The 115343-nt window shown below is 61.9% G+C and carries 100 protein-coding genes, 2 tRNA genes and 2 pseudogenes (1 of these 104 running past the window's edge); 46 read left to right on the top strand and 58 right to left on the bottom strand.

All coding sequences use genetic code 11. The features are described 5' to 3' along the window. The 5 genes from thiC to M0D67_RS21035 form a co-directional block, all read left to right on the top strand. Positions 1–1110, top strand: partial view of a phosphomethylpyrimidine synthase ThiC gene (thiC, locus tag M0D67_RS21055; protein WP_171927838.1) — the 3' portion only. Its footprint begins 822 nt before the window's first position; only the last 1110 of its 1932 coding nucleotides appear in the window; its start codon lies off the left edge, out of view; its stop codon occupies positions 1108–1110. Positions 1111–1390: 280 nt separating this feature from the next. Beyond that, positions 1391–1603 carry a glycine zipper 2TM domain-containing protein gene (locus M0D67_RS21050; protein ID WP_097389842.1) on the top strand — a complete coding sequence of 71 codons (213 nt, stop codon included), beginning with the start codon at positions 1391–1393 and terminating at the stop codon, positions 1601–1603. A 264-nt stretch (positions 1604–1867) separates the two neighbouring features. Next, positions 1868–2398 (top strand): hypothetical protein, encoded by a 531-nt coding sequence (locus M0D67_RS21045; protein ID WP_266239560.1) that lies wholly within the window; start codon positions 1868–1870, stop codon positions 2396–2398. 400 nt (positions 2399–2798) lie between these two features. Continuing rightward, on the top strand, positions 2799–4397 hold the full coding sequence (locus tag M0D67_RS21040) for an L-lactate permease (protein ID WP_171927839.1): 1599 nt from the start codon (positions 2799–2801) through the stop codon (positions 4395–4397). Between the two features lie 355 nt (positions 4398–4752). After that, the gene (locus M0D67_RS21035) at positions 4753–5679 is read left to right on the top strand and encodes a DMT family transporter (RefSeq protein ID WP_171927840.1); all 927 of its coding nucleotides are present in this window, start codon (positions 4753–4755) and stop codon (positions 5677–5679) included. Between the two features lie 582 nt (positions 5680–6261). Here M0D67_RS21035 and M0D67_RS21030 read toward each other — a convergent pair. Then, positions 6262–6417, bottom strand: a complete 156-nt coding sequence (locus tag M0D67_RS21030; RefSeq protein ID WP_166618156.1) for a hypothetical protein — start codon at positions 6415–6417, stop codon at positions 6262–6264. A gap of 187 nt (positions 6418–6604) precedes the next feature. Then, positions 6605–7825 carry an outer membrane protein assembly factor BamC gene (gene bamC, locus M0D67_RS21025; protein WP_154559088.1) on the bottom strand — a complete coding sequence of 407 codons (1221 nt, stop codon included), beginning with the start codon at positions 7823–7825 and terminating at the stop codon, positions 6605–6607. Between the two features lie 458 nt (positions 7826–8283). Here bamC and M0D67_RS21020 point away from each other — a divergent pair, with 458 nt between their 5' ends. The 3 genes from M0D67_RS21020 to M0D67_RS21010 all read left to right on the top strand — a co-directional run bounded on the left by M0D67_RS21020 (position 8284) and on the right by M0D67_RS21010 (position 12213). Then, complete coding sequence (locus M0D67_RS21020; RefSeq protein WP_154559087.1) at positions 8284–8748, top strand: DUF2844 domain-containing protein; 465 nt, start codon at positions 8284–8286, stop codon at positions 8746–8748. 60 nt (positions 8749–8808) lie between these two features. Next, entirely contained in the window at positions 8809–10080 is a 1272-nt protein-coding gene (locus M0D67_RS21015; protein WP_266239559.1) for a DUF3443 domain-containing protein, read from the top strand. A 261-nt stretch (positions 10081–10341) separates the two neighbouring features. Next, on the top strand, positions 10342–12213 hold the full coding sequence (locus tag M0D67_RS21010; RefSeq protein WP_171927842.1) for a glycosyl transferase family 1: 1872 nt from the start codon (positions 10342–10344) through the stop codon (positions 12211–12213). Positions 12214–12319: 106 nt separating this feature from the next. On the opposite strand, the gene M0D67_RS21005 is transcribed toward M0D67_RS21010, so the two are convergent. Beyond that, positions 12320–12904, bottom strand: a complete 585-nt coding sequence (locus M0D67_RS21005) for a hypothetical protein (protein WP_154559084.1) — start codon at positions 12902–12904, stop codon at positions 12320–12322. 161 nt (positions 12905–13065) lie between these two features. On the opposite strand from M0D67_RS21005, the gene M0D67_RS21000 reads away from it, so the two are divergent. After that, positions 13066–13836: a cadmium resistance transporter gene (locus M0D67_RS21000; RefSeq protein WP_233468955.1), complete on the top strand. Its 771-nt coding sequence runs from the start codon at positions 13066–13068 to the stop codon at positions 13834–13836. Positions 13837–14010: 174 nt separating this feature from the next. Here the strand turns inward: M0D67_RS21000 and M0D67_RS20995 are convergent, their stop codons facing one another. After that, positions 14011–14340 (bottom strand): hypothetical protein, encoded by a 330-nt coding sequence (locus M0D67_RS20995; protein WP_154559083.1) that lies wholly within the window; start codon positions 14338–14340, stop codon positions 14011–14013. A gap of 265 nt (positions 14341–14605) precedes the next feature. Here M0D67_RS20995 and M0D67_RS20990 point away from each other — a divergent pair, with 265 nt between their 5' ends. The 5 genes and pseudogenes from M0D67_RS20990 to M0D67_RS20970 all read left to right on the top strand — a co-directional run bounded on the left by M0D67_RS20990 (position 14606) and on the right by M0D67_RS20970 (position 20414). Beyond that, positions 14606–15484: a class I SAM-dependent methyltransferase gene (locus tag M0D67_RS20990; RefSeq protein WP_171927843.1), complete on the top strand. Its 879-nt coding sequence runs from the start codon at positions 14606–14608 to the stop codon at positions 15482–15484. Between the two features lie 323 nt (positions 15485–15807). Further along, positions 15808–17526 carry a 2-isopropylmalate synthase gene (gene leuA / locus M0D67_RS20985; RefSeq protein ID WP_154559081.1) on the top strand — a complete coding sequence of 573 codons (1719 nt, stop codon included), beginning with the start codon at positions 15808–15810 and terminating at the stop codon, positions 17524–17526. A 145-nt stretch (positions 17527–17671) separates the two neighbouring features. After that, positions 17672–17932 (top strand): annotated as a pseudogene (locus M0D67_RS20980) (transposase); the annotation flags it as partial. A gap of 226 nt (positions 17933–18158) precedes the next feature. Continuing rightward, positions 18159–19514, top strand: coding sequence for an IS110 family transposase (locus M0D67_RS20975; RefSeq protein ID WP_171929613.1), 1356 nt, complete (start codon positions 18159–18161; stop codon positions 19512–19514). A 63-nt stretch (positions 19515–19577) separates the two neighbouring features. After that, a complete protein-coding gene (locus M0D67_RS20970) occupies positions 19578–20414 on the top strand; it encodes an IS3 family transposase (RefSeq protein ID WP_266239558.1) in 837 nt (278 codons plus the stop codon). Positions 20415–20778: 364 nt separating this feature from the next. Here the strand turns inward: M0D67_RS20970 and M0D67_RS20965 are convergent, their stop codons facing one another. From M0D67_RS20965 to M0D67_RS20930, 8 genes are all read right to left on the bottom strand, one after another. Further along, positions 20779–21552 carry an amino acid ABC transporter ATP-binding protein gene (locus tag M0D67_RS20965; protein WP_154559080.1) on the bottom strand — a complete coding sequence of 258 codons (774 nt, stop codon included), beginning with the start codon at positions 21550–21552 and terminating at the stop codon, positions 20779–20781. Further along, positions 21552–22229, bottom strand: coding sequence for an amino acid ABC transporter permease (locus M0D67_RS20960; protein ID WP_154559079.1), 678 nt, complete (start codon positions 22227–22229; stop codon positions 21552–21554). The genes M0D67_RS20965 and M0D67_RS20960 overlap by 1 nt, the downstream gene beginning before the upstream one ends. Positions 22230–22251: 22 nt before the next feature. Beyond that, positions 22252–23034, bottom strand: coding sequence for an amino acid ABC transporter substrate-binding protein (locus M0D67_RS20955; RefSeq protein WP_054040529.1), 783 nt, complete (start codon positions 23032–23034; stop codon positions 22252–22254). Between the two features lie 354 nt (positions 23035–23388). After that, a complete protein-coding gene (hydA, locus tag M0D67_RS20950; protein WP_154559078.1) occupies positions 23389–24840 on the bottom strand; it encodes a dihydropyrimidinase in 1452 nt (483 codons plus the stop codon). A gap of 73 nt (positions 24841–24913) precedes the next feature. Further along, positions 24914–26425, bottom strand: a complete 1512-nt coding sequence (locus tag M0D67_RS20945) for an NCS1 family nucleobase:cation symporter-1 (protein ID WP_171927697.1) — start codon at positions 26423–26425, stop codon at positions 24914–24916. A 124-nt stretch (positions 26426–26549) separates the two neighbouring features. Continuing rightward, positions 26550–27884: an NAD-dependent dihydropyrimidine dehydrogenase subunit PreA gene (preA, locus tag M0D67_RS20940; protein WP_154559076.1), complete on the bottom strand. Its 1335-nt coding sequence runs from the start codon at positions 27882–27884 to the stop codon at positions 26550–26552. A 67-nt stretch (positions 27885–27951) separates the two neighbouring features. After that, positions 27952–29301 (bottom strand): NAD(P)-dependent oxidoreductase, encoded by a 1350-nt coding sequence (locus M0D67_RS20935; RefSeq protein WP_154559075.1) that lies wholly within the window; start codon positions 29299–29301, stop codon positions 27952–27954. A 142-nt stretch (positions 29302–29443) separates the two neighbouring features. Next, on the bottom strand, positions 29444–30724 hold the full coding sequence (locus tag M0D67_RS20930) for a Zn-dependent hydrolase (protein WP_154559074.1): 1281 nt from the start codon (positions 30722–30724) through the stop codon (positions 29444–29446). Between the two features lie 302 nt (positions 30725–31026). Here M0D67_RS20930 and M0D67_RS20925 point away from each other — a divergent pair, with 302 nt between their 5' ends. Next, entirely contained in the window at positions 31027–31791 is a 765-nt protein-coding gene (locus M0D67_RS20925) for a TetR/AcrR family transcriptional regulator (RefSeq protein WP_171927695.1), read from the top strand. Between the two features lie 77 nt (positions 31792–31868). On the opposite strand, the gene boxA is transcribed toward M0D67_RS20925, so the two are convergent. From boxA to M0D67_RS20905, 4 genes are all read right to left on the bottom strand, one after another. Then, the gene (gene boxA, locus M0D67_RS20920) at positions 31869–33113 is read right to left on the bottom strand and encodes a benzoyl-CoA 2,3-epoxidase subunit BoxA (RefSeq protein ID WP_171927694.1); all 1245 of its coding nucleotides are present in this window, start codon (positions 33111–33113) and stop codon (positions 31869–31871) included. A 65-nt stretch (positions 33114–33178) separates the two neighbouring features. After that, positions 33179–34606, bottom strand: a complete 1428-nt coding sequence (gene boxB / locus M0D67_RS20915; protein WP_093643119.1) for a benzoyl-CoA 2,3-epoxidase subunit BoxB — start codon at positions 34604–34606, stop codon at positions 33179–33181. A gap of 96 nt (positions 34607–34702) precedes the next feature. Further along, positions 34703–36373, bottom strand: coding sequence for a 2,3-epoxybenzoyl-CoA dihydrolase (gene boxC, locus M0D67_RS20910; RefSeq protein WP_154559071.1), 1671 nt, complete (start codon positions 36371–36373; stop codon positions 34703–34705). 116 nt (positions 36374–36489) lie between these two features. Continuing rightward, positions 36490–37494, bottom strand: a complete 1005-nt coding sequence (locus tag M0D67_RS20905) for a helix-turn-helix transcriptional regulator (RefSeq protein WP_266239557.1) — start codon at positions 37492–37494, stop codon at positions 36490–36492. Positions 37495–37680: 186 nt separating this feature from the next. Here M0D67_RS20905 and M0D67_RS20900 point away from each other — a divergent pair, with 186 nt between their 5' ends. From M0D67_RS20900 to M0D67_RS20885, 4 genes are all read left to right on the top strand, one after another. Next, on the top strand, positions 37681–38160 hold the full coding sequence (locus M0D67_RS20900; RefSeq protein WP_266239556.1) for a DUF4863 family protein: 480 nt from the start codon (positions 37681–37683) through the stop codon (positions 38158–38160). An 8-nt stretch (positions 38161–38168) separates the two neighbouring features. Further along, positions 38169–39767 carry a 3,4-dehydroadipyl-CoA semialdehyde dehydrogenase gene (locus M0D67_RS20895; protein ID WP_171927691.1) on the top strand — a complete coding sequence of 533 codons (1599 nt, stop codon included), beginning with the start codon at positions 38169–38171 and terminating at the stop codon, positions 39765–39767. Positions 39768–39857: 90 nt separating this feature from the next. Then, positions 39858–41450: a benzoate-CoA ligase family protein gene (locus tag M0D67_RS20890; protein WP_266239555.1), complete on the top strand. Its 1593-nt coding sequence runs from the start codon at positions 39858–39860 to the stop codon at positions 41448–41450. An 8-nt stretch (positions 41451–41458) separates the two neighbouring features. After that, positions 41459–42289 (top strand): alpha/beta fold hydrolase, encoded by an 831-nt coding sequence (locus M0D67_RS20885; protein WP_266239554.1) that lies wholly within the window; start codon positions 41459–41461, stop codon positions 42287–42289. Between the two features lie 153 nt (positions 42290–42442). Here M0D67_RS20885 and M0D67_RS20880 read toward each other — a convergent pair whose 3' ends face one another. From M0D67_RS20880 to M0D67_RS20870, 3 genes are all read right to left on the bottom strand, one after another. Then, positions 42443–43813, bottom strand: a complete 1371-nt coding sequence (locus M0D67_RS20880) for a gluconate:H+ symporter (RefSeq protein WP_093643140.1) — start codon at positions 43811–43813, stop codon at positions 42443–42445. 80 nt (positions 43814–43893) lie between these two features. Then, on the bottom strand, positions 43894–45012 hold the full coding sequence (locus M0D67_RS20875; protein WP_171927688.1) for a porin: 1119 nt from the start codon (positions 45010–45012) through the stop codon (positions 43894–43896). A gap of 158 nt (positions 45013–45170) precedes the next feature. Continuing rightward, positions 45171–46373 carry an aminotransferase class V-fold PLP-dependent enzyme gene (locus M0D67_RS20870; RefSeq protein ID WP_171927687.1) on the bottom strand — a complete coding sequence of 401 codons (1203 nt, stop codon included), beginning with the start codon at positions 46371–46373 and terminating at the stop codon, positions 45171–45173. Positions 46374–46491: 118 nt separating this feature from the next. On the opposite strand from M0D67_RS20870, the gene M0D67_RS20865 reads away from it, so the two are divergent. The 4 genes from M0D67_RS20865 to M0D67_RS20850 all read left to right on the top strand — a co-directional run bounded on the left by M0D67_RS20865 (position 46492) and on the right by M0D67_RS20850 (position 50554). Next, on the top strand, positions 46492–47355 hold the full coding sequence (locus tag M0D67_RS20865; RefSeq protein ID WP_171927686.1) for an IclR family transcriptional regulator: 864 nt from the start codon (positions 46492–46494) through the stop codon (positions 47353–47355). Positions 47356–47437: 82 nt separating this feature from the next. Next, positions 47438–47899: a RidA family protein gene (locus tag M0D67_RS20860; protein WP_054040495.1), complete on the top strand. Its 462-nt coding sequence runs from the start codon at positions 47438–47440 to the stop codon at positions 47897–47899. A 137-nt stretch (positions 47900–48036) separates the two neighbouring features. Next, positions 48037–48363, top strand: a complete 327-nt coding sequence (locus M0D67_RS20855; RefSeq protein WP_154559060.1) for a hypothetical protein — start codon at positions 48037–48039, stop codon at positions 48361–48363. Between the two features lie 79 nt (positions 48364–48442). Beyond that, positions 48443–50554 (top strand): phosphocholine-specific phospholipase C, encoded by a 2112-nt coding sequence (locus M0D67_RS20850; RefSeq protein WP_171927685.1) that lies wholly within the window; start codon positions 48443–48445, stop codon positions 50552–50554. 107 nt (positions 50555–50661) lie between these two features. Here the strand turns inward: M0D67_RS20850 and M0D67_RS20845 are convergent, their stop codons facing one another. Genes M0D67_RS20845 through M0D67_RS20810 form a run of 8 tightly spaced genes read right to left on the bottom strand, consistent with a single transcriptional unit; the run spans position 50662 to position 57637 of the window. After that, a complete protein-coding gene (locus M0D67_RS20845; protein ID WP_171927684.1) occupies positions 50662–51951 on the bottom strand; it encodes an MSMEG_0569 family flavin-dependent oxidoreductase in 1290 nt (429 codons plus the stop codon). A gap of 27 nt (positions 51952–51978) precedes the next feature. Next, complete coding sequence (locus M0D67_RS20840) at positions 51979–52263, bottom strand: MSMEG_0570 family nitrogen starvation response protein (protein ID WP_266239553.1); 285 nt, start codon at positions 52261–52263, stop codon at positions 51979–51981. 17 nt (positions 52264–52280) lie between these two features. Beyond that, the gene (locus tag M0D67_RS20835; RefSeq protein ID WP_171927683.1) at positions 52281–53456 is read right to left on the bottom strand and encodes an MSMEG_0565 family glycosyltransferase; all 1176 of its coding nucleotides are present in this window, start codon (positions 53454–53456) and stop codon (positions 52281–52283) included. After that, entirely contained in the window at positions 53453–54439 is a 987-nt protein-coding gene (locus M0D67_RS20830; RefSeq protein ID WP_171927682.1) for a sll0787 family AIR synthase-like protein, read from the bottom strand. Before M0D67_RS20830 ends, M0D67_RS20835 begins: the two co-directional genes overlap by 4 nt. Continuing rightward, positions 54436–55035 carry an MSMEG_0567/Sll0786 family nitrogen starvation N-acetyltransferase gene (locus M0D67_RS20825; RefSeq protein ID WP_171927681.1) on the bottom strand — a complete coding sequence of 200 codons (600 nt, stop codon included), beginning with the start codon at positions 55033–55035 and terminating at the stop codon, positions 54436–54438. Before M0D67_RS20825 ends, M0D67_RS20830 begins: the two co-directional genes overlap by 4 nt. Before the next feature lie 2 nt (positions 55036–55037). Next, complete coding sequence (locus M0D67_RS20820) at positions 55038–56108, bottom strand: MSMEG_0568 family radical SAM protein (protein ID WP_154559110.1); 1071 nt, start codon at positions 56106–56108, stop codon at positions 55038–55040. After that, positions 56101–57135 (bottom strand): Nit6803 family nitrilase, encoded by a 1035-nt coding sequence (locus tag M0D67_RS20815; RefSeq protein WP_171927700.1) that lies wholly within the window; start codon positions 57133–57135, stop codon positions 56101–56103. The genes M0D67_RS20820 and M0D67_RS20815 overlap by 8 nt, the downstream gene beginning before the upstream one ends. 19 nt (positions 57136–57154) lie before the next feature. Next, complete coding sequence (locus M0D67_RS20810) at positions 57155–57637, bottom strand: MSMEG_0572/Sll0783 family nitrogen starvation response protein (protein WP_054040483.1); 483 nt, start codon at positions 57635–57637, stop codon at positions 57155–57157. A gap of 347 nt (positions 57638–57984) precedes the next feature. Here M0D67_RS20810 and M0D67_RS20805 point away from each other — a divergent pair, with 347 nt between their 5' ends. From M0D67_RS20805 to M0D67_RS20795, 3 genes are all read left to right on the top strand, one after another. Further along, positions 57985–59376 (top strand): PLP-dependent aminotransferase family protein, encoded by a 1392-nt coding sequence (locus M0D67_RS20805; RefSeq protein ID WP_154559053.1) that lies wholly within the window; start codon positions 57985–57987, stop codon positions 59374–59376. 297 nt (positions 59377–59673) lie between these two features. Further along, entirely contained in the window at positions 59674–61473 is a 1800-nt protein-coding gene (locus tag M0D67_RS20800; protein WP_266239552.1) for a methyl-accepting chemotaxis protein, read from the top strand. 21 nt (positions 61474–61494) lie between these two features. Next, on the top strand, positions 61495–63075 hold the full coding sequence (locus M0D67_RS20795) for a methyl-accepting chemotaxis protein (RefSeq protein WP_266239551.1): 1581 nt from the start codon (positions 61495–61497) through the stop codon (positions 63073–63075). Between the two features lie 20 nt (positions 63076–63095). Here M0D67_RS20795 and M0D67_RS20790 read toward each other — a convergent pair whose 3' ends face one another. Continuing rightward, on the bottom strand, positions 63096–63476 hold the full coding sequence (locus tag M0D67_RS20790; protein ID WP_154559050.1) for a DUF5594 family protein: 381 nt from the start codon (positions 63474–63476) through the stop codon (positions 63096–63098). A 386-nt stretch (positions 63477–63862) separates the two neighbouring features. On the opposite strand from M0D67_RS20790, the pseudogene M0D67_RS20785 reads away from it, so the two are divergent. Next, a pseudogene (locus M0D67_RS20785) lies at positions 63863–63958 on the top strand (helix-turn-helix transcriptional regulator); the annotation flags it as partial. A gap of 45 nt (positions 63959–64003) precedes the next feature. Here M0D67_RS20785 and M0D67_RS20780 read toward each other — a convergent pair. The 4 genes from M0D67_RS20780 to M0D67_RS20765 all read right to left on the bottom strand — a co-directional run bounded on the left by M0D67_RS20780 (position 64004) and on the right by M0D67_RS20765 (position 68375). Then, on the bottom strand, positions 64004–65347 hold the full coding sequence (locus tag M0D67_RS20780) for a dicarboxylate/amino acid:cation symporter (protein WP_266239550.1): 1344 nt from the start codon (positions 65345–65347) through the stop codon (positions 64004–64006). A gap of 102 nt (positions 65348–65449) precedes the next feature. After that, a complete protein-coding gene (gene leuD / locus M0D67_RS20775; RefSeq protein WP_171927699.1) occupies positions 65450–66064 on the bottom strand; it encodes a 3-isopropylmalate dehydratase small subunit in 615 nt (204 codons plus the stop codon). Further along, on the bottom strand, positions 66061–67479 hold the full coding sequence (gene leuC / locus M0D67_RS20770) for a 3-isopropylmalate dehydratase large subunit (protein ID WP_154559047.1): 1419 nt from the start codon (positions 67477–67479) through the stop codon (positions 66061–66063). The genes leuD and leuC overlap by 4 nt, the downstream gene beginning before the upstream one ends. Positions 67480–67496: 17 nt before the next feature. Next, positions 67497–68375: an alpha/beta fold hydrolase gene (locus M0D67_RS20765; protein ID WP_171927677.1), complete on the bottom strand. Its 879-nt coding sequence runs from the start codon at positions 68373–68375 to the stop codon at positions 67497–67499. A gap of 94 nt (positions 68376–68469) precedes the next feature. Here M0D67_RS20765 and M0D67_RS20760 point away from each other — a divergent pair, with 94 nt between their 5' ends. Beyond that, entirely contained in the window at positions 68470–69372 is a 903-nt protein-coding gene (locus M0D67_RS20760) for a LysR family transcriptional regulator (protein ID WP_154559045.1), read from the top strand. A gap of 67 nt (positions 69373–69439) precedes the next feature. Here the strand turns inward: M0D67_RS20760 and M0D67_RS20755 are convergent, their stop codons facing one another. Beyond that, on the bottom strand, positions 69440–69628 hold the full coding sequence (locus tag M0D67_RS20755; RefSeq protein WP_171927676.1) for a hypothetical protein: 189 nt from the start codon (positions 69626–69628) through the stop codon (positions 69440–69442). A 99-nt stretch (positions 69629–69727) separates the two neighbouring features. Continuing rightward, positions 69728–70636: a LysR family transcriptional regulator gene (locus M0D67_RS20750; RefSeq protein ID WP_154559043.1), complete on the bottom strand. Its 909-nt coding sequence runs from the start codon at positions 70634–70636 to the stop codon at positions 69728–69730. A gap of 141 nt (positions 70637–70777) precedes the next feature. On the opposite strand from M0D67_RS20750, the gene M0D67_RS20745 reads away from it, so the two are divergent. The 4 genes from M0D67_RS20745 to M0D67_RS20730 all read left to right on the top strand — a co-directional run bounded on the left by M0D67_RS20745 (position 70778) and on the right by M0D67_RS20730 (position 76217). Beyond that, positions 70778–72898 (top strand): 3-hydroxyacyl-CoA dehydrogenase NAD-binding domain-containing protein, encoded by a 2121-nt coding sequence (locus M0D67_RS20745; RefSeq protein ID WP_154559042.1) that lies wholly within the window; start codon positions 70778–70780, stop codon positions 72896–72898. A 95-nt stretch (positions 72899–72993) separates the two neighbouring features. Next, positions 72994–74202: an acyl-CoA dehydrogenase family protein gene (locus M0D67_RS20740; RefSeq protein ID WP_154559041.1), complete on the top strand. Its 1209-nt coding sequence runs from the start codon at positions 72994–72996 to the stop codon at positions 74200–74202. 12 nt (positions 74203–74214) lie between these two features. Then, positions 74215–75345 (top strand): acyl-CoA dehydrogenase family protein, encoded by a 1131-nt coding sequence (locus M0D67_RS20735; protein ID WP_154559040.1) that lies wholly within the window; start codon positions 74215–74217, stop codon positions 75343–75345. 644 nt (positions 75346–75989) lie between these two features. After that, a complete protein-coding gene (locus tag M0D67_RS20730; protein WP_154559039.1) occupies positions 75990–76217 on the top strand; it encodes a hypothetical protein in 228 nt (75 codons plus the stop codon). Positions 76218–76528: 311 nt separating this feature from the next. On the opposite strand, the gene M0D67_RS20725 is transcribed toward M0D67_RS20730, so the two are convergent. The 15 genes from M0D67_RS20725 to M0D67_RS20655 all read right to left on the bottom strand — a co-directional run bounded on the left by M0D67_RS20725 (position 76529) and on the right by M0D67_RS20655 (position 90526). Then, positions 76529–76605 (bottom strand) — tRNA-Pro (locus tag M0D67_RS20725). Positions 76606–76668: 63 nt separating this feature from the next. Next, positions 76669–77076, bottom strand: a complete 408-nt coding sequence (locus tag M0D67_RS20720; protein WP_154559038.1) for a MerR family transcriptional regulator — start codon at positions 77074–77076, stop codon at positions 76669–76671. Between the two features lie 46 nt (positions 77077–77122). Next, on the bottom strand, positions 77123–77533 hold the full coding sequence (locus M0D67_RS20715; RefSeq protein WP_154559037.1) for an integration host factor subunit alpha: 411 nt from the start codon (positions 77531–77533) through the stop codon (positions 77123–77125). 68 nt (positions 77534–77601) lie between these two features. Beyond that, positions 77602–80037, bottom strand: a complete 2436-nt coding sequence (gene pheT, locus M0D67_RS20710; RefSeq protein WP_266239549.1) for a phenylalanine--tRNA ligase subunit beta — start codon at positions 80035–80037, stop codon at positions 77602–77604. Between the two features lie 137 nt (positions 80038–80174). Beyond that, a complete protein-coding gene (pheS, locus tag M0D67_RS20705) occupies positions 80175–81188 on the bottom strand; it encodes a phenylalanine--tRNA ligase subunit alpha (RefSeq protein ID WP_028200200.1) in 1014 nt (337 codons plus the stop codon). Between the two features lie 157 nt (positions 81189–81345). Next, positions 81346–81705, bottom strand: a complete 360-nt coding sequence (gene rplT / locus M0D67_RS20700) for a 50S ribosomal protein L20 (protein WP_006052502.1) — start codon at positions 81703–81705, stop codon at positions 81346–81348. A gap of 29 nt (positions 81706–81734) precedes the next feature. Beyond that, positions 81735–81932: a 50S ribosomal protein L35 gene (rpmI, locus tag M0D67_RS20695; protein ID WP_097389908.1), complete on the bottom strand. Its 198-nt coding sequence runs from the start codon at positions 81930–81932 to the stop codon at positions 81735–81737. A 248-nt stretch (positions 81933–82180) separates the two neighbouring features. Beyond that, a complete protein-coding gene (gene infC, locus M0D67_RS20690; RefSeq protein ID WP_074263967.1) occupies positions 82181–82705 on the bottom strand; it encodes a translation initiation factor IF-3 in 525 nt (174 codons plus the stop codon). Between the two features lie 49 nt (positions 82706–82754). After that, positions 82755–84662 carry a threonine--tRNA ligase gene (thrS, locus tag M0D67_RS20685; protein ID WP_266239548.1) on the bottom strand — a complete coding sequence of 636 codons (1908 nt, stop codon included), beginning with the start codon at positions 84660–84662 and terminating at the stop codon, positions 82755–82757. 251 nt (positions 84663–84913) lie between these two features. Continuing rightward, positions 84914–84990: transfer RNA gene (locus M0D67_RS20680), tRNA-Val, on the bottom strand. A 150-nt stretch (positions 84991–85140) separates the two neighbouring features. Then, the gene (locus M0D67_RS20675) at positions 85141–87384 is read right to left on the bottom strand and encodes a bifunctional (p)ppGpp synthetase/guanosine-3',5'-bis(diphosphate) 3'-pyrophosphohydrolase (protein WP_154559034.1); all 2244 of its coding nucleotides are present in this window, start codon (positions 87382–87384) and stop codon (positions 85141–85143) included. A gap of 83 nt (positions 87385–87467) precedes the next feature. Next, the gene (locus tag M0D67_RS20670) at positions 87468–87821 is read right to left on the bottom strand and encodes a RidA family protein (RefSeq protein ID WP_028200195.1); all 354 of its coding nucleotides are present in this window, start codon (positions 87819–87821) and stop codon (positions 87468–87470) included. A 96-nt stretch (positions 87822–87917) separates the two neighbouring features. Further along, on the bottom strand, positions 87918–88829 hold the full coding sequence (locus tag M0D67_RS20665) for an alpha/beta fold hydrolase (RefSeq protein ID WP_154559033.1): 912 nt from the start codon (positions 88827–88829) through the stop codon (positions 87918–87920). A gap of 348 nt (positions 88830–89177) precedes the next feature. Then, positions 89178–89819, bottom strand: a complete 642-nt coding sequence (locus tag M0D67_RS20660; RefSeq protein WP_097389913.1) for a CoA transferase subunit B — start codon at positions 89817–89819, stop codon at positions 89178–89180. A gap of 2 nt (positions 89820–89821) precedes the next feature. Further along, a complete protein-coding gene (locus tag M0D67_RS20655; protein ID WP_028200192.1) occupies positions 89822–90526 on the bottom strand; it encodes a CoA transferase subunit A in 705 nt (234 codons plus the stop codon). Positions 90527–90780: 254 nt separating this feature from the next. Between M0D67_RS20655 and M0D67_RS20650 the strand changes: the two genes are divergently transcribed. Then, the gene (locus tag M0D67_RS20650; RefSeq protein WP_054040426.1) at positions 90781–91326 is read left to right on the top strand and encodes a LuxR C-terminal-related transcriptional regulator; all 546 of its coding nucleotides are present in this window, start codon (positions 90781–90783) and stop codon (positions 91324–91326) included. Positions 91327–91363: 37 nt separating this feature from the next. On the opposite strand, the gene M0D67_RS20645 is transcribed toward M0D67_RS20650, so the two are convergent. Beyond that, positions 91364–91795 (bottom strand): thioesterase family protein, encoded by a 432-nt coding sequence (locus M0D67_RS20645; RefSeq protein ID WP_154559031.1) that lies wholly within the window; start codon positions 91793–91795, stop codon positions 91364–91366. A 91-nt stretch (positions 91796–91886) separates the two neighbouring features. Further along, positions 91887–92663, bottom strand: coding sequence for an SDR family oxidoreductase (locus tag M0D67_RS20640; protein ID WP_154559030.1), 777 nt, complete (start codon positions 92661–92663; stop codon positions 91887–91889). A 191-nt stretch (positions 92664–92854) separates the two neighbouring features. Here M0D67_RS20640 and M0D67_RS20635 point away from each other — a divergent pair, with 191 nt between their 5' ends. Then, positions 92855–94528 (top strand): electron transfer flavoprotein-ubiquinone oxidoreductase, encoded by a 1674-nt coding sequence (locus M0D67_RS20635; RefSeq protein WP_093643308.1) that lies wholly within the window; start codon positions 92855–92857, stop codon positions 94526–94528. Positions 94529–94660: 132 nt separating this feature from the next. Here the strand turns inward: M0D67_RS20635 and M0D67_RS20630 are convergent, their stop codons facing one another. From M0D67_RS20630 to M0D67_RS20615, 4 genes are all read right to left on the bottom strand, one after another. Further along, positions 94661–96136, bottom strand: coding sequence for a tetratricopeptide repeat protein (locus M0D67_RS20630; RefSeq protein WP_266239547.1), 1476 nt, complete (start codon positions 96134–96136; stop codon positions 94661–94663). A 45-nt stretch (positions 96137–96181) separates the two neighbouring features. Next, the gene (aroC, locus tag M0D67_RS20625; protein ID WP_154559027.1) at positions 96182–97282 is read right to left on the bottom strand and encodes a chorismate synthase; all 1101 of its coding nucleotides are present in this window, start codon (positions 97280–97282) and stop codon (positions 96182–96184) included. A 70-nt stretch (positions 97283–97352) separates the two neighbouring features. Next, positions 97353–99290, bottom strand: a complete 1938-nt coding sequence (locus tag M0D67_RS20620; protein WP_266239546.1) for an MFS transporter — start codon at positions 99288–99290, stop codon at positions 97353–97355. Positions 99291–99430: 140 nt separating this feature from the next. Next, on the bottom strand, positions 99431–99895 hold the full coding sequence (locus M0D67_RS20615; protein ID WP_054042287.1) for a CBS domain-containing protein: 465 nt from the start codon (positions 99893–99895) through the stop codon (positions 99431–99433). Between the two features lie 250 nt (positions 99896–100145). Between M0D67_RS20615 and M0D67_RS20610 the strand changes: the two genes are divergently transcribed. From M0D67_RS20610 to M0D67_RS20600, 3 genes are all read left to right on the top strand, one after another. Further along, positions 100146–101576, top strand: coding sequence for an O-acetylhomoserine aminocarboxypropyltransferase (locus tag M0D67_RS20610; RefSeq protein ID WP_266239545.1), 1431 nt, complete (start codon positions 100146–100148; stop codon positions 101574–101576). Beyond that, on the top strand, positions 101573–102418 hold the full coding sequence (locus M0D67_RS20605; RefSeq protein ID WP_154559024.1) for an alpha/beta fold hydrolase: 846 nt from the start codon (positions 101573–101575) through the stop codon (positions 102416–102418). Before M0D67_RS20610 ends, M0D67_RS20605 begins: the two co-directional genes overlap by 4 nt. 199 nt (positions 102419–102617) lie before the next feature. Next, complete coding sequence (locus M0D67_RS20600) at positions 102618–102938, top strand: Mpo1-like protein (protein WP_012433756.1); 321 nt, start codon at positions 102618–102620, stop codon at positions 102936–102938. A 39-nt stretch (positions 102939–102977) separates the two neighbouring features. On the opposite strand, the gene M0D67_RS20595 is transcribed toward M0D67_RS20600, so the two are convergent. Continuing rightward, positions 102978–104294, bottom strand: a complete 1317-nt coding sequence (locus tag M0D67_RS20595) for a YihY family inner membrane protein (protein WP_171927698.1) — start codon at positions 104292–104294, stop codon at positions 102978–102980. Positions 104295–104422: 128 nt separating this feature from the next. On the opposite strand from M0D67_RS20595, the gene wrbA reads away from it, so the two are divergent. From wrbA to M0D67_RS20570, 5 genes are all read left to right on the top strand, one after another. Continuing rightward, positions 104423–105025, top strand: a complete 603-nt coding sequence (gene wrbA / locus M0D67_RS20590; protein WP_115780521.1) for an NAD(P)H:quinone oxidoreductase — start codon at positions 104423–104425, stop codon at positions 105023–105025. An 11-nt stretch (positions 105026–105036) separates the two neighbouring features. Then, on the top strand, positions 105037–105474 hold the full coding sequence (locus M0D67_RS20585) for a DUF2069 domain-containing protein (RefSeq protein ID WP_154559107.1): 438 nt from the start codon (positions 105037–105039) through the stop codon (positions 105472–105474). A 74-nt stretch (positions 105475–105548) separates the two neighbouring features. After that, positions 105549–106967: an FAD-binding oxidoreductase gene (locus tag M0D67_RS20580; protein ID WP_266239544.1), complete on the top strand. Its 1419-nt coding sequence runs from the start codon at positions 105549–105551 to the stop codon at positions 106965–106967. A gap of 51 nt (positions 106968–107018) precedes the next feature. Continuing rightward, the gene (locus tag M0D67_RS20575; RefSeq protein WP_171927664.1) at positions 107019–107825 is read left to right on the top strand and encodes a metallophosphoesterase; all 807 of its coding nucleotides are present in this window, start codon (positions 107019–107021) and stop codon (positions 107823–107825) included. Between the two features lie 122 nt (positions 107826–107947). Further along, complete coding sequence (locus M0D67_RS20570) at positions 107948–108667, top strand: SOS response-associated peptidase (protein ID WP_171927663.1); 720 nt, start codon at positions 107948–107950, stop codon at positions 108665–108667. Positions 108668–108802: 135 nt separating this feature from the next. Here the strand turns inward: M0D67_RS20570 and M0D67_RS20565 are convergent, their stop codons facing one another. Together M0D67_RS20565 and M0D67_RS20560 are read right to left on the bottom strand one after the other, a co-directional pair. Beyond that, positions 108803–109057 carry a hypothetical protein gene (locus M0D67_RS20565; protein WP_154559020.1) on the bottom strand — a complete coding sequence of 85 codons (255 nt, stop codon included), beginning with the start codon at positions 109055–109057 and terminating at the stop codon, positions 108803–108805. A gap of 132 nt (positions 109058–109189) precedes the next feature. Continuing rightward, positions 109190–110128, bottom strand: coding sequence for a LysR family transcriptional regulator (locus M0D67_RS20560; protein ID WP_154559019.1), 939 nt, complete (start codon positions 110126–110128; stop codon positions 109190–109192). Positions 110129–110351: 223 nt separating this feature from the next. Here M0D67_RS20560 and M0D67_RS20555 point away from each other — a divergent pair, with 223 nt between their 5' ends. The 4 genes from M0D67_RS20555 to M0D67_RS20540 are packed head-to-tail and all read left to right on the top strand — an operon-like array spanning position 110352 to position 115194. Then, positions 110352–111908, top strand: coding sequence for an efflux transporter outer membrane subunit (locus M0D67_RS20555; protein ID WP_266239543.1), 1557 nt, complete (start codon positions 110352–110354; stop codon positions 111906–111908). 11 nt (positions 111909–111919) lie between these two features. Continuing rightward, the gene (locus tag M0D67_RS20550; RefSeq protein WP_266239542.1) at positions 111920–114130 is read left to right on the top strand and encodes an FUSC family protein; all 2211 of its coding nucleotides are present in this window, start codon (positions 111920–111922) and stop codon (positions 114128–114130) included. After that, a complete protein-coding gene (locus M0D67_RS20545; RefSeq protein WP_054042269.1) occupies positions 114120–114320 on the top strand; it encodes a DUF1656 domain-containing protein in 201 nt (66 codons plus the stop codon). Before M0D67_RS20550 ends, M0D67_RS20545 begins: the two co-directional genes overlap by 11 nt. Before the next feature lie 13 nt (positions 114321–114333). Further along, on the top strand, positions 114334–115194 hold the full coding sequence (locus M0D67_RS20540) for an HlyD family secretion protein (RefSeq protein WP_154559016.1): 861 nt from the start codon (positions 114334–114336) through the stop codon (positions 115192–115194). Positions 115195–115343 lie beyond the last annotated feature (149 nt).

Genomic DNA, 115343 nt, shown 5'->3' with positions numbered 1-115343 from the left:
ACGGTGATGGATCTCTCGACCGGCAAGCACATTCACGAAACGCGCGAGTGGATCATCCGCAATTCGCCGGTGCCGATCGGCACGGTGCCGATCTATCAGGCTTTGGAGAAGGTCAACGGCAAGGCTGAAGACCTGACGTGGGAAATCTTCCGCGACACGCTGATCGAACAGGCCGAACAAGGCGTCGACTACTTCACGATTCACGCGGGTGTGCGTCTGCAATACGTGCCGCTGACGGCGAAACGCATGACCGGTATCGTCTCGCGCGGCGGCTCGATCATGGCGAAGTGGTGCCTCGCTCACCACAAGGAAAGCTTCCTGTACGAGCACTTCGAAGACATCTGCGAAATCATGAAGGCGTATGACGTAGCCTTCTCGCTCGGCGACGGCCTGCGTCCCGGCTCGATCTACGATGCCAACGACGAAGCGCAACTCGGCGAGTTGAAGACGCTCGGCGAACTCACACAGATCGCGTGGAAGCACGACGTGCAGACGATGATCGAAGGCCCCGGCCACGTGCCGATGCAGTTGATCAAGGAAAACATGGACCTGCAACTGGAATGGTGTGACGAAGCACCGTTCTACACGCTGGGACCGTTGACCACTGATATCGCTCCGGGCTACGACCACATCACCTCGGGCATTGGCGCTGCGATGATCGGCTGGTTCGGCACGGCGATGCTCTGCTACGTCACGCCGAAGGAACACCTTGGGCTGCCGAACAAGGACGACGTCAAGACCGGCATCATCACGTACAAGCTCGCCGCGCACGCCGCCGATCTGGCGAAGGGCCATCCGGGCGCTCAGGTGCGTGACAACGCATTGTCGAAGGCGCGTTTCGAATTCCGTTGGGAAGACCAGTTCAATCTCGGTCTCGACCCGGACAAGGCACGCGAATTCCACGACGAAACGCTGCCGAAGGATTCGGCCAAGGTCGCGCACTTCTGTTCGATGTGCGGCCCGCACTTCTGCTCGATGAAGATCACGCAGGACGTGCGCGAATTCGCCGCGCAACAAGGTCTCTCCGACGACGACGCGCTGAAAAAAGGCATGGAAGTGAAGTCGATCGAGTTCATGAAGAAAGGCGCTGAGATCTATCAGCGGCAGTAAGGTACGGATCGCGGGCGCATTAGCGCGCGCCCGCCATTCGAACCTTCTGCGTCACGGTATTGCAGCACCGAAGCCCGCCACTGGCGGGCTTTTGCATTTTTGCGCGGGCAGGCACGCCGCATGCTGATAGAAGGGAAACATTTGATTACGAAACCGACACCTTGCTGACAACCTCACACATCCGGATACGGGCTGCGGCGATAAGATCAAATGTAAGGACGGGGGTGATTTGTCCACTTCCACGAAGCATTTTCCAAACACAATGAATGGAGTCAGCATCATGAAATCGATTCGTCAACTCGGTACGTTCGCTGCGATCGTCGCGGTTGTCGCAAGTCTTTCCGCGTGTGACAACATGACCACGCGGCAACGCGATACGGTGATCGGCGCGGGTGTAGGCGGCGCCGCAGGCGGGCTGATCGGCGGCAATGCACTGTCGACGATTGGCGGTGCGGCAGCAGGCGGCATCATAGGTAATCAGGTCGGCAAGTAAGCGCAAGCACGCACTGGCGACGCTTTCATGGGAAGCCCGCGCAGGACATCAAATGTATCAACTGCCAACAACGAACTTGCCCGCACCGACGAGCGTGCGGGCACGCAGCGTACGCAACCAGCGCCATGCCGGGTGCTTCGCAAAATGCTTTGCAATGACGTGAAATAAGCCGTTACGGTTTTGCAATCCTGTTGGCGCTGCCGCGGCGTAAGCTCAAGCCACTACGCCCCGGATGGCGGCGTCCGGTGTAACCAGGAGCACGTCATGAAGTCCCCCGTCAGCAACTCTCTTTGCGCAATCAGCCAGCGGCTGCCGCGCGGCTTGCCCCGTCTTTCCCAAACTGGCATCGCGCTGGCCGGCGTGGCCTGTGTGCTGACGCTGTCCGGCTGTTATTACCCTTACGGCTACTATCCAGGCTACTACCCGTATTACGCTTACGGCACCGTTCCGGCCAATGGCGTCCAGCAGGAAGTCCCCCTCGGGACGGCCGGAGATTCGGCCACCTCGCAACAGCAGCAGGCCCAGGCGCAAGCTCAAGCGGAGCAGCAGGCGCGAGCCAATTCGCAATCCCAGCCGGCCACCTACGCGGTGGCTCAGCCGCCGCCCGTGTACGTTGCCCCCGCTTATCCCGTCTACTATCCGCCGCCGGTCTACCCGGCCTATCCGGCTTATTACGGCTATCCGGGCTGGTATGGCCCGTCGGTTTCGATCGGCGTCGGTTTCGGCTGCTGCTGGGGAGGCCACGGTGGCTGGGGTGGCCATGGTGGCTGGGGTGGCCACGGTCACTGGCACTGAGTCTCGCAGCCGGACCTTGCTGATCTGCTTTGACTGTCCCGTGCCCGCGACTGTCAGGCGCGGGACAGACCCATGCCTCACAACTCGCGCAACCCCGCTGCCCGAAAGTCGGCCTACCCGCCAGCACGGGCCATGCCGCGCCAGACGGGCCTCACGCGCATCACGCCGCGACGATCCCGCCAAGCAAGACGCGGCGCCCCTTTCTCTCCTTCGCCCGTACTTTCCCTTCTTGACGCGCTCCAATCGGGCCCTATGCTTGGGAAAGCCACACGCAGTACCTGTTTAAATAAGCGACCCGGCACGTCTTCGACGCGCCGCCGGCGCCCATCCGTCCTGCCAGAACGACGCGCCCCGTAGTGCGTAGTCCCGCGTCGAATCGAACAACAAAGAAGGAGACGTGATGTTTCACCAACTACTCACACCCGTCGGCAATTCGCTACCGCTCTCGTTCCTGGTCGCGGCCTTGCCGATCATCGTCGTGTTGCTGTTGCTCGGCTGGGCGCGCCGGCCGGCCTGGCAGGCCTCGCTCGCGGGCCTGATCGTCGGGCTGATCGTGGCGATTTTCGTCTGGCAGTTCCCGGTCGGACTCGCGGCCGCATCAGTGGCCAACGGTGCGGTGTTCGCCTGCTGGCCGGTGATGTGGATCGTGTTCACCGCGATCCTGCTCTACAACATCTCGCAGCGCTCGGGCCGCTTCGCCGCCTTCCGCATGTGGATGATCGATAACCTGCCGAACGACCGCCGCGTCGTGCTGGTGGTGATCGGCTTTTCGTTCGGCGCGCTGCTAGAAGGCATTTCCGGCTTTGGCACGCCGGTCGCGATCACCAGTTCGCTGCTGATCCTGCTCGGTTTTCCGACCCTCGAAGCACTCACCTTCACGCTGATCTTCAACACCGCGCCGGTTGCCTTCGGCGCGCTCGGCGTGCCGATCACCGTGCTCGGCGCGGTCACGCACCTGCCGGCCGATTCGCTCGCCAAGATGGTCGGCCGCCAGTTGCCGTTCTTCGCCTTCCTGCTGCCGTTCTATGTGATCGGCGTCTATGCGGGCTTTCGTAACATGCTACGGGTGTGGCCGGTCCTGCTGGTGTCAGGTGCGAGCTTCGCGCTGACCCAGTTCGTCGCGTCGAACTACGTGAACTACAGCCTGACCGACGTGTTGTCGTCGATGGTGTCGCTGATTCTCACCATCGCGTTCCTGCGCGTCTGGAAGCCCGCCGCCGATCCGAAGTTCGCGATCAACATCGATCGCGTGGGCGAGGTGCGCGGCAAGATCAGCGGTGGCCAGGGCTGGTATCCGTGGATCATCGTCTCGGCGGTGGTGATTGTCTGGACCATCGCCAAAATCTTCCTGATCGGCGACGTCAAGCTACCGTGGCCGGGCCTCGACAAAGCCGTGTTCATCACGCTGTACAACACGCCGTACGGCGCGGTGTGGGACTTCCAGCCGCTCGCGACCGGCACGGCGATTCTGGTGGCCGCCATCATCACGACGCTCGCGACGGGTCTGGGAGCGAGCGAATTCGGCAAGGCCATTGCCGACACGTGGGTCCAGACGCGCATCGCCATTCTGACGGTGGCGACCATCGTCGCGCTCGCCTATCTGATGAACTACTCGGGGCTCACCTACACGCTCGGGCTCGGCGTCGCGTCGGTCGGACCGTTCTTTCCGCTGGTGTCGGCGTTCCTCGGCTGGGTCGCGGTATTCCTGTCCGGCAGCGACACCTCGGGCAACGCGCTGTTCGGCAACCTGCAGGTGGTAGCGGCCCATCAACTGAATCTGAACCCGATCCTGATGGCCGCGACCAATTCGTCGGGCGGCGTGATGGGCAAGATGATCTCGCCACAAAACATCTCAACCGGCGTGGCGACAACCGACCTCAAAGGCAAGGAAGGCGTCGTGTTCGCCAAGACCTTCAAGCATTCGATTCTGTTGACGGTGATCCTCGGCGTGCTGGTCTGGCTGCAGCAGAACTTCCTGCAGGGGATGATCCCGCACTGAGACGCGCCTGGCCCATCGACGTAATGGCACGCGCCTGCTAATTCCTTGAAGCGGCGGCTTGCGTGATGGGCCAGTATCACTGGTGCGTTGCCGCAATATAATTCACGCTTCACAGGCGCCAACCCCGTCGGGCCTACACCTGATAACTCACCTCACCGATCTCATCGCAATTTTTCTCACATTAGCGTGAGAATTGCTCGTTTTGCGGTCGGCTCGACCGCGCATACGATAACGACTACCAGACGTCCTCCATCCCCCGAATCTTGCCGTTTCATTCCAGCCTGAAACGTTTCGCGCAATCGCGCTGCTACGATGCACAGGCGTCTCGACTCAACCGCGCGCGGCGCACGACACAATGAATGCCAAAAACCTGCTGCAACTGCTAATCCTGGCCGCCCTGTGGGGCGCCTCGTTTCTGTTTATCCGCGTCGGCGTGACCGACTTCGGTGTCGCGCCGCTGATGGCGTTGCGCGTCGGCATCGGCGCGGCCTTTCTGGCCGTCGTCCTGATTGCGCGGCGGCCGCTGCGCGAGTCCGCGAAGATCCTGCGCACGCGCGCATTTCCATTGCTGGTGGTCGGTATCCTGAATTCGGCGGCGCCGTTCTGCCTGTTCGCGTATGCCGAGTTGACGCTGTCGGCGGGCGTAACGTCCGTGATCAATGCGACCACCCCGCTGTGGGGCGCGCTCGTCGGCTTCCTGTGGCTGCGCGACCGCCTGAGCGCGCTGCGCACGCTCGGTCTCGTGATCGGCTTTCTCGGCGTCCTGATGCTGGTGTGGGATCAGATCGCCGCACCGAACGGCTCGGCCGCCACGCCGATGAGCACCGCGCTCGCGGCCGCCGCCGCGCTCGGCGCCACGCTGCTTTACGGCATCGCCGCCAATTACACGAAGCGCCACCTGACCGGCGTCGACGCATTGACCGTCGCGACCGGCACGATGACCGGCGCCACCATCGTGCTGCTGCCGCTCGCCGTGATCTACTGGCCTGCCGCGCCGATCTCGCTGCACGCGTGGGGCGCGGTCATCGCGCTAGGCATCGCGTGTACCGGCGTCGCGTACATGCTGTTCTTCCATCTGATCGCGGTGGCCGGGCCGGCACGCGCGATTACGGTGACCTTCGTGATTCCGATCTTCGGCATTCTGTGGGGTGCCCTGTTTCTCGGCGAAACCGTGTCGCCGGGCATGCTGGAAGGCTGCGGCGTGATTCTCGTCGGCACTGCGCTTGCCACCGGCGTGGTCAAACGTCTGCCGTGGGTCGGGCCGCGTCGCGCCGACACCTGAACGCCGCCTCGCACGATACGTTCGGCGCAGTCCGCTTCCCGCCCCCGCGAGGGCCGCGCGGACACAGGAACACCGCCTCGCGCGACGCCTTCAAGGTCGCGGCCTTCCCGTCTTGCACCGCTCGCCGCGTCAGCGGCCTGGCAACCCATTCCGGGCACCCAAAAAAATAGCCCGCACTCCGTTGGAGTGCGGGCGAAACCGTCGCCCTACGAGGATAGGCGACGGGGCCACCGAGGCCGCGCGCCGTGCGCGCAGGCCATCATCGGGCTAAGCACCGGGTCGTTCGCCGGTGCGGAAAGGGTCTGGGAATCGCCGATTGGACACTCGCCGCAAACTCACGTCGGATGTTACGAATCCGGCCCCATGAGTCTTTAAAAGCAGCTTGCGTGCCAGTTATAGCGATTTACAAGAAATTGTTCGCAAATCATTGATTTTTATTACATTATTTTGCGAAGAAAGGATATTGACAGGGTCTGCGGAAGGGGCTTCGCGAGTTACGTCACCGGGGTAACGTCACGTTACATGCGGCCGCACAGGGGCGGCCGCGCGAACTCGCTTCATGCGTTTGAAGCGAGTCGACCATCACCGCACCGGCCATTTCGTGCGTTGCGTGGCCGTATGCCGGACCCGCAAGCCCGTTGGCCGCTGCGTCTCGCGCCGCTCCAGGGCCGCGCCGCAGACAAGCGCCAGGACGAGCAAGCTCGCCGCCCACATCCAGTAAGGAATCACGTCGAACATGGCCATCTCCCCGTTAAGCGTCGCCGGTTCATACCGGTGTTTCAGACGGAAAGCAAAACGCGTGCACGCCGCGATAGCGGTCTACGGCTTACTGCGCCGGCGATAAATTGCGGGCATAAAAAAACCCGCCCGGAATTGCCTTCCGGGCGGGTTTTCAGACAGCGTTCGCTGCTTGCTATACCTTCGTTCAGTGCAACTGGTCGACCATCAGACCCATGATCTGCTTGGCCTGCGAGCTCTGATCGATAGCCCCCTTGTCGTCAACCACCGCCACGCGGGTCTGGTCAGGCGTCACCGCGCGCACGTTCACGAGATACTGCTTGGCGACCTTTTCCTTCTTGCCGTGGAACACCTGACTCCAGAAGCCCTGCTCTGCCGATGTCAGATCTTTCGGATCGACGTAGCGCACGAAGTACAGACCGCGGCTCGCATCGCGATCGTCGACCGTGAAGTTGCTGCGATCGAGCGCGAGGCCCACGCGCAGCCATGCACGGTCATACGGCTCGCTCAGCGTCAGCTCGGTGGACGAGAACTGTGCCGCCGTGGTGTTCGCCGCGTCATCCGGCATGGGCTGTTGCGCCGACAACGCCACGTTTCGCGCCGCCGTGGCCGCAGCCGCCGATTTCGCACCCGCCGTAGCCGCGTTCGGCGCAGTTTGCGACCCCGCCGGCGAGAGGTCGGCGCTTTGCGTGTTGCGCGAATCGGCCAGCGCCAGCGCTGCCATCAAGCGCTTCAGATATTCCTGTTCGAGGCCCGGATCGTTCGGCTTGGCTTCCCACTTGGTCGACTCGTTGTTCGTGCCGCTGATCGCCTCGCGCATGCCCTTCTGGCTGATGAACACATAGGTACCGCCGTTCGGCGCCGTTTCGAGACGCGTGCGGTACTTGTTGCGCTCAGAACTCACATAGCTGTTGCCCATTGCCTTGGACAACGTATCGCGGATCAGCCCCTCGTTGATCGAAGCGTGCGTTTCGTTCCAGTCCGTTTCCATCACACCCTTGTCGCGCTGGTCGACCACCAGCAGGAAGCCCTGTTCCTGCCAGAAACGGCGGATTGGCGCCCAGGCCTGGTCGGGCGCCTTGTTGTCGATCACAAGCCAGCTTTCCGTGCCGTCGCGCTGGATGTGCATGCCGTTCACCTGCGGCACCACCGTCAGGGTGTTGGCGGCCGGTGCTTGCGCCTGGACCTGCTGGAGCGTGGACAGCGAGGTTTGGCCGCCTTGCGGGGGCAACGAACGCTGATCGGACGTCTCATCGATCATGTTCGGCGGTACGGCAAGTGACACTTGCTTCGATTTCGAGTCGCTTTTGTAGTCGATTTTGGTCGGCGACGAGGTGCCGCAGCCGGCGACCAGACCGCCTGCCATCAGCATTACTGCAAACCGCTTGGTAAGACGAAGATCAGTCATGTTCGGGGAATCCTTCCGCTACGCCACGGCAAGTTTCCGTGGATCAACCCAACATTTTACCGATCCCGGCGAGTCATGTGCAAAAACCCGGGTTTGCCCGTGAATTGAGCAGAGCGCGGACGGCAAATCCCGGGTTGCATCGAAGGGTCGGCATACCGATGAATCGCTGCGAAGCGCGCCCCTCCTTTCGCAGAAAAACGCCCTGCCTCACGGCGGCGATCATGCCCATCAGCGGCAAATTTAACAGTTCACAACACTTCTCAAACGCCTGTAGGGCATGACCCAGCTTCTTGTCAGATCATTGTTTTAAAAGACACTTTCCATCCCCGCCACACGCTATTTTCGAGATTGGCTGAAGCGCCGCGAGCCCCTCATGACAACGATCAGGAAACCTGAGTGTTATCTTGAATTGGACATATCAATAAAACTTGAGCGCCCCAACTGCGAGACAGGTTGCCATGCCAAATGCCTCTTTCTTACCAGCCTTCGCCGTCCCGGCAATGGTGGCCGCCCTGCTGTGTGCCAGTGCCGACGCGCATGCCGAATTGGGCGGCACAATGCCCAGCCAGGCGAATTCGACGGCCGCGGCGGCCCAAACCCTGCTGAACGGCGCCTTACGCCTGCGCACGCTGACCGACGCAGGCAACACGACCCTCAACGAGTACGCGACGAATACCGGCCAGATCATCGCTTACACATGGCAAGGCCCGACCATGCCGGATCTGCGCGCGCTGCTGGGAAAGTACGCCGACTCCTACAGGGCGGGCGCTGCCGCGTCGGCGCCAGACGGCAATCTGCACGCCTCGCGGGTTGTCAGGCCAGATGTGATCGTGGAATCGGGTGGTCCGATGCGCGGCTATGTCGGACGCGCGTGGCTGCCGGCGGCGCTGCCCGCCGGCGTCACCTCCGACGACCTCCGCTGACCTCCGCTGACGCGGGCAGGCCAGCAATAAACCGCCCAGAAAAACTACCGTCAACACGCCATGAAGACCTCTTCTCATCTCCGCGCCCTGTTCCTGACTTGCGCCGTGCTCACTGGTTGCGGTGGCGGCGGTGGAAGCAGTACGCCGGCGGCTTCCACCCAGGCGGGCTCGACGAGCCCGGCCAGCAGCCCGAACGCCGCGAGCGCGCCGTCCGGACCCGCTGGCGCCAGCGTGACGAACTCCGTGCCGCAGTCGAGCACGCCGAATGTCCAGCCGATCACCGTTAGCGCTGCGCCTGGCCTGACGCGCAACATGCTGACCACTAGCGTCACCGTCTGCCAGCCCGGCACCAGCAACTGCGCGACTGTCAACAATATTCAGGTCGACACTGGCTCGCAGGGCTTGCGGATTCTCGCCTCGGCGCTGCCGGCCGGCCTTCCGCTTGCTGCCGTGGCCTCAGGCAGCGGCGTCACGGGCGAGTGCGCGGTATTCGCCGGCGGCTATGCGTGGGGCGCGGTCCGCAGCGCGGACGTACACATGGCCGGCCAACTGGCCGCCTCGATTCCGATCCAGTTGATCGCTGACCCCACCCTGCCCAACGTGCCCACCGACTGTGCCGGCTCCGGACCCGCGATGCTGACCGTCGCGAGCCTGCGCGCCAACGGCATTCTCGGCGTCGGCCTGTTCTCGGCCGATTGCGGCAGTGGCTGCGTCAATTCGGCGCTGCCACGCTGGTATTACAACTGCGACGCCAGCGGCGCCTGCCTCGCGGGCACGCAAGCGCTCGCCCTGCAGGTGACCAATCCAGTCAGCCGCTTCGCCCTCGACAACAACGGCGTGGTGATCGACCTGCCGGCAATCGCCGACGCGGGCGCGCCCAGCGTGTCAGGCTCCTTGATATTCGGCATCGGCACTCAGGCGAATAACACACTGGGCGGTGCAACCGTCTTCAGGACCAACACGCAGACGGGCTATGTGCGCACTACCAGCGCCGGCCAGACTTATGGGCAGAGCTACCTCGACAGTGGCTCGAACGGCCTGTTCTTCAACAATAGCCAATTGCCCCGATGCGGTTATTGGTACTGCCCGAGTTCCACGCAAGCAGCGAGCGCCTCGATCTCCGGCACGGATGGCGTGTCGAGCACGGTGTCGTTTTCGATCGGCAATTCGAGCGCACTGTTTGGCTCGTCGAATAACGCCTTCGACAACCTGGCCGGCATTGCCAGCAACAGCTTCGGCTGGGGCCTGCCCTTCTTCTTCGGACGACGCGTCTACACGGCGATTGCATCGAGCGTGACGTCGGCCGGGCCAGGTCCGTATTACGCGTTCTGAGTGCTCGATGTCGGGGCCCGCCTTGCGCAGACAGCCGCGTTGGGCGGGTTCGATTGAGTGCCCGAGCATACGTGGCGTATCGAGCGCCAAACTCCCGCCTCAAACAGAAAAATCCTACAGTCCGCTCGGATTTCTCCGCGCGGAAAATTCCCAAATTCTCATCCCCCGCTTATTTGATATGCCCTGACTGCAATAATCGTCGTTTCCGGCTAGCGTGATCTCGATATCGTTAGCTCTGCATAATCTAATAATAGTGAAACGATGGAAGTCACCTTTTCGCTCGACGATTTCGAGCAACTCGTCTACACGCGGCAGCATACGCAAGCCTCGCTTCAGCTCATCGCGGCACTCGCACTCCTTCAACAAACGCGCGGCGAGTTGAACGCGAGCTTCAAAGCCTCGGGCATGATCGACCTGTCTCCCAATGAGCAACGCCAGCGTTTCTGCACGCGTCTGACAAGCGCGGCGTCTACGTTGTTCGCCGACCCGGATTTCCGGCCACCCACCGCGTGCCTCAGATTGTTTTTCACGCTGCATGAATGGATCGGCACGCTGTTCTCGGCCACGGCGTTTGGCAATGCGGACCACGTCATCCGTCATCTGAATCCTCGCGGCGCGGCGGACGCACAGTTTCTGCCGGGAGACAGCTTCATCGAGAAGCTATGCGTGCTCTATTCGACCGAGTCCGAACTGGAACTCGACTTCGCCGCGCTCTGGGCGTACGACAAAACCATCGCGGCCTGTCTCGCCCTCGCTTTGCTGGCACCGGTCTTCAAGGGCTCGCCAAGCGCGCATCTCAAACGCGAGGCGCTGCTGGAGTGGCTGCCCGGCAAGCTGCAGCTCATCGACGATCTCGACGATCTGCCATCGGCCGTGCTGCACAACGCCTATATGTTCTGCAGCTATGCCGATACGCCGCGGCGGCACGCGATCAAGCAGGACATCAACGTGCTGGTGCGTCGCAAGCTGGAACAACTCGGCCTGACTGACTTGTCCGCATCGAAACCCAAGCGTGCCAGAGGCAAAACGCAGCGCGGCAAGAAGCCGCTGATGGTGGTGGTGCTGGAATGGTTCAGCGGCGCCCATTCGATCTACCGCACGCACTCGCGTACGCTCGAAGCCGCACGCGAACATTTCGAGGTGGTGGGCTTCGGCTTCGGCTACGCGCTCGACGACGTGGGGCAGGACGTCTTCGACCGCTTCATCGAACTGGAACAGCCCGACTACATCGGCGAGTGCCTGAAAACGATTCGCGACTTCGCCGAGGCCGAGCAGCCGGACGTGTTGTACATGCCGAGCGTCGGCATGTTCGTGCTAACGGTGTTCATGTCCAATCTACGCATCGCGCCGTTGCAAATCGCGGCGCTCGGCCATCCCGCTACCACGCATTCAGACAAGATCGACTACATCAGCGTCGAGGAAGATTATGTCGGCGACCCGGCCTGCTTCAGCGAACGCCTGATGAAGTTGCCGAAAGACGGTCAACCGTACCGCCCGTCCGTCGCGTTGCCGGACATCGTCGCGCAGATTCCGTCACAGCGCGAGGCGCTGCAGATCGTCATCACCGCCAGCGCGATGAAACTCAATCCCGGCTTTCTCGACGCGTGCCGCGAGATCGGCGCGCGTGCTGCGACGCCCGTTGAGTTTCACTTCATGACCGGTGTGCCGTCGGGTCTGCCGTTCGACCGTCTGCGCGACGTCATCGCGCGCGCGGTGCCGGGCGCCATCGTGCACGACTTTCACGACTACGCCGCGTATCTGGCGCGCGTCAACCAGGCCGACCTGTTCCTCAGTCCGTTTCCGTTCGGCAACACCAACGGTATCGTCGATGCATTGACGCTCGGCTTGCCAGGTGTATGCAAACGCGGGCCGGAAGTGTTCGAGCGGATCGACGGCGCGCTGTTCGAGCGCGTGGGCATGCCCTCGTGGACCACCACGGACAGCGTCGAGACGTATGTCGCTGCGGCCGTGCGCATGATCGACCAGCACGACGAGCGCGCGGCGCTGCGCCAACGCCTGATCGATACGCAGGCGGTGCAGCGCTGCTTCGAGGGGCGGCCGCAGGCCTTCGGCGAAAGCGTGCTGAAACTGATGCGCGAGGACAAAAGCCGCCTCGCGAATGGGGCGGCTTGAGGGTTAAGATTCGCGGTTTGCGGTTTGCGGTTTGCGGTTTGCGGTTTGCGGTTTGCGGTCAAGCGGGCGCTGGCCAAAACTGCCTGCGCCCGTTTCGAGCAAGGCTTTACTCGGCGACTTCGCTCGCAGCAGCAGGGGCCGGCGTGGCGAGCTTTGCCGGCGCCAACCAGCTAAATACGCTCAGCGCGGAGCCGTGGAATGTGCACTCGGCGGCCGCGGCCGTATTGATCTTCTTCGGCTTGGTCGATTTGAGCGAAGCTGCGTCGCCCCCCGAGGCAGCGAGGCTCGCCGAAGCGGCCATTGCACCTGAAGCCGCTCCAGCCATCACGCCGGAGGCAGCCGCAGCGGCCGAAGCCGAGGAAGCCCCCTGCGGCACGGACGCCGCGCGCACGCCCGAAGTCGGATGAGGCGCGTTCGCCAGTTTCGCGGCGGAAGCCGCCGAGGCGGCCGAGGCGGCCGCAACCTCCGAAGCCGTCATCACATGCTCGATCGACCCTTCGACGACCACCCGCGAGCCGTCGATACCGGCGCCCGTATGAGCGATCTTCAGCGTATCCGGCGACGATGTTTCAGCCAGCTTGCTTCGCATCAACTGCTCGCATGCATCCGAGTTCTTGTAGACGGCCGTGCAGGCCGCCAGCAGCGCGGCAGCGGTCGTGACGCAGGCGATAGAGAGAATCCGAATCTTCATTGATGTTCCGTTTTGCAAGCCGTCGGCAATTGTAGCTTACGGGCTGGGGGATCGGCACCGCCGCCGCCCACGGGGACGGCACAGGGATAAGCACACAGACAGTGACGCGGCACCGCGCAAGGACGTGCCAAACCACACATCGCACAAGACAACGAGACAGCTTGACCGCGACGCTTCGTATCGGCATCGTGTTGACCGGCCGCCATGCCTGCGGCGCGCCGCAGCCTCTTCATCCGTACCCGCTTCATGCGCGCGGATCCGTTTTCCCACTGCGCATTGACCGGCTTTCCCGCATGTTCAGCCTTGCCCTAATCGCCGTCGCGGCTTACGCCGCCACCAATATCGACAACCTTTTCGTGCTGCTCGCCTTCCTTGCGGAAACGGGCGGCCAGCGTCGGCGCGTGATCGCCGGGCAGTTTGCCGGTTCGCTGACCTTGATCGCAGGCTCGATTCTGCTCGCCGCCCTGTTGACGCGATTACCTGCCGGCTATGTCGGTCTGCTCGGTATCTTGCCGATAGGCGTGGGGCTGAGCAAAGCATGGGCGCGCTTGCGCCCAGGCAACGCGGATCAGGTGCAAGAGGCGCGGGCCAAGGCGTGCACGCGTTCACCAGCCGCCGCGCCGGCTACGGCCGGCGCAGGCTCGTCATGGTGGACAGTCGCGTGCGTCGCGGTCGCCAACGGCTCAGACAATCTCGCGGTCTACGTGCCTTTGTACGCGAGTCATTCGCATAGTGAGGGCATGTTCATCTCGTTGGTGTTCGTCGCCATGATCGGTCTCTGGTGCGCAGGCGCCGTGTGGCTGGTGGCGCATCCGTTGCTGGGCGCGCCGATCCGGCGCTACGGTACCGCGTTGCTGCCACTGATCCTGCTGGTAATTGGCGTCTCGGTGATCGTGCAGAACGATACCTTGCGGATCGTGTTCGGTATGTGAGGCGGACCTGCAGCCGGCGATCCAGTCGCCGGGCGGTGGGGTGGCCACGCCTCGGCCTGAAAGCCTGGGCCTGGGCCTGAGCCTGAGTCCAAAACAGAAACACTACGGTCCGTGCAGGGATGCGCTGCTACCAGCGCGCGATGCAGCACGACCGACTGTCGCCCGCGCGAACGCTCAGTTCGACGGCATTTGCGGCTGCACGTAGGTGCGCACGCCGGCGAGCGGCGAACCGTAGCCACCTGACTGGGTGTTGTTCGGCAACCCATTGACCAGTTGCGCGCGCGGATCGGTCGGATTCAGATTCAACTCGCCCGCCTGCTGGTTGCCGTGCGTCGGATATTCGCTGCCGCGCGCCGCGTTCGGCATCACGCGCGTACTGTTTTGCGGCGCGTTGATGTCGTCCTGAACGCTCAGGCCCTGTGCGCCAGCCTGCGCGGCGACGCCGCAAGCGACCGCGCACAGCAGAACCCCCGCTACCCTCGACGTCCCCGATGTTCGTTTCATACCGACCTCCGGCAAAGTGCAAAGTGAAATGAAAGGCGATCATGTCCGCGATTCCAGTCCAGGCGCCCCAGACGCTGATCACATCATTTATACGCGCTACCTCGTCTTTCGGATTCGGCAAAATCTGCCCGCCCACCGCAAAATGCCGAACTGGCGCGCCCCGTGCGCTGATCGAAGCCATGGGGACACGGGATCACAGCAAATACCGCAAGCGCATATCGTTATGCCGATTGGCGATTTCTTTTCAGGCGGATCGCGCCCGATAATGGCTGCCATGAACACCCACCCCACTCCCCAAGCCCGCGCGCTGCGTTCCGCGCTCGTGGCACTGAGCGCGGCGCTGCTCATGGCCGCCTGCGCTGCTCCGACGGCATCGACCTCTTTCTCCGCGACTGATTCCGCCTCGCTCGACGCCGCCATTTCGGGGCCGCAGCGTAGCGACAAGAATCGTGCACGCGACGTCTACCGTCATCCGAAGGAAACGCTGCAGTTCTTCGGCGTGGCGTCGTCGCAAACCGTCCTGGAGATCGCGCCCGGCGGCGGCTGGTACACGGAGATACTCGCGCCCTATCTGCACGACCACGGCAAGCTGTACGAGGCGCAATACGACAGCCCGGACGCTGCGTCGTTGGCAGAAGAGCAGGCTGGCCGGGCGTCATTCGCGCGCAAGCTGTCGGCCACACCGGCTATTTACGGCAATGTCGTGGTCGGTACGCTGCGAGCAGGTCAATTCAGCGGCTTTCCGGCCGACGGCAGCGTTGACCAGGTGCTGACCTTCCGCAATATCCACAACTGGATCAAGGACGGCCAGATCGACGCCAATCTGCGCGCCTTTTACACGGCACTCAAGCCGGGCGGCATCCTCGGGGTCGAGGAACATCGCGCGGCGCCGGGCACTTCACTGCAACAGACCATCGACAGCGGCTATGTCACCGAAGCCTATGTCATCGAACATGCGCGAGCGGCAGGTTTCGAATTGGCGGCCCAAAGCGAGGTGAACAGCAACCCGCGCGACACGAAAAACTACCCACACGGTGTGTGGTCGCTGCCGCCCACGTATGAAGGCCACGACGTCGACCGGGCGAAGTACGCCGCGATCGGCGAATCGGATCGCATGACCTTGCGCTTCGTGAAACCCAGGTGACACGCATGACCGGCCTGGCTTTCAGCGCGCGCCGGTCGGGATAGGCGCTTCCGGCCGGCGTGCGCCTCACCGCACTGCGCTTGACGCGATCCCAATAATATGTTCCTATTGCGCACCATGTACCGCGCCCAGACCATCCTATCGCTACTACTAGCCCGCTCTACCGGGCTAGGTCTGCTGCTGCGCGCTTCCATCTGATACACCCGAAGCACCGCTCAATTCCCCAGTAACTGACCCAGCCCCGGTTTCCGACCGGCGGCCATGCTTTGTCTTTTCGTCGTCCGGTCGACAACCCAGGTTGATCGATCCCAAGGATGATGAAAATGTTGAAGAACCCTGCTGCCAAGTACCACTCGTTCAAGCCCATCAATTTGACCGACCGACAGTGGCCGTCGCGCGTCATCACGCGTGCGCCGATCTGGATGAGTACCGATCTGCGCGACGGCAACCAGGCGCTGTTCGAGCCGATGAACGCGCAACGCAAGATGCGCATGTTCAAGACGCTGGTGCAGATCGGCTTCAAGGAAATTGAAGTCGCATTCCCGTCTGCCTCGCAGACCGACTTCAATTTCGTGCGTGAGTTGATCGAGGGCGGCCATATCCCCGACGACGTCACCATCGAAGTGTTGACGCAAGCTCGCGACGACCTGATCGAACGCACTTTCGAATCCTTGCGTGGCGCGCCGCGCGCTATCGTCCACCTGTACAACGCCACCGCGCCGGAATTCCGCCGCATCGTGTTCGGCCTCGAAAAGAGCGGCGTGAAAGAACTCGCGCAAAATGCCGCGCGCACGATGAAGCGTCTCGCCGACGCCACGCCGGAAACGCACTTCACGTTGCAATACAGCCCGGAAGTGTTCAGCGGCACCGAGCTCGAATTCGCCAAGGAAGTATGCGACGCCGTGTTCGACATCTGGCAACCGACGCCCGAGCATAAGGCGATCGTCAACCTGCCCGCTACCGTCGAAATGGCTACGCCGAACGTCTACGCGGACCAGATCGAATGGATGCATCGCAATCTCGCGCGTCGCGATTCGTTGATCGTTTCCGTGCATCCGCATAACGATCGGGGCACGGCCGTGGCTGCCGCGGAACTGGCGGTGATGGCGGGAGCGGATCGTGTCGAAGGGTGTTTGTTCGGCAATGGCGAACGTACCGGCAATGTCGATCTCGTGACGCTCGCGTTGAATCTGTACACGCAGGGTGTCGATCCTGAGCTCGATTTTTCGAATATCAATGAAGTCGCGCGGACTGCTGAGGAATGCACGCAGTTGCCGGTGCATCCGCGCCATCCGTATGTCGGCGATCTGGTGTTCACCGCGTTCTCCGGCTCCCATCAGGATGCGATCAAGAAGGGTTTTGCCGTGCAGAAACCGGACGCGGTCTGGGAAGTGCCTTATATGCCGATCGATCCTAGCGATCTTGGGCGCACCTATGACTCGGTGATTCGGGTGAATAGCCAGTCAGGCAAGGGTGGAATCGCTTATTTGCTCGAGCAGGGTTATGGGGTTGTGTTGCCGCGGCGCTTGCAGGTTGATTTCAGCTCGGCCGTGCAGCGCTATACGGATGATAGCGGGCAGGAAGTGACGCCCTCGCAGATCTGGGAATTGTTCCAGCAGGAGTATGTGCATAGTGCTGAGCCGATTCATTATGTTGGGCATAGTCTGTCGGAGCGTGGCGATCGGGAGCATATCAAGCTCACTGTCGATATTAATGGCTCGCGGCGCGTGTTGAGCGGTGAAGGGAATGGGCCGCTTGATGCGTTGATGCATGCTATTGGGGTGCCGGTGCGGATTCAGCACTATGAGGAGCGGGCTCTGACTCAAGGCGCTGATGCGCGGGCTGTTGCTGTCGCTGAAATGGCTGGGGCTGATGTGGCTGGGAGCGCGTTTGGGGTTGGGATTGATGCCAATCTGGTGACTGCTTCTATTCGGGCTGTTATTAGTGGGGTTAATCGGGCCTATGAACGCGCTAGTTCCGCTGCGCAGGAGCGGTTTTTTGAGGTCGCGCTCGCTAATGACGCGGAGCGTGTGGCGGTTTGAGGTTTTTTTCCCTGGTCTGGCCTTTGGTGCCTTTCCTTGAATTGTTAGTGGTCTATTAGCGTTGCCCCTGTGCGGGGCGGCACCTGTAGTGGTTCAATGACTGTGGACACCTCTAAAGGGGATAATTCTCCAACTGAGGTGAGCAATGAGCAGACGGAACATTCCTGAAGAATTCAAGGCGGAAGCGGTACAACTGGTGGTCAGCAGGGGCTATTCGTTTGCCCAGGCCTGTGAGGCAATGGGCGTGGGCGATACCGCACTGCGTCGCTGGGTAGCGCAGTGGCGTGCCGAGCAGGCAAAGCCGCCGCGCACGACGCTGGAGATCGAGGCGGACGCGCGTCGCATCCGCGAACTGGAAGCGCGAGTGGCCGATCTCGAGAGAGAGCGGGATATTCTAAAAAACATCCCAAGGGACGCGCCCCTGCCCGAAGGGCAGAAACTCCCTGGCACCGCTACACTGACTGCTCCCAGAGGGAGCGGCCGTCAGACTTTTGGTGATTCATCCCGTTAAAAAACGTGGCCCAGGGACTGACGCGGACCCAGCATTGGTGACGCCACCAGGCGATCCCGTTCAGGAAGGTGATCGATTCCGCTGTCCCGCCCTCTGCCCATTCTGATGGCGGAGGTTTGACATGACGGCAACGAAGTCTCGGCGCGCCGGCAGTGCGGCGCAGATAACGGTGGTGCATCCCCATGCTGCGGCGATCGACATCGGCGCACAGTTTCATGTGGTGGCAGTGGGACCGGAGCGTGACCCGCAACCGGTGCGTTCATTCCGCAGTTTCACCAAAGAGCTGCACGATCTCGCCGACTGGCTCGAACAAGTGGGAATCACGACGATAGCCATGGAGTCAACCGGCGTCTACTGGATCCCCGCGTTCGAGATCCTGGAGGCACACGGCTTTGAGGTGGTACTGGTCAATGCGCGCGACGCGAAGAACGTGCCGGGTCGCAAGACGGATGTGAGCGATGCGCAGTGGCTGCAAAAGCTTCACGCCTACGGGCTGCTGCGCGCGAGTTTCCGGCCGCGGCACGACGTGGCCACCCTGCGCTCCTATCTGCGGCAACGGGAACGCCTGCTCGAATACGCCGCGGCACATATCCAGCACATGCAGAAAGCGCTAATGCAGATGAACCTGCAACTGCATCACGTCGTGAAGGACGTCACGGGTGCAACCGGCATGAAGATCATCCGCGCCATTGTGGCCGGCGAACGCAATGCCGTAGAACTCGCCCGACATCGCGATGTGCGTTGCAAGGCATCGGTTGAGACCATCCGCGACGCGCTGATCGGCAACTATAAAGCCGAGCACGTGTTCGAGCTGACCCAGGCGCTTTCGCTATACGATTATTACCAGACCCAGGTCGCGCAATGCGATGAGCGTATAGAACTCACGCTTCGGCAACTGCAAACCGGTGCCGAACCGCCCGCCGCGCCATTGCCCGCGGCGCGGTACCGGACCAGGCAACCCAACGGCTTCTCCTTTGATGTGCGTGCTGCGCTTTACGCCATGCTTGGCGTCGATCTGACGCAGCTTCACGGCCTGGGGCCCTATGTGGCGCTCAAACTCGTGGCCGAATGCGGCAATGACATGTCGCGCTGGCCAACGGCCAAGCACTTCACATCCTGGCTGTGTCTGGCTCCGGGCAACAAGATCTCCGGCGGCAAGATCCTCTCCTCAAAGACACGCCGCTCCTCCAGCAAGGCCGCTGCCGCGCTGCGTCTTGCCGCTGTCGCAATCGGCAAGACGGACACCGCGCTGGGCGGCTTTTACCGACGGCTGTCGGCGCGGATCGGCAACGCCAAGGCCGTCACCGCCACCGCGCGCAAGATCGCGGTGTTGTTCTACAACACACTGCGCTATGGCATGCAATATGTGGATCCCGGCGCCGCGTACTACGAAGAGCGCTATCGCCAGCGGGTCCTGAACAATCTCACCCGACGGGCCGAATCGTTGGGCTTTGTACTGCAAGCGAAACCGACCTGACGGGGAGGAGTTTCTCAGGAAGTCTACGGCCTTCTTCGTCAAGGAAATGGATCGCTTCCCGAAGTGATCCGGTCACTGAAGAAGGCCTGGCCGGTGAGCGTGATGTGCGAAGTGACAGGCGTTTCACGTAGCAGCTATTACGCACGTGCCAGGCGGCCAGCAGCGCGCCGTTCGCCGGCAGCGCTGCTGATGGCCGCACGGGAGATTCATCGGGAAACACGCGGCAGCTATGGCAGCCGCCGGATGTCGCAGGCGTTGCGGCAGCGCGGCCATGCGGTGGGCCGTCACCGGGCCCGTTCGCTGATGAGCGAAGCGCAGCTGAAGGTAAGCCGACCGCGTACGCATCGCTACAGCAAGGCCAATGGAGAGGCGCTGGTCGCACCCAACCTGCTGGATCGCAACTTTGAGCCGGACAGACCCAATCAGGTATGGGCAGGTGACATTACGTACGTGAGCACCCGTCAGGGCTGGTCCTATCTGGCCATCGTGATGGATCTGCATTCGCGCTGCATCGTCGGCTGGGCATTTGCGTTGCAGGCCGACACGGAACTGGTGATCCGGGCCATGGAGCAGGCTCGCGCCAGACGGCGCCCGCCACCTGGACTGATGTTCCATTCCGATCAGGGTTGTCAGTACACCAGCGCGTACTTTGTGGGCGAACTGAAGGCCAACGACATGGTTCAGAGCATGAGCAGAAAGGGGAACTGCTGGGACAACGCGGTCGTGGAGCGCTTCTTTAGAAGCCTGAAAAGTGAATGGCTGAACCCAAAGGGGTACCTCGATCACGCAGAAGCCGAACGCGACATCAAGGCCTATATCGACGACTTTTATAACTGCCGGCGGATCCATTCGGCAACGAACGGAGTGCCGCCGGTGCGGCACGAGGCTTCATTTTTTTAACAATTTCCTTTGTCGGTGTCCAAGATTACTTGACCACTACAACCTACTTTTCTTTGCATGCCGCAAAGAAAAGTAGGCAAAAGAAAGCGGCTCAAACCGCTACTGACTAAGTGGGCACCGTGGTTTGCAACGGGTAGTGGTGCATCTGGAATCTGTGTTTGTGCCCCTGCATACGCTAGTGACAAGGGAGTCATACTTCCCGACTCGCACTGTGTGCTCGTCGGAAGAGTCTGCTAGAAAACCAGTGGGCTAGGTTTGGGACTGTTGTACATTTTTCTTGAGGGGCGCTTCGGCGCCCCTCTTTTTTGCTACGCCGCTGGAGATCGATGCACGGGTTTTTGTTCCCGCCCTTCCCTCTCTCCGGTCAGCCCCGCTCTGTCCATGCGTCCGGCAAGCTGTGCGTCAGCGTCGATACGAAGCGCTCTGTTTCCGGTTGGCTCGGATTCATGAAAATGTCCCGTGATGGGCCCGCCTCGATCACTACGCCGTTGTTCAGAAATACCACGTCTCGCGCGATCGTCGCGGCTAGACGCAAATCGTGCGTTGCCATCAACATCGTCATGCCTTCTGTCGCGAGTTGCTTGAGTACGTCTACTACCTCCGCGGCCAGTCCGGGATCGAGGGCCGAGGTGGGTTCGTCGCACAACAATACCTCCGGCGACGGGGCTAGCGCCCGCGCTATTGCCACGCGTTGCTGCTGGCCGCCGGACAGTGTCGAGGGCCATGCGTCCGCTTTTTGTGCGATGCCGACTTTCTCCAGCAATTCGTCCGCACGTACGCGCGCTTTTTCCTTGTCCCACTTCAGGACGGTCAGCAGGCCCTCCATGACGTTCTGTCGTACCGTCAAGTGCGGAAACAACTGGAAGTTCTGGAATACCATGCCGGTGCGGCGGCGGATCGTCAGCACCTCCTCACGCGGCGGCTTGTGGTCGCGGCTGAATTCGAGGCGCTGGTCGCCAACTTGAAGTGATCCAGCTTCCGGGATTTCCAGCAGGTTCACGCAGCGAAGCAGCGTACTCTTGCCGCTGCCGGATGGGCCAATCAGCGCGGTGACGTTGCCCGAGGCGAGTTGCAGATCCACCGAGTTCAACACCCGATTCTCGCCGAAGTACTTGTCGATTTTTTCCAGTCGAATCATCAGTTGCCCGCATGGAAAAGTGCGTGACGGCCGAACTTGCGCTCGAGCCGGACTTGCGCCGACGACAATACCGAACTGAACACCAGATAAACCAGCGCCGCCTCCGTGTAGAGAATCAACGGTTCATAGGTCACGGACGCGATTCGCTGCGCCGCCTGAAATACCTCAGGTACCGTCAGCACCGCGGCAAGCGATGTGTCCTTCACCAACGCAATGAACGAGTTCGACAGCGGCGGCAGCGCGACGCGCGCCGCCTGCGGCAAGATCGCGCGACGCAGCGCCTGCTCACGCGTCATACCCATCGAGTACGCCGCCTCCCACTGGCCCTTCGGGATCGACTCGATCACGCCACGTATCACTTCCGAGTTATATGCGCCGACATTCAGCGAAAAGCCGATGATCGCCGCCGTCAACGGATCGAGCACAATGCCCACGTTCGGTAGTCCGTAGAAAATCACGAACAGCTGCACCAGTAACGGCGAGCCGCGAAACAGCCATACGTAGAAGCGTACGCACGCGATCGCCCACCGCGGCCCGAATAGCCGGACCAGCGCGACGATAAACGCGAGCACGATTCCAATCGCGAACGACGCGAGCGTGAGCGGCACGGTAAAGACGAGCCCCGCATACAGCAGGGGCCACAGCGACTGCGCCATCAGATGCAACCATGCCGGCATGATTCAGACTCGCAGATGACGCTTATTGGGAGACGTCTTTGCCGAAGTACTTCTGCGAAATCTTCGCGTAAGTGCCGTCTTTCTTGATGTCGGCGAGCGCCTTGTTGATGGCCGCCTGCAATTCCGGGCTGCCCTTGCGGATCAGCACCGCGGACTTGTCGCTGCTATCAGCCGACGTATCGAGCGCGGCGATCTTCACCTTCGCATCCGGCTTGTGCTTCTTGAAGTCGAGGAACGACAGCGAATCGTTGACGGTCGCATCGACGCGGCCCGAGGTCAGCAGGTCGACCGATTCGTTGAAGCCCTGCACGGGAATCACCTCGGCGCCGTGTGCAGCCGCGATCTTACCGAAGTTGCTGGTCAGCGTATTCGCCGACTTCTTGCCCTTCAGGTCGTCAAACGTCTTGATCGTAGTGTTGTCCGAACGCACGATCAGCGCCGCGTGCGAGGTGATGTACGGGTCCGAGAAATCGTATTTCGCTTTGCGTGCGTCGGTGACAGCGACTTCGTTGATCACCGAGTCGTAGCGGTTCACATCGAGACCGGCGATCAGGCCGTCCCATTTCCCTTCGACGAATTGCGGCTTGACGCCCAGGCGCTTTGCAATCTCGGTGCCGATCTCGACGTCGAAGCCGGTCAGCTTGCCGGATTCATCGTGGTACGTGAACGGTGCGTAGGTGCCTTCGGTGCCGATCTTGAACACGCCCGCGGACTTGATCTGCGCGAGCTCGTCAGCAGCGAAGGCCGGGCTCAGGGTCACCGCTTGCAGCAGCGCGATCAGCAGAATGGAACGAATCGACTTCATCTGGTGGCTCCGTAAAGTTTGCTACGTCAGTTGCATGGTTTTGTGTGCGGCATTCCGTCAGCGGTCAGACCCGGCAGAGTGGGCGGACTGTAGCAAACGGTTTGCGTTTTTACAAAGGATCAGGTTTCCGATCAATATGCGCTTGCGTGCTAAGCGGACAGCCAAGGTGGCTCATACAACGTCGAATTCGACTTTACAGCAGATATGGCAGACGCGGCATGCATCGCACCACGGAACACGTGCCGGGCGCCATCGGGGAAAACGCGGGAGGGGTATCGCCGCGGCGAACGCGCGGCGTTGAAAAATAGTCGGTACGGGCGGCATTGCGAGGCCGCCCGTCAGATTGCAAACGGCTTACCGCTCCACTGGATGCGGCTCCTTCCGCTTATTGGCCACCCGGATCGCGTCGAAGTAAGCCGGATTCGGCGGGCGCTTCAGATAACGCCCTGCGCCACGCACTGCCCGCAGTTCACCATCGGTCCATGCCAGCGCGCCGCGCGTGAGCGTGTGCATCGCCACGCCCTGCACCGTCATGCCTTCGAACACGTTGAAGTCGACCTTCTGGTGATGCGTCTTCACCGAAATCGTCTTGCTTGCCTGCGGATCCCACACGACCAGGTCGGCATCCGCGCCCACCTGGACCGCACCTTTACGCGGATACAGGTTGAAAATCTGCGCGGCGTTGGTTGAGGTAATACGCACGAATTCGTTCGGCGTGAGACGCCCCGAATTCACGCCGTGATGCCAGAGCACCGCCATACGATCTTCCACGCCGCCGCAGCCGTTCGGGATCTTCGTAAAGTCCTCACGGCCCATCGCCTTCTGCGACGCGCAGAACACGCAGTGGTCGGTCGCGGTGGTGTGCAATTGGCCCGCTTGCAAACCCCGCCACAATGCTTCGCGATGCTCCGCGGAACGGAACGGTGGGCTCATCACGTGCGCCGCCGCGCGGGTCCAGTCGGGATCGCGATACACCGCTTCGTCGATCACCAGATGACCCGGCAAGACTTCACCGAATACCCGAAGGCCTTCGCTGCGGGCACGCGCAATCGCGTCGACCGCATCCTTCGCGGACACGTGGACGATATACACCGGCACGCCGAGCACTTGCGCAATGCGAATCGCCCGATTGGCGGCCTCGCCCTCCACTTCAGGCGGTCGCGACAACGGATGCGCCTCCGGTCCCGTGAAGCCCTTGGCAAGCAACTGACGCTGCAACTGAAACACCAGCTCACCGTTTTCCGCATGCACGGTGGGCAACGCGCCGAGTTCGAGCGAGCGCGAGAAGCTGTTCACCAGCACTTCGTCGTCGGCCATGATCGCGTTCTTGTAGGCCATGAAGTGCTTGAAACTCGACACGCCGTGTTCGTGTACCAGCGTACCCATGTCGCGATAGACCGAATCGTCCCACCACGTCACCGCAACGTGAAAGCCATAATCCGCCGACGCTTTTTCGGCCCAGCCGCGCCATTCCTTGAAGGCCTCCATCAGCGATTGCTTCGGGCTCGGAATCACGAAGTCGATGATGCTGGTCGTGCCGCCGGATAAACCCGCGGCCGTGCCTGTATAGAAATCGTCGCTGGCCGTGGTGCCCATGAACGGCAATTCCATATGCGTATGCGGATCGATACCGCCGGGCATCACATACTGCCCGCCCGCATCGACGATCGTGGCGCCGGCCGGCGCCTCCAGGTCCGTTCCGATCTGCAGGATCGTGCCGCCGTCCTGCGGGTCCGCACACAACACGTCCGCACGATACGTGTTCTCCGCGTCGATAATCGTGCCGCCGCGAATCAGGGTCGTCATGGTGCCGCCTCCTTATGAACTGCTGGTTTTGGTGCTACGTACTTCATTTGCCTCGTGCGTGGCTTATGGACACTCAGGCACTCGCCACGCGCGCACTCGGTCCTTTGCTCAGCTTCATCCACGCGCTGTATACGATCGACGCCAACGCGAGTCCGACAAACCAGGCATACGTATAGAGCGTGTTGAAAATCGCCGGCACATTCGGGAATGACGCCGGAAACGCGGTGTGCAGGAAACCCGGCAAATTCGGCAGCACGCCGATCACGAGCGCCACCACCGCGCCGATATTCCAGCCGCCGGTGTAGCTGTACTCGCCATGCTCGTCGAACAGTTCGCGCGGGTCCAGCCGTGTGCCGCGAATGAGGAAGTAGTCGACCATCAGAATGCCCGCTACCGGACCGAGCAAAGCCGAGTATCCAACCAGCCACGTGAAGATATAGCCCTGCGTGGTGGCAAGAATCTTCCACGGCATCATCACAATGGCGATGGTCGCGGTAATCATGCCACCGACGCGATACGAAATGCCCTTCGGCCACAGGCTCGAAAAATCATAAGCCGGCCCAACAAGATTAGCCGCCAGATTGCAGCACATCGTATCCAGCGTCAGGATGATCAGTGCAAGGCCGACGCCGATGCCGGTCATGCGGCTCGTCAGGTCGATCGGGTCCCAGATCGCCTTGCCGTAGATCACCACGGTCGCCGACGTCACCACCACGGAGATCACCGAGAGCAAGGCCATCGGCACCGGCAAACCGATCGACTGGCCGATGATCTGGTCGCGCTGCGTTTTAGCAAAGCGTGTGAAGTCGGGGATGTTCAGCGCGAGGGTCGCCCAGAAACCCACCATCGCCGTGAGGCCGGGCCAGAAAGTCGCCCAGAACATCCCTTCTTTCTTGCCGCCCGGCACGAATTGCGACGGCGCCGACAACATTGAGCCGAGACCGCCTGCCTTCGAGGTGGCCCACCACACCAGCGCGACACACATCACGATCTTGATCGGTGCGGACCAGCTTTCGAGCCAGCGAATCGAATCGGTGCCGTGCACGATGAAATAGATCTGCAGCGCCCAGAACACCAGGAAACACGCGAGCTGCGTGAGCGAGATGTCAAGGAAAGGCAAGGCCGCGCCGTGCAGCGCGTTGCCAGTCAGAATGTTCAGCAACGTGTAGATCGCGCTGCCGCCCAGCCATGTCTGAATGCCGTACCAGCCACACGCGACGATCGCCCGCAGCATCGCCGGCAATTTCGCACCCTGCGTGCCGAAGGAGGAACGCACCAGCACCGCATACGGAATGCCGTGCTTCGCGCCCGCATGCCCGATCAGCAGCATCGGCACCAGCACGATCAGATTGCCGAGCAGTACGGTTGCCACCGCCTGCCACGGCGACATGCCTTCTTCCGTCAAACCGGCCGCGAGCATGTACGACGCGATGTTCATCACCATCCCCACCCACAGCGCGGCGAAGTGATACCACCGCCACGTGCGCTGTGCGACGCCGGTCGGCGCAAGGTCGTCGTTGTAAAGACTGCTGCCCTGCGCGCCGGCCGCAAACTGCGGATCGACGGGTTGCGCTGTCTGCTTCATCGAAAGATCTCCACTGATCGTTGAGGCCTGCGCGGCTTCTGATGGCGCGTCAGGCCTTGAGGGAAAATTACAGGTTCAGTACAAGCGCTTCGCTTCGTTTCTTTTCCTACTGGTAGCTCAGGTTTCAAGCTGCTTTTGCTGCGTGGGCATGGGCATGCTCGGCGGTTTCAACGGCGTCTGACTTGTCGCTTTCACCAGCATCCACCCGTGCAGGGTTGTTCGGATGCGTGGTCCAGTTCGCATACTCGCCGCTGTCCACGCGCTCCATCGTGATGCACTGCTCGACCGGGCACACATGCATGCACAGATTGCAGCCGACACATTCGGAGTCCATCACTTCAAAATGCCGGACGCCATCTTTTTCTTTCATGATCGCCTGGTGTGCGGTGTCTTCGCAGGCGATATGGCAGAGGCCGCACTGGATGCATTTGTCCTGATCGATGCGCGCCTTGATGTCGTATTTGAGGTTCAGGTACTTCCAGTCGGTGACGTTCGGCACAGCGCGGCCGCGAATGTCGTCGAGCGTCGCGTAGCCTTTTTCGTCCATCCAGTTTGAAAGACCATCCGCAAGATCGGAGACGATACGGAATCCATAGTGCATCGCCGCCGTGCAGACCTGCACGCTGCCTGCGCCGAGCACCATGAATTCGGCCGCATCGCGCCACGTCGAAATACCGCCGATGCCGGAGATCGGCAGATTCGGCGTTTCCACGTCGCGTGCAATTTCGGCCACCATGTTCAGCGCGATCGGCTTGACCGCCGGACCGCAATAGCCGCCGTGCGTGCCTTTGCCGTCGACCATCGGCAGCGGCGACATCGCGTCGAGATCCACCGCGACGATCGAGTTGATCGTGTTGATCAGCGACACGCCGTCCGCGCCGCCTTTATAGGCCGCGCGCGAACCGAGGCGGATGTCGCTGATATTCGGCGTGAGCTTGACGAGGCACGGCAACTTCGAGCCCTCCTTGACCCAGCGCGTGACCATCTCGATGTACTCGGGCACCTGACCGACCGCCGCACCCATGCCGCGCTCGCTCATGCCGTGCGGGCAGCCGAAATTCAATTCCACCGCGTCGGCGCCGGTGTCTTCGACAAGCGGCAAAATCCACTTCCAGTCGCGCTCGTTGCACGGCACCATCAGCGAGACGATCATCGCGCGATCCGGCCAGTCGCGTTTGACCTGGGCGATTTCCTTAAGGTTGACGTCGAGCGGACGGTCAGTGATCAGTTCGATATTGTTCAGGCCCGCGATGCGCTGGCCGTTCCATTGCACCGCGCCATAGCGTGAGCTGACGTTCACTACATGCGGGTCGAGGCCCAGTGTCTTCCACACGACCCCGCCCCAGCCCGCTTCGAACGCGCGGTTCACGTTATAGGCTTTGTCGGTCGGCGGCGCGGAAGCGAGCCAGAAGGGATTCGGCGACGTAATGCCGGCAATCGTACAGCGCAGATCGGCCATGTTCGGCTCCTTGGGGACTTCTGTTTTATCTTGGTGTGATGCGTGGCTTAAGCGGCTCTGTGCAGTCTCACGCGGCTTTGACTGCTGTGCGGGCGAACTGGGCGTCAATCGCGGCGGCGACGACCTTGCCGTCCTGCACCGCTTGTACCGTCAGATCGACCCCGCCAGTCGCCGCGCAATCGCCACCCGCCCATACGCCGGGCAACGAGGTTTGTCCGTTGGCATCGACTGCGATACGGCTGCCGTCCAGTGTCAACAGTTCGCGCTCGATGCCGACCGGCACCAGCGTCTGCCCGATTGCCTTTAACACCATGTCGGCCTCGACCACGAAGCGCTCCTGACTGCCATCGCCTAACGCGCGCTCGAATTCGACACCGGTCACCACGCCGCCGTCTCCGATCAAACGCATCGGCTTTGCATGCGTGACGAGCGTGACGCCGTTGGTCTGCGCGAAATCGCGCTCGGCCCACGTCGCGCTCATCGACTCGACGCCGCGCCGATACACCATCGTCACCGACGTCGCGCCAAGCTTGTGGCTTTGCACGGCTGCATCCACTGCCGTATTGCCGCCGCCGATCACGACGACTCGCCGGCCCACCGGCACCGTGCCGAAGTCACTCGCCGTGCGCACCTGTTCGATGAAATCCACTGCGTTCATCACGCCACTCAGGTCCTCACCGTCCATCGCCAATGCGCGCACGCCCGTGAGACCGATCGCGAGGAAGACCGCATCATGCTGCTTGCGCAGCGCGTCGAGCTCCACGTCACGTCCAAGCGCCACGCCGTGCTTGATCTCGATGCCGCCGATCGAGCACAGCCACGCCACTTCGCGTTGCGCAAAATCATCGACGGTTTTATAGGCAGCGATGCCGTATTCGTTCAGACCACCCGCTTTCTCGTGCGCGTCGTAGATGGTCACGTTATGGCCGGCCAATGCAAGCCGATGCGCACACGCCAGTCCAGCCGGTCCCGCACCGACCACCGCGACGTGCCGACCCGTTTCAGCCGCACGTTTGAACAGCACTTCGCCGCGCGCCATCGCCCAATCGGTCGCATGACGTTGCAGCGCGCCGATCGCCACCGGCTTCGCATCCTGATGGTTGCGCACGCAAGCACCCTCGCAAAGAATCTCGGTCGGGCAAACGCGCGAGCACATACCGCCCAGCGGATTCGCAGACAGAATGTCGACGGCCGCGCCCTTCAGATTGCCGTTGCTGATCTTGCGAATGAAACTGGGAATGTCGATCTGTGTCGGACACGCGTTCACACACGGCGCGTCGTAACAGTAGTGACAGCGGCTCGCTGCTGCGGCCGCGGCACTCGCGTCGAGCAACGGTGCGATATCGGAGAACTCGCACGAGAGTTGAGCGGCCGATAGGCGTTGAGCCGCAATATCGCCGGTTTGCTTGATGGCCATACACGTTCCTTCTTCGATGTGAGGACGTAGCCGGTCCCGCCGGCTGCGCTGAAGCGGAGCCGGGGCGGCATGTTTTATGGGCACTACGGTGAGGCTAGGGAATCAACTAAAACCCGCAACTACAACCGCTACCGCTAAAGCGTTATGAAACCGGCTCGCACGCTCGTCCGAGCATGGCGTGCAGCAAAACGTTGGCGCCCGCTTCGATCCATTCGAAGGTCGCGTCCTCGATCTCGTTGTGACTGATCCCGTCGACGCACGGCACGAACACCATCGAAGTCGGCGCGACTTGCGACAGATAACAGGCGTCGTGTCCCGCGCCTGAAACCATGTTGCGATGCGGATAGCCGAAGCGTTCGGCCGCGGCGCGTACTGACTTCACGCAGGCTTCGTCGAAAGCTACCGGCGCGTAGTAAAAGATCTGCTCGAGTTCGGTTTCCAGACCGATGGTGCTGGTGATTTTCTCCACGCCCTCACGTAGCGCCACATCCATCTTTGCGAGCACCGCGTCGTCCGGATGACGGAAATCGACGGTGAAGAACACGCGGCCCGGAATCACATTGCGCGAGTTCGGATAGACCTGCATCATGCCGACCGTTGCGCAGCCGAACGGCGCGTTATCCAGCCCGATTCGATTGACCAGATCGACCACGCGCGCGGCCCCGAGCAATGCATCGCGACGGCGCGGCATCGGCGTCGGACCCGCGTGAGCCTCCTGTCCCGTCAGCGTGATTTCGTACCAGCGCTGACCTTGCGCATCGGTCACCACGCCGATGGTTTTGTGCTCGGCTTCGAGAATCGGCCCTTGCTCGATATGCAATTCGAACGCAGCATGCAAGGGACGACCGCCGCAAGGAAGATCGCCCGCATAGCCGATACGTTTGAGCTCCTCGCCGATGGTCTTCCCATCCACGTCCTTGCGCGAGAGGCCGTAGTCCAGTGTGAAGACGCCGGCGAACACTCCTGAGGCAACCATGGCGGGCGCAAAGCGCGAGCCCTCCTCGTTGGTCCAGATCACCACTTCAACCGGATGCTCGGTCTCGATGCCGTGATCGTTCAGACTGCGGATCACTTCGAGTCCGCCGAGCACACCGTAGATACCGTCGAAGCGGCCGCCGGTCGGCTGCGAGTCCGCATGCGAACCGGTCATGACCGGCAACGCATCGGGGTTACGCCCAGCGCGGCGCATGAACACATTGCCCATCTGATCGACACTGACCGTGCAACCCGCTTCTTTCGCCCAACTGACGATCAGGTCGCGCCCCTGTTTGTCGAGGTCGGTCAACGCCAATCGGCAGACGCCGCCTTTGGGCGTCGCGCCGATCTTCGCCATCGTCATCAGGCTGTCCCACAGCCGCTTGCCGTCGACCTTGATCGACGTAGCGGGTTCTGCGTGCTTCAGCGCTTCGGATACCGCGTTCATTCGTCTCGCTCCTTTCGGTGAATCGACATGAAACTGGTGCATCGGCGGCGGGTTTTGGGGCGTGTCCGCACGGCGGCGGTGCACACTCGATGCCTTTGATCGCCTCTTTTACAGAGGGCAAACCCTGGGGCATCTCCCGCTCTCTCAATCCTGTCCAGTTGGACAGGTTGTAGACGATTAAGCCCGCCAAATCAACACCTTTCGTACGGTAGGAAACATAGCGAGAAGCGTGCCATTGCACTGCAGCACGCATTTTTCGACGACCTCGAATGCGCGTGTCCATCCGCGCTCAAACGACTAGAATGAAGCGCGACGCGGCACACATGCCGATGCAGGCCAACATGAGAGACGACAACGTGGCTGCCGACATCACGGAAAACGACGAGACACTGGACGAAACTCGCGCACCTTTGCGGCGGCGCAAGGCGCACATTCGCGAGTCGAATGAAGCGCATTTGTTGGCGTGCGCCGAAGCGGTTTTCGCCGAACGAGGACTCGACGGAACCAGCACGGCGATGATCGCGGAGCGTGCAGGCTTACCGAAAGCTAACCTGCATTACTACTTCCCGACAAAACTCGCGTTGTACCGGCGTGTGCTGGAAGATCTGTTCGAAGACTGGCATCGCGCGGCGGACACGTTCGAATGCAGCGACGATCCGGTCGAAGCGATTGGCGGATACGTACGCGCGAAAATGGAGTTGTCGCGCCGCCGGCCGTTAGGCTCGAAGGTGTGGGCAAGCGAGATCATTCACGGCGCGGAGCATATGGAGGACATTCTCACGGGGCGCGTGAAGCCGTGGCTGGACAGCCGGGTGAAGGTGATCGACGACTGGATCGCGCGCGGGCTGCTGGCGCCGGTGGATGCGCAAACGCTGATGTACATGATCTGGGCGACTACCCAGCATTACGCCGACTTCGACGCGCAGATTCGCGCGCTTAAAGGCAAACGCGCGCTGACGCAGAAAGCGTTTGAGGTGACGACGGAGGAAGTCGTGCAGTTGGTGATTCGTGCGTGTGGGGCGGTGTCGCCGTCGCAGCACGAAGACGGCGCGGATCCCTCGAGATAAAAAAAGCCCGGCTGCGTTTTTTAATAGCAGCCGGGCCTTCGCATTTTCGCTTGATGCCTCTCTTGAGGCTTAGCGATTTAATACGTCTCCAGATGCAGCCGCCCTTCCCGCTTCAGCTTCATCCATAGCGCTTCCCAATCGAGCTGGTGCTGCTCGCCGATTTCCTTGAGCGCTTGCAGCACGCCATCTTCCATCCCCTTCAACCCGCACACGTAGATATGCGTGTTGTCGTCTTTGAGCATCTGCGCGACATCGACCGCGCGCTCGCGCATCGCGTCCTGCACGTAACGCTTCGGCTGGCCCGGCGTGCGCGAAAACGCCAGATTCGTATCGATGAAATCCTTGGGCAGATTCGTCAGCGGCCCGAAGTACGGCAACTCTTCTTTCGTACGCGCGCCGAAGAACAACATTAGCTTGCCAGTCGCACCTTTCAGACGACGCCGTCTTCGATACTCAGTCATCGCACGCATCGGCGCTGAACCAGTGCCCGTGCAAATCATCAGCAAATGCGAGTTCGGATGATTCGGCATCAGGAAGGTACCGCCGAACGGGCCGATCACGCTGACCACGTCGCCCTTCTTCAGATCGCACAGATAATTCGAGCAGACCCCATCGAGCGCGTCGCCGTGCTGCTGGGACACGCGCTTCACGGTGAGAGAAACATTGTTGTAGCCGGGCCGTTCGCCATCGCGCGGGCTCGCAATCGAATACTGCCGCGCGTGATGCGTGCGGCCATCGGCGGTCGCGCCCGGCGGCAGGATGCCGATCGACTGGCCCTCCAGCACGGGGAAAGGCATCGACCCGAAATCGAGCACGATGTGATGGATGTCGCTCTCGGTCGAACCGTCGGTGAGCCGGTAGTTGCCGACTACCGTCGCGGTAGTCGGCGCCTTGTGCGTATAAAGATTCACGTACGGTTTCGCAGCGGACCACGGCGGCACGACCGACCCACGCACGGTATCGACTTCAATACCGCTTGCATCCGTCGGCTCATCGCCTGACGCTCCCGCCGCGGCCGATTCATCTTCCGCAGCAGGCACAGCCATCGTGTTCTGCTCGGGCAACACGTCCCACTTGAACTGCTCGTCGATGGAATACGCATCGGCTTTCAGCACGGTGCGCCAGTTATCGATCGAGCCAGTCGGACACGGTGGCACGCACGCCATGCAGCCGTTGCAGACATCCGCCTTGACCACATAGTTGTTCTCGTCGTGCGTGATCGCATCGACCGGGCAAGTCTCTTCGCAGGTATTGCAGCGAATGCAGATTTCCGGATCGATCAGATGCTGCCTGAGAACTTCGATCGATACTGGGCCGTTCATGACATCCTCCACCAGATATTCGTGCGAATACGACGCCGCACGTCGCACGTTTTCAATCGCCGTGTTCAGTTAAAACGCACGTATTCGAAATCGACCGGCTGACGGTTCACACCCATTGCCGGCGGCGCAATCCAGTTCGCGAACTTGCCGGGCTCTACGACGCGGCCCATCAGCGAGGCGACATACGCGCGGTCTTCCGGTGAAGCGAGCCACTTCGCTTCATTGGCGGCCCATTCGGTTTCGCTGATCACGCGGCCGTCCGGCGACACACGCGTACCTGCAAACGTGCCGATCTGCCGGTTGAACGCTTTATGCGGCACTGTCATGCGGAAATCGATGCCGGCCTTTTCGAGTACCTTGTTCCAGCGGCCGACACCCGCCACCGAATCTTTAATGTAGTCGTCGCGCAGCACTTCGTTCATGGCGTTGAGCATCGGCACTTCACGCTCGACCAGTTTGCCGTCCTGCACGTCGAGCAGCTTGTAGCTTTGGCCGTTCAGTTGATGGTCGTCGTCGCGCTTGTTCTCTTCATAGCGGCCCTTCAGGCCCGAGCTATAGAACGTGGCCGCATTAGACGAATGATCAGCGCCGAACAGGTCGATCGTCACCGAGTAATGGAAGTTCAAGTACCGCTGGATGGTCGGCAGATCGATCACGCCAGCAGCGCGAATCTTCGCGACGTCGTCCGTGCCTAGTTCGTTCATCACTTGCGCCGTGCGCTGGATCACGCGTGACACACCCGATTCGCCAACGAACATGTGATGCGCTTCTTCGGTCAGCATGAACTTCGTGGTACGTGCAAGCGGATCAAAGCCCGACTCGGCGAGCGCCGACAACTGGAACTTACCGTCGCGGTCGGTGAAGTACGTGAACATGTAAAACGCGAGCCAGTCCGGCGTTTTCTCGTTGAAAGCGCCGAGAATGCGTGGATTGTCTTCGTCGCCCGAACGGCGGCCGAGTAGCGCTTCGGCTTCCTCGCGACCGTCGCGGCCGAAGTAGCGATGCAGCAGGTACACCATCGCCCACAAGTGTCGCCCTTCTTCTACATTCACCTGAAAAAGGTTGCGCAGGTCGTACATCGACGGCGCGGTCAAACCCAGATGCCGTTGTTGCTCGACCGAAGCCGGCTCCGTATCGCCTTGCGTGACGATGATGCGGCGCAGATTCGCGCGATGCTCGCCGGGCACGTCCTGCCACGCGGCCTCACCCTTGTGCTCGCCGAAATGAATCTTGCGATCCTGTTCGCCGGGGGTGAGGAAAATGCCCCAGCGATAGTCGGGCATTTTCACGTGATCGAAATGCGCCCAGCCGCCCGCGTCGACGCTCACCGCCGTGCGCAGATACACGTCATAGCCGTGCGAGCCTTCCGGGCCCATATCGCCCCACCACGACAGAAAATTCGGCTGCCATTGTTCGAGCGCGCGTTGCAGTGCACGGTCGTCGGCGAGATTGACGTTGTTCGGAATCTTTTCGCTGTAGTTGATCGTAGACATGGTCGGTTCCTTGGTCGGAATACAGAGCTTGCGGATGAGAGGCGCGTATCAGGCAGGTGGCGTCGCTTTCAGTTACGTTGCGTCGCGTCGAAAGAATCAAACGCGCGAGACGTCGAATTGCGCCTTGCTGCCCTTGCCGTACACCTTGAGCGCGCCCTTCTCGCCCACTGCGTTTGGCCGGTTAAAGATCCAGTTCTGCCATGCGGTGAGACGCCCGAAAATACGCGTCTCCATCGTTTCCGGGCCGTTGAAGCGCAGATTCGCTTCCAGTCCGGTCAATGCATCCGGCGACATCGCCGCGCGTTCTTCGAGCGCGATGCGGATTTCGTCGGCCCAATCGATATCGTCGGGCGATGCGGTCACGAGACCAAGGCGCTCGGCTTCAACAGCTTTGATCGCCTGGCCGATCTTCGAGCGCACCGCGTCGAGCGGTTCGACTTCTTCATAGAAGCGACGAGCGAGACGTGATTGATGCGTAACCATCGGATAGAGACCGAAATTGACTTCCGACAGCGTGATCGCCGGCTCTTCGTCTTCGTTGCTCGGCAGTGCGGCCATATAGCTGCGGTCGCAAGCAAACGCGAGTTCCGCGAAGGTGCCGGCAAAGCACGAACCCGGTTCGATCAGTGCGAACAGCGAACGCGACGACACGTCGATACGTGCCAGCGTGCGGCGCAGGAGGCCGATGGTCTCGCGCACGAACCAGTGGTCCTTGTGCTGCATCAGCGTGGCGTCGGTAGCGAGCAGGTTACGGGCGTCGCCTTCGGTCTTGAAGACCCAGGTGCCGACCTCGAGTTCGTTGGTACGCATCGACAGAATCGCGTCGTCGAGTTCGCGGGCGAACTGCAGCGGCCACCAACTCGTGCCTGCGGCGACGATCGCGTCGATCTCCGTGGGTTGTCCCGCTTGCGGGGCTTTCGCCGTGAAGGTGGCGATGCGCTTCGCACGATCGATCGTAACGTCGAGCGTTTTATAAGTCAGGCCGTCTTCGCGGTTGGTGCGTTCGATACGCGTGAGCATGACGCCTTGTGCGTCCGACGGACGATCGCTTTGTTCGGCAAGTTCCAGCGCGCGCGCATGAATCGTCTGATCGAACTGATTCGGCTTCACGACTTCATCCACGAGACGCCATGCTTTCGCCCGTTCACCGCGGATGCCTTCGACCACCGTGCAGAAGATGTCTGCACGATCGTGACGCACCTTGCGTTTATCGGTAACACGCGTCAGGCCACCCGTACCCGGCAGCACGCCCAGCAGCGGCACTTCCGGCAGCGAAACCGACGACGAGCGGTCATCGACCAGATAGATTTCGTCGCAAGCGAGCGCGAGTTCGTAACCGCCACCGGCGCATGCACCGTTCACGGCGGCGAGAAACTTCAGACCTGAATGACGCGACGAGTCTTCGAGACCGTTACGCGTTTCGTTGGTGAACTTGCAGAAGTTGACCTTCCACGCATGCGTGGACAGTCCCAGCATGAAGATGTTTGCGCCCGAGCAGAACACGCGGTCCTTCAGGCTCGTTAGCACCACCGTTTTGACTTCGGGATGCTCGAAGCGGATGCGCTGTATCGCGTCGTGCAGTTCGATGTCGACGCCAAGGTCGTATGAATTCAGCTTTAGCTTGTAGCCGTCCCGGATCCCGCCGTCCTCGGCGATATCGATGCCAAGGGTCGCGACAGGACCGTTGAAACTCAGCTTCCAATGCTTGTACTGCGAAGGATCGGTGCGGTAGTCGACCGGCGCGATGGCGGTTTCTGCTGTGGACATGGGGCGTCTCCTGACTGGACGATGCAAAACTTGTTTTTGAACAATAGTGCATCGTCATCCCCGAGTAAAGCACTTTAGTGCATGTTTGCTAGTAAACCCTAGGCTCGCACTGCATTTCAGCTCACCCGCACTTCGTCCGGCGATTCTGCCGCGAGCCTTGCAGCCAGCCGGTCGCGCAACTGCAAATAGGCGTCTGCCAAAGTTTTTTCGCTGGTGTCGAAGGTCATGTCGGCGCGGCCGTATAGTTCGCTACGCCCCGCCAGGATGCGCTTCAGGTCATCCATCGCCTCCTTGTTGCCGGACATCGGACGCAGATCGCCCTGCGCGACAACGCGGCGCATATGCTCTTCCGGCGTGGCCTGCAGCCATACGGTAAAGCAGTGCGACAGCAATGCGTTGAAGGTGCCCGACTCCGACACCAGCCCGCCCGGCGACGCGATCACAGCGCGCTCGTGCTCGTGAATCACCGCCTCCAGCGCGCGGTGTTCATAACGCCGGTAAGCGCTCGCACCATAAAGCGAATGAATCTCCGACGGCGGACAACCGGCGAGTTGCTCGATCACGCGCGTCAGCTCGACGAACGGCACCTTGCGCTCCTGCGCCAGCATCCGGCCGAAGGTCGACTTACCAGCCCCACGCAGGCCGATCAACGCGATCCGGTCCTTGCGATGCGGGTCGCGCGGCGCCTGCGCGAACATCTCGGCAAGCGCCACGCGGGCGCGCTGTAGCGCCGCCTGGTCGCGCCCCTGCAGCAGTTCGCGGATCAGCAGCCATTCGGCGGAAGCAGTGGTTTCGTCGCCGATCACTTCGGCCAGCGGGCAGTTCAGCGTCACCGCGATCTGCCGCAACACCAGCACCGATGCGTTGCCCACGCCCGATTCCAGATTCGCCAGATGACGCTCCGACAAGCCGGTTTCAGTCGCCAGCGTCTTGCGCGTCATGCCACGGCGCGCACGCAGCAAGCGCACGCGATCACCCATTGCCGTTAGAAAAGGATCGCGTTCCTCGCGCTCCGTCCCACGCTCGGCCCCGCTGTCCGCTCCGCGGTTGGCCCCAGCGGAGCGGCTCGCGTCCTCATCGGCAGGATCGTCCAGCGGCGCGGAAGAGTAATTTTGATTCATGTTTAACTGCCTATTGAATACGTTACATGTACTATAGTGCTTGACAGGGCTCTGGTGAACAGTTAATTTTCGCCAAATATTGATCTAATAACAAACGCTGTCGAGGTTTTTCGGCAGCGTCACGGAGACAGCGCAACAGCACGTATGAATTAAGGTGCGTGCGCGCGCGCTGATCTGGAGGCTTGCATGTCCCCACATGACTTTCAACGCCTGATTGCGGGCGTGACCGAGCAACTCGCCGGCCGCCCGCTCGACGGCACGCTGGCCACGTGGCTCAACGACACGTATCCCGCGGATGGCGCGACCTTCCGCGAACTGGCGGATGCCTGCCGCACCGGCGTGGCCGAAGGCTGGCTGTGCAACCGCGAAGGCGGCGGCATTCGTTATGGCCGGATCTTCAAGGCCTTGCCGGAAACCCACGGCTTTTCCGTCGACGTGGTCGATATGAAGGATATTGCCGGTCCGCATCATGTGCATCCCAACGGCGAAATCGATCTGATCATGCCGCTCACCGAAGGCGCTACCTTCGACGGTCATCCGGCCGGCTGGTGCGTGTACGGCCCCGGCAGCGCGCATCGACCGACCGTTGAGAATGGGCAGGCGTTGGTGCTGTATCTGCTGCCGCAAGGCGCGATCGAATTCACTCCCAGCTCACCTTCCGCCTGAGACTCGCTATGACCGAACTATTGAAGAACTACGTTGCGGGCCAGTGGGTCGCGGGCGACGGTGAAGGCGTGACGCTGACCGACCCGATCACCGGCGAAGCGCTCGTGCGCGTGTCGAGCCAGGGCCTGGATCTCAACCATGCATTTGGTTTCGCTCGGGAAGAAGGCGGCACGGCCCTGCGTGCACTGACCTATGCACAGCGCGCTGCGCGTCTGGCCGAGATCGTCAAACTGCTGCAGTCCAAACGCGACGATTACTATGCAATCGCGACTGCGAACTCGGGCACCACGCGCAATGATTCGGCGGTCGACATCGACGGTGGCATCTTCACACTGTCGTACTACGCGAAACTCGGTGCGTCGCTCGGTGATGTACATGCGCTGCGCGACGCTAATACCGCTTCGTTGAGCAAGGACCAATCGTTCAGCGTGCAGCACGTGCTCACGCCAACGCGCGGCGTCGCGCTCTTCATCAACGCGTTCAATTTTCCATCGTGGGGTTTGTGGGAGAAAGCAGCGCCCGCATTGTTATCCGGCGTGCCCGTCATTATCAAACCCGCCACGGCGACGGCATGGCTCACGCAACGCATGGTTGCCGATGTGGTCGACGCAGGCATTCTGCCGCCCGGCGCGTTGTCCGTCATCTGCGGCAGTTCCGCAGGTCTGCTCGATCAGATTCAGGCATTCGACGTGGTGTCGTTCACCGGCTCAGCGGAAACCGCCGCGACACTGCGCGCGCATCCGGCTTTCGTCGAGCATGGTGCGCGTCTGAATGTCGAAGCCGACAGCCTCAATAGCGCAATTCTCTGTGCCGACGCAACACCCGATACGCCGGCCTTTGAACTGTTCATCAAGGAAGTGGTGCGGGAAATGACCGTGAAGTCCGGTCAGAAATGCACGGCGATCCGGCGCGCCTTCGTGCCTGAAGCATCGCTCGAAGCGGTACTCGAAGCGCTCAAAGCAAAGCTCGCGAAAATTACCGTCGGCAATCCACGCAACGACGCCGTGCGGATGGGTTCGCTCGTCAGCCGCGAGCAATACGAGAACGTTCTGGCCGGCGTCGCGGCGTTGCGCGAGGAAGCCGTGCTCGCATACGACGGCTCGGCTGCGCCGCTTATCGATGCGGACGCAACGATTGCCGCCTGCGTCGCGCCGCATCTGTTCGTGGTCAACGATCCCGATAGCGCGACGCTGCTGCACGACGTCGAAGTATTCGGGCCAGTGGCGACCGTGGCGCCCTATCGCGTCGCCACCGCAGCAAACGGCGCCCTTCCCGAAGCGCACGCCGTCGCACTCGCGCGACGCGGCCAAGGCTCGCTCGTCGCCTCGATCTATTCGAACGACGACGCGCATCTCGCCAAGCTCGCACTGGAACTCGCCGACTCGCACGGACGTGTCCACGCGATCTCGCCTGCAGTCCAGCAGAGTCAAACCGGCCACGGCAACGTGATGCCGATGTCGCTGCATGGCGGGCCGGGCCGCGCGGGTGGCGGAGAAGAACTCGGCGGGCTGCGCGCACTGGGGTTCTATCACAGGCGCTCTGCCGTTCAGGCATCGAGCGCTGCAATCGACGCACTGACGCGAACCACCCATTTGCCCGCAGCATAGCGGGACGAGACAGGCTTCAAGCAATCAGACAGTAAGCATCGCGCGGATCAAGAGCACCGCCGGACCGCCCCCACCCGATGGAGGAGACATATGGAAGCCCTGCTGGACACGGCTGCGAGTCGGCCCGCCCCGACTGTCGAACCGCCGCCCGCGGTATTCAATTTCGCGGCCTACCTGTTTGGACTGAATGAAGCGCGCGCCGCCAAGACCGCCTATATCGACGACACCGGCACCACCACCTACGGCGAACTCGAAGAACGGGCCAGGCGCTTCGCGAGCGCATTGCGCACACTCGGCGTGCATCCGGAAGAACGCGTGCTGCTGGTGATGCTCGATACCGTCGAACTGGCGATTGCCTTTCTCGGTGCGCTCTATGCAGGCGCCGTGCCGGTCGTCGCGAACACGTTGCTCACCACGGCCGACTATGTGTACATGCTGACGCACAGCCATGCGCGCGCCGTGATCGCATCCGGCGCATTGCTGCCGAATGTCACGCAGGCGATGGATACCACCGAACACGACGGTTGCCAGTTGATCGTTTCACAGCCGCCTGAAGGCGAGTCTTTGACGGCGCCGTTGCTTAAAGATCTGATCGATGCAGCCGCGCCGGCCATCAAGGCACCCACGACCGGTTGCGACGATATCGCGTTCTGGCTGTATTCGTCCGGCTCGACGGGCAAACCGAAAGGCACCGTCCATACGCACGCGAATCTGTACTGGACCGCCGAGTTGTACGCGAAGCCGATTCTTGGCATCGTCGAAAGCGATGTGGTTTTCTCGGCGGCCAAGCTGTTCTTTGCATATGGTTTGGGCAACGGTCTGACGTTCCCGCTTTCGGTCGGCGCTACAGCCGTATTGATGGCTGAACGTCCCACCGCCGACGCGATTTTCACGCGCCTCGTGCGGCATCGCCCGACCATTTTCTACGGCGTACCGACGCTCTACGCGAGCATGCTCGTCTCACCCAACCTGCCCGCGCGCGCCGATGTCGCGATGCGCGTGTGCACGTCGGCGGGCGAAGCGCTGCCGCGCGAAATTGGCGAGCGCTTCACCGCGCACTTCGGCTGCGAAATTCTCGACGGCATCGGCTCGACCGAGATGCTGCATATCTTCCTGTCAAACCGCCCGGGTGAAGTCGAGTACGGCACCACGGGGCGCCCCGTGCCCGGATACGAAGTTGAACTGCGCGACGAAGCCGGACATCCGGTGCCCGACGACGAAGTCGGCGATCTGTTTATCAAAGGACCGAGCGCGGCGCTCATGTACTGGAGCAATCGCGAGAAATCGCGCGCGACGTTCCTTGGCGAGTGGATCCGCAGCGGCGATAAATACCGCCGTCTCGCGAACGGCTGCTACGTGTATGCGGGCCGCAGCGACGACATGCTGAAAGTGAGCGGTCAATACGTATCGCCCGTCGAAGTGGAAATGGTCCTGGTGCAGCACGGCGCAGTGCTGGAAGCCGCGGTGGTCGGCGTGGATCACGGCGGCCTCGTGAAGACCCGCGCATTCGTAGTGTTGAAGCGTGAATTCACGCCGTCTGAGATACTCGCGCATGAGTTGAAGGCTTTCGTCAAGGAACGGCTCGCGCCGCACAAGTATCCGCGCGATATCCTGTTCGTCGACGATTTGCCTAAAACCGCCACCGGCAAGATTCAACGCTTCAAACTGCGCGAACAGTCATAAGGTGATCCATGCAGAAGCCCGCAACCGCAACCCTTGCTAGCGAATTCGCAGAACTGCCCGCCACGGCATCGCATGGGCCGTTGCGCATCGAATATCGTTGGGTGAATGAAGCGGCGGCCAATGCACCGATCGCCGTCTTCCTGCATGAAGGGCTCGGTTCCATCGCGATGTGGCGCGACTGGCCGCAAAACTTGTGCGAGCGGCTCGGCATGCGTGGGCTCGTTTATTCGCGACCCGGTTATGGACTATCCACACCGCGTGCGCACGACGTCAAATGGCCGGTCGACTTCATGACCGCACAAGCGCGCGATATCCTGCCCGCTTTGCTCGATGCGCTCGATATCGGCACGCAGGAACGCAGGCGCATGTGGGTGATCGGGCATAGCGACGGCGGGTCGATCGCGCTGCTCTACGCGGCGCAGCATCCGGATGAATTGGCCGGTGCGGTAGCGATCGCACCACATGTATTCGTCGAAGACATCTCTGTGGAGAGCATTGCGCAAACCAAGCAGCTCTACGAAACCACCGATCTGCGCAGCAAGCTAAGCCGCTATCACGCCGACGTCGATTCCGCGTTCTACGGCTGGAACGACATCTGGTTGAATCCGGCATTCAGGGAATGGCGCATCGTCGATGAACTGGCTGCCATCAAGCAACCTTTGCTCGCGGTGCAAGGCCACGACGACAACTACGGCACCATGGCCCAGATCGATACGATTGGCGAGCGCGTGCCGCATGCGCAACTGGTGAAGCTCGATGCTTGCGGACACTCGCCGCATCGCGATGCACCGGATGCGTTGAACGAGGCGATTGCGGCGTTTATCTCGCGGCAGCGTTGAACACCATCAAGGCAACTCTTTCCCGCTTACGGCCCGAGGTTGTTGCGGCACCTTCTATAGTCGGGAGATCGCGGCGATAGTCGCGCGAATGGGAGCGCAATGTGAAATCGCGGCGCGTCTAATGAATGACACGCCGCGACAAAGCCTCCCCGCTCAAATCACGGTCGAAAGCCCCAACGTCAACACCAGCGCCGTCACCGAAATAATCGTTTCGCAAACGGTCCACGTCTTGAAGGTTTGCGGCACAGTCATACCGAAGTACTCCTTCACCAGCCAGAACCCGCCGTCGTTCACGTGCGACAGAATCAGCGACCCCGCGCCGGTGGCGAGCACCAGCAACTCGGGCCGCACGCCGCCCGCCGTGCCCACCGCCGCTGCCGCGATCGGTGCAATGATGCCGGCCGCCGTCGCCATCGCGACCGTTGCCGAACCGGTCGCCACACGAATCAACGCCGCCACCAGCCACGCGAGAATCAGCAGCGGCACGTGCGCGCCGGTCGCCACATCGACGATCGCCTTCGACGCGCCGCTATCGATCAGAATGCGCCCGAAGCCCGCGCCCGCTCCCACCACCAGCGTGATACTCGCAGTCGGCGCCAGACACTCGTTGGTGAACTTGAGAATCTGCTCGCGATTAAAGCCACGTGACTTGCCGAACGTGTAGAAGCTCAACAACACGGCCAGCAACAAAGCCATGTCCGGATGGCCGATCAGGCGCAGCGCGTTGTTCATCGACGATTTGGCCGGCACGATCAAATCCGCCCAACTACCGACCAGCATCAACAACACCGGCAGTAGCACCGTCAACAACGTGATGCCGAAGCCCGGCAGTTCCTGATGCGAGCGCTTCGCGTCCTGTTCGATGAACTGCTGCGCCATCGGGTTAAAGCCGTCGAGCACGACAAAACGTGCGATCAGCTTCGAGAACAGTGGGCCAGCCACGGCCGCGGTCGGAATGCCGACGATCAGCGCGTAGAAAATCGTGTGACCGATATCCGCGTTGTACGCCGTGACCGCGAGCAACGCAGCCGGGTGCGGCGGAATCAGACCGTGCACGACGGACAAACCCGCCACCATCGGAATGCCGACGCGAATCATCGACGTACCGGTCCGCTGGGCGACGTTGAATGCGATTGGAATCAGCAGCACGAAACCGACTTCAAAAAACACCGGCAGGCCGACGAGGAACGCGATGCACATCATCGCCCAATGCACGTTCTTCGGCCCGAACAGGTCGATCAGCGTACGCGCGATACGTTCGGCGCCGCCCGATTCGGCCATCATCTTGCCGAGCATCGTACCGAGCCCGACCACGATGGCAATGTGGCCGAGCGTGCCGCCCACGCCCGTTTCGAACGACTTGAGAATCGACGTCGCCGGCATGCCGACGGCGAGTGCCAACGCCACCGACACCATCATCAACGTAATGAACGGGTTCATCTTGAAGCGCGCGATCAGCACGACCAGCGCGATGATGGCAATCAATGCATAGACGAGTAACAGACTTCCTTGAACGGTCGCCATAGGTGCTCCTGAAAAGAAAGAACCGCGCCGCAGCCTCCGTTGAGCGGAATGTTGCATGCGCAGCGGCGCGGGCGGCGGACTTAGAACTTGTGGCGGATGCCGGCGACGGTCACGAACTGGCCGTTGTTGCTCGACGGATTCGAAATACCTTCGACCCATGCGTGCGAACCGGACGCACGTTGGTAGATACCGTTCAGGTAGAGATCAGTGGTCTTCGACAGGAAGTACTCGCCGCCCACGCTTAACTGGTTGTAATGGGCGTTAGTGGCCGTGGTCCGGCTCGTGTTCTGTGTCGTGTAGATGTAACCGAGCGCGAGCAGCGCGGCCGGCGTGACTTGATACTTCACGCTGGCTTCATAGTTGGCAAAGTGCAGGCTGCCGCCGCTGAGCAACTGGAATTGCGAGTTCGTGTACAGCAGCAGGAAGGTTGCCGGGCCGAACACGTACGAACCGCCCGCGCCCCACACCTGGTTGCGCTTCACGCCGCTGATGATCGACGAACTGGTGCTGTAGTAGTTATCAGACGGCGCCGCGCCCGTGGTGTTGGTAGCCGGCTGATTGACCAGCGAGTAGGCCGCGTCAAGGTGCAGCGGACCGTTCACGTAGTCGGCGCCGACGCTCCATGCGCGGTTGTTGGCGAACTGCCCCGCCGTGTTCGAGAACGCGTACATTGCGTTTGCGGTGAACCCGGCATACGTCGGCGTGGTGTATTTGACCGCGTTGTCGGTGCGATACGTGTTGTTGATATCGTCGTTGTCGTAGATCGCGTTGCCGTACTGGCTCATCGCGCCGACGCCATTTATCTGCATGTTCGAGAGATAGTCCTGCACGCTGTTGTACTGACGGCCGAGCGTGATCGTACCTGCTTTGCTGTTGGAGAGCGCCACCCATGCGCTACGGCCGAACATGCGGCCGCCCTGACCGGCTGCGCCACTCTCCAGGCTGAAGCCGTTTTCGAGCTTGAACAGGACCTTGTTGCCGCCGCCCAGATCTTCGCTACCGATCAGGCCCCAGCGCGAACCCTGCACGTTGCCCTGCGTCGCCTGATAAGCCTTCTCACCCTTCTGGTTATTGGTGAAGGTAAAGCCGGCATCGACAATGCCGTACAACGTCACGCTGCTTTGCGCGTGGGCGGCCTGCGCGGCGAGTCCGGCGGCAGCGAACGCGATGGTCGTACGAAGAATCTGCTTGTGCATCATGGTTTCCTCAAGTCGAAAGAAAAACGAACGCCGGTTACACGGTGATGTTCCGGCGATATAAGTAGTACTAAGCGGGCAGGTCAAAGCGGCACCGGAATGGAATCCGGCGCTACGGTCAAACAACGGTCATCGGTGAATCGAAATGAACCGGGGAAGAATCAATCCGGCCAATTACGGCGCGCGGCAATGCGGCGCGCGTCGCGCTGGTAAAACGGCGTAACGACGGGTTCGGGCGACTGTCGTGCGCGCTCGAGTTCGGCAGTAAGCCGTGCCAGTACGGTCTGCTCTTCGCCCGGGTGCAGATTGCACGGGTCGACGAAAAAGAAATGCAGTTCCGCTTCATGATCGCGCACGATCACCGGCGCCTCGCCCTCGGGTGGCCGCGCGAGCGCATCGGCGAGATCCCACGCAGTGATACGGGCCTGCCTGGGATCGATATGCAGTTTCAGACGATCGAGCGGATTGCCGGTCGGATCGGCGTCGATCTCAGCCCAGACGCCGTCGCAACGATTCAAGGTCTCGCGCCACAGCGTGAGGTAGCCGCGTTCGCGAGCGCGAACCGCGACATGGTCGCGCTGCTGCCATTGTTCGAGCGCGGCAATCGCGCCCACAATGCCTTCCTTGCCGACTTTCATGCCGCGGCCAATGCCGCCGTTCTGGAAATGCGCGGCACGTACCAGCGTTTTCTTACCCGCGACGATGCCGGCGGTGAGCCCACCGAGAAATTTGTGCGCCGAGTAGAGCGCGAGATCCGCGCCGGCCGCAATGAAACGCTTCAGGTCGTATTCGGAAGCCGCGTCGACGATCACGGGCACGCCCTTCGCGTGCGCGACCGCAATAAATTCTTCGAGCGGGATCATGCCGAATTGCACCGTATGATGTGAAACCACGTAAAGCGCTGCAGCCGTGCGTTCGGTGATGGCGCTATTCAACTGGTAGCCGTGCGCTTCGGTTGCCGCACCCACCGGCACGACGCGCGCGCCGGACAGACGGATCGCCTGGTCCACCGGTGCGCCATAATTAACAAGGTGGCCGGTTTGAATCACGACTTCGTTGCGCTGCAGGGCGGTCGTGTCGGGCAGCCGTTCGATCAGGCCGTGGTCGTCGCCCGTCATGGTGGCGGCGATGCAGAGCGTAATCGCCGCCGAGCACGACGCGGTGATATACCCGGCTTCGCTGCCGCACGCCTCGGCAATCGCCGCCGAGGCTCTGCGTTGCAGATCGTCGATCTCGACGAATTGCGGCAACACCTGCGCCACCGCGTCGATTACCGGTGCGCTGACAATGGACGCACCCAGACTCGTCATCGTGCCTGAAGCATTGATAACAGGGCGTAAGCCAAAGCGAGAGCGAATGTCCATGAAGCGCCTCCGACCGGGTATTTCTTAATTATGGAATATATGTTGTAATTGCGGATCAGTCTAGCATACAATCACCCTGCGTCAACTGGACAAAAACATCTCGCGTCAGAGGAGCACGATGGCTCGCACGTCCCGACCTTCCGCGTCCGAAGCAGTACCCGCGGCGCCTTCAGCCGGCGCCGAAGCACAGGCTGAAGCTGCCGCGCCACGCACGCGCACCAGCGCGATCGAGCGCGCCGTGCAGATTCTCGACGCGCTCCAGCAGGCAAACCGTCCCGCCACCGCGTACGAAGTCGCACGCATGGTCGGCGCGCCGCTGTCCACGGTGTATTCGATCATTAACGATCTGGTCGAGAAGAACCTGTTGGCGCGGCGCATGGACGGCACGATCTGGCTCGGCTCGCGTCTGTACGGCTACGGTTTAACGTACGCCAGCTCGCTCGACTATCTCGCGGTCGCTCATGAAGAAATGCAGCGTCTCTCCGCCGAAGTCGAAGAGACCGTGCAGGTCTGCGGACTCGAAGACGGCATGATGGTCGTACAGCAAATGGCCGAAGGGCCAGGGCATTTCCGTGTGACCTCGCGAGTGGGCAGCCGCGTGCCGCTCAACTGGACCGCGTCCGGACGCTTGCTCGTCGGGCATCTGCCGGATGCCGAACGGGTCGCGTTTTTTGCGCAGCATGCGCAAAGCTCGCCTACCGGTCGCGCGGAAACCCGGCCGCAAGTGCTCGCGCAGATTGCCCGCGAGGCGCTGGAGGCGCGACTGTCGATTCAGATCGGCGAATCGGATGCATCCGTGGCGTGTCTCGCGGCGCCCGTGCTCGACAACACCGGCGCGTGCGTCTTCACGATTTCGATCGTGATGCCCGAGGCGAAAGCCGAGCTCGGCACCGAACGGTTCGCACAAGCTGTGCAGGCGGTGGCCGCCCGTATCGAAGCGCGCCTCGGCTGGCGGCATCGCGAGCAGGACCCGGCGGCGTAAGGCCGCGCCAAACCCGAAACCTTAAATCCCCCCGCGCGCAACGCTGACTCCTTAAAGACCGCTCACCATCACTTCCCCATCGATGAACTGCTACGACCGGCTGCACACGCGCGGCCTCAAGCTACCGCAAGTGCCGACGCCGATCGGCAATTTCACGCACTGCACGCGCGAGGGCAATCTGCTGTTTCTATCGGGCCAAGGTCCGCTCGACGAATCCGGCTCGCTGATGACCGGCAAGGTCGGCGCCACCGTCAGCGCGGACGAAGCGTACCGGCACGCGCAGATGGTCGGCCTGAATCTGCTTGCCGTGCTGCATAACGAACTGGGCGATTTGCGGCGCGTGAAGCAGGTCGTCAAGCTGCTGGGCATGGTCAACGCGGCGCCGGATTTCACCGAGCATCCGCGCGTGATCAACGGCTGCTCGGATCTGTTCGTCGATGTATTCGGCGATGCCGGTCGGCATTCGCGCTCGGCGGTTGGCGTGGGCTCGCTGCCGGGCAATATTACCGTCGAGATCGAAGCCATCGTCGCGATCCAGGATTGACGGCCGCCCAATTCTCAACAAATACCCAAATTTCCACATCTTCACAAAAGTTACACAGGTAAGCGACTATTCTTGCGCATCGCTGACCTGGGCACGTGGATGCCCTAGCGCATCTTCCCCGTGCCGGAGACATTGCCATGTCTGTTGTGTCGAAGCCGTCCATTGCCTTCTATCGCAAACGTTTGGCGGGCGCACTGGCCGCCGTGTCGCTCTGCATGCTGCTCGGCGCTTGCGGCAACGACGACGATAAAGCACCGGACACGAGCACCACGAGTTCTACCGACGCCGCCGGCGATAACGGCGGCGCTTCACAGGTCCTGTCAGCGAATCCTTCTTCCGCTTCACCAGCGTTACCCGCAGTCACGATTCAAACCCCAGCACTGCCCGCATCAAGCGCCGACGCGGCGCTGTCCGCTGCCGCTTCGACGCCGCTCGCCACACCCGTCATCCACACCGTAGATTGAGTTCCGCGCCCCATGCGGCGCGTGGCTCACGCTCGCGCCTCATGGCTCGTTCCTCTTATGAAGATCGAAAGCCAAAACCATGACTTCAAAAAATCGCCGTGATTTTCTGCGCTCCGCCGCGCACGCCGCCGGTTCCGCCACCGCGTTGAGCATGCTGCCGCTGGGCATTCGCAACGCCCTCGCCATTCCCGCCAACAACAAGACCGGAACGATCCGCGACGTCGAGCATATCGTCGTGCTGATGCAGGAAAACCGCTCGTTCGATCATTACTTCGGCACGCTCAAGGGCGTCCGCGGTTTCGGCGACACGCGCGCAATCAACCTGCCCAATGGCAAGCCGGTGTGGTACCAACCGCTTGCCGCGGACGTGGGCTATGTGTTGCCGTTCCGCCCTACCGCGCCGAACCTCGGTCTGCAATTCCTGCAAGACCTCGCGCACGACTGGACCAGCACGCACGCAGCATGGAACGGCGGCCGCTACGATCAATGGGTGCCGTCCAAGGGCACCACGACGATGGCCTACCTCACGCGCGACGACATTCCGTTTCACTATCAACTCGCCGACGCCTTCACGATCTGCGACGCGTATCACTGCTCGCTGATGGGCCCGACCGACCCGAATCGTTACTACATGTGGAGCGGCTGGGTCGGCAATGACGGCAGCGGCGGCGGCCCGGTGATCGACAACTCCGAACTTGGCTACGGCTGGTCCACGTATCCGGAAGTGCTGCAGAACGCCGGCATCACGTGGAAGATCTATCAGGACATCGGTACGGGACTCAACGCAAGCGGCTCGTGGGGCTGGACGCAGAACGCGTACATCGGCAACTACGGCGACAACTCGCTGCTCTACTTCAATCAGTACCGCAACGCGCAGCCGGGCAACCCGCTGTACGACAACGCCCGCACGGGCACGAACGCCGCCAACGGCGACGGCTACTTCGACATCCTCAAGCGCGACGTGCAGAACAACGCCCTGCCGCAAGTCTCGTGGATCGTCGCCCCGGAAGCGTATTCCGAGCACCCGAACTGGCCGTCGAACTACGGTGCATGGTACATCGATCAGGTCTTGCAGATTCTCACGTCGAATCCCGAAGTGTGGAGCAAGACTGTCCTGCTGATCAATTACGACGAAAACGACGGCTTCTTCGATCACATGGCGCCGCCGTTCGCGCCAGCATCGAGCGCAAACGGTTTGTCGACCGTCGACACCAGCAATGAAAACTATGCGGGCAGCGGCAATACGCCGGCGGGTCCGTACGGGCTCGGACCGCGTGTGCCGATGCTGGTGGTCTCGCCGTGGTCGAAAGGCGGCTACGTGTGCTCGGAACTGTTCGACCACACGTCGGTGATCCGCTTTATCGAAAAGCGCTTCGGCCAGCAGCACAATCTGGGCGAATCGAACATCACGCCGTGGCGTCGCGCGGTGTGCGGCGATCTGATGTCGGCATTCAACTTCAGCACCCCGAACGACGCGTTCCCGACGCTGCCGAGCACGAGCGGCTATGTGCCGCCCGATCAGAATCGCCATCCGGACTATGTGCCGCTGCCGCCGCTCGTGCAGGCCGTACCGAAGCAGGAACCCGGCGTGCGTCCGGCGCGCGCACTGCCGTACGAACTGTTCGTGCGCGTGCACGGTGAAGGCGCGGAGAACAAGCTGACGATGCGTTTCGTCAATTCAGGCCGCACGGGCGCCGTGTTTCTCGTCTATGCCGCCAATGGTCTCGCCGCACCGCTGACCTATACGGTCGAAGCCGGCAAGCGGCTGCAGGATCAGTTGCCGTTGAATATCGACGGTACGTACGATTACACGGTCTACGGCCCGAACGGTTTCCTGCGCCGCTTCGCGGGCAAGCCGGTCGCGAGAAGCTGGTGGCACGGCTCCGATATTGCACGGCCGGAAGTCGCCGAAGGCTACGACGTCGCCAACGGCAACCTGCAATTGCGACTGGAAAATGTAGGTAGCGCACGCTGCCAGTTCACCATCGTCAATGCCTATGACGCAAACAACGTGGTCAAGCATTCGGTGCGCGGCGGTGATACTGAACAGTTGTACCTCGATCTGCGCAACGCGCACGGCTGGTACGACCTCGCGATTACTGTCGACACAGACCCGTCGTTCGCGCGGCGCTTCGCCGGACACGTGGAAACGGGCCGGAGCAGCATGAGCGATCCGGCACTGGGGAGCTAAGTTTCAGTTCGGTTTCAATTCAGTCCGTACGAAAAGAAGCGGCCGCTGCGATAAAAAGCAGTGGCCGTTTTTTCATGCATTCACGTCGTGATGTGTAAGCCGAAATCTTAAGCCGCCACAGTCGCCCTCACCGACTCACGCTCGCGTGTTTTCTCGCGAATCGCCTGCACGACGAACTCCGCATCGCGTGCGACACCAGAGAAGCGCCCCGATCCCCAAGTATGCAGCCACGGCAAACCGACGAAATACAAACCGTCGATCGGTGTAATTCCGCGGGTATGCGCCGGATAACCGCGACCGTTGAACACCGGCGCGTCGAGCCAGCTAAAGTCAGGCGTAAAACCGATGCACCAGATAATTGCCGAAATGCCGCTAGTGTGGAGATCGAGCATCGTGCGTTCTTCGGCTGGTCTCCAGACGGGTTCGTAGACTTCACCTACCGGCGCGTCGATGCCATGTTTTTCAATGAAACCGTCGATGCTCGCGTTGATCCGGTTATACGTCTCGTCCGCGGCGTCGAGATTGGCAGCGAGCGTCGGTGCGAAATGGAATTGCCCGTCGCGCAGATCGTCGAGCCTGCCGTACAACTCCATGCCTTCGGCGGCGAACTTGCGCAGATCGATGTCGCGCCCGCCGTCGCGGCCGGTCACATAGTGATTGGTGTTGTCGCGTACGCCTTCGCGCAACGGATGCTTTTCGACCGGCATGTCGTAGTACTGCATGTCGGCGAGCCAATCGACCACGTCACGCCCCCGATAAAAGCGCGCGCAGCGCGGCGCCTCACCGACTGCGAGCACCACCTTGCGCCCCGCCAGATGCAGGTCCTCCGCGATCTGCGCGCCGGATTGCCCCGTGCCGACCACCATGACCGCGCCCTCGGGCAAAGCCTGCGGGTTCCGATACGCTGACGATTGCAACTGCACGATGCTTGCGGGCAAGCGCTCGGCGAGCCGCGGCACGATCGGCGTGTGATACCCACCCGAGGCGACCACGACCTGATCCGCGGTGAAATCGCCTTGCGCGGTCACGATCGTATAGACGCCGTCATCGCGCTGCTTCACGCGTTTGACTTCCGCATGCTCGATCACCGGTGCCTCGACGTGCGCGATGAAACCATCGAGATAGTCGATGATCTCGTCCTTCTTCATGAACCCGTGCGGGTCGTCGCCCAGGTAGGGGTAACCGGGCAACGCACACTGCCAGTTCGGCGTCACGAGACAAAACGCGTCCCAGCGTTGCTGGCGCCACGTATGCGTCACCGTGTTCCTTTCCACAACCAGATGGTCGATGCCGGCCTGCTTGAGGTAATAGCTAACCGACAGGCCCGCCTGCCCGCCGCCGATGACGAGCACGCTGTGATGCCGGTCAGCGCGCCCATGATGGGTTGGATTCGACATGATGCGTCCTCTGCAAAAAATAAACGCCTAGCTGAATTCGATAACCTTGACGATCGCCTCGGGCCGATCGCGAAAACGCTCCGCATCGCGTTCGATCTGTGCAAGCTGATCCATCGCTGCCGAGCAGGCAAAGCCGTACTTCTCGCGCACGCGCTCCGAAGCGATACCTAACGCCTGCCGCGAACGTTCGACGAAATCGTCCAACGCATAAGCCTCGCCAAGTTTGAAGAAATCACCAATGACAAGCGACGGCGAATAACAGTTCGCTTCATCGCCATCGGGCCACTGAATCCGAAAGTGCATGACAGGCATCGCAAATCCTCAATCGATCAATGAATAGTTAGCGCGCGCTTTGCGAGCAACTGGCGGTACACGTCGACGTGACGCCGTGCGCTTGCCGCCCAGCTAAAGCGTGCGAGTAACGCGGGTACGGCCTGGTCGAAATCAATACGACTACCGCTACCGCTGAGAGCACGTAGCAACGCCGCCGCTATCGACTCAACATCGGCCGGATTTGCCCAGTAACAGGTGCTGTCGTCGAGATATTCTGTGAACGGTGCGATTGCAGAGGCAACCACCGGCGTGCCACTAGCAAGCGCCTCCAGCACCACCAGGCCGAAGCCCTCGCGCAACGACACCATCGACAACACGTCCGCGCTGCGAAAGAGCGCGGGCATGGCGGCGTCTTCGAGTGGCCCGGTTACGACCACGCTTTCGTGTGGACCAATCGACAGCCCCAACTCCGCCGCTCGCTTAAGCACGCCGCGGGCGTAGGCGTCGTGGTCGAGCAGGCTCGCACCACCGGCAATCACAAGTTGCGCGCCCGGCAACGTGCGTAGTACCAACGCGAAGGCTTCGAGCAGTGCGAGTGTGTTCTTGCGCGCTTCGATACCGCCCACTGAAAGTACGATCGGGCCGTCATCAATGCCCAAGCGCCGCCTGATCTGCGTATCGTGCGCATCTTCGTCAGGCGTGAAGCGCGCGATGTCGACACCGTTCGGCACCGTCAGCGCCGCAATACCGAGAGTCGAACGCATCTCGCGCGTCCATGTATCGCTGACACACAACACTTGCTCCGCATCCTCGTACGCCCGCCGTTGCCATGCAGCGAGACGTGGATCGTCGAAATGATCCAGGTGATGAACAGTGCGCATGAAACCGCGAATGAGCCCTTGCGCTCTCAGCTCGGCAAGTGCGTTGCCACTGATACTGTCCTGCGCGTGCAGCACATCGAACGACCACGCGTCATGCTCCATCAAGGTCTGCTTGAATGCATGAATACGCGCCTCCACCATGGCTACCGTGCCGGCCTGAGATAGCGTGATCGGCGCATAGACCACGCGGCACGGCGGCAGACGGAACAGCGTCTCGCCCGGCGCAGCGGGCGCAAAGACGGTCACGTCATGACCGAGCGCGGTCAACGCGGTCGCCAGTTCAAGCGTATGCACGACCCCGCCACGCGGATTGACCGAATGCGTCAGCAACGCGATTCGCAACGAATTCATCGCGAACCGTCCTTCGCGATCATGAACGGCTCGCGATTGAAATCCCACAACACCGCTGCCTCATCGTGGTGATGCAAAACCACTTCAGACGACGCATCGACAGTACCAATCACGGCGCAAGCGAGCGAGCGCGAATCGAACTGCGCCTGCACTGCGTCCACCTGCTCCTCCCGAACCGACAGCAAATAGCCGAAGCTCGGAAATGCGGTAACCCAACGCTCCAAGGGGACGTTCGCTGGCTTCGGAATACGCTCAAGATCGATCCGTGCTCCCATCCGCGAGCACTCGAGCAACATCAGCGCAGTGCCGAGTGTGCCGGCCATACTGATGTCCTTCGCCGCATCGCATAAGCCACTTTCCGCTAGCCGCGGAAGCAGTTCGAGATCCGCTCTCAAACGTTCAGGCGGCGCGCCCACCGACGCATTCCAGAACGGATACGGTTCCTCGAAGTGCCCGCGCAAATCGACGGCCATCATCAAACGGTCGCCGGGCTTCGCATTGAAACTCGACAGCAGCGCTTTCGCGCGCCCCACAATCGACACCGCCAGTTGCGCAGCATCGCTGCGCGTATTCGTATGACCGCCGACTATCGACACGCCATAAGCAACGGAGGCCGCGGCCATGCCGGCAAGCACCTCCTCGGCGGCGTCGATGCCTCGACTCCATAGCGCATCGACCACCGCCAGCGGCCGCCCACCCATCGCATAGATATCGCTGACGTTGACCATCACGCTGCTGTAGCCGGCAAACCACGGCATTGCGCTCACGAAATCGCTGACCATGCCTTCGATGGCGAAGAGCAGGTAGCCATCGCCATCGGCAATGGCCGCGCAATCGTCGCCAAGTGCGACAGCCTGCGCGAGATCCTGCGTGCCACCTGGCAGACGCCGGGCGAGTGAGCCGACTACGTCGACGATATCCGTCTTGTGCCGAAACCCGCGACTTTCGCGCAGGCTGGCGACGAGATCGGCCACGCTCCTCATGCCGCGCTCCGTGCGGAAGCCGCACTGTGTGGTTGCGTATGAGTCACGAAGCCGCTATACGGCGCCACACACGGCGGATACCAGTCCAGTTGCGCCTGCATCAGATGATGCGGCCGGCCCAACAACATTTCCTCTGCAAGCACATCCCAATGCATCGCGCGAAAGAGCGGCACGTTCTGGCTCTGCACGTGGGCGAGAAAAGTCTCGCAGCCGAGCGCATGGGCACTGCTCACCGCGAGACGAATCAACGTCGCGCCAATTTTTCCGTGGCGGCGAAACGCTGCATGCACAGCAAGACGTGAACCGAACCACACGCTGCCTTCATCGCGATGAATGCGCACCGTGCCGACCACCTGCTCCGGCATGCCGGCGACACAGCTCACTGCCACCAGTTGCTGCGCGTGCGTGTCGATATCGTCCCGATCGTCGCCGACAAAAATGCCCTGCTCGATGCAGAACACCGCGCGCCGCAACTTGTACGCTTCATCGGCTTCCCAATCGAGCGTCGTCCACTTGATGCGGAATTCGCTCGGCGCATAGGGCGCGAAACTCATGTCACCTTCCAGCGCCTCGCCTGCAATCGCTTCACCGAACATGATCACTCCTCGTACGACGACAACGACGAACACGCACCGCATTTTCCGCATCCGGCCTTGATATCGCTTGAACGCATCGCGGCAACGTTCAGCATTGCGCCGAGCGGTTGCAGAACCGACTTCATGAATTCAGGCGTGGGCGCCGGATGATCTTCGAGCGGCGTGCCGCTGATCGGCACGAAGGGCACAACGAACGGATAGACACCGAGTTCGATCAACTCGCGCGACATGGCCAGAATCGCCTCCGCGCTATCACCAAGACCGGCGAGTATGTACGTACTCACCTGACCGCGTCCGAACACCGCAACTGCCGCCTTGAACGCCTCCATGTAGCGCGCCAGCGGCACGCTCGCCTTGCCCGGCATGATGCGTTCGCGCAATGCGGGCGTCACCACTTCGAGATGCATGCCGAGCGTATCGATGCCGCTCGCTTTCATGCGTGCGAACCAGCGATCGTCGTCGGGTGGCTCGCATTGCGCCTGGATCGGCAGATCGACCGCCGCTTTGATAGCGAACGCGCTTTCGCACAGGATCTGCGCGCCGCGATCGGACGTGGGCGGCGTGCCGGTGGTCAGCACCATATGCTTAACGCCGTCGAGCAATACGGCTGCCCGTGCCACTTCGGCCAATTGCTCCGGCGTCTTGCGCGCAATCGTGCGGCCTGCAGCGAGCGATTGCCCAATCGCGCAGAACTTGCAACTCTTGCGGCGGCTCTCGTAGCGAATGCAGGTTTGCAGCACCGTCGTGGCCAGCACGTCCGCACTATGCAGCGCGGCAATGTGCGAGTAAGGCACGCCGTCGAGCGTCTGCATGCCGTAAAAGCGCGGTGCTTTGGGAAAGCTGATATTGGCAATCGGGATCGTACCGCGCAGCAAGGCGCTCGAGCCGTTCGCATCCGGCGTCTCTGCGACGAACGGCGAGTGCCAGGCGGTGCTCGTATGCACCGGCACCATGATCGTCACGCCGTCCACCGTCACTGCCTTGTGGTCCGAGGGTCCCGCGCCGCCGCGCCGGCTCGCCGCGCCCGCATCCGGAGACACGAGCCGCAAACCGGCCGACTGCAATTCAGTCATCAATTGCCGGCTCGCTGCCGACAGTGTCTCGCTGGAATTCATCGCGCCATCCCTCGTTTGAATTGAAACCCGTGCTCGAAGCACCGGACCACGCCGGCATCGGCGCGACGGTTTCCGCCGGCCGCCGGTTGATCGCAAGACTCAGCAATTCCGGCCGCGCGTAGTGGCCGACTGAATCCATCATGCGTTTGCGCTTGGTGATCAGCGCCATGTCGAGATCGGCAACCACCATGCCTTCGCCCTCGCGCAGTGGCTGCGCCAGATGCTGTCCTTCCGGCGACACGATTGCGGTGTTGCAGCCGCCGCGCAGCGCCTTCTGCAAATTCGTATCGGACGTGACCGATGCAATCTGCGCTTCGGTCAGCCAGCCCGTTGCATTGACCACGAAGCAGCCCGACTCCAATGCGTGATGCCGGATCGTCACTTCGATCTGATCGGCGAAGATCGGCCCCACCAGCGAGCCGGGAAACTGGCTGCAGTGAATCTCTTCGTGCTGCGTCATCAAGGCATAGCGCGCGAGCGGGTTGTAATGCTCCCAGCACGCGAGCGCGCCGACGCGCGCCACCGCCGTTTGCGCGACTTTCAGGCCGGCCGCGTCGCCCTGGCCCCAGATCATCCGTTCATGAAACGTCGGCGTGATCTTGCGACGCTTGAGCACCAGTTGGCCGTCCACGTCGAAGATCAGCTGCGTGTTGTAGAGGCTGCCGTGATCGCGCTCATTGACGCCAAGCACCACCACCATCCGATGCAAACGCGCCCGCTCGGCCACCGCTTGCGTCACCGGGCCCGGCACGATCACGGCTTCCTCGTAGAGCTTCATGTGATCGGCGCCGGAAGCAACCGGCGGACGCACGAAAGAAAAGTACGGGTAGTACGGCACGAAGGTTTCAGGGAACACGATCAGTTGCACGCCTTCGCGTGCCGCTTTCTCGATGGCCTCGCATACCTTCTCGAGGGTGCCGCCGCTGCGTTCGAAGTCCGGTGCGATCTGGACCGCGGCGGCACGCACGATGCGTTTGTCGGACATAGTGGTCACTCGCCTCTCGTCAAACCGTCCACGTGTGGATGATCAGCGCGTTGTCCTTGCGATGAAGTAACTGGATATCCAGCACGTCGAGCGGACTAATCGGGCGGATACCTTCGATCAACGAAGCTTCGCCGTGCCCGTACAAGGCTTGCAGCGCGAAGCGGCAGGCGTACACCTTGCCGCCCTCTTCCATGAACTTCATCAGTTGCTTGTTGAAGTTCAGGTGGCCGGGGAACGCTTCGTCGCCAAGCGTTGGGAAGCCGCGTTGCAGACCAAGCGTGACACCCGGCCCGTAAAGCAGCACCGACGTCTCGAAGCCCTTGCGTTGCAAACGCGTGGCTTGCAACAGATTGACGAAGCCGATCGACCCCTCGAACGCGACCGTATGAAACGTGACGAGTGCCTTCTCGCCTGGTTCGGCCTTCACGTCTTCGAAGACTTTCTCTTCGTAGTCGACAAGGTAATCGCCTTTCTGATGCAGCGGTTTGTTGACGGCTGGCATAACACTCTCCGATCAGGTTTGCTAAGTAAAAGATGGCGCGTTCCATCCGTGCGCGCTTCTCTCAATGCAACGGCCGTGCCATTGATCGCTCACACAAATGCGATCAATCAGCAATCAATTCCGCCTCGATTCGACATGCGACTCGAAAAATTTTTTGGCGTGAAGCTTGCATATAGCCGGGGCGTCGCGGGCAATCACCCCCGACCCCGGGATATCGCACCAGCCAGGTGCGATTTGTCTGCCGGGACGAGTCGGCGTGGTGCACCCATTCACCACGGGCGATCAATCCGATCATTGATCGCATCCGAATGCGATCAATGATCATCACCCCCAGCCGAAGGCTATCGATGAGCAGCCCGACACATCACTGGATCAAACGCCTCGCCGACACTCGCAAGCCGGCCTACCTCGCGATTCCCGATCTGATCGAAGAAGATCTCGCCACCGGCCGCCTGCGTCCACGCGACCGCTTGCCGGGACTGCGCGATCTGGCCGAAGAACTCGCGCTGAACTACACGACGGTGGCGCGCGCGTATGCGGAGGCTCGCAAGCGCGGCCTGCTCGATTCGCGCGCGGGCAGCGGCACCTTCGTGCGTGGCCGAACCGCTACCTTGCCGCTCGCCGGCGGCAGCAGCATCGAGATGTCGATGAATACGCCACCCGAGCCGCCCGATTACGCGGCCCGTTTGCGCGATTCGGCCGCGCGCCTGATGAGCGGCAGCGATCCGTATCAGTTGCTGCGCTATCAGGATTTCGGCGGCTCGGCCGCCGACAAGGACGCGGGCGCCGAATGGCTGAAGCGTCGCGTGCCGCATTGCGACGCGCAGAACGTGCTGGTTTGCCCCGGCATTCATAGCGCGCTGGTGGCGCTCGTCTCGCAGTTGGCGCGGCCTGGCGGCACGATCTGTCTCGACACGCTTGCTTACCCCGGCATCAAGGCAATTGCCGCGCAACTCGGCGTACGTCTGCAAGCCCTGCCGCGTGACGACGAAGGTCCGCTCGCGCACGCCTTCGAAGCGCTCTGTAAAACCGACAAGCCCAGCGCGTTCTATTGCAATCCGACTCTGCAGAATCCGAGCACGCTCACGCTCACGCACAAACGGCGCGAGGCGCTCGCCGATGTCGCCTTGCGCTACAGCGTTCCGATCATCGAAGACGATGCGTATGCGATGCTGCCGCAGAGTGCGCCCGATGCGCTCGCGAGCTTCGCTCCCGAACTGACCTACTACGTGACGGGTTTATCGAAGAGTCTCGGTGCCGGTTTGCGAGTGGCGCATCTGCACGCGCCGACTGCCAGGCAAACGCAGCGCCTCGCCGGTGCGTTGCGCGCGACAACGGTGATGGCGAGTCCGTTCACGGTCACGCTCGCAACGCAATGGATCGTCGACGGCACCGCGCTCGATATGCTCAACGCGATCCGCAACGAATCGCGCGCACGCCAGGCGATTGCATCGCGCATGCTCGATGCGTGGCCTTACGAAGCGCACGCGGATGGCTTTCATTTGTGGTTGCCGGTACCGGCCGAAAGCGGCTGGAGTGCTTCCGAACTCGCATTGCAACTGCGCAACCAGGGCATCGCCGCCGTTGCGGGGGCGGCGTTTTCCACCGATGGCAATCCGCCGAACGCAATGCGTGTGTGCCTCGGCGGTTCAAAGACGCGCGACGAATGCGAAGAGGCACTGCGCATCGTGGGTGAGACACTCGACCATCCGCATCATCTGCATTCTCCGGTGATGTAAGACCATTTGCGCGCATCGGCATATAGCCTCGCATAGCGTCATACCCACCGTTATCGTCATACGAATACAGCGCCCTGCAACTCACTGCCAGGGCGCTGTTTCGGCATCCATTGAAAACCCCGCATCGCGCGAAAAAGTGTGTAGCATCGCGGCGCGCCGCCACAAGCGGCGTTGCCGGCCGCCGTCAGAAACTGAAAGCATTACCCGCTCAAGTCCCCACTGCCGGCGCCGTATACCGCGTATGAGGCCCCCGCCTCACCGACTACGGCTCACTGCTTACTCCGAAAGACTCCCAACATGTTCTCCTCCATTCGCGCGCGCATCGTCGCCCTGTGCGTCGCCATCGTTGTGGTTGCGCTCGCTGCTAACGCGGTTCTCAACTATGTCGTCGCCAACTCGTACAACGCCGATGCGATCGAAAGCAGTTTGAACGCTGTCGAAAGCGGTCATGCAGACGGGATCGAAGATTGGATCGCCTCCAATAGTCAGATGATCAACTCGCTGCAGGACGCGGTGCTGCAACCCGATCCGTCCGCCGCGTTGAAGCAGATCGCCGCAGCCGGCAAGTTCACCAACGTGTACGTCGGCTACGCGGACAAGACCGCGAAGTTTTCGGACCCGACCGGTATTCCGCCCGACTACGATCCGACCGGCCGCCCCTGGTACAAGCAGGCCGCCGCAGCGGGCAAGCCGGTGGTGACGCCGCCGTATGTGGATGTGGGCACGGGCAAGCTGGTGGTCGCGTTCGCCGCGCCCGTGGTGCGCGACGGCGTGGTGAAAGGCGTGGTGTCCGGTGACGTCGCGATGGACAGCGTGATTGCCAACGTCAAGGCGATTCATCCGACGCCCGCGAGCTTCGGCATGTTGATCGACGCAAGCGGCCATATCGTCGCGCACCCGGATGCGAAGCTGACCTTGAAGCCGGTATCGGACCTCGCACCCGCTCTTACCAGCGACAAGCTGACCGCGCTCTTCAGCGCCGAGCACCCCGTCGAAGTCGACGTGAACGGCAGCACGAAGCTGCTGCGCGCCGAGGCCATTCCCGGCACCGACTGGTACGCGGTCGTCGCGCTAGACAAATCGGAAGCGACGGCGGGTATGCGATCGCTGTTGACGGCCTCGGTGATTGCCTTGATCGTGATCGCCGCGATCGCCGCCGCCATCGTGGCCGCGGTCACCGCCGTGTCGTTCCAGCGCCTCTCGAAAGTACGCGATGCAATGGACGCGATCGGCTCGGGCGAAGGCGATCTGACACAACGTCTGCCAGCCGTCGGCAACGACGAAGTCGCGCAGATCGCGCGCTCGTTCAACACCTTCATCGACAAACTCAGCCACGTGATGCGCCAGATTCGCGATGCCAGCGAATCGGTGCGCGTGGCCGCTAATGAAATCGCCGCGGGCAATGTCGATCTGTCGGGCCGCACCGAATCCGCAGCGGCCAGCCTGCAACAGACGGCGGCGTCGATGGAAGAAATCACCTCGACGGTCACGCAATCGGCGAGCGCCGCAAAGAAGGCCGACGATACGGCCGTGTCCGCATCGCAGGTCGCTTCGCGTGGTGGCGTAGTGATCTCCGAAGTGATTACGACGATGGGCGAGATCGAACATGCCTCGGTGAAGATCTCGGACATCATCGGCGTGATCGACGGCATTGCATTCCAGACCAACATTCTCGCGTTGAACGCAGCGGTGGAAGCCGCGCGCGCCGGCGAACAGGGCCGCGGTTTCGCGGTGGTCGCGGGCGAAGTGCGCAGCCTCGCGCAACGCAGCGCGCAGGCCGCGAAGGAAATCAAGGCGCTGATCGAAGCAACCGTGGCGAGCGTGACCTCGGGGTCGGGCCAGGTTCACCAGGCCGGCGAGACGATGACGGAAATCGTCAGCAACGTCGCCAACGTGACCACCATCATTTCCGAAATCACCCAGGCGGCCAACGAACAAACGCGCGGGATTCAGGAAGTGAACCGCGCAGTCAGCCAACTCGATGAAATGGTTCAGCAGAACGCCGCGCTGGTGGAGGAATCCACTGCCGCCGCTGCCGCGTTGCAAAGCCAGGCCGTGAGTCTTGCCAGTGCCGTGACGCAATTCAAGCTGGACTAAGGTCTGCCAAAGGAAATCCTCGTGACGCTCTATAGAAATCTGAAGATCGCCGTCAAGTTGGCGCTGCTCGGCGCGGTGCTGCTCGCCGCGACAATGGTAGTGGGTCTGGAAGGGTGGCATGCGTTGTCGAATACGCATGCGCTGCAAATCCAGTCCGCGCAAACGCTCGGCCAATACGCGCAAGCCGCGGACACTGCGCGCGTCGCGCAGGTCGAATTCAAGAAGCAGGTGCAGGAATGGAAGGACCTGTTGCTGCGCGGAGCGGACCCGGCTGCGTTCGCCAAGTACCGTGACGCCTTCAGCAAGGAAAGCGGCACGACGCACGCGGCCTTGCTACGACTGAAGGATCAACTGAGTGCATTGGGCGCCAACGTCGACGGGGTCGACAAGGCGCTCGCCACGCACGCCTCGTTGCAGGACCGTTATCTCGACGCGCTCAAGCATTACGACGCGGCCGATCCGAATACGGCGCACATCGTCGACGGTCTGGTCAAAGGCATCGACCGGGCGCCGACCGCCGCTATCGACGAAATCGTCGCTATGGTGATGCAGCAGGCGCAAGACTCCAACGTGCGCACGGGCGAAGCCGCGGAACACGCATACACGCTCGCCTGCGTGCTGCTGCTGTCGGTCGTGATCGGCTCGCTCGGCGTAGGCGCGTTCGCGGTCTGGTTCCTGAGCCGCAGCATTACGTTGCCGGTCAGGCAGGCAGTGGGTGTCGCGCAAGCGGTTGCGGCAGGCGATCTGCGCGCGGATGTCACCGTCGTGAGCCGCGACGAAACCGGTCAGTTGCTGGTCGCGCTCAACGAAATGAATCAACGCCTGCGGCACATCGTCAGCGAGATTCGTGAAGGCGCGCACACGATTTCCTCAGCGACCCAGGAGATCGCCGCCGGCAACCTCGACCTGTCGGCGCGCACGGAACAACAGGCCGCCTCGCTCGAAGAAACCGCCGCGTCGATGCAGCATTTCACCGACTCGGTTCAGCGCAACGCCAGTAACGCACGCGAGGCCACCACGCTCGCGCGGACCGCGGCGCAAGCGGCGCGCGACGGCGGTGTTGTGATGACCGATGCCGTGCGCACCATGGGCCAGATCGACGCGGCGTCCAAGCGGATCGTCGATATCATCGCGGTGGTTGAAGCGATCGCCGCGCAGACCAATATTCTGGCGCTCAACGCCGCGGTTGAAGCGGCGCGTGCCGGCACGCAGGGGCGCGGCTTCGCCGTCGTCGCGAGCGAAGTGCGCAGCCTCGCGCAACGCTCGGCCGATGCTGCGCGCGAGATCAAGGCGCTGATTCGTGAGTCGGTAGCTACGATCGACGCCGGTACGCAGTTGATCAATCACGCAAGCAATACGATGGACGGCGTGGTGCAAAGCGCGGGCAGCGTGACGCGTATCGTCGAGGCGATCGCGACGGCCAGTGTCGATCAGGCGGCAGGTATTGCGGAAGTAAACGATGCGGTCACGCAGATGGATCAGGCGACGCAGAGCAATGCGGCTTTGGTGGAGCAGGCGGCGGCTGCGGCCGATGCGGTGCAGAGTAAGGCTTCAGGGTTGGTGCAAAGTGTGAGTTTCTTTCGGATCGGTGCGGCGGTTTGATCGGTGCGGCGGCTTCTTAGTTAAGACTCGAAGTCGAGGCCGCCGAGCAATACCGTCGGCTCGGCCTGGGTGTGCGAGACGAAATCCAGTTCGCGGACGTGGCGCCAGGCTTCGAGCTTGCGTGGTAACGCGGCCAGATAGCCGGCGAAGCGCGCTGGCCCTTCCGCACCCATTAGTCGTTCGATCTCGTCGCTGTCCCAGGTTAGAAACAGATTCAACGGATGTGCGTAGTGGCGCAGGTCTTCGATCGGTGTTGCGTGGATTCGCACGCGGGTGGGGTGGCCGTGGCCGCCGTATGGGAGCACTTCAGTATGCACGGTGGTAGCGAAACATGCGGCGATTGCCTCGGCGATGCGAGGCGCGAACTGTTCGTCGAAACGGGCGGCGCTCTCTGGATGCATCTATGTCTCCGATGTTTTGTGCGATGGACGGAGCATCGTAGCATGTGAGGTCGGCCGCGGTTGCGGGTGCTGTGGTGTAGGTCTTTTCTTCTTCTGTTTGCCTGCGCGGCGCTTTTTGTCTGTGTTCTTGGGGCGTTGGCCTTTCCTTGTTTTGTTAGTGGTCTATTAGCGTTGCCCCTGTGCGGGGCGGCACTTACTTCTCTTTGCCGCCGCAAAGAGAAGTAAGCAAGAGAAAGCGGCTCAAACCGCTAATGCTAAGCCGGTCCCGTGGTCTGCTACGGGTAGTGGTGCATCTGGAATCCGTGCTCTCGCACATTCAGCGTTAGTGACAAAGGACTCATCAGCTCCCACTCCGCACTACGTGTGGCTCGGCCTTCGTCAAGGGGATGACGACGCTGTCGATCGCAGAGGCGATGGGTGTCAAGGAATCGACGGTTGAAACTTACGCCAAGCGCGCATTCGCGAAGCTTGGCCTGAGTTCACGCCGCGGGTTGTTGCATGGACATGAGGCGATCACGGCGGCGCAGTCACATCGAGCGTTGCGTTTCACGTTCGGGCAGGCGACCCACGACGGTCTCGCCCTCCTCTGCCGCAACCGTGCCGGACGTGACAACAGGTCTCGCCAACGCCACCTTCAGCTTGTCGCGATCTAGCTCCTTCTCCCACGCCGCAATCACGATCGATGCCACACCGTTGCCCATCGTATTGGTCAGCGCGCGGCACTCCGACATGAAACGGTCGATGCCGAGAATCAGCACCATCGCCGTCACCGGCACGGTCGGCACGACCGAAAGACTCGCGGCCAGCGTGATAAAGCCGGCCCCTGTAACGCCGGTCGAACCTTTCGACGTCAGCATCGTCACCGCCAGCAACGTGATCTCCTGAGCAATCGTCAAATGGGTATTCGTGGCCTGGGCGAGAAATAGCACCGCGAGCGTCATGTAGATATTGGTGCCGTCGAGGTTGAACGAGTAGCCCGTCGGCACGACCAGCCCGACGATCCCGCGTGAGCACCCGAGCCGTTCGAGCTTCTCCATCAGCTGCGGCAACGCTGCTTCAGATGTCGACGTGCCGAGCACGATCAGCAGTTCGTCCTTGATGTACACGACGAAACGCCACAGGCTGAAACCGCATGCCCGTGCAATCAGGCCGAGTCCGCACGAGACGAACAGGAATGCGGTCAGATAGAACGTACCGATCAGTTTCATCATCGGCAGCAAGGAGACGATGCCATATTTGCCGATCGTGAATGCGATGGCGCCAAACGCGCCGATTGGCGCGAGGCTCGTAATCATGCGCACAATTCGGAAGAAAGTTTTCGACAGCAGTTCGATCAAACCGATGACGGGTTTCGCGGGTTCACCCATCACCGCGAGCGCCGTACCGAACAACATGGCGATCAAAAGCACCGGCAGAATATCGCCCTGCGTGAACGCGCCGACGAACGTCTCCGGGATGATGTGCATGAAGAAACCCGCCAGCCCCTCGCCGTGCGCGGCTTGTGCGGCGTAACTGGATATTGCGCCTGCGTCGAGTGTAGTGGGATCGACGTTAAAGCCCACCCCGGGTTTCAGCACGTGCGCGGCCAGCAAACCGATGGCGAGCGCGAGCGTCGACACCACTTCGAAATACAGCAGTGCTTTGCCACCCACGCGGCCGACCTTGCGCATGTCGTGCATGCTGGCGATGCCGGTCACGACAGTGCAGAAGATCACCGGGCTGATGATCATTCGCACGAGTTTGATGAAGGCGTCGCCGAGCGGTTTCATCGCCACCGCATCCGCCGGCAGGAAATGGCCCACGATCACACCGACAACGATCGCCACGATCACCTGCACGTACAGCACCTTATAAAGCGGTTTGCGCTTCATGTCTCCTCCGTTTTTAAAAGGCAAAACGCGTCCCTTCCCTTCTGCCGGGGAATCGGTCACACGCGTTTCGGTTGAATGGCGGCGCAAGTGCCGCCAGGGGATTTACAGCACGGCGGCCCAGGGATGCCGTTCGAAATGGGCCTGCTCGAACGCTTCAATAGCGCCCAGTGAAGCGAGCGTGAGATCGATGGTGTCCATGCCTTCAATCACCATCTGTTTGTGACGCGCGCCGAGCGGGAACGTAAACGTGCGGCCGGTGACCGTCGTCACCGTCTGCTGCTCGATGTCGATATGCAATCGTGCAGCCGGATGTGTCGCCGCGTCTTGCATTAGAACGTCGACTGCTTCGCGATCCAGCTGCACCAGCAGCAAGCGGTTATTCATCGCGTTCGAATAGAAAATCTCTGCGAAACTCGGCGCGATCACGGCTTCGAAACCGAATTGCTGCAGCCCCCACACAGCATGTTCACGACTCGAGCCGCAGCCGAAATTCGATCCCCCAATCAGGATGCGTGCGCCGCGATACGCCGTCTGATTCAACACGCAATCCGGGCGCGGCTCGCCTTCTGCATCGAAACGCAAGTCATACAGCAAGCCCTCGCTCAGTCCGGTCTTGTCGATGATGCGAAGAAACTGCTTCGGCATGATCTGATCGGTGTCGAGGTTTTCGATCGGCAATGGCGCGGCATTTCCGTCGATTTCGGTGAGTCTCGTCAGCATGATTGCGTCTCCAGCGTGCGGACGTCGGTGATGCGCCCGGTGAGTGCAGCGGCAGCGGCCATCGCCGGGCTCATCAGATGGGTGCGGCTGCCGCGCCCCTGACGTCCTTCGAAGTTGCGGTTGGTCGTGGATGCGCAGCGCTCGCCTACCGCGAGAAAGTCGTCGTTCATCGCGAGACACATCGAACAGCCCGGCTCACGCCATTCGAAACCGGCATCGCGCAGCAGCGCCGCAATGCCCTCGGCCTCGGCCTGGCGGCGCACACTGCCCGAGCCCGGCACGACCATCGCGCGCACCCCTTGCGCGACGTGGCGCCCTCGCACAATCGCAGCGACCACGCGCAGATCTTCGATACGTCCATTGGTGCACGAGCCGATGAACACGCGATCGATCGGCGTGCCCGCAATCGGCTGGTCCGCATCGAGCCCGATATAGTCGAGCGCGCGACGCAGTGCGGCGGCAGCCTCCGGTGTTTTTTGCGCAGCCGCACTGGGAATGCGCTGATCGACTGCGATCGCCTGATCGGGGCTCGTGCCCCATGTGACGAACGGCGCGATATCGTGTGCCTCGAAATGATGTTCGGCATCGAAACTCGCACCGGCGTCCGATTTCAGTTCGCGCCAGTCGTTCATGGCAGCAGCCCATGCGGCATCGTCCAGTGATGTTGCATGCGCGCGGACATAGTCGAACGTGGTCGCGTCGGGTGCGATCAATGCCGCTCGCGCGCCGGCTTCCACGGTCATGTTGCATAAGGTCATGCGCGCTTCCGCGGACAGCGACGCGATCGTCGATCCTGCGAACTCCACCGCATAACCACGCGCGCCCTGTGCGCCGATGCGGCTGATGATCCACAGAATCACATCCTTCGACGATGTGCCGTAGGGCAACGTCCCGTCGATCGTGATACGCATGGTTTGCGCGACGCGATAGACCAGTGTTTGCGTGGCAAGCACGTGCTCGACCTCCGAGGTGCCGATGCCGAAGCCCAATGCACCGAGCGCACCGTACGTAGTCGTGTGACTATCGCCGCATAGCACGACCATGCCTGGGCGAATCAAACCGCGTTCTGGCGCGACGATATGTTCGATGCCTTGCAGGGGATCATTCGCCGCATGCAGTTCGATACCGGCCTGCTCGCAGTTGCGTGCGAGATTATTCGCCTGCAACAGGGAAGCGGCATCGCGAATCACGCGCGGCGACTCCGCATGCGTTGGAATGATGTGGCTGACCACCGCCAACTGCTGCCGCGGACGACGCACGGGCCGCGCTTTCGCCGCGAGCACGCTGAACGCCTGTGGACTGGTGTATTCGTTCATCAGATGCAGATCGACATACAGCAGCACGTTTTGTTCGTCGATACGCGTGACGACGTGCGAATCGACGAGCTTCTGGTAAAGGGTTCGTTTTGACATGATGGGCCGACCGGCGACTAGGACTGCAAGAACGGCAGGACGCGTTCGAGTAACAACTCGGGCGCTTCCTCGGGAATATAGTGGCCGCACGGCAAAGCCTCGCCGCTCACGTGCGCCGACCACTGACGCCATTCGGCGAGCGGCTCGAAACATTGCTCGATGACGCCCTGCGCGCCCCACAACGCGAGGAAATCGCATTCGATCTTCTGCCCTTCAGCGAGCGACGCGCGATCGTGATCGAGGTCGATCGTGATGCTCGCGCGGTAGTCCTCGCAGATGCCGTGCGCGGTGGCAGGGTCCGACAGACAGCGCAAATACTCGGCATAGGCGGCATCGATGAACGGTGCCAGCCCGGCGCTGCGTGCGCCTATGGTCTGCTTCAGATAGAGATCGGGATCGGCGCGAATCAGCGTTTCGGGAAACGGCGCGGGACGCACGAGAAAAAACCAGTGCCAGTAAGCGCGCGCAAACTCGAACGACGTTTGCTCGTACATGGCGAGTGTCGGTGCGACGTCCAGCGTGACCAGCTTCGTCACGGCTTGCGGATGATCGAGCGCCATGCGAGCCGCAACGCGTCCACCCCGGTCGTGGCCGACCACGGCAAATTGTGTGAAGCCCTGGGCGCGCATCAACGAAACCTGATCCGCGGCCATGCGGCGTTTCGAATAGTTGCTGTGGTCGGGCTCGCCTTGCGGTTTGCCGCTGTCGCCGTAGCCGCGCAGATCCGCAGCAATGACCGTGAAGTACTGCGCCAGCGTGGGCGCAACCTTATGCCAGATCGCATGGGTCTGCGGATGGCCGTGCAGCAGCAGTAAGGCCGGGCCGTTGCCGCCACGGATTGCGTGGATCTGGATGCCGTCGACGTGGATCGACGCGTCGGTGAAACCTCTAAACATCGTTGCCTCCCGTATCTGAATGCAGTCTAATTGATGCCTGCAGAGATATGGTTTCTATTAGTGCAATCCGGAATTAACTTTTGGGAACGAATCGATGGATGGTTTTTCCGACCTGAATCTGTTCGCGCTGGTGGCGCGCCACCGCAATCTGGCGGCCGCAGCGCGTGAGCTCGGCGTGACGCCGCCGTCGATCAGCAAGCGTCTCGCGCAACTCGAAAAGCGCTTGGGCGTGCGTCTCGTCAACCGGACCACCCGCCGCCTGAGCCTCACCGCCGAGGGCGAGATCTATCTGGCGAACGGCTCGCGTATCCTCGACGACCTCGCTGAACTGGAGCAACTGGTCACCAGCAGCCGCGCCGAGCCGACTGGGCTTTTGCGCGTGAACGCGTCGTTCGGTTTCGGCCGCGCGCACGTCGCGCCGGCCATTTCACGGTTCAGCGAGCGTTTTCCATCGATGAAAATTCAGTTGCATCTCACTGACCGGCCGGTCAGCTTGCAGGAAGAAGGCTTCGACTTGGGCATTCGCTTTGGCGAGGTGCCGGATGCACGTATCAATGCGCGTTTGCTGCTGAAAAACCAGCGGCTGGTGTGTGCCGCACCGGGCTACGTGAAACGGCATGGCGCACCGGCCATGCCACACGATTTGACGCACCATGCGTGCCTCGTCTTACGCGAAAACGAATCGGCGTACGGCACCTGGCATTTTGCGCGCGGCAAGAAGTCGGAGACGGTGAAGGTGGATGGTCCGTTGAGCAGCAACGACGGCAGCGCCGTGCTGAAGTGGGCGCTCGATGGGCGCGGTATTGCCGTGCGCTCCGCATGGGAGATTTCCCGCCACTTGCAACGTGGCGAGCTGGTGCCGTTGCTCACGGACTGGGCGCTGCCGAACGCGGACATTCACGCGATCTATCTGGAGCGGCATCGGCTGTCGGCGAAACTCAGGACGTTCATCGACTTTCTCGGCGACGAACTGCAAGCGAGTGTTCGATCGGCTTAGCACGCGTGCGGTGAGCCGGGCGCTGCAGGGCGATCACGCGGGTCGGACGAATACCCGGCGTGCGTGTTCAGCCGACGCGTTTGTTTCGCTGGGCGCGATTTGCTCGCAAGCGGATCAGGAAGCTGACCAATGCGGCGAAGGCCGCAGTGGCCGCGTAGCCTGCCAGACGAATGGCATCCTCACTCGGGAGACGCGAGACCAACACAATGACAATGGCGATTGCAAGCAGAGCTAGACATGCGATTGCCCATTTCATCTCCGTCTCCCCTGAAGTTTGATGTGCTGCCAGATGCACGGCTATCTCGCCGTTTTGTTAAGCATACCCGCGAGTGAGGCACCGGTGCTTCATTGCGACTCAAGCGGCCACCCCTCTGCCGCTTCCGTGCGCCTGCTCCAGGATGAACTCGATAAAACTCGCCGCCGCCCGCGTGTGATGCCGATTCGGCATATAGAGCAAGTACATGTTCGTACCGAAGATGCTTAGACGCCATTCATCGAGCGCCGTCACCACGTCCCCGCGGCGCAGGTCGTCCTGCACCACGTAGTCGGGCACCAGGCCGACGCCCAGACCGGCCAGCACCGCCTGGCGCAAGAACAGGAAGTTCTCGGAAATAATCGTCGGCTCCAGCAGCACTTCGTGGCGTTCGTCGCGCAAATAAGCCGCCACCCGCAACTGCCTGCCGACCACCGCCGCCGTAATCAACGGCGCAGTGCGCAAATCATCGAGACGCACCGGCATGCCGCGGCTTTCGGCAAAATCCGGCGACGCACACGCAACATATCGCACCGACCCCATGTCACGTGCGACGAGATTCTGCGGCGGCTCCGACATCACCCGAACCGCGATGTCGACCTCGTCGCGCATCAGATCCTCGACCCGATTCTCGAACATCACGTCCAGCACGATGCCCGGATACAGACGCTTGAACGCGATCAGCCAATCCGACATCACCAGTTGCCCATAACCGCTCGGCACACTCAACCGCACCCGCCCCTGCAAGCTCTGCCCGAGCGTGGTGACCGATTCGCGCGCGGCCAGCAGCGCATTCTGAATGGTGCGGCCATGCTCGTATAACTGCAGACCGATTTCAGTCGCTTCGACCCGGCGCGTGGTGCGCCTGACCAGTTGCAGCCCGATCGAGCGCTCCAACTGGTTCAGGTGGTAACTCACATTCGCGCGGCTCATCTTCAGCCGGCGCGCGGCCTCGCTCAGGTTGCCCGCATCAAGGATATCGACCAGCAAGGTCAGCGAATTGACGTCCATGGCATAGCCTTTGTCAAAGTATCTTTGACAGTCTGTCAACCGCCTATGTAATTGTCAATAAACCTTGACCAACCCACAATCGGAGAATTCGCCAGGCCCGGTATGCCAGATCTGCCCCGATATCAATCAGGAGACGACACGATGACCCTCAACCCTTCCGCCGACGTTGTGACGCGCGAATTGCGCGGCAAAGTCCTGCTGGTGACCATCGACCACGCACCGGTCAACGCCTTATCCGCCGACGTGCGGCGCGGCCTGCTCGCCGCCATCGAAGCCGCGGATGCCGACAAGGCCGTCGAAGCCGTGCTGATCGTCGGCGCCGGACGCAACTTCATCGCGGGCGCGGACATCCGCGAGTTCGGCAAGCCGCCGGTGCCGCCGTCGCTGCCGGATGTATGCAACCGTATCGAAGCGTGTGCGAAGCCGGTGGTGGCCGCCATTCACGGCGCCGCGCTCGGCGGTGGCCTGGAGGTGGCGCTCGCGGCGCACTACCGTCTCGCCGTGAACGGCGCGAAGCTCGGTTTGCCCGAAGTGCAACTCGGCCTGCTGCCGGGCGCAGGCGGCACACAGCGTACGCCGCGCCTGATCGGCGCGCAGGCCGCGCTCGACCTGATCCTGAGCGGCCGCCACGCCGGCGCGAAAGAAGCACTCGCGCTTGGCCTCATCGACCGGCTCGGCAGCAGCGACGACATCCTCGCTGAAGGACTCGCCTACGCACAGGAACTGCTGGCCGCTCATGCGCCAGTGCGCCGCACGCGCGATGCCGCTGCGCTAAGCGACCGCGCAGCAAGCCTCGCCGCCGTCGCCGCGGCGCGCGCGGAAACGGCGAAGAAATCGCGCGGCCTGTTCTCCCCGCTAAAAATCGTCGATGCCGTGGAAGCCGCCATCGAACAGCCTTTCGAAGATGGCCTGCGGCTCGAACGCAAACTGTTCCTGGAATGCATCGACAGCCCGCAGCGTGCCGGCCTGATTCACGCGTTCTTTGCCGAACGCGAAGTGCTCAAGGCCCCGGAAACACGCGATGCGAAACCACGCACGCTGAATAAGATCGGCGTGGTGGGCGGCGGTACGATGGGCGCGGGCATTGCCGTCGCCGTGCTCGATGCCGGCCTGCCGGTGACGATGATCGAACGCGACGACGCGTCGCTCGCGCGCGGCCGCGCGCACATCGAAAAGGTCTACGACGGGATGATCGCCAAAGGCCGCATGAGCGCGGAAAAGAAAACCGACGTGATGACACGCTGGCAAGGCAGCACTTCATACGATGCACTCGCCGACGCCGATCTGGTGATCGAAGCGGTATTTGAAGACCTGTCGGTGAAAAAAGCCGTGTTCGCCGAACTCGATCGTGTCTGCAAAGCGGGCGCGGTGCTCGCCACCAACACGTCGTATCTCGACATCGATGCGATTGCGGCCAGTATTTCCCGTCCTGCGGATGTGATCGGCCTGCACTTCTTCTCCCCCGCCAACATCATGAAACTGCTGGAAGTGGTGGTGCCGAAGCAGGTCAGCGCCGACGTGGTCGCGACGGCGTTCGAACTTGCGAAGAAGCTGCGCAAGACGCCGGTGCGTGCTGGCGTGTGCGACGGCTTCATCGGCAATCGCGTGCTGGCGGTGTATCGCAACGCGGCCGACGCCATGATGGAAGACGGTGCGTCGCCGTATCAGATTGACGCGGCAGTGCGTGCATTCGGCTTCCCGATGGGCCCGTTCCAGGTGGTCGATCTGGCAGGCGGCGACATCGGTTGGGCTGCGCGAAAGCGGCGCGCGGCCACACGCAACCCCAACGCGCGCTACGTGCAGATCGCCGACCGTCTTTGCGAACGCGGCTGGTTCGGCCAGAAAACCGGTCGTGGGTTTTATCTGTACCCCGAAGGTTCGCGCAGCGGCGCACCCGACCCTGAAGTCGAGGCCATCATCGACGCCGAACGCGAGCGCGCCGGCATCACGCCGCGCACGTTCACCGACGAAGAAATCGTGCGCCGCTACATGGCCGCGATGATCAACGAAGGCGCCAATGTCGTGCACGAAGGCATCGCGCTGCGGCCACTCGATGTCGACGTGACCTTCCTCTATGGCTACGGCTTTCCGCGCTATCGCGGCGGTCCGATGAAATACGCCGATACGGTGTGCCTCGCCACGGTTCTCGCAGACATCCGCGAATTCGCCAAAGAAGACCCGCTGTTCTGGCGAGCGTCGCCGCTGCTGGTCGAACTGGTCGAGCGCGGCGCCGATTTCGCGAGCCTCAACCAGTCAGCTTGAGACGGCACGTTATTTGGAGCATTCTCGACCGGTACGGGCCCGCCTGCCTACGCGCTCACCCGCCGGTCCGGTAAATATCTAGGGAAGAACCCGCTATGGATCTGAACTTCACGCCTGAAGAAGAGGCTTTTCGCACTGACGTGCAGCGTTTTTTGCGCGACAAACTCCCACAACGTCTCGCCGACAAAGTACACGGCGGCCGCAGGCTTACGCGCGACGACATGGCTGAGTGGCACGCGATTCTCAACGCACAAGGCTGGCTCGCCAATCATTGGCCGGAGGAGTACGGCGGCCCGGGCTGGAACGCCGTGCAGAAATTTATCTTCGAGAATGAATGCGCATTGGCGGGCGCACCGCGCGTCGTGCCCTTCGGCGTCAACATGCTCGGCCCAGTGTTGATCAAATACGGCAACGAAGCGCAAAAGCACCACTGGTTGCCGCGCATTCTCGATGGCTCGGACTGGTGGTGCCAGGGCTATTCGGAACCGGGCGCGGGCTCGGACCTCGCGTCGGTCAAGACCACCGCGGTACGCGGCAGCGATGCGCAAGGTGAGCACTACATCGTCAACGGCCAGAAGACGTGGACCACGCTCGGCCACTACGCGAACATGATCTTCTGCCTCGTGCGCTCTGCCACCGACGTGCGCAAGCAGGAAGGCATCAGCTTCCTGCTGATCGACATGAATACGCCAGGCGTCGAAGTGCGGCCGATCATCACGCTCGATGGCGAGCACGAAGTCAACGAAGTCTTCTTCACGGATGTGCGTGTACCGGTTGAGAACCTCGTGGGCGAAGAGAACAAGGGCTGGACCTACGCCAAATACCTGCTCACGTATGAGCGCACCAATATCGCGGGCGTCGGCTTCTCAGTCGCCGCATTTAACCGGCTGCGCAAGATCGCCGCGAAGCAGCAGCGCAACGGCCGGCCGCTTGCGGAAGATCCGTCGTTTGCGGCACGCATGGCGCGAGTCGAGATCGATCTGGAGAACATGAAGACCACCAATCTGCGAGTGATCGCGGCGGTGGCCGGCGGCGGCGTGCCGGGCGCCGAGAGTTCGATGCTGAAGATTCGCGGCACTGAGATCCGCCAGGAGATCTCTTCGCTCACGCGCCGTGCGATGGGACCGTATGCGCAGCCGTTCGTCGAGGAAGCCTTGCACGATGGCTTCGAGGGTACGCCAGTCGGTCCGGACGAAGCCGCAAGCGCTGCCTCGCTCTACTTCAACAACCGCAAGCTGTCGATCTTCGGCGGCTCCAACGAAATCCAGAAGAACATCATTTCCAAAATGATCCTGGGACTGTAAGGGGCGCACTTCATGAATTTCCAGCACACCGAAGACCGCCGCATGCTGGCGGATACGCTCAACCGTTTTGTCACCGAGCAATACGCCTTCGAAACGCGTGACCGAATTGCAGGCTCGCCCGAAGGTTTCAGCGCCGACCTGTGGAATCGTTTCGCGGAACTCGGCATTATCGGCGCGTTGTTCGATGAGGCGCAGGGTGGGTTTGGCGGCGGCGGCTTCGATATCGCCGTCGTATTCGAGAGCCTGGGTCGCGGCCTCGTGGTCGAGCCGTTTCTCGATACGCTGATCGTCGGCCAGGCGATCGCGCGTGGCGGCAATGAAACGCAAAAGGCCGCGCTTGGCGAATTGATCGACGGATCCCGAATCGTTGCGCTCGCGCATGGCGAGCCGGACGGCCACTACGAGCTGTCGCGCGTCACAACACGTGCCCAGCGTGCTGGCGACGCATGGCAGTTGAACGGCGCGAAGGCGGTGGTTCAACACGGCGAAAACGCTTCCCTTTTCCTGGTCTCCGCACGTACCGCAGGTGCCGACGACGCCGAAGCCGGCATCACGCTCTTTCTCGTCCCGCGCGACGCCTCGGGTGTCAGCGTGCATGGCTATCGCAAGATCGACGGCGGCCGCGCGGCCGAGGTCACGTTCGACAACGTCACGCTCGCAAACGATGCGGTGCTCGGCGCGGCCGGAGAAGGCTTCGCGACGCTCGAGTACGCGATCAGTTGTGGCGTGCTTGCGTTGTGTTCCGAAGCGGTCGGCGCGATGGATGTCGCGAAAGACTACACGCTCGAATACCTGCGCACGCGCAAGCAGTTCGGCGTACCAATCGGCAGCTTCCAGGCGTTGCAACATCGGATGGCGGATCTGCTGCTCGAGATCGAGCAGGCGCGATCGGCGGTGATCAATGCCGCGGCCGCGCTTGGCGCTGAGCGCACCGTGCGGGAACGCGCGGTGTCAGCGGCAAAATACAGCATCGGCAGGATAGGGACGATGGTCGCCGAGGAATGTATTCAGTTGCATGGCGGTATCGGCATGACGTGGGAGTTGCCGATGGCTCACTATGCGAAGCGGCTTGTGATGATCGACCATCAGTTGGGGGATGAGGATCATCATCTCGAGCGGTTTATCGCGCTCGGCAGAGGGTGAGAGCTGGTTTGCAGGCTTTCTTCGAATCAGCGCCGCTGTGATGGTTTGCCAGCGGCGCTGCCCTCGTCCGTTTGCCAACGACTCCCGCCCGACCTCCGAGCGTCCTCCATCACATCCGCGCGGTCACCGCCATGTGACAGTCCAAGCAGATGTTGTCGTTTCAGAATGACCGGCCTCGTGCCTGTTCTCCGAAGAGAACTCGACTGTCATTCGGCGACTCTGCAGGCTTTGCGCAGCGCTGCTCCGTCCGGCTCAGTGAACCGTGTCTCCAAGGCGTCGTCCTTGCTTGCTCGAAGCATTACTGCGACCAGCAGACCAAGGCACGCGCCAAAGGATCCCCCCACTCCAAAGCCAAGTAAGAATTCCATCGTTTTCCCCCGTTCGTATATTGTCTTTTTGCTGCTTGTGCAGCTGTATTGAATTCGCTTGATGCAGTGTCTTGATGGTCTGTAGTGTGTCAACGCAAAAAGCGAGCCATCCTTGAACTAACCAAGGCGTGCATTTGAATGCCGAGGTGCCGTGACTGTTTAAATGCTCTATACCGTCACAAATCGTTTCAATCTTGTAACGCGCCTGAGTGAAACCGGTGGCACCAGACCGGTCGCCTGGAACGCTCTACACAGTGCTTTTGATGCAGTGGGCGCGTGATCGCTGTGTTTATCCGCGAGATAGAAGCGAGCGCCGAAAACGTTGCAAAGATGAGAACAAGGCGCAGTGCCGCGATCGCTGATTTTCTGATCTGGCCCGGGCTGATACAAATCAATTGCGGGGCGGGTATTTACGACATGGACGCCGCGTTTCGGATTTGCTATGCGCAATTGGGTGGGGTGACCGCGATAAAAAGAACGCGCACGGGAAACGATGAACTATGACATCGTCGGCGGCATTCACGGGCAGGCTGAAAAACTACCCGCGCTGTTGCAGTGACTGGATGTGTCAGGATTTCTGTGTGCTGAGGTCGTTATAAAAAATCTCAGCTTGTGGCGCGGGTGAACCGCTCGTCGAACTGGTTGACGGCTTGCCGCCAGGCGATAGGCGATAGGCGATAGGCGGCACCTTCCAATCCTTTTCGATGTTGCGCAATGCCAGTCTCGAGTTCATGACGATCCGGTAACCAGACGGTAGCGAACGTCAGAATAGAAAAAGGCCTTATGGACGTGCATCCATAAGGCCTTGATTTCTTTGGTCGGGGCGAGAGGATTTGAACCTCCGACCACCTGCACCCCATGCAGGTACGCTACCAGGCTGCGCTACGCCCCGAACAGCTAAAAATTATAACAGACACTTCAATCGATTAGAACCGCTCTGCGCTAACAAAGAAAACTAGTGACCCAACAAGTCGATCACATGCAGCAATTCCTTGCGCAACTGCTCCACATCTACCGCAGCCGTTGCTGCGGCCGGCACCGCCGCGCCCTCGCCCTCCTCGACCAGATCAGCCGGCGCACCCTGCGCGCCACCGCCATGCGAATCGAGCCGATTGCGTGCCCCGTTGATCGTGAAGCCCTGCTCGTACAGCAACTCGCGAATCCGCCGGATCAACAGCACCTCATGATGCTGGTAGTACCGGCGATTGCCGCGCCGCTTGACCGGCCTCAACTGCGTGAACTCCTGTTCCCAATAGCGCAGCACATGCGGTTTCACGCCGCATAGTTCGCTGACCTCACCAATCGTGAAGTAGCGCTTCGCCGGAATCGGAGGCAAGACGACTTTTTCGATCGTCGCTGTCATCGTCAGTTAGCCGTCGTGGTGGGTTGCGCAGGGACGCGCCAGTCGATCAGCGCGCGAAGCTCGCCTCAGCGCCGTTCTCGACCAACGCTTTCAGCTTTTGACTCGCATGGAACGTCACAACGCGGCGCGCGGCGATCGGAATCGCCTCGCCGGTCTTCGGGTTTCTGCCGGGACGCTGGGGTTTGTCGCGCAACTGGAAGTTGCCGAACCCCGACAGCTTCACGCTATCGCCACTCTCCAGCGCATCGCGGATCACCTCGAAGAATGCTTCGACCATGTCTTTCGCTTCCCGCTTGTTGAGCCCGACATTGTCGAACAGCAACTCGGCAAGTTCAGCCTTGGTAAGCGTCGGCGTTTCGCTGGAAACGGCCGCGGGTGATGTCGGAATTTCGCGAATCATGGCGCTGCGTTGCGCCGTAAGAAGGGCTTCGAAATCACTCGAGTTCATTTCATTCATATCTATCAAATGGCGCGCCAAGCAGAAACGGAGGTTGCGAAAAATGCCGTGCAAATGTTAAATGCGGGTTATCCACGCAACCGTGCGCCATATACTCGAGCCAGACGTTCCACCAGAGTTTGAATGGCCAGATCGACCGTTTCATCCTGAAGGGTCCCGCCAGTATCTTGCAAGGTCACACGGAACGCAAGGCTTTTCTCGTGAGCAGCCAAACCACCGGAAGTGTTTGATTTTGGACGGAATTCGTCGAAAAGCACAACCTTCTGAACAGTCTTGCAAGCCTCTTCGGACTGAGCCTTCTGGAGCTCGTCCAGCAGCGCCTGCACCTCGATTTTCTGATCGACGACCACCGCGATATCGCGACGCACCGGCGGGAATTTAGACACATCCGCTGGAGTCGGCAATACGCGCTGCATTAATGCTTCCGCTTCGATTTCAAACAGAATCGGCGCATGCGGCAAATCATATTTCTGCATCCAGCGCGGATGCAATTCACCAATCCAGCCCACTGCGCGGCCATTCAGTTCAATACGCGCGCTGCGGCCCGGATGCAATGCCGGATGCTCCGCTTTCACGAAGCTCGCCACGGCCGGCGCGAGCACGGCTTCAAGATCGCCCTTCACGTCGAAGTAGTCGACCGTGCGCGTTTGCGCGCCCCACTGCTCTTCGAGCGCGGGACCGTAGGCGAGGCCACCGAACATCTTCGGCTGGGCAAAACCTTCGACGGTCAATTCGCCTGCCTTGATCGACGGATCGTGCAGGAACACGCGGCCGGCTTCGAACACGCGCACGCGATCGGCCGCGCGGCGGTTCAGGTTCGTGCGCAGAACGTTGATCAGGCTGCCGAACAGCGTGGTGCGCATGACCGACAACTGGCTCGCAATCGGATTCAACAGACGAACAGGCTTGTCGTTGCCGGCGAAGTCCGACTCCCACTCGGCATCCACAAAACTGAAGTTGACCGTCTCCGCGTAATCGCGCGCGGCGAGCGCGTGACGGATCACGTGAATCGAGCGCTGCGTTTCGTTGGTCGGCAGCATTTCGCTGGTCGCGACCGGCGGACGTGCGGGGATCTTTTCGAAGCCGTAGATGCGCGCGACTTCTTCGATCAGGTCTTCTTCGATTTCGATATCGAAGCGGTACGACGGCGGGATCACTGAGAACGTATCGCCGTCGCGTTCGAACGTGAGGCCGAGGCGCGTGAAGATCTGCGCAATTTCGTCCGCGTCGATCTTGATGCCGATGATGCGGTTCGCACGCGAGACCCGCATCTTCACCGGCTCACGCTTCGGCACGTTGACGATCTGATCGTCGACCGGGCCGGCTTCGCCGCCGCAGATATCGAGGATCAATTGCGTGATGCGTTCGATGTGTTCGACGGTGGTCGCGTAATCGACGCCACGTTCGAAACGATGGCCTGCATCGGTCGAGAAGTTGTACTTGCGCGAGCGGCCACGAATGCTATCCGGCCACCAGAACGCGGCTTCGAGATAGATGTTGGTGGTGTCGAGCGTGACGGCCGTGCTGTCGCCGCCCATGATGCCGGCGAGGCTTTCGATGTGCTGTTCGTCTGCGATCACGCCGACGGTTTCATCGAGTTCAACGGTGTTGCCATTCAGCAGCTTGAGCGTTTCGCCCTTGCGGCCCCAACGCACGTCCATGCTGCCGTGGATCTTGTCCAGATCGAACACGTGCGACGGACGGCCGAGTTCGAGCATCACATAGTTCGAGATATCGACGAGCGCGGAAATGCTGCGCTGACCCGAACGCTCGAGACGCTGCACCATCCATTGCGGCGACTTCGCGCGCGCATTCACGCCGCGAATCACGCGACCCGAGAAGCGGCCGCACAGATCGGGTGCCGAAATTTTGACGGGCAACGTTTCGTTCAACTTGACTTCGACTGGCTTGATCTCGAGCGGACGCAGCGGCGCGCCGGTGATGGCCGACGTTTCGCGCGCCACGCCGAACACCGACAGGCAGTCCGCCTTATTCGGCGTCAGCTTGATTTCGAAAACCGTGTCGTCGAGATTGAGCGTTTCGCGGATGTCCTGGCCGATCGGCGTAGCTTCCGGCAGGATCATCAGACCGCTATGATCTTCCGAGAGCTTCAGTTCGCGTGCCGAGCACAGCATGCCCTGGCTTTCCACGCCGCGCAGCTTCGAGAGCTTGATCGCGAACGGCGTGCCACCCTCTTCGGCCGGCGGCAGTTGCGCGCCGACCAGCGCGACCGGCACCTTGATGCCCGGCGCGACATTCGGCGCACCGCACACGATGTTCAGCGTCGCGCCCGTGCCGGCGTCGACCTGACACACGTTGAGCTTGTCCGCGTCCGGGTGCTTGACGACTTCCAGCACCTGGCCGACGACGATCTTCGAGGTCGGCGGCGCGGCCGGCCGCAGGTCTTCGACTTCGAGACCCGCCATCGTCAACGCGTGCGACAGCTCATCGGTCGTCAGTTGCGGATCGACAAAGGTTCTCAGCCAGGATTCCGGGAATTGCATGGTTCTGTGTACGTTCTGATCAGGTTAGGTCCACGTCCGGCAGGCGGCCCATTGATTCACTGGACTCTGCCGGGGACGCTGCTGCGGCACTGCGTGCAGTGCCGCGCTCTATGCTTGTCGCGTTCGTACGCGCCGGTTCACGCGAATTGACGCAGGAAACGCAGGTCGTTTTCGAAGAACAGACGCAGGTCTTGCACGCCGTAACGCAACATTGTGAGCCGCTCAAGGCCGCTGCCGAAAGCAAAACCGATGTAGCGCTCGGGGTCGAGGCCCATGTTGCGGATCACCGTGGGGTGAACCTGGCCGGAACCCGAAATTTCGAGCCACTTGCCGGCGTTCTTGCCCGTTTCGAACAGCATGTCGATCTCAGCCGACGGTTCGGTGAACGGGAAGTACGACGGACGGAAGCGCACCTGAATATCGTCGCGCTCGAAGAATTTCTTGAGGAAATCGGAGTAGACGCCCTTCAGGTCCGCGAAGCTGATGTTCTCGTCGATCCACAGGCCTTCGACCTGGTTGAACATCGGCGAATGCGTTGCATCGCTGTCCACACGATACGTGCGGCCCGGCACGATCACCTTGATCGGCGGCGTGTTGGTGCGCGCGTAGCGCACCTGCATCGGGCTGGTGTGCGTGCGCAGCAGCAGTTGACGGCCGTCGGCATCTTTGCCGTCGACGTAGAAGGTGTCCTGCATCGAACGCGCCGGGTGGTTTTCCGGGCTGTTCAGCGAGGTAAAGTTGTACCAGTCGGTTTCGATCTCGGGGCCGTCGGCCACATCGAATCCAATCGTACGGAAAATCTGTTCGACGCGCTCCCATGTGCGCATCACCGGGTGCAGACTACCTGCGCCGGTGCCGCGGCCGGGCAACGTGACGTCAATGGCTTCAGCGGCGAGGCGCTGGTTCAGCAACGCGTCGGCGAGCGCCTGACGGCGGGCCGTCAACGCGGCCTCCACTTGTTGCTTGACGAGGTTGATCCGTGCGCCTTCGGTCTTGCGCGTTTCGGGATCGAGTTTGCCAAGGCCCTTCAATAGCTCGGTCAACGCACCCGATTTGCCGAGAAAGCGCGCTTTCTCGTTCTCGAGGGTGGTGACGTCGGAGGCTTCTGCGAAGGCTTTTTGCGCGTCGGCGACAATCTGGTCCAGATCCATTGATCCCATCATTTCAACGTCAGTGTTCAATCGATGCAAAACTGGTTCGACCAACAAAAACGGGGCTCGGTGAGGAGCCCCGTTTTTGCTGCAGCGTCACCGAGACTACCGGATGTTCGCTGCAACGAACCACGCAGTTTAATTGCCCAAAGCGCAATCAGGCTGCAACGGCGGCTTTCACCTGCTGAACGATCGCAGCAAAAGCAGCCTTGTCGAACACAGCCATGTCGGCCAGCACCTTGCGGTCGAGTTCGATCGAAGCCTTCTTCAGGCCGTTGATGAACACGCTGTACGTCATGTCGTGCTGACGCACCGCCGCGTTGATACGCGTGATCCACAATGCACGGAACACACGCTTCTTGTTGCGGCGATCGCGGTAGGCGTATTGGCCTGCGCGCATGACCGCCTGCTTGGCGATGCGATAGACGTTATTGCGACGGCCGCGGTAACCCTTGGCCAGCTTGATGATCTTCTTGTGACGGGCCCGTGCGGTAACCCCACGTTTTACTCGAGGCATATCTTGCTCCTATGAGTGTCGGTTAAGGGTTAAGCGAACGGCAGCATTGCGCGCACGGAGTTCATATCTGCTTCATGAACTGACGTCGAACCGCGCAAATGGCGTTTGTTCTTGGTGGTCTTCTTGGTAAGAATGTGGCGCTTGAAGGCTTGACCGCGCTTGACGGTACCGCCCGGACGCACCACGAAGCGCTTTGCAGCACTCTTCTTGGTCTTCATCTTCGGCATGACAACTCCATTATTAGATGGATATGGGTGTGCGGTCGGCCAGATGGCCATTACCCGCCCTTCGAAACCCATTCCACTTGGTATGCAGACCGCCGTTACTGCCGGCAGCCGCTTTTCAGGAAGCGGCGCACATTTGCACATGCGCCGTTCCGAAACCTGCCGATCCCGCACCGGACACCCGGCACAGCATCGTTTCAATCTTTCACAACCGGAGCGCGCACCACACGGTGCGCCGCTGCTCCAGCGGCTTACTTCTTTTTCTTCGGCGCGAGCACCATGATCATCTGGCGCCCTTCCATTTTCGGCATCTGCTCGACCTGACCGACTTCGTCGAGGTCCGTGCGCAGGCGCTCGAGCATGCGCATACCGATTTCCTGGTGAGCCATTTCGCGGCCACGGAAACGCAACGTGATTTTCGTCTTGTCGCCGTCGTCGAGGAAGCGGATGAGGTTGCGCAGCTTGACGTTGTAGTCGCCGTCATCGGTGCCCGGGCGGAATTTGACTTCCTTGACCTGGACGATCTTCTGCTTGAGCTTGGCCTCGTGTTGCTTCTTCGCTTCCGAGTACTTGAACTTGCCGTAGTCCATCAAACGGCAGACCGGAGGAACCGCTTGCGGAGCGATTTCAACCAGATCCACATCCTGCTGTTCCGACATGCGGAACGCATCAGCGAGTTTCACGATGCCGAGCGGTTCGTTCTCGACTCCGACCAGACGCACCTCGGGTGCTGTAATTTCACCGTTGATGCGGTGCGCAGACTTATCAGTAGCGATGTTACGTTTCCTCTAAAAATTAAAAAAACGAGCCGGGCTGCCAAGTGGCTCAGTTGAACGACTGCACATCCTGGCGCAGACGCTCAATGAAGGTATCGAGAGGCATCACACCCAGATCGACACCACCACGGGCACGCACGGCTACCGTTTGGGCTTCACGCTCTTTGTCGCCGACCACGAGCAGGTACGGCACCTTTTCCAGCGTGTGCTCCCGTATTTTATAGCTAATCTTCTCGTTGCGCAAATCGGCCTCTACTCTAACCCCTTGTTTTTGCAACGATTGGGCTAGCGACTGCGCATATTCGGTCTGACTTTCGGCGATATTCATCACCACAACCTGCATCGGCGCGAGCCACGACGGCATTGCACCAGCATGGTGCTCGATCAGAATGCCGAGGAAACGCTCCATTGATCCGACGATTGCCCGGTGCAGCATGATCGGGCGGCGGCGGCTATTGTCTTCGGCGACGTATTCGGCGCCCAGACGCTCCGGCAGCACCATATCGAGCTGCAACGTGCCGCACTGCCACGAGCGGCCGAGCGCGTCCTTGATGTGGTACTCCACCTTCGGGCCGTAGAACGCGCCCTCGCCCGCCAACTCTTCCCACGTCACGCCGCACGCCGTCAGCGCCTCACGCAGGCCCTGCTCCGCGCGATCCCATGTCTCATCCGTGCCGGCGCGAGCATCCGGGCGCAGCGACAGCTTGATCTCGACATTGTCGAAGCCGAAGTCCTTGTAGACGCTCATCGCCAGCGTGTTGAACGCGATCGATTCGCTGATGAACTGGTCTTCGGTACAGAAAATGTGCGCGTCGTCCTGCACGAAGCCACGCACGCGCATCAGACCATGCAGCGCGCCCGACGATTCGTTGCGGTGACACGAGCCGAATTCCGCGTAACGCAGCGGCAGATCGCGATACGAGCGCAGACCGTGGTTGAACACCTGCACGTGACCCGGGCAGTTCATCGGCTTGATCGCGTAGTCGCGCTTTTCCGATTCCGTCGTGAACATGTTTTCACGATAGTTCTGCCAGTGGCCCGACGCTTCCCAGAGCGAGCGGTCCATGATCATCGGCGTCTTGATTTCGAGGTAGCCGGCGTCGTTCACGCGGCGGCGCATGTACTGCTCGACCTGCTGCCACAGCGTCCAGCCACGCGGATGCCAGAACACCATGCCCGGCGACTCGTCCTGCATGTGGAACAGGTCGAGTTGCTTGCCGAGCTTGCGGTGATCGCGCTTTTCCGCCTCCTCAAGCATGTGCAGATACGCGTCCTGGTCTTCTTTCTTCGCCCAGGCCGTGCCATAGATGCGCTGCAGTTGCTCGTTCTTCGAGTCGCCGCGCCAGTAAGCGCCCGCAAGCTTCATCAGCTTGAAAACCTTCAGCTTGCCGGTGGACGGCACGTGCGGGCCGCGGCACAGATCCGTGAAGCCACCGTGCGAGTACAGCTTGATTTCGTCGGTGGCCGGAATCGATTCGATGATCTCGGCCTTGTACTTTTCGCCGATGCTCTTGAAGTAGTCCACGGCTTCGTCGCGCGAGACCACACGGCGCGAGACCGGCTCGTCTTTCTTCGCGAGTTCCTGCATGCGCTTTTCGATCTTCTCGAGATCTTCCGGCGTGAAGGGACGGCTATACGCGAAGTCGTAATAGAACCCGTTGTCGATGACGGGACCGATCGTAACCTGCGCTTCCGGGAACAGATCCTTCACCGCGTACGCGAGCAAGTGCGCCGTGGAGTGACGAATGATGTCGAGGCCGTCGGCGTCTTTCTCGGTGACGATGGCAAGCGCCACGTCGTGATCGATCAGCGCGGACGTATCGACGAGTTCACCGTCGATCTTGCCGCCGAGCGCAGCTTTCGCGAGGCCGGGGCCGATCGATGCGGCCACTTCGGCGACGGTCACCGGATGCTCGTACTGTCGAACAGAACCGTCAGGCAGACGTATCGAAACCATTGCGTTCTCCGTGGTGCCGACCGGCGGCGGCACATACAACCAGGTCAAAAAACCAAAAAAAATGCGGCCCCACTTTCGAGGGGCCGCATTCACATTTCCTGCTAACTACAGTGGCGAAAGTGGTCCTCGACTAGCGTCGCTCCGAAGTAGTTTCGGTCAACGTTCGCGGTGCCATAACCGTATTTGCCTTTTGCGCCGAAGCGCTTACTGCAGTTTGCGAAACCCCGGTAAAACCGGAATTTCTCTTTCGTTGGTAGGCTCGATTGGACTCGAACCAACGACCCCCACCATGTCAAGGTGGTGCTCTAACCAGCTGAGCTACGAGCCTGAAGAAACGAGATTATATGGAGCCCCACACCGCTTGGCAAGTACTTTTATGCACCGACTTTAAATTTCTACTCATGCGCGCGGGCACATCGAACCGATGCCTGCCGGGCACCTGCAGGCACCCACAGGCACCGTCCGCCGCGTGCGCGCATCAACTCTTGCGTGAAGCGCGCACCACGCCGATTACTTCACCGAGCAACGTACACGCGCGCTGAATTTGCGCGGCGCTCGATACTTCGACAGTAAATTGCATGAACGCCGCATTGCGACGCGACTGCGTTTTCACGCCGATCACATTCATCTTCTCGCGCGCGAAAACTTCGGAGATATCGCGCAGCAAACCCTGCCGATCTGTGGCCTCGATGCTGAGGTCGACGGGATAGACCGACTGCCCGCGGCCGCTCATGACATCCGCCGACCACGCGGTTTGCAACACACGCTCGGGTGCGCGATCGGCCATGCGCACGAAGGTCGGACAATCGCTGCGGTGGATCGACATACCCTTGCCGCGCGTGACGAAGCCGCTGATGTCGTCGGGCGGTGCGGGACGGCAACAGCGCGCGAGTTGCGTAAGCAACGCGTCGACGCCGACCACGAGTACACCCGTGGAAGCCCCGCGGGCGACGCTCGCGCCGCTACTGCGCTTCTCGAACTGTTCCGGCGCTTCGACTACCGGCTCGGGCGGCGGCGCATCGTGCAGCGCCTGCTCGACGAGCCGCAGACTAAATTCTTCCTTACCGACCACCGAGAACAGATCGTCGGTGGTCTTGAAGCCGAGCTTGGCGGCGAGCTGATCGAGATTGACCGACGTCTTGCCCTCGCGCTGCAGGGTCTTTTCGACCATCGCACGGCCGCTCGAGATGTGCTCCTGCACTTCGACCGCGTTGAACCACGCGCGCACTTTCTGCCGCGCCCGATGGCTCTGCAGATACCCGAGTTGCGGGTTGAGCCAGTCACGCGACGGACCGCCCTCTTTCACCGCGACGATCTCGACCGTCTGGCCGTTCTGCAACGCCGTGTTGAGCGGCACCATCGCGCCGTCGACACGCGCACCACGGCAGCGATGCCCCAGCTCGCTATGCAGGTGATACGCGAAGTCCACCGGTGTGGCGCCGTGCGGCAGCGGAATCACGCGTGCTTGCGGCGTGAGCACGTAGATGTGGTCGTCGTCGAGCGTAGCCTGGCGCAATTGCTCCCACGGCTGCGCGGCGCGCTTCTCGCCGTGCTCGCCTTCGGAGACGTCGTCTTTCCACGCGAGCAGTTGACGCAACCACGCGATCTTCTCGTCGTACTTCTCATTGGCGCTGAACTGGCCGCCGTAGCCACGCGTGCCCGCTTCCTTATAACGCCAGTGCGCCGCCACGCCATACTCGGCGAACTGATGCATTTCCTGCGTGCGGATCTGTACTTCGAACGCGCGACCGTCGTCGCCGATCACGACCGTGTGCAGCGATTTATAGCCGTTAGGCTTCGGGCGCGAGATGTAGTCGTCGAACTCTTTCGGCACCGGCTGCCACAGGTTGTGCACGATGCCGAGCACGGTGTAGCAATCCTTGATGTCCTGCACGATGACGCGAAACGCGCGCACATCGTACAGTTCGGCGAAGTCCAGCTCCTTGCCGTGCATCTTGCGCCAGATGCTGTAAATGTGTTTTGGCCGGCCGCTGACTTCAGCCTGAACATTCGCCGCAGCCAGTTCCTGCTGCAGCCGCTCGATTGCCTGCGCAACATAGCTCTCGCGCTCGACGCGCTTCTCGTCGAGCAGCTTGGCGATGCGCTTGTACGTGACCGGCTCTTCGAAGCGGAGCGCGAGATCCTCGAGCTCCCATTTCAGTTGCCAGATGCCGAGCCGGTTGGCGAGCGGCGCGTAAATATCGAGCGTTTCACGCGCGACGTCGGGCGAAGGCGTGATTTTCGCCGCCGCGTAATAACGCAGCGATTGCAAGCGCGACGCGAGCCGTATCAGCACGACGCGAATGTCCTGCGCGAACGCGAGCAGCATCTTGCGCAGCGCCTCGACCTGCGCGCGGCGCGCGGCCTGCGCATCGCGCCCGGCTTCGGGCATCGCATTCTGCGCGGCGCGCAAGCTCACCGTCCCCAGGCGCAGCAACTTGCGCACGTCGCCCACCAGTTGCGCGACTTCTTCGCCGAAGTTATCGGCGATCACGCGTTCCGGGTCTTGCAGATGCGGCGTCAGGGCAAACAAGGCCGCTGCCAGCACAGCCGGCGGATCGACATTGAGCGTGCGCATGATCGACGCCGTACCCGCCGCATGATCCGCCAGCAACTCGCCCGATGAGAGCCGCACTTCGCCCGCATGTTCGCGCACGAACGCCATCGCTTCGTCGAAGGAAGGGATGGGGGTTGGCGTGCTCGTAACGATTTCGGTAGTCATGGTGCGACGGCCCACCGGGCCAGACGGATCAACGGAATGTCAACAACAACTGCGAGACCAGGCGTAAACCAGGTCAGCCAGGCTCAATCGCGCTGCGCCGCGACCACGACGATTTCGACGAGGCACTTCGGGTTAGCGAGCTTCGCTTCGACGGTAGCGCGCGGCGGCGTGGCGCCTTGTGCGACCCACTCGTCCCACACTGCGTTCATGCCGGCGAAGTGCACCATGTCCGAGATGTAGATCTGCACGGACAGCAAGTGCGACTTGTCGCTGTTCACTTCTTCCAGCAGACGGTCGATGTGGCCGAGCACTTCGCGCGTCTGACCCGTGATGTCCTGATCCGCGTCTTCGGCGATCTGGCCGGCGAGGTACACGGTGCCGTTGTACACAGCAGTTTCCGAGAGGCGCTTGCCGACGTGGTGACGAATGACTGCCATGAAGAATCCTGAGGTTGGTTGAAAATTGATCGCAGATGCGTTCCGCATTGCTCCCGCGCATTGCTCCCAATAAAGGACGCCGCGCGGAACCCTACATTATGACGCGTCAGCGGCCGGCCCGATAAAGAACTGCCTCGCGAGGTCGATCTGATCAGCCGACAGAAACGCCGGCGCATGCCCGACGCCCGAGATTTCCGCGCTGGATACAGCGCGCCCTGTCTCGACCATCTTGGCGACGGTCTCACGCGAGAGCAGATCCGATTGCTCGCCTCGCACCACCAGCACCGGCCCCTGAAACGCAGCCAGCGAATGCCACAACGCGGCCTCGCCGAGTTTGGCCGCTTCTTCGGTTGTCGCGGTAAACGGCTGTGCGATTCGCGGGTCGTAGCGGAACAACCACGCGCCGTCCTGCTCGTGCAAAAGCGGCGTATTGATCTCGCGCCATTCCTCTGGTGTGAGCGGACCGAAAGTTTGCGCAAGCAACGCTGCGTAATCGATGCCCTGCTGCAGCGTTTCGAAACGCACGGGCTTGCCGAGGTAATCGCCGATGCGCTCTACGGCCACCGGCTCCAGATGCGGCCCGACGTCGTTCAGCAGCATTTTACGAATCGGCGTTCCCGGCAGGCCGGCCAGCGCGAGCCCGATCAGACCGCCCATCGAGGTACCGAACCAGTCGACCGTTTCGACGTTCAGGCGCGCGATCAGCGTAACCATGTCGGCGACGTACTGCGGGATGCTATAGAAGTTGGGGTTCGCGAGCCACGAAGACAAGCCCCGCCCCGCCACATCCGGACACACCACGCGGTAAGTGCCGGCGAATTCCGCCGCGAGGCGGTCGAAATCGCGCCCCGATCGCGTCAAGCCGTGCACGCACAGCAGCACACGTGGATTAGCGGGGTCGCCCCACTCGGTGTAGGCGATCCGGTGCAGGCCACCGGCGCTCGCGCACTGCACATAACGTTGGCGCGGCGCGGGCCGCTCGGCGGTGGAAGCGGACGTCTCGGTCATCTGGGTTCCTTGCAAAAGCGCCATGGGCTCGACGCAGACCAAGCGGCGGGAAATGAACGTCGAATCTTCAAACGATTGTAAACCGCTTTGCCGCACGGCAAGGATCGGCCAAACGGCCTAAGAGTGACCAAGATGCCCCAGGGTCAAAGCCGCAGCGCAGGCGTCCCGATGCGGGCAGCGCAAAACGGCACGAAAGGACAGCACCAAAACAAAACGGGCGAGACTCGCGCCTCGCCCACTTACAACCTCGCTTCAATTCGCTTCGTAAGCCGCCCACGACCCACAAGGCAACTTGCGATGCCACCAACTACCGTCACAAAGACCGATGCGGGCGGCTCACACCACCATTCAGCTCACCGCGCTCACATCCAGCGGCGCGCCCGTCTTCGTCTGGATCTCCTCGACGCTGACGCCCGGCGCCAGCTCAGTCACCTTCAGACCGTCTTCCGTCACTTCGATCACGCCGAGATCGGTGATGATCTGATCGACCACGCCCACGCCCGTCAGCGGCAACGTGCATTCTTCGAGGATCTTGTGCTGGTCGCCCTTCGCGACATGCTCCATCAGCACGACCACGCGCTTGACGCCTGCGACCAGATCCATCGCGCCGCCCATGCCCTTGATCATCTTGCCCGGAATCATCCAGTTGGCCAGATCGCCCTTCTTGCTGATCTGCATCGCGCCCAGAATCGCCAGATTGATGTGGCCGCCGCGAATCATCGCGAACGAATCCGCCGACGAGAAAATCGACGAACCCGGCAGCGTGGTCACCGTCTGCTTGCCGGCGTTGATCAGGTCGGCATCCACTTCTTCTTCGGTCGGCGACGGGCCAATGCCGAGCAGGCCGTTTTCCGACTGCAGCCACACTTCGACGCCAGCCGGCACGTGGTTCGCCACCAGCGTTGGCAAGCCGATGCCGAGGTTCACGTAGAAGCCGTCCTGCAATTCCTTCGCCGCGCGTGCGGCCATTTCGTCACGAGTCCATGCCATGATCAGTCTCCTTTCGCGCGGACGACGCGTTGTTCGATGCGTTTTTCCGGATGCGCATTGAGTACAATGCGCTGCACGAAAATGCCCGGCGTGTGGATCGCGTCCGGATCGAGTTCGCCTACTTCAACGATTTCCTCGACTTCCGCGACGGTAATCTTGCCGGCCATCGCGCACATCGGGTTGAAGTTACGCGCGGTGCGGCGATAGATCAGGTTGCCCGATTTATCGGCTTTCCATGCCTTGACCAAAGCGACGTCGGCCGTCAGTGAATGTTCGAGCACGTAATGGTTTTCGCCGAACTGGCGGGTTTCCTTGCCTTCGGCGATCAGCGTGCCGTAGCCGGTGTTCGTGAAGAAGGCCGGAATGCCCGAGCCACCGGCGCGCAGCTTCTCGGCGAGCGTGCCTTGCGGCGTGAATTCGAGCTCGAGTTCGCCGGCGAGATATTGGCGTTCGAACTCCTTGTTCTCGCCCACGTACGAAGAAATCATCTTCTTGACCTGGCGCGTTTCGAGCAGCAAACCGAGGCCGAAACCGTCGACACCCGCATTGTTGCTGATGCAGGTGATGCCCTGCACCTTCGAATCGCGCAGCGCGCCGATCAGCGCTTCCGGAATGCCGCACAGCCCGAAACCACCGACGGCAAACGTCTGCCCGTCCTTGACGATGTCTTTCAGCGCTTCAGCCGCGCCTGGATAGACCTTGTTCATCGTTTGTCCCTTCCTTTATGGAAATCCGAAACCGGATCATTGCGACTTCGATATGACGCTTAGCGGGCGCAAGCCCGACACGTCATTCTAGTCATCCGTGGCCGGCTTTGCGCTCAGACTGTCAGGATTGCCTGATCACTTGCGCCAATGCCCGCCACGAACGGTTTCGCCGCGTTGTCATGTGCCCGAAAGAGTACGCTGGGCGCGCCATGCGGCACAATACGCAAAAATACATAAGTACTTGCCGCCAGCCCATGCCCGCACTGGATTACCAAACCGCGTTTCACCTCGCCCCGATCGGACTCGTGCTGTCACGCGAACGGATCATCGAAGACTGCAACGACGAGCTGGCGTCGATATTCGGCTGCACGCGCGAGGCGCTGCTCGGCCAGTCGTTCCAGGTGCTGTATCCGTCGACGGACGAATTCGAGCGGATCGGCGCGCGGATTCCGCCGATCATGACCGCGCAAGGCAGTTACGCGGACGACCGCATCATGAAGCGGGCCAACGGGGAATTGTTCTGGTGCCACGTGACGGGCCGCGCGCAGCAACGCATGGACCCGCACGCAGCCGGTGTGTGGACTTTCGAGGATTTGAGCGCGACACGGCGCGTGGCGGTCGAGTTAACGCCGCGCGAACGGGAAATCGCCGCGCAACTGGTGACGGGCAAAACCAGCAAGCAGATCGGACGGGCGCTGGATATCAGCCCGCGCACGGTCGATGTCTACCGCGCGCGGCTGATGCGCAAATACGATACGGGGAATGCAACCGAGCTGTTGCAGCGCTTGCTCGGGCATTGAGAAGGCGCTGAGAAGGCGCTGAGGAGGCGCCGGGATATTAAGCCGCCTTGACCAGCGCCGCGCTCTCGATGGTCGCGCGCAGCATATCCGGAACCGGTACCGACTTGCCCGCGGCGTAGTCGATCCACACGCAGCGCGCAGCACCGCGCGCATAGACGGTGTTCGGATCATCGGCGCGCACGAGCTCGAATGCCGTGTCGAAACTGCTGCGCCCGGGCATGGCCACGGACATCCGGCCGATCACGTCGCCCGGATAGTGCAACTGCTTGAGAAACTCCATCGACGCATTGACGATCACCGGCCCTTGCCCGTCGGCGTTGCTGCCGGCCAGACCCAGTTGTTCGAACCAGGAAATCCGCACCTGCTCCATGTACCGGAAATAGACCGTGTTGTTCACATGGCCGAATGCGTCCATGTCGCCCCAGCGGATCGGCATCGACATCTCAAAAACTGCGTGAAAATCGCTCATCGTACTTCTTTAACGGGTTGAAACGAGGGTGAAACCGGCGCGTGGGCCGGGGTAAACGTGGCAAACAAGGAACGGCCGCCCAAAGCCGCGTTCAGACGAGAGCGAACCCATCGTCGGCGGCAATCACCGAGCCGTTGATGAACTGCGATTCGTCGGCCGCCAGCAGCAGCAACAGCCCGTCCAGATCCTCCGGCTTGCCGACACGATGACGCGGCAGCAGCGAGACCAGCTTCTGCCCCTGCTCAGTCGACCAGTGATGATGGTTGATCTCGGTATCGATATAGCCCGGGCAGATGGCGTTCACGTTGATGCCGTGCTTGCCCCACTCCAGCGCCATGGCTTTCGTCATATGGACGACGGCGGCCTTGCTCATCGAGTACAGGCCGATCTGCGGCAACACCCGCAGGCCCGCCATCGACGCGATATTGATGATCCGGTATGACGGCTTCTGCGCACTATTGCCACGCATGATCATGCGCTTGGCGACTTCCTGAGCGACAAAGAAAGCGCCGCGCGTGTTAGTGTCGAACACGTATTCGAAGTCGGCCGGCGTGACTTCTGTAAGCTTCTGCGTGGTCGACACACCAGAATTGTTCACCAGAATGTCGATCGTGCCCGCCTCGGTTTCCGCGTGAGCAACGGCTGACTTGATGCTTTGATAATCCGTGACGTCGAGCGAGACGACGTGCGCCGCGCCACCGGAGGCTTCGATCTCGGCGCGCAACTCCTTCAGGCGCTCGGTGCGGCGGCTCGCCAACACGACCTTGGCGCCAGCCTGCGACAATACTTGAGCAAAGCGCTTCCCCAACCCGCTCGAGGCGCCGGTGATCAGCGCGACCTTGCCTTCCAGATTGATCGAACGGCCCATTGTCGTTCCCTTATTCGGTTGTTGTTACAGACGCGGTTGACAGGTGCGGTAAGACCATCACTGCGGGTCATACCGTATCACAGAAATAGAACGATCGTGCTAATCTCTGCTCATCTGGTTGCAGTGGCGGAGACCATCGCCCACAATACGATCCCGAAAAAAGCATTCTAACGGTAAGAAGAGGAGCATCAATGACCCCCGCAAGTCTCATTGAGCAATACGGTCCACGCGAGTCGATGGAATACGACGTCGTGATCGTCGGCGGCGGCCCGGCTGGCCTGTCCGCAGCGATCCGCCTGAAGCAGTTGGCGGCGGAAAAAGGCGTCGAGCTTGGCGTGTGCGTACTGGAAAAAGGCTCGGAGATCGGGGCTCATATCCTGTCGGGCGCGGTGATGGATCCGCGTGCCATCACCGAACTGATCCCGGACTGGAAGGAAAAAGGCGCGCCGCTGACCGTGGACGTGACCGAAGACAAATTCCTGTTCCTGACGGAAACCGGTTCGAAGAGCGTGCCGACCTGGGCGCTGCCGGACAACTTCAAGAATCACGGCAACTACGTGATCAGCCTCGCGAATGTCACGCGCTGGCTGGGTCAGCAGGCTGAAGCGCTCGGTGTAGAGATTTTCCCGGGCTTTCCGGCTGCGGAAATCCTCTACAACGACGATGGCTCGGTTAAAGGCGTCGCGACCGGCAATCTGGGGATCGGCAAGGACGGCGAGCCGACCGAGAACTTCCAGCTCGGCATGGAACTGCACGCAAAGTACACGCTCTTCTGCGAAGGCGCGCGTGGGCACCTCGGCCGTCAACTGAACGACAAGTTCAAGCTGCGTGAAGGCGTCGATCCCCAGGTCTACGGTATCGGCATCAAGGAACTGTGGGAAATCGATCCGGCGAAGCACAAGCCGGGTCTGGTGATGCACACCGCTGGCTGGCCGCTGGAGAACGACACGTACGGCGGCTCGTTCCTCTATCACATGGACAACAACCAGGTGGTGGTGGGCTTTGTGGTCGGCCTCGGCTACACGAATCCGTACCTGTCGCCGTTCGAGGAATTCCAGCGCTACAAGACGCATCCTGCGATCCGTGCGATTCTGGAAGGTGGCAAGCGGGTGTCGTACGGCGCGCGAGCGATTACCGCGGGCGGCCTGCTGTCGCTGCCGAAGCTGGTGTTCCCGGGCGGCGCGCTGGTGGGCGACGATGCGGGCTTCCTGAACGCGTCGCGGATCAAGGGTTCGCACGCGGCGATCAAGACGGGCATGCTGGCGGCTGAGGCTGCTTTTGAAGCCGTGCAGGCAGGCCGCACCAGCGATGAACTGACAGCGTATCCGGAGTCGTTCAAGACCTCGTGGCTGCACACGGAACTGCATCGTGCGCGCAACTTCAAGCAGTGGATGAGCAAGGGCCTGTACCTCGGCACGCTGATGGTCGGCATCGAGCAGAAGCTGTTAGGCGGCAACGTGCCCTGGACGCTGCATCACCAGCATTCCGATCACGAGATGCTGAAACCTGCGTCGCAGTGCAAGCAGATCACGTATCCGAAGCCGGATGGGAAGCTGACGTTCGACCGTTTGTCTTCAGTGTTCATTTCGAACACCAACCACGAAGAGAATCAGCCGGCTCACCTGACGCTGAAGGACCCTTCGGTGCCGGTGAATGTGAACTGGCAGACCTATGCCGGTCCGGAGTCACGCTACTGCCCGGCCGCGGTGTATGAGTTCGTAAAGAACGACGACGGCAGCGAGCGTCTCGTGATCAACGCTCAGAACTGCGTGCATTGCAAGACCTGCGATATCAAGGACCCGACCCAGAACATCGTCTGGGTGACGCCTGAGGGTGGCGGCGGTCCGAACTATCCGAATATGTGATTCGGTGTTTGTTTGCCGTGCGCGGAGCTTGTTTGTCCGCGCACGGCATGCAGGCAAACAAGCTCCGTGCAGGTAAAAACAAAGCGGCATCCATTGCATACGTACTGCCAGCGTCGCCGCAAAGCAACAAGCTCAAACGCCCCGCATCATTTCAATCCGCTCTCGCACTTTAGCCAGCACCGGCGCCCACGCGCCAATCTCAGGCTGTCGGAAGAGCTCAATAGAATCGTACCAGGCCGTGGTGCCCGATTCGTCGCCCCAAAACCATGCCGACACATGGTCGATCATCAAACTCGTCGGCACACCGAGCGCCCCCGCCAGATGCGCGGGTCCGCTATCAATCGTGACGACCAGATCCAGATTCGCCAGTAGCGCAGCGACGTCGTCGAATCCGGATTGAAAATGGTGGGTCAGGTCGACAACATCGAGCCCCTTGGCCCGCCACTGTGCGACCGTCTCGCTGCGTCCAGGCGACAACGCAAACCAGGTCACGCCCGGCACGCTCAATAGCGGCTCGAGTTGCTCGACAGGCACCGACCGCCGCATATCGCGGATATGCTCAGGATTCCCGTTCCACACTAAACCGACGTTGCGATTGCCCGGCTTGCCGGCCGTGTGCGCATGAACCCGCTCGCGCCATGCCTGCACGCGCGCGGGCTCGGCGCTCAGATACGGCGCGCCCCACCCTGTTGCATCGAAGACGCCAAGCCGCAGCGGCAAGCTCATCAACCCGCAATGGAAATCCGGCCGCGTTTCAAGACTCGTTTCGAGCGGCAAGTCAGCAGGCAGCATCCGTTCGAATAGATGCCGCAACGGCCCGTCGTGACCGAAAATCACCCGGCCGCCTTCGCTTCGCGCCCGCTCGGCCAGCAGCGGCAGAAAGCGCACCGCCCAAAGGCAGTCGCCGTTACCTTGCTCGCCGTACACGACCAGCGTTTTGCCTTGCAGCGATTCGCCCTGCCAATACGCGCTGATCGCAGCGAGCGCATGCTGCGCGTTATTCAAATCGTCGCCAAACGCGACGCGTGACTCGTAATGCGCCCAGCCTTCGGCGAAACGTCCCGTGCGGATTTCGAGTTCCGACAGATCGAACAGCGCATGCATGTTATCCGGCGACAACGCCAGCACTTGCCTGAGCAATGCTTCCGCTTCAGCCAGCCGCGCCTGCTCCTTGATGCACAACGCGAGCTTGTGAAGCGCCACCGGGTTGCCGGGCACGACACGTACCGCTTCACGCAGTAGCCGCTCGGCCATGTCGAAGTCGTTGCGTTGTTGCACGGCTGCCGCACGCCAGATCAGCACGTTGGCGTCTTCGGCGTTTTGCGCGAGCAACAGCGTCGTGGCGGAGTCGACGAGCAACCAGTCGCGCACGATGAAGGCCGTCTGCGCGATGGTGTGAACGAGCGTAGGTTCGCAGGAGGGATCAAGCTGGTAAGCGCGCACCAGCGCCGCGAGCGCCTCGCGCCGAAGGGCTTTGTCGCGACCGGCGCGTTCCAGCAACGAATGTCCGAATGCGAGGCAGTCCGCGGCGCCAGCGTGCGGCGCGGCGGCACGCGCGCGCAGGTCCGCGAGTTGGCTATCTGCCGGCCCGGTGTTCGTATCGGTCATTGAGACGAGGCCGCACGCAATACGAGGACGCTCAGAGAGCGCTCTTTACGGCGCGCTCGCCGCAATCTTCGGCGTGCTGACGGCGACATCGCCGCATTGCGCACGGTGGCGCAACGCATGGTCGATCAGCACCAGCGCGAGCATGGATTCGGCGATCGGCGTGGCACGGATGCCGACGCACGGGTCATGACGCCCGAACGTTTCGACGACAACGGGCTGCCCCGCCTTGTCGATCGAGCGGCGCGGTGTACGGATGCTCGAAGTCGGCTTGATCGCGATCGACACCGTGATGTCCTGTCCGGTCGAAATACCACCGAGCACACCACCCGCGTGATTGCCGACGAAGCCTTCCGGCGTCAATTCGTCGCCGTGCACCGAACCGCGTTGCGCGACGCTGGCGAAGCCCGCGCCGATCTCGACACCCTTCACCGCATTGATGCCCATCATGGCGTGCGCGATGTCCGCGTCAAGACGGTCGAACAACGGCTCGCCGAGCCCAACCGGCACGCCGGAAGCCACAACGTTGATGCGTGCGCCGATCGAGTCGCCGTCTTTACGCAAGGCGTCCATATATGCTTCCAATTCCGGCACGATCTCCGCGTTCGGCACGAAGAACGGGTTCTCACGCACATGCGACCAGTCGACGAACGGCACGTCGATCTCTCCGAGCGCCGCCATGTAGCCGCGGATCTCAGTGCCGAATTTTTCACGCAGCCATTTCTTCGCAACCGCGCCGGCCGCTACCGTAGGTGCGGTCAGACGGGCCGACGAACGGCCGCCGCCGCGATAGTCGCGAATGCCGTATTTCTGCCAGTAGGTGTAGTCGGCGTGACCGGGACGGAAGGTGTCGGCGATGTTGCCGTAGTCCTTGCTGCGCTGGTCCGTATTGCGGATCAGCAGCGCGATCGGCGCGCCGGTGGTCTGGCCTTCGAACACGCCCGACAGGATCTCGACCTTGTCTTCTTCCTGGCGCTGCGTGACATGGCGCGACGTGCCGGGTTTGCGGCGATCGAGTTCGAGCTGGATGTCGGCTTCGCTAAGCGCCATGCCCGGCGGGCAGCCGTCGATCACGCAGCCGATCGCGGGGCCATGCGATTCGCCGAAGGTCGTGACAGTGAAAAGCGTACCGAGCGTGTTGCCGGACATGGGCGTCGTCCAAAGAAATGCGGGGAAAGCACTATTATGCCAGCCCTGAAGAGGCTAGGTCCCGGCCGCCCTACTTCCGCGCCCCGCGCAACTCGGTGACGATCTGCTGCAGCACCTCAGGCGTCGCCTCGGCCGGATCGATCGGCTCACCCACCGCCAGCGTCAGCCGGCTCATCACGCCCTTCTGAATCGGCCGCGGCCAGCGCGCGTCGTTGGCGCGCGAAAACACGCTCCCCCACAGCCCGCGCAGCGCCATCGGTATCACCGGCGCCGGCGTGCGGCGAATGATCTCGGTCACGCCGTGGCGGAACGGATTCATCTCACCGGTCTTCGTCAGCTTGCCTTCCGGGAAGATGCAGACCAGCTCGCCCTCGGCGAGCGCCTCTGCGCAGCGCTCATAGGCGCGCGTCAGCAGCTCAGGGTCCTGATGGGCAGGCGCAATCGGAATCGCCTTCGCATGGCGGAACACCCAGCCGGCAAACGGCGACTTGAAGATCTGATGGTCCATCACGAAGCGGATCGGCCGCGGGCTCTCGGCCATGATGACGATCGCGTCGACGAAGCTCACGTGGTTGCACACCAGCACAGCCGCGCCCTCTTCCGGAATCCGTTCGGCATGCACGAGGCGAATCCGGTAGAAGGTATGCACCAGCACCCAGGCGATAAAGCGCAGCAAAAACTCAGGCACAAGCGAATAAATGTACGTCGCGACGACAATGTTCAGCAGCGCGGTGACGAGGAAAATCGCCGGAATACTGAAGCCCGCCGCGGTCAGCCCCATCGCCATCAACGCCGAGACGATCATGAACAGCGAGTTCAGAATATTGTTCGCGGCGATGATGCGCGCGCGGTGGGTCGGCTGGCTGCGGCTCTGGATCAGCGCATAGAGCGGCACGCTATAGAAGCCGCCGAACATGGCCAGCAGGAACAGATCGGCCAGCACGCGCCAATGGGCGGCCCGCACGAGGAATTCGCCGACGCTCAGCAGATGCCCGGCGGCCGGCAACGCATGGCTCGCGAAGAACAGATCGATCGCGAACACGCTCATGCCGATCGAGCCGAGCGGCACGAGGCCGATTTCGATGCGCCGCTTCGAGAGCTTTTCGCACATCAGCGAACCGAGACCGATGCCGATCGAGAACGTGCCGAGCAGCACGGTCACGACATCCGGATCGGCGGACAGCACGTTTTTAGCAAAGCTGAAAAACGAAGACAGAAAAGTCGCACCGACGAACCACAGCCAGGAAATCCCCAGCAGACTCAGAAACACCGTGCGGTTTTCGCGCGCGAGCTTCAGGTTGCGCCACGTCTCGCTGACCGGATTCCAGTTGACGCGCAGATCGGGCTGCGGCGCCGCCGTGACAGGCACGAAGTTCGACACCAGCCGCCCCACCAGCGCAATCCCGACACAGGCGCAGGCCAGCACCACCGCGCCATGCTCGACGAAACCCGCGCCCACGCCACCGACGATCGTACCGATCAGAATCGCAACGAAGGTGCCCATCTCGACAATGCCGTTACCGCCGACCAGTTCCGACTTCGACAGATGCTGCGGCAGATACGAATACTTGACCGGTCCGAACACGGTCGAATGGACGCCCATCAGAAACGTGCACAGATACAGCAAGGGCGCGCTATGCATCCAGAAACCCGTGCCGCCGATCAGCATCACGACGATTTCGAAACTCTTGACGAAGCGCGTGAGCATCGCCTTGTCGTACTTGTCCGCGATCTGGCCGGAGGTGGCCGACAGCAGCACGAACGGCAGAATGAAGATCGCCGAGATCAGGAACGCCGCGGTTTTCGGATCGACGCCGGAAAAACGCGCCGCCTGGTATGTCACGAGCGACGTGAAGCCGATCTTGAAGACGTTGTCGTTCATCGCGCCGAGAAACTGGGTCCAGAAAAACGGCGCGAAGCGGCGCTGGCTGAGCAGGCGGAACTGGGACTCGTGCGTCTCGTGGGAGCGGGCGGCACGGCGGGCGGCAGGTAACGGACGATCGCTCATGAGGTTCGGAGAACAGGCTAAGAGAGCAGCAAAGGGGAAGGGCCGGGCACAAAAAAAGCGCACGCTTTCGCGCGCGCCTTGATCGCATTTTCATACTCACGGCAACGGCGCGAGCGCCGCGGTGAGCCACCGCGCGTGAGTTAACGCGGCGCCGGTTGTTGATCCTGCGGTTCTTCCGGCCAGTCGCGGATATAGGCCTTGAGCATGCGGTTTTCGAAGCCCTGCTCTTCGACCACCGCCTTTGCGACGTCGTAGAACGAGATCACGCCCATCAGCGTGCGGCTTTCCAGCACCGGCAAATAGCGCACGTGATGCTCGAGCATCATGCGGCGAACCTCGTTGACGTCCGTTTCGGGCGTACAGGTGAGCGGATGGTCGTCCATCAACTTGCGGATCGTGGAGGTACCGAGGCTGCCGCCATGCTTGCTCAAGGTCAGAATAATTTCGCGAAACGTCAGCATGCCGACGAGATCGCCGTATTCCATCACGACCAGCGAGCCGATATCGTGCTCGGCCATGGTATTGACTGCGTCGTGCAGCGTGGTATCCGGCGTGACCGTGAAAAGGGTGTTGCCTTTGACTTTAAGAATGTCGCTGACTCGCATAATCTGTCTCCGTGATACCCGCTAGGCTGATATTGCCTGAATGACTTTCGATCCTAGCGGAAAGGTCCATAAAAGGAAAGCGGCCCGCCCACCAAGGCGCCACGGGCGTTTGCAAGGTCGGCCCGGCGCCGTTCAGCGCGCCCACATTGGCCAACCCGCGGGAAAACCGCGCTTGAAGCGATCCATGCCGGTGATAGGATGGCCGCCACTTTCACCTTTCGCGAGGCCGTCCGTGGCCTCGCCGCCCAGGATGTCCGCCAACCGTTTCGATACGCTTGCGCTGCACGCCGGCGCCGCGCCCGACCCCACCACCGGCGCGCGCGCCACGCCTATTTACCAGACTACCTCGTTTTCGTTCCGCGACTCGGACCACGCCGCGGCGCTCTTCAATATGGAGCGCGCCGGCCACGTCTATTCGCGCATCTCGAATCCGACCGTGGCCGTGTTCGAGGAGCGCGTTGCCGCGCTGGAAAACGGCGCGGGCGCGATCGGCACGGCCAGCGGCCAGGCCGCGCTGCATCTGGCGATCGCCACCTTGATGGGCGCCGGCTCCCACATCGTCGCCTCCAGCGCGCTGTACGGCGGCTCACACAACCTGCTGCACTACACGCTGCATCGCTTCGGCATCGAGACGGCCTTTGTCAAACCCGGTGACATCGACGCGTGGCGCGCCGCGCTGCGCCCGAACACGCGCCTGCTGTTCGGCGAGACGCTCGGCAACCCGGGCCTCGACGTGCTCGATATCGCCACGGTGGCGCAGCTCGCGCATGAGCACCGCGTACCGCTGCTCGTCGATTCGACCTTCACGACGCCCTATCTCCTCAAGCCATTCGAGCATGGCGCCGACTTCGTCTATCACTCGGCGACCAAATTCCTCGGCGGCCACGGCACCACGATCGGCGGCGTACTCGTGGACGGCGGCACTTTCGACTTCAACGCTTCCGGCCGTTTCCCCGAATTTACCGAACCGTACGAGGGCTTTCACGGCATGGTGTTCGCCGAGGAAAGCACGGTCGCGCCGTTCCTCCTGCGCGCACGCCGCGAGGGCTTGCGCGACTTCGGCGCGTGCCTGCATCCCCAGGCCGCCTGGCAACTGCTGCAAGGCATCGAGACGCTGCCGCTGCGCATGGAACGGCACGTCGCGAATACGCGCAAGGTGGTCGAATTCCTGAGCGCACACCCTGCCGTCGAAGCCGTCGCCTACCCGGAACTGCCGTCGCATCCGGACTATGCGCTCGCGAAGCGTCTGCTGCCGCGTGGCGCGGGCGCGGTGTTCAGCTTCAATCTGCGCGGCGACCGCGCCGCCGGGCGCAGCTTCATTGAAGCGCTTTCGCTGTTCTCCCATCTCGCGAACGTCGGTGACGCACGCTCGCTGGTCATCCATCCCGCATCGACGACGCACTTCCGCATGGACGCCGCCGCGCTCGCCGCAGCCGGCATCGCCGAAGGTACGATCCGTCTGTCGATCGGCCTTGAAGACCCCGACGATCTGATCGACGACCTCAAACGCGCACTGAAAGCCGCGCAGAAAGCGAGCGGGACGAGTGCGCCTGGGAGTGGGTCATCCAGTCCGTCAAGCACGGCAAAAACCGGCCCCGTCAGTTCATCCGCTGCTCCGGCAAACGGCAACCCATCCGTCCCGCCTGCCGATGCCGCCAAACCCCGCCCGGAGTCCGCATGATCCTCACCGTTCAAGGCAAGCCCGCCTACGCGTACACCGGCGGCAAACCCTTCGACCCCAACCTGCCGACCGCGGTGTTCATCCACGGCGCCGAGCATGACCATAGCGTGTGGGCATTGCAAACGCGTTACTTCGCCCATCACGGCTTCGGGGTGCTGGCGGTCGATCTGCCCGGTCACTGCCGCAGCGCCGGCCCGGCGCTCACCACCGTGACCGCAATGGCCGACTGGCTGGCCGCCCTGCTCGACGCCGCGGGCGTACAGCGCGCCTTCTTGGCCGGCCACAGCATGGGCTCGCTGATCGCCCTCGACTTCGCCGGCCGCTATCCGGAGCGCGTAACGCACCTGGCGCTGCTCGCCACCGCCGTGCCGATGGCTGTCTCCGACACCTTGCTCGACGCCGCCCTGCACCGCGAGCCCGATGCAATCGACATGGTCAATCAATGGTCGCATTCGACGCTCGCCGCCAAGCCGTCGTGCCCCGGCCCGGGCTTCTGGCTGCACGGCATGAACCAGCGGCTGATGGAGCGTGTCTCGGCCAGCGGCGAGCCGCACCTGTTCCACACCGACTTCACCGCCTGCAATAGCTACGCGGACGGCCTCACACGCGCCACGGAGGTCCGTTGCCCGACGCGCCTGATCGTGGGCCGGCGCGATGCGATGACGCCGCCGCGTGCGGCCAAAGCGCTCGCTGCCGCGCTCTCCCAAGCCGGCGCACGGGTCGACACTGTCACGCTCGAGGCCGGCCATGCCTTGATGACCGAGCAGCCCGATGCCACGCTCGACGCGCTGTTCAGCTTCGCCTCAAAGGCCGCAGGTGCTGTTCCAATCGGCGTTCGATAGTCACTGCGAGGCGTCACGATAACCGGGCACGTGGAGGCGCGCCATCGGCCGAATGGCCTGGTTGCGCGCATGGTCCGATAGCCGCACAATGGGTCAAGCCTGTCCCGTTTCGAGCGCGTTCCGAGCATGCCCGCGCGCGGCGAAGCAACTTGGGAGCGACGGGCACGGAATCGAGTAGCGTCGACATTCGGAGGCCGTGATGGCTCAAACCGCGCACACCGATCACTTCGCGAGTTTCGCGGAGTTCTACCCGTACTACCTGAGCGAGCATCGCAACACGGTATCGCGGCGGCTGCATTTCGTGGGTTCGCTCGGCGTGATCGGCTGCCTCGCCATGGCGCTCGCCACCGGTGACTGGCTATGGCTGCCGGCTGCCGTGATCTGCGGATATGGCTTTGCCTGGGTCGGGCATTTCTTCTTCGAGAAGAACCGGCCGGCTACCTTCCGGCATCCGCTTTATAGCCTGATGGGCGATTGGGTGATGTTCAAGGACATCTGCGTGGGGAAAATTTCGCTGTAGGTTTGCCGCCGCTTCAGGCGGCCTGCTCGTGCAGCCTGCTCACGCAGCCTGATGCGGCATTGAAGAAGTACCCTGCTCACTTTCCTGCGCGCGCGTTGCCCGTGCGGCGGCACGCGCCGCCAACAGCGTAGCAAGCGTCACTTTCAGCTTGTCGTTTTCCAGCGCAGCCAGAAGCGTCTGGCCATCCACGCGCGTAGAGTTCAGCTCAAGCTGATATTCGAGTTCCGCGCGGTCGATCACGAACAGGTCGAACAGACGCTCGACCGTGATCTGCGCCGGATTTGCCAGCAGCAAGAAGTGCGCACGCGTGTCGTCGTCCTGCAAGCGCGCGATCCACTCGATCTCCTCGAGTTTTTGCAGCAGCCTGATCGTGGTATCCATTTCCCGGCGAAGCATTCGCGAGAGCTCTGGCATCGTGTAGCCGCGCTTACCCGCATCACGCGCTTCCGAAAGCCGCGCGAGGAGTTCAAGCGAATCGAACAGATCGCTGCCCTCGAAAGTCGGCCGGTGAAACTGGCCAATGCGGATCGCCGGCAACGCCGACGCGATCATCGCGCCGGCCAGCGCAATGAACCAGCATAGGTACATCCACAGCAGGAATAGCGGCACAGCGGCAAACGCACCGTAGACCGTGGTATAGGTCGGAATGCGGCGCACGTAGTAGCCAAAGCCGCGCTTGGCGAGTTCGAAGGCGATTGCGGCAGCAACCCCGCCGATCACCGCGTCGCGCCACTCCACACGGCAGTTCGGCAGAAACACGTAAAGCATCGTGAAGGCGAGCGCCGTCAACGGCAGCGCGGCACTGGTCAACGCCCAGTCGATCACCGGCGGAATATGCTGGACGGCCGTGGTGAACGCCATGGACCGCGTGAACAGATAAGAAGAAATCGACAGGCTCACGCCGATCAGAATCGGACCGAGCGTGATGATGGCCCAGTAGACCAGGATGCGCTGCGCGATCGGCCGCGCCTTGCGCACCCGCCAGATCACGTTGAAAGCAGATTCCACGGTCATCATCGTCATGACGGCGGTGACGAACAGAAAAATCATGCCGATGGTCGTGAGGCCTTTGGCCTTGGACGCGAACTGATTCAGATAATCGAAAATCTGACTGTTGAGCTGCGCGGGCATCAGATGGTCGGCGAGGAAAATCTGCAGCGACATCTGAAACGAGCTGAAAATTGGAAACGCGGTGAACAGCGCGAACGCGACCGTGGCGAGCGGCACGAGCGCGAGCATGGTGGTGAACGTGAGGCTGCCGGCCACCTGCGGAATGCGGTCTTCGCTACTGCGCTTCGCCGCAAACTGCGCGAGCCGTTTGAGCGTGTCGAGATCGAAACGCACCCTGGACAACAAACCCACCTCGCTACCTCCCTGCTTCATAAAACGGTGTTTCACGACCGTGCGCGAGGCCTGGCCGAATGGCTATGGATGGCCTGTCTGGCGGACCCAGCCCCTATAATACCCGCTCACCGATGAGGCCTATGAAAGACATTCTCGTGCTCTATTACAGCCGTCACGGCGCCACGCGCGAGCTTGCGCTGGCGATCGCGCACGGCGTCGACAGCGTCCCCGGCATGCAGGCGCGCGTGCGCACCGTGCCGGCGGTTTCCACCGTCTGCGAAGCGACCCAGCCGGACATTCCCGCTGAAGGACCGCCCTACGTCGAACTGCGCGACCTCGAAGAATGCGCCGGTCTCGCGCTCGGTTCGCCCACCCGCTTCGGCAACATGGCGGCGTCGCTGAAATATTTTCTCGACGGCACCACGCCGCAGTGGCTTTCGGGCGCGCTGTCCGGCAAACCGGCCTGCGTATTTACGTCCACCGGCAGCTTGCACGGCGGCCAGGAGTCGACGCTGCTGTCCATGATGCTGCCGCTTCTGCATCACGGCATGCTGATCGTCGGCATCCCGTACACCGAGAGCGCGCTCTCCACTACGCAAACCGGCGGCACGCCCTACGGCGCGTCACACTTCGCGCGCGCGGGCACGGCCGAACAGGGCATCTCCGCCGACGAAAAAACGCTCGCGATTGCCCTCGGCGCCCGCGTTGCCCGCACGGCGGCATCCATGAGCGAGCGGCCGTGAACGCAGCCGCCCTGCCTGTGCAGCAAAAACGCGCCGCCGCTTTCGGCGCCACTGCCGCCTTGCTCGCGCTGATCGCCTTGTCCGTCGCATGGGAATGGTGGCTCGCGCCGCTGCGTCCGGGCGGCTCGGCGCTGGTGCTCAAAGCCGTGCCGCTGCTGCTCGCCCTGCCCGGCGTGTGGCGGCACCGGCTTTACACGCTGCAATGGGCGTCGATGCTGATCCTGCTGTATTTTGCCGAGGGCGTCGTGCGCGGCTGGAGCGACCGTGGCCTGAGCGCCCGCCTCGGCTGGTTCGAAGCCGCTCTCGCCGTAGTTTTCTTCGTCTGCACGCTCGCGTATGTCGCACCGTTCAAGCGCGCGGCAAAACGGGCAGCGAAACGGGCCGCAAAGCAGGCGGCACAAGAGAACGCACAGCAAAACACCGGGCAGGCCGAGGGAGGCACACGATGAGAACAGCGCCTTTCGCGTCGCTTTTCACGTCACCTCCCGCGTAATCTATCCGCCGAACACCCTGACCGACCAACATGACTCAAGCCGCTTTCCTCACCGCTTGCCGCGACGCCATCGGCGCCGCCCAGGTGCTGACCGACCCGCACGACACCGCCCCCTACCTCACCGACTGGCGCCGCCGCTACACCGGCGCGGCCTGCGCGGTGCTCTGCCCGGCCACGCCTGACGAAGTCGCGGCGCTCGTCAAACTTGCCGTCGAACATCGCATCGCGCTGGTGCCGCAAGGCGGCAACACCGGCCTGGCCGGCGGCGCCACGCCGGATGCAAGCGGTGCGCAGGCGGTGATCAGTCTGCGGCGTCTGAATCGCGTGCGCGACATCGATCCGCACAACAATACGATCACCGTCGAAGCCGGTGTCATCCTCGCCGAAGTACAGAAGCATGCCGAAGAAGCCGGCCGCCTGTTTCCCCTCAGCCTCGCCGCGGAAGGCAGCTGCACGATCGGCGGCAATCTCGCCACCAACGCGGGTGGCACCGGCGTGCTGCGCTACGGCAACACGCGCGAGCTGTGCCTGGGCCTCGAAGTGGTCACCGCGCAAGGAGAACTGTGGGACGGCCTGCGAGGCCTGCGCAAGGACAACACCGGTTACGACCTGCGCGATCTGTTCATCGGCGCGGAAGGCACGCTCGGCATCATCACCGCCGCCGTGCTCAAGCTGCATCCGCAGCCGGCCGCTCGCGTCACGGCGCTCGCCGCGCTCGCGTCGCCGCATGCGGCGCTCGATTTCCTCTCGCTCACGCAACGCGTCGCCGGACCACTGCTGACCGGCTTCGAACTGATGTCGGATTTCTGTCTGCGGCTGGTGGGCCGGCATTTCGAACAGATGCGCTATCCGTTCGCCGAGCCGCATGCGCAAGTCGTGCTACTGGAACTGTCGGACAGCGAGAGCGAGGAACACGCGCGTGGGCTATTCGAGCGCCTGATGGAAACCGCGCTCGAAGACGGCCTGGTCGAAGACGCGGTAGTCGCGGAAAACCTCGCGCAGTCGCGGGCATTCTGGAATCTGCGCGAACATATCCCGCTCGCGCAGGCTGAGGAAGGGCTGAACATCAAGCACGATATCGCGGTGCCGATTTCGCGCATCGGCCACTTCATCGAGGAAACCGACGCGGCAATCGCGCAAGCCGTGCCGGGCGTGCGCATGGTCACGTTCGGGCATCTCGGCGACGGCAATCTGCATTACAACGTGCAGGCGCCCGAGGGCGTCGACGCAAAGGCGTTTCTCAAGACCTGGCAAAACCCGATCAACCAGCTCGTCTACGACAGCGTGCACCGGCATCGCGGCAGCATCAGCGCGGAACACGGTCTCGGCCAGTTGAAGATCGACGAGGCGATGCATTACAAGCAGGACGTCGAGGTGCAATTGATGCGCGCCGTCAAACGCGCGCTGGACCCGCTGAACCTGATGAATCCGGGCAAGGTGCTACGCTAGGGTTTGAAGCCTTCGCCGTTTGGTGCGAGGCCCATTGCAGGAGTTGTCGTCGTGAAGATTCGAGTGCTGTCCGATCTGCATCTGGAGAACGACGAGCCCGAACTGGTCCCGCATGCAGAAGCGGACCTGATCGTGCTGGCCGGCGACATCCACAATCACGCGGCCGGTCCGCGCTGGGCGGCGCAGACTTTCGACGGCGCCGTGCCGGTGGTCTACGTGCCCGGCAATCACGAGTACTACGACGGCGAATTCGGCGCGCTCGACACGGCGCTGTACGACGCAGCGGCACAAGTCGACAACGTGCACGTGCTGAACAATGCCGCGCTGATCGACCCGCAAGGCCGCTGGCGCGTGCTCGGCACCACCTTATGGACCGACTTCGCGTTATACGGCGCGGATCCAGACACGCTCGCCGAGTCCATCGACGCATCGCGCCGCGCGATGCTCGACTTCCGCGGCCTGATCCAGATGAACTGGCCGCACGACACTCAGGACTCGCCGCGCGACTTCACCCCTGACGATTCCCTCGCGCTGCACCGGCGGGCGCGCGCGTGGCTCGAAAGCGAGCTGGCGAAGCCGTTCGACGGCAAGACGATCGTCGTCACCCATCACGCGCCGCATCGGCTGAGCCTGGCCGCGCGCTATGCCGAGGACCGCGTGTCGGCCGGTTTCGTCAATCATTTGCCGGAACTGGTGCGCTCGCCCGTTGCACTGTGGATTCACGGACATACGCATACGCCGTTCGATTACACCGTGAACGGCACGCGCGTGGTTTGCAATCCACGCGGCTATCTCGACCGGCGCACCCGTCAACCGGAGAATCCGCAGTTCGCGTGGGATAAGGTCGTCGAGATATAGCGTCGGCTTGGGGCCGATCTGGGTAGCGCGGCCAGGCGCCACGCACTACGCTGTTGTTGTCGTTGGATTCGGGTCTTCGACTCGGCCAACCCCGCCAGCCCGGTCATCTCCGGAGGCCGCTCATGTGTGGTCGAATCAGCCAGTACCGCGATCCGCATCTGTACGCACGGCAGCTCGGCCTCGCCGATCCGCTCATGCTATTCGACGACGCCGACCGCCGCCCCGGCTACAACCTCGCGCCGGGCACGCATCCACTCGCGATTTACCCGGACCAGACGCTGCACGCAATCCACTGGGGTTATTGCCCGGATTGGGCACGCGAGCAGCATCTGCCGCAGACAATCAACGCGCGCGCCGAAACCGCGCCGCATACGCGCTACTTCAAAGATCTGTGGAAAACCGGGCGGGTATTGGTGCCGGCAGACGGCTGGTTCGAATGGCGCATGGAAGCGGCGCCCGGAACATCGCACGGGGATAACCCGGCGGAAGCCGAGGCAACGGTCCGCCAGCCCTACTTCGTGCACCTGAAAAGCGACGCGCCGATGTACCTCGCGGCGCTATCGAGCGTACGCGGCACGGAACCGCAAACGGAAGGCATGGGACTGGTGATCGTAACGGCCACCGCCGACGCGGGCCTGATCGACGTACACGGCCGCCGCCCGCTGGTATTCGCGCCGGAGGCGGCGCGCAGATGGCTGGATCCGGCCCTGCAGTTCGACGAACTCGAGCAGCTCGCTCGCAGCGCCTGCCTGCCCGCCGCGCGGTTCCGCTGGCACCGGGTGAGCCCGGAGGTAGACCGCACGCTCAATGACGAGCCGGGTCTGATTGAAGCGCTGCACTGAACGTGCGGAGCGCGGATCGAAACTAATCGGCAGCCGGACCGCAACCGCGCGGCAACGCACGCGCAGGGCACGCCGAAAAAATGCAACAGCAAGCTCAATTGCTTCGCGCCCAGTACCCCGGCGCGCCGGCCAGCCTCAACGATCGCGTCGTTGCCCCTGCAGATCAGAGCGCTCGACCTTGATCGGCACCAGTTGCGGCTGCTGGTCGCGCAGGCGGCGCAGCAGATCGCGCGATGCGGCGATTCCGATCAGTCCCAGCATGACGGCCACGCCGATCATCAGATGCGTATCCATGAATTCCTCGTCCTTCGATTGTTGCGATTGTTGCGGATCTTGCGATTTGCCGAACAGCGGCCAATTGAACGCGTCCGGCTGAATGCGGCAGCGCATGAACCACACGTTAGCAAATCGACCCCGGCGCAGAAGTAAGGAAATGTTGCGGCGCGGCACTTATGTAACAGACTGTCACGCCACTGCTCGCTGGAACCGTCAACAATGGTCAGCCGCCGGCGTACCGCCGATTCAACTGCGCGCGAACTGGCGCAACTCTTCCTGATCGACGGCCAGCGTGACGGGCAGTTCTTCGCGCAGAAATTCGACCCAGGTACGAATTTTTGCGTCCAGATACTGCCGGGACGGATACAGCGCATACAGATTCATTTCCTGCGACGTGTATTCCGGCAACAGCCAGACGAGGTCACCGCTGCGCAGACCGCTAATCGCCGAGTAGATCGGAATCAATCCGACCCCCATGCCGCTACTCACCGCAACCGCCATCGCTTCGGCGACATTCACCTGAAAGGTGGCCGGGCCGAGGGCGATGGTTTCTTCGCCATTCGGGCCGTCGAAGATCCATTTGTCGGTCGGGAATATCGGCGTCACCATTTGCAGACAAGTGTGGCGCGCGAGGTCGGAGGGCGTTTGGGGCACGCCGTGCCGCTCCAGATAAGCCGGCGACGCGCACGCGATGCTGAACGCGCTGCCCAGCCGCTGCGACACCAGCCCCGAATCCGGCAGGCCGGTTGCCAGCGTCAGCGAAACATCAAAACCCTCGTCGAGCAGATCGGGCATGCGCTGCGCGAGCGTCAGCTCGATGTGCACGTCCGGATAGCGCTGCTGATAGCGGCCCACCGCCGGCACCACGTAGTGCTGGCCGAAGCTCGTCATCGCGTGGACCTTGAGCTTGCCGGACGGACGCGCGTGGGCATCGCCGGCCTCCGCTTCCGCCTGATCCACGTACGCGAGGATCTGTTCGCAGCGCTGCAGATAGCGCTCACCCGCCTCGGTCAGCGCGATACGGCGCGTGGTGCGGTTCAACAGACGCGTGCGCAGATGCGCTTCCAGATCGGAAACCGCGCGCGACGCGTACGCCGTGGTCGTGTTCAGGTGCTGCGCGGCACCCGTGAAGCTGCCCGCTTCGACGACGCGGACAAATACGCGCATGTTTTGAAGCGTATCCATACTTTTTCCTGTCGATCCGGAGTTAGTGCTTCAGCCCTTACTCCGGTCCCATGCAACATAAGTTGCAACATAGTTGCCAGTGATCCGCAGCGATTGTTACACGATTCGCAAAGGCGATTGTCTCATATTGCGTAAAAATCCCTTGCATCTTTACCGGTTATTCCCCAATCAATCAAAAAATATAATGACGCACATGCTTCTATAGCCAATTTTGGAGGAAATCGTGCAGTCTCCGGTACAGAAAGGGGTCGCCGCAGCCGCGGTTCTTACGATCCTATTAACAATCGCCGGCTGTGCCAGTACCGGAGGCATCGCGCCGCAGGACCGCGGAGTGGAGCCCTCTTCGCTCGACGTGGGCAACGCCATCCGGGCCGCCAACGCGGACGCCCAATGGCCTGCCACCGACTGGTGGCGCGCCTATAACGACCCGCAGCTCAATGAGTGGATCGAAGCCGCGCAGACGAGCAACCCGAGTCTCGCCGTCGCCCAGGCGCGCGTGCGCGAGGCCATGTCGATGGCGGGTGTCGCCCGTTCGGCGCTGTCGCCGCAGGTGAACGGCAGCCTGTCGATCCAGCGTCAGAAATGGGCCGACAACCTCTATTACGGCCCCGGCCCGCTCGCAGGCCAGCAGTCGTGGAACAACACCGCCACGCTGGGTCTGTCGTACAACCTCGATCTCTGGGGCAAGGACAAGAACGCCGCGGAACGTGCACTCGACGCCGCTCATGCAAGCGCGGCGGACTTCCGCGCCGCCCAGCTCGAACTGGAAGGCAACGTGGTGCGTACGTACATCGAGCTGTCGATGAACTACGCGCTGCTCGATATCGCCAAGTCCACGCTGCAGCAACAGCAGCAGATCGTCGACCTGGCGAACCGGCGTCTGAAAGGCGGCATCGGCACCCAGCTCGAAGTGAGCCAGGCCGAAACGCCGATGCCGGAATACGAACGCCAGATCGATGCGCTCGAGGAAAAGATCGCGCTCGGCCGCAACCAGTTAGCGGCACTGGCCGGCAAGGGTCCGGGCGCGGGCGATGCGATCCAGCGTCCGACGCTCTCGCTCGACAACGCACCCGCCAGTCTGCCAAGCGCGCTGCCCGCGGATCTGATCGGCCATCGGCCGGACGTGGTCGCGGCGCGCTGGACGGTTGCGGCGCAAGCGCGCGGCATCGACGTCGCCAAGGCCAACTTCTATCCGGACATCAACCTGCTGGCGTCGATCGGCGGCTATGCCGCAATGGGCCCGCTGTTCCAGTTCCTGAAGGACCCGTCGCATAGCTGGAGCGCGGGGCCGGCGCTGTCGCTGCCGATCTTCGACGGCGGGCGTCTGCGCTCGCAGCTCGGCGCGGCGTCGGCAGGGTACGACGAGGCGGTGGACAGCTATAACCAGTCGATCGTCGGCGCGCTGAAGGACATCTCCGACCAGGTGATCCGGATCCGTTCGCTCGCAACCCAGGCGCAAGACGCAGACCGCTCGGTCGCAGCGGCGCGCAAGAACTACGACCTCGCGCGCGAAGGCTATCGGCGCGGTTTGACCGACTATCTGAACGTGCTGATCGCGCAAAGCCAGTTGCTGCACGCGCAGGAAGGCGTCGCGAAGATTCAGGCGGAGCGGCTGGGCGCGCATGCGTCGCTGGTCACGGCTTTGGGTGGTGGACTCGACGAACCAGCCAACGGCCCACAGGCGAACGAGACGCTGCCGGCGCATGGGAAGGGTAAGAGCAACGCGGCGGCAAGCACAAGCCACCCTTCCGCCAACGTCAACGCCAGCGCGGCTGAGTAAGGAAGCCGACCATGTCAGCCTCCCCTTCCCCCGCCTCGCGCGCGTCATCGTTCGCCGCGCTCTACTCGGCCGCCGCCGACTGGGCCCGCACCGACGGCCTCACGTGGGTCTATCTGTTCAAGGCGCTCGCCGCCTGCTTCCTCGCGCTCGGCATCGCGATGAAACTCGACCTGCCGCAGCCGCGCACCGCGATGACCACCGTGTTCATCGTGATGCAGCCGCAAAGCGGGATGGTGTTCGCCAAGAGCTTCTACCGGATCTGCGGCACGCTGGTCGGCCTCGTCGTGATGCTCGCGTTGATCGGCCTGTTTGCGCAGCAGCCGGAACTGTTCATCGTCATGACTGCGATCTGGGTCGGCATCTGCACCGCGGGTGCCGCGCGTAATCGCAACTTCAAGTCGTACGGCTTTGTACTGGCCGGCTACACCGCCGCGCTGATCGGCATTCCCGCCTCACAGCACCCGGATGGCGCGTTTCTCAGCGCGCTCACGCGGGTGGCCGAAGTGGTGGTCGGCATCGTCTGCGCGGGCGCAGTCAGTGGCCTCGTGTTTCCGCAGTTCGCCGGCTTGCAGATGCGCAGCACCGTGCGTGCGCGTTTCTCGGCGTTCGTCGAGTATGTGTCGGCCTCGTTGGCCGGCCGCAACGACCGTGCGCAGATCGAAGCGACCAATGCAGGCTTTGTCGCAGACATCGTCGGTTTCGAAGCCGCGCGCAGTGTCGCCGTGTTCGAAGGTCCCGATTCGCGGATGCGCGGCGGCCGTCTGGCGCGTCTGAACAGCGAGTTCATGACCGCCTCGACACGCTTTCACGCGCTGCATCAGTTGATGAACCGGCTGCGCGATACGCACACGAGCGGCGCGATGGTCGCGGTCGAAGCGCTCGAACCGTACTTCAAGGAAATCGCGCCGTTGCTCGCGAAATCCGGCGAACCGGTGTTGAGCGCCACGGATGCCGCCCACGCCGCCGCGCAACTCGACGCATACAAAGCAGAGTTGCCCAAGCGCGTGCGCGAAACACGCGCCGCACTGGAAACGCAGCCGGACGCACCGCTGCTCGACTTCGACACCGGCGCCGAACTGCTGTATCGCTTCATCGACGACCTGCACGCGTACGCGGCCACCTATGCATCGCTTGCCGTCGACACGCACGAGCGTGAGCGCTGGATCGAGCGTTACGAACCGAAGACGAATGGAATTGCCGCGGGCGTCGCCGGCTTACGCGCGGCCATCGTCATGATCGTGCTCGGCGCGTTCTGGATCGCGACCGCCTGGCCGAGCGGCTCGACCTTGACGCTGGATGCCGCGGCGGTCTGCGCGCTGGCGTCAGCATCGCCGAATCCGAAGCGCACGGCGTTCCAGATGGCCGCCGGCACGCTGGTCGCCTCGGTGATGGGGATGATCGCGGTGTACGGCGTGTATCCGCACATCGACGGTTTTCCGCTGCTGTGCGCTGCGCTCACGCCGTTCCTGCTGCTCGGCGTATTCATGACGACGCGGCCCGCGCTGGCCGGCTACGGCGTCGGCTACTGCATCTTCTTTTGTTTCCTCGCCGGCCCGGACAACCTGATTCACTACGACCCGAGCGGCACCATCAACGATGCGATTGCGCTGGTGCTGTCGATGCTGGTGTGCGCGATTGCCTTTGCCGTGCTGCTACCGCCGTCGACGCCCTGGCTGCGCAACCGTCTGCTGATGGACTTGCGCCGCCAGGTGACGCTGGCGAGCCGCGCGGGCATGCGCCGGGTGCGTTCACGCTTCGAGAGCGGTGCACGCGATCTGATGTCCCAGATCAACGCGCTCGCGCAGAACGAACCCGAGGTCAAACGCGACACCTTGCGCTGGCTCTTCTCGGTGCTCGAAGTGGGCAACGCGATGATCGACTTGCGCGGCGAAGTGGCGGCGTTGCCCCGCGACGCGCGCTACGCGAAGTCAATGCCGTGGCGCGTCACATTGCGTGCGATGCGCGATGCGGTGACCGCGCTGTTCGAACGGCCGCGTGCGGACCGCTTCGACCGCGCGCTCGCCGCTACCACCGATGCGATTGCCGCAGTCCAACTGATGCTCGCCACCTTCACGCCACCGCGTGAGGATCGGCATCGGCTGCAACGCATTCTGAGTCAACTGCATTTCATTCGTACCGCGCTGCTCGATCCGCAATCGCCGCTTGAACCGCTGATGAGCGGACGTGCCGACGCGTCAGAAGGAGTTCGTCATGCCACGTGATATCGCCGTTTTCGACGCCTACGTGCCGGCCATCGTGCTGCTGTTTGTCGCGGGCGCCGCGCTTACCTGGGTGCTGGACCGCGTGATCGCCTATACGGGCCTGTATCGCGTGGTGTGGCATCCGTCCTTGTTCCGGGCCAGCTTGCTCGTGTGTGTGTGCGGCGTGCTGGGTCTCGCCGTTTATCGTTGATCAGAGTCGAAACATGACCATCCGAAATGTTGTGGGCTTCGTCGCGACAACCGTTATTTTTATTGTCGCGATTTTGATTGGGCGTGTGTTGTGGGTTCATTACATGGATGAGCCGTGGACACGTGATGGGCGCGTGCGCGCTGAGATTGTGAATGTGGCGCCTGATGTTTCCGGCGCTGTTGTGGATTTGCCTGTTAAGGATAATCAACTGGTCAAGAAGGGGGATCTGTTGATGCAGATCGATCCTTCGCATTATCAGATTGCTGTTGAGCAGGCGGAAGCTGCTGTCGCTGCGCGGAAGGCGGAGTTGCAGATGAAGCGGGATGATGCGCAGCGGCGGGCGGATATGGATGCTTTGGTTGTGTCTAAAGAGAGTCGTGAGAATGCGACTCATACTGCTTCTGCTGCTGAGGCTTCTTATCAGCAGGCTTTGGCTTCGCTTGATGCTGCTAAGTTGAATCTGGAGCGCACTCGCGTGGTGGCGCCGGTTGATGGGTATGTCACTAATTTGAATGTGTTTCGTGGCGATTATGCTACTGCTGGGTCAGCTAAGCTGGCGATTGTTGATAGTCATTCTTTTTGGGTTTACGGCTACTTCGAAGAGACCAAGTTGCCTCATGTGCGTATCGGGGATAAGGCCGAAGTTCGGTTGATGAGCGGTGGCACCCTTCAAGGGCATGTCGAGAGCATCTCTCGTGGGATCTATGATCGGGATAATCCCGAAAGCCGTGAGCTGCTGGCTGATGTGAATCCGACTTTTAATTGGGTGAGGTTGGCACAGCGTGTGCCCGTGCGGGTGAAGATTGATTCTGTGCCTGATGGGGTTGTGCTTGCTGCGGGGATTACTTGTACTGTTGTTGTTAAACCGAGCTAACGTGTTTGCCTTCGCGGCGCTTTTTGTCTGTTTGCCCGGGGTGTTGGCGTTTCCTTGAATTGCTAGTGGTCTATTAGCGTTGCCCCTGTGCGGGGCAATGCTCTCAACTTAAGCCCGAAAGGGCTTGTATACGGGGCGTTCGACCTGTA

This window comes from Paraburkholderia sp. SECH4, assembly GCF_030511745.1.
Classification (GTDB): domain Bacteria; phylum Pseudomonadota; class Gammaproteobacteria; order Burkholderiales; family Burkholderiaceae; genus Paraburkholderia; species Paraburkholderia madseniana.
The sequence above is the reverse complement of the archived record's forward strand: the minus strand, read 5'-3'. Positions and strand labels throughout refer to the sequence as shown.

Coding starts and splice junctions, on each gene's coding strand:
- M0D67_RS20550 (WP_266239542.1), top strand. CDS start 111,920: ATGTCAGCCTCCCCTTCCCCCGCCTCGCGCGCGTCATCGTTCGCCGCG.
- M0D67_RS20995 (WP_154559083.1), bottom strand. CDS start 14,340: ATGAAACGAACATCGGGGACGTCGAGGGTAGCGGGGGTTCTGCTGTGC.
- M0D67_RS20955 (WP_054040529.1), bottom strand. CDS start 23,034: ATGAAGTCGATTCGTTCCATTCTGCTGATCGCGCTGCTGCAAGCGGTG.
- M0D67_RS21035 (WP_171927840.1), top strand. CDS start 4,753: ATGAATGCCAAAAACCTGCTGCAACTGCTAATCCTGGCCGCCCTGTGG.
- M0D67_RS20840 (WP_266239553.1), bottom strand. CDS start 52,263: ATGCCTGTCATGCACTTTCGGATTCAGTGGCCCGATGGCGATGAAGCG.
- M0D67_RS21020 (WP_154559087.1), top strand. CDS start 8,284: ATGCCAAATGCCTCTTTCTTACCAGCCTTCGCCGTCCCGGCAATGGTG.
- M0D67_RS20960 (WP_154559079.1), bottom strand. CDS start 22,229: ATGCCGGCATGGTTGCATCTGATGGCGCAGTCGCTGTGGCCCCTGCTG.
- leuC (WP_154559047.1), bottom strand. CDS start 67,479: ATGTCAAAACGAACCCTTTACCAGAAGCTCGTCGATTCGCACGTCGTC.
- M0D67_RS21005 (WP_154559084.1), bottom strand. CDS start 12,904: ATGAAGATTCGGATTCTCTCTATCGCCTGCGTCACGACCGCTGCCGCG.
- M0D67_RS20755 (WP_171927676.1), bottom strand. CDS start 69,628: ATGAAATGGGCAATCGCATGTCTAGCTCTGCTTGCAATCGCCATTGTC.
- M0D67_RS20620 (WP_266239546.1), bottom strand. CDS start 99,290: ATGAGCGATCGTCCGTTACCTGCCGCCCGCCGTGCCGCCCGCTCCCAC.
- M0D67_RS20630 (WP_266239547.1), bottom strand. CDS start 96,136: ATGACCGATACGAACACCGGGCCGGCAGATAGCCAACTCGCGGACCTG.
- M0D67_RS20930 (WP_154559074.1), bottom strand. CDS start 30,724: ATGAACGCGGTATCCGAAGCGCTGAAGCACGCAGAACCCGCTACGTCG.
- M0D67_RS20835 (WP_171927683.1), bottom strand. CDS start 53,456: ATGAATTCGTTGCGAATCGCGTTGCTGACGCATTCGGTCAATCCGCGT.
- wrbA (WP_115780521.1), top strand. CDS start 104,423: ATGAAAGACATTCTCGTGCTCTATTACAGCCGTCACGGCGCCACGCGC.
- rpmI (WP_097389908.1), bottom strand. CDS start 81,932: ATGCCGAAGATGAAGACCAAGAAGAGTGCTGCAAAGCGCTTCGTGGTG.
- M0D67_RS20720 (WP_154559038.1), bottom strand. CDS start 77,076: ATGACAGCGACGATCGAAAAAGTCGTCTTGCCTCCGATTCCGGCGAAG.
- M0D67_RS20740 (WP_154559041.1), top strand. CDS start 72,994: ATGGATCTGAACTTCACGCCTGAAGAAGAGGCTTTTCGCACTGACGTG.
- M0D67_RS20765 (WP_171927677.1), bottom strand. CDS start 68,375: ATGTTTAGAGGTTTCACCGACGCGTCGATCCACGTCGACGGCATCCAG.
- M0D67_RS20735 (WP_154559040.1), top strand. CDS start 74,215: ATGAATTTCCAGCACACCGAAGACCGCCGCATGCTGGCGGATACGCTC.
- M0D67_RS20870 (WP_171927687.1), bottom strand. CDS start 46,373: ATGGACATTCGCTCTCGCTTTGGCTTACGCCCTGTTATCAATGCTTCA.
- M0D67_RS20845 (WP_171927684.1), bottom strand. CDS start 51,951: ATGTCGAATCCAACCCATCATGGGCGCGCTGACCGGCATCACAGCGTG.
- M0D67_RS20610 (WP_266239545.1), top strand. CDS start 100,146: ATGTCCGCCAACCGTTTCGATACGCTTGCGCTGCACGCCGGCGCCGCG.
- M0D67_RS20650 (WP_054040426.1), top strand. CDS start 90,781: ATGCCCGCACTGGATTACCAAACCGCGTTTCACCTCGCCCCGATCGGA.
- M0D67_RS20890 (WP_266239555.1), top strand. CDS start 39,858: ATGGAAGCCCTGCTGGACACGGCTGCGAGTCGGCCCGCCCCGACTGTC.
- M0D67_RS20780 (WP_266239550.1), bottom strand. CDS start 65,347: ATGAAGCGCAAACCGCTTTATAAGGTGCTGTACGTGCAGGTGATCGTG.
- M0D67_RS21015 (WP_266239559.1), top strand. CDS start 8,809: ATGAAGACCTCTTCTCATCTCCGCGCCCTGTTCCTGACTTGCGCCGTG.
- M0D67_RS20820 (WP_154559110.1), bottom strand. CDS start 56,108: ATGACTGAATTGCAGTCGGCCGGTTTGCGGCTCGTGTCTCCGGATGCG.
- M0D67_RS20990 (WP_171927843.1), top strand. CDS start 14,606: ATGGCTGCCATGAACACCCACCCCACTCCCCAAGCCCGCGCGCTGCGT.
- rplT (WP_006052502.1), bottom strand. CDS start 81,705: ATGCCTCGAGTAAAACGTGGGGTTACCGCACGGGCCCGTCACAAGAAG.
- M0D67_RS20715 (WP_154559037.1), bottom strand. CDS start 77,533: ATGAATGAAATGAACTCGAGTGATTTCGAAGCCCTTCTTACGGCGCAA.
- M0D67_RS20655 (WP_028200192.1), bottom strand. CDS start 90,526: ATGAACAAGGTCTATCCAGGCGCGGCTGAAGCGCTGAAAGACATCGTC.
- M0D67_RS20850 (WP_171927685.1), top strand. CDS start 48,443: ATGACTTCAAAAAATCGCCGTGATTTTCTGCGCTCCGCCGCGCACGCC.
- M0D67_RS20565 (WP_154559020.1), bottom strand. CDS start 109,057: ATGCGCTGCCGCATTCAGCCGGACGCGTTCAATTGGCCGCTGTTCGGC.
- M0D67_RS20825 (WP_171927681.1), bottom strand. CDS start 55,035: ATGTTCGGTGAAGCGATTGCAGGCGAGGCGCTGGAAGGTGACATGAGT.
- M0D67_RS20545 (WP_054042269.1), top strand. CDS start 114,120: ATGCCACGTGATATCGCCGTTTTCGACGCCTACGTGCCGGCCATCGTG.
- M0D67_RS20800 (WP_266239552.1), top strand. CDS start 59,674: ATGTTCTCCTCCATTCGCGCGCGCATCGTCGCCCTGTGCGTCGCCATC.
- M0D67_RS20905 (WP_266239557.1), bottom strand. CDS start 37,494: ATGAATCAAAATTACTCTTCCGCGCCGCTGGACGATCCTGCCGATGAG.
- thrS (WP_266239548.1), bottom strand. CDS start 84,662: ATGGTTTCGATACGTCTGCCTGACGGTTCTGTTCGACAGTACGAGCAT.
- M0D67_RS20975 (WP_171929613.1), top strand. CDS start 18,159: ATGACGGCAACGAAGTCTCGGCGCGCCGGCAGTGCGGCGCAGATAACG.
- M0D67_RS20790 (WP_154559050.1), bottom strand. CDS start 63,476: ATGCATCCAGAGAGCGCCGCCCGTTTCGACGAACAGTTCGCGCCTCGC.
- M0D67_RS20965 (WP_154559080.1), bottom strand. CDS start 21,552: ATGATTCGACTGGAAAAAATCGACAAGTACTTCGGCGAGAATCGGGTG.
- M0D67_RS20815 (WP_171927700.1), bottom strand. CDS start 57,135: ATGTCCGACAAACGCATCGTGCGTGCCGCCGCGGTCCAGATCGCACCG.
- pheS (WP_028200200.1), bottom strand. CDS start 81,188: ATGGATCTGGACCAGATTGTCGCCGACGCGCAAAAAGCCTTCGCAGAA.
- M0D67_RS21050 (WP_097389842.1), top strand. CDS start 1,391: ATGAAATCGATTCGTCAACTCGGTACGTTCGCTGCGATCGTCGCGGTT.
- pheT (WP_266239549.1), bottom strand. CDS start 80,037: ATGCAATTCCCGGAATCCTGGCTGAGAACCTTTGTCGATCCGCAACTG.
- M0D67_RS20875 (WP_171927688.1), bottom strand. CDS start 45,012: ATGATGCACAAGCAGATTCTTCGTACGACCATCGCGTTCGCTGCCGCC.
- M0D67_RS20830 (WP_171927682.1), bottom strand. CDS start 54,439: ATGAGGAGCGTGGCCGATCTCGTCGCCAGCCTGCGCGAAAGTCGCGGG.
- M0D67_RS20645 (WP_154559031.1), bottom strand. CDS start 91,795: ATGAGCGATTTTCACGCAGTTTTTGAGATGTCGATGCCGATCCGCTGG.
- leuA (WP_154559081.1), top strand. CDS start 15,808: ATGTTGAAGAACCCTGCTGCCAAGTACCACTCGTTCAAGCCCATCAAT.
- M0D67_RS20560 (WP_154559019.1), bottom strand. CDS start 110,128: ATGGATACGCTTCAAAACATGCGCGTATTTGTCCGCGTCGTCGAAGCG.
- M0D67_RS20615 (WP_054042287.1), bottom strand. CDS start 99,895: ATGCGAGTCAGCGACATTCTTAAAGTCAAAGGCAACACCCTTTTCACG.
- M0D67_RS20580 (WP_266239544.1), top strand. CDS start 105,549: ATGACTCAAGCCGCTTTCCTCACCGCTTGCCGCGACGCCATCGGCGCC.
- M0D67_RS20670 (WP_028200195.1), bottom strand. CDS start 87,821: ATGGCAGTCATTCGTCACCACGTCGGCAAGCGCCTCTCGGAAACTGCT.
- M0D67_RS20895 (WP_171927691.1), top strand. CDS start 38,169: ATGACCGAACTATTGAAGAACTACGTTGCGGGCCAGTGGGTCGCGGGC.
- aroC (WP_154559027.1), bottom strand. CDS start 97,282: ATGTCCGGCAACACGCTCGGTACGCTTTTCACTGTCACGACCTTCGGC.
- M0D67_RS20540 (WP_154559016.1), top strand. CDS start 114,334: ATGACCATCCGAAATGTTGTGGGCTTCGTCGCGACAACCGTTATTTTT.
- M0D67_RS20865 (WP_171927686.1), top strand. CDS start 46,492: ATGGCTCGCACGTCCCGACCTTCCGCGTCCGAAGCAGTACCCGCGGCG.
- M0D67_RS20635 (WP_093643308.1), top strand. CDS start 92,855: ATGACCCCCGCAAGTCTCATTGAGCAATACGGTCCACGCGAGTCGATG.
- hydA (WP_154559078.1), bottom strand. CDS start 24,840: ATGACGACCCTGATTCGCGGCGGCACGATTATCGACGCGGAGAACACG.
- M0D67_RS20600 (WP_012433756.1), top strand. CDS start 102,618: ATGGCTCAAACCGCGCACACCGATCACTTCGCGAGTTTCGCGGAGTTC.
- M0D67_RS21030 (WP_166618156.1), bottom strand. CDS start 6,417: ATGTTCGACGTGATTCCTTACTGGATGTGGGCGGCGAGCTTGCTCGTC.
- M0D67_RS20925 (WP_171927695.1), top strand. CDS start 31,027: ATGAAGCGCGACGCGGCACACATGCCGATGCAGGCCAACATGAGAGAC.
- M0D67_RS20640 (WP_154559030.1), bottom strand. CDS start 92,663: ATGGGCCGTTCGATCAATCTGGAAGGCAAGGTCGCGCTGATCACCGGC.
- M0D67_RS20660 (WP_097389913.1), bottom strand. CDS start 89,819: ATGGCATGGACTCGTGACGAAATGGCCGCACGCGCGGCGAAGGAATTG.
- boxC (WP_154559071.1), bottom strand. CDS start 36,373: ATGTCCACAGCAGAAACCGCCATCGCGCCGGTCGACTACCGCACCGAT.
- M0D67_RS20885 (WP_266239554.1), top strand. CDS start 41,459: ATGCAGAAGCCCGCAACCGCAACCCTTGCTAGCGAATTCGCAGAACTG.
- M0D67_RS20860 (WP_054040495.1), top strand. CDS start 47,438: ATGAACTGCTACGACCGGCTGCACACGCGCGGCCTCAAGCTACCGCAA.
- preA (WP_154559076.1), bottom strand. CDS start 27,884: ATGGCCGATCTGCGCTGTACGATTGCCGGCATTACGTCGCCGAATCCC.
- M0D67_RS20750 (WP_154559043.1), bottom strand. CDS start 70,636: ATGGACGTCAATTCGCTGACCTTGCTGGTCGATATCCTTGATGCGGGC.
- M0D67_RS20605 (WP_154559024.1), top strand. CDS start 101,573: ATGATCCTCACCGTTCAAGGCAAGCCCGCCTACGCGTACACCGGCGGC.
- M0D67_RS20810 (WP_054040483.1), bottom strand. CDS start 57,637: ATGCCAGCCGTCAACAAACCGCTGCATCAGAAAGGCGATTACCTTGTC.
- M0D67_RS20805 (WP_154559053.1), top strand. CDS start 57,985: ATGAGCAGCCCGACACATCACTGGATCAAACGCCTCGCCGACACTCGC.
- M0D67_RS21045 (WP_266239560.1), top strand. CDS start 1,868: ATGAAGTCCCCCGTCAGCAACTCTCTTTGCGCAATCAGCCAGCGGCTG.
- boxB (WP_093643119.1), bottom strand. CDS start 34,606: ATGTCTACGATCAACTACAGCGAAAAGATTCCGAACAACGTCAATCTC.
- M0D67_RS20880 (WP_093643140.1), bottom strand. CDS start 43,813: ATGGCGACCGTTCAAGGAAGTCTGTTACTCGTCTATGCATTGATTGCC.
- M0D67_RS20935 (WP_154559075.1), bottom strand. CDS start 29,301: ATGGCCATCAAGCAAACCGGCGATATTGCGGCTCAACGCCTATCGGCC.
- bamC (WP_154559088.1), bottom strand. CDS start 7,825: ATGACTGATCTTCGTCTTACCAAGCGGTTTGCAGTAATGCTGATGGCA.
- M0D67_RS20675 (WP_154559034.1), bottom strand. CDS start 87,384: ATGACTACCGAAATCGTTACGAGCACGCCAACCCCCATCCCTTCCTTC.
- M0D67_RS21040 (WP_171927839.1), top strand. CDS start 2,799: ATGTTTCACCAACTACTCACACCCGTCGGCAATTCGCTACCGCTCTCG.
- M0D67_RS20945 (WP_171927697.1), bottom strand. CDS start 26,425: ATGAAGCAGACAGCGCAACCCGTCGATCCGCAGTTTGCGGCCGGCGCG.
- M0D67_RS20855 (WP_154559060.1), top strand. CDS start 48,037: ATGTCTGTTGTGTCGAAGCCGTCCATTGCCTTCTATCGCAAACGTTTG.
- M0D67_RS20570 (WP_171927663.1), top strand. CDS start 107,948: ATGTGTGGTCGAATCAGCCAGTACCGCGATCCGCATCTGTACGCACGG.
- M0D67_RS20665 (WP_154559033.1), bottom strand. CDS start 88,829: ATGACCGAGACGTCCGCTTCCACCGCCGAGCGGCCCGCGCCGCGCCAA.
- boxA (WP_171927694.1), bottom strand. CDS start 33,113: ATGAACGGCCCAGTATCGATCGAAGTTCTCAGGCAGCATCTGATCGAT.
- M0D67_RS20745 (WP_154559042.1), top strand. CDS start 70,778: ATGACCCTCAACCCTTCCGCCGACGTTGTGACGCGCGAATTGCGCGGC.
- M0D67_RS20760 (WP_154559045.1), top strand. CDS start 68,470: ATGGATGGTTTTTCCGACCTGAATCTGTTCGCGCTGGTGGCGCGCCAC.
- M0D67_RS21010 (WP_171927842.1), top strand. CDS start 10,342: ATGGAAGTCACCTTTTCGCTCGACGATTTCGAGCAACTCGTCTACACG.
- M0D67_RS20900 (WP_266239556.1), top strand. CDS start 37,681: ATGTCCCCACATGACTTTCAACGCCTGATTGCGGGCGTGACCGAGCAA.